General features: G+C 71.7%; 109 protein-coding genes, 2 pseudogenes and 1 riboswitch (1 of these 112 running past the window's edge). Of the genes and pseudogenes, 87 read left to right on the top strand and 24 right to left on the bottom strand.

Features of this window, described 5'->3' with window-relative positions:
* From aspS to ACK8GG_RS13775, 13 genes are all read left to right on the top strand, one after another.
* Window positions 1-987: the 3' portion of an aspartate--tRNA ligase gene (aspS, locus tag ACK8GG_RS13835; RefSeq protein ID WP_440351832.1), read on the top strand. The gene continues 822 nt to the left of window position 1, outside the view; only the last 987 of its 1,809 coding nucleotides appear in the window; its start codon lies beyond the left edge, outside the window; it ends in the stop codon at window positions 985-987.
* Between the two features lie 104 nt (window positions 988-1,091).
* Window positions 1,092-1,907 (top strand): SDR family oxidoreductase, encoded by an 816-nt coding sequence (locus tag ACK8GG_RS13830; RefSeq protein ID WP_440356479.1) that lies wholly within the window; start codon window positions 1,092-1,094, stop codon window positions 1,905-1,907.
* 61 nt (window positions 1,908-1,968) lie between these two features.
* Window positions 1,969-2,565 carry an ArsR/SmtB family transcription factor gene (locus ACK8GG_RS13825; protein WP_440353802.1) on the top strand — a complete coding sequence of 199 codons (597 nt, stop codon included), beginning with the start codon at window positions 1,969-1,971 and terminating at the stop codon, window positions 2,563-2,565.
* Window positions 2,562-3,911: an MFS transporter gene (locus ACK8GG_RS13820; protein ID WP_440356478.1), complete on the top strand. Its 1,350-nt coding sequence runs from the start codon at window positions 2,562-2,564 to the stop codon at window positions 3,909-3,911. Before ACK8GG_RS13825 ends, ACK8GG_RS13820 begins: the two co-directional genes overlap by 4 nt.
* Window positions 3,912-3,986: 75 nt before the next feature.
* Window positions 3,987-4,205, top strand: coding sequence for a hypothetical protein (locus ACK8GG_RS13815; RefSeq protein WP_440351835.1), 219 nt, complete (start codon window positions 3,987-3,989; stop codon window positions 4,203-4,205).
* Between the two features lie 77 nt (window positions 4,206-4,282).
* Window positions 4,283-5,737, top strand: coding sequence for a replication-associated recombination protein A (locus ACK8GG_RS13810; RefSeq protein ID WP_440353804.1), 1,455 nt, complete (start codon window positions 4,283-4,285; stop codon window positions 5,735-5,737).
* A 1,226-nt stretch (window positions 5,738-6,963) separates the two neighbouring features.
* On the top strand, window positions 6,964-7,551 hold the full coding sequence (locus ACK8GG_RS13805; protein WP_440351943.1) for a hypothetical protein: 588 nt from the start codon (window positions 6,964-6,966) through the stop codon (window positions 7,549-7,551).
* 175 nt (window positions 7,552-7,726) lie between these two features.
* A complete protein-coding gene (locus ACK8GG_RS13800; protein WP_440351837.1) occupies window positions 7,727-8,188 on the top strand; it encodes a DUF948 domain-containing protein in 462 nt (153 codons plus the stop codon).
* 32 nt (window positions 8,189-8,220) lie between these two features.
* Window positions 8,221-8,526 carry a hypothetical protein gene (locus ACK8GG_RS13795; RefSeq protein WP_440351838.1) on the top strand — a complete coding sequence of 102 codons (306 nt, stop codon included), beginning with the start codon at window positions 8,221-8,223 and terminating at the stop codon, window positions 8,524-8,526.
* The gene (gene alaS, locus ACK8GG_RS13790) at window positions 8,523-11,201 is read left to right on the top strand and encodes an alanine--tRNA ligase (RefSeq protein ID WP_440351839.1); all 2,679 of its coding nucleotides are present in this window, start codon (window positions 8,523-8,525) and stop codon (window positions 11,199-11,201) included. Before ACK8GG_RS13795 ends, alaS begins: the two co-directional genes overlap by 4 nt.
* Window positions 11,198-11,656: a Holliday junction resolvase RuvX gene (gene ruvX, locus ACK8GG_RS13785; RefSeq protein WP_440351840.1), complete on the top strand. Its 459-nt coding sequence runs from the start codon at window positions 11,198-11,200 to the stop codon at window positions 11,654-11,656. The genes alaS and ruvX overlap by 4 nt, the downstream gene beginning before the upstream one ends.
* On the top strand, window positions 11,656-12,870 hold the full coding sequence (mltG, locus tag ACK8GG_RS13780; protein ID WP_440356477.1) for an endolytic transglycosylase MltG: 1,215 nt from the start codon (window positions 11,656-11,658) through the stop codon (window positions 12,868-12,870). Before ruvX ends, mltG begins: the two co-directional genes overlap by 1 nt.
* Entirely contained in the window at window positions 12,867-13,694 is an 828-nt protein-coding gene (locus tag ACK8GG_RS13775) for a shikimate dehydrogenase (protein ID WP_440356476.1), read from the top strand. Before mltG ends, ACK8GG_RS13775 begins: the two co-directional genes overlap by 4 nt.
* 6 nt (window positions 13,695-13,700) lie before the next feature.
* On the opposite strand, the gene ACK8GG_RS13770 is transcribed toward ACK8GG_RS13775, so the two are convergent.
* The 3 genes from ACK8GG_RS13770 to ACK8GG_RS13760 form a co-directional block, all read right to left on the bottom strand.
* On the bottom strand, window positions 13,701-14,909 hold the full coding sequence (locus ACK8GG_RS13770; RefSeq protein WP_440356598.1) for a multidrug effflux MFS transporter: 1,209 nt from the start codon (window positions 14,907-14,909) through the stop codon (window positions 13,701-13,703).
* Between the two features lie 51 nt (window positions 14,910-14,960).
* Complete coding sequence (locus ACK8GG_RS13765; protein ID WP_440356475.1) at window positions 14,961-15,536, bottom strand: GNAT family N-acetyltransferase; 576 nt, start codon at window positions 15,534-15,536, stop codon at window positions 14,961-14,963.
* A 268-nt stretch (window positions 15,537-15,804) separates the two neighbouring features.
* On the bottom strand, window positions 15,805-16,383 hold the full coding sequence (locus ACK8GG_RS13760) for a class I SAM-dependent methyltransferase (protein ID WP_077938073.1): 579 nt from the start codon (window positions 16,381-16,383) through the stop codon (window positions 15,805-15,807).
* A gap of 120 nt (window positions 16,384-16,503) precedes the next feature.
* On the opposite strand from ACK8GG_RS13760, the gene ACK8GG_RS13755 reads away from it, so the two are divergent.
* From ACK8GG_RS13755 to nusB, 11 genes and pseudogenes are all read left to right on the top strand, one after another.
* The gene (locus ACK8GG_RS13755; protein ID WP_350821600.1) at window positions 16,504-17,256 is read left to right on the top strand and encodes a TnsA-like heteromeric transposase endonuclease subunit; all 753 of its coding nucleotides are present in this window, start codon (window positions 16,504-16,506) and stop codon (window positions 17,254-17,256) included.
* Entirely contained in the window at window positions 17,256-19,295 is a 2,040-nt protein-coding gene (locus tag ACK8GG_RS13750) for a TnsB C-terminal domain-containing protein (RefSeq protein WP_440356474.1), read from the top strand. Before ACK8GG_RS13755 ends, ACK8GG_RS13750 begins: the two co-directional genes overlap by 1 nt.
* Window positions 19,296-19,384: 89 nt before the next feature.
* Window positions 19,385-20,428 (top strand): TniB family NTP-binding protein, encoded by a 1,044-nt coding sequence (locus ACK8GG_RS13745; RefSeq protein ID WP_440356473.1) that lies wholly within the window; start codon window positions 19,385-19,387, stop codon window positions 20,426-20,428.
* Between the two features lie 8 nt (window positions 20,429-20,436).
* Complete coding sequence (locus ACK8GG_RS13740; RefSeq protein WP_440353811.1) at window positions 20,437-21,570, top strand: TniQ family protein; 1,134 nt, start codon at window positions 20,437-20,439, stop codon at window positions 21,568-21,570.
* Between the two features lie 518 nt (window positions 21,571-22,088).
* On the top strand, window positions 22,089-22,508 hold the full coding sequence (locus tag ACK8GG_RS13735) for a hypothetical protein (RefSeq protein ID WP_440353812.1): 420 nt from the start codon (window positions 22,089-22,091) through the stop codon (window positions 22,506-22,508).
* Between the two features lie 23 nt (window positions 22,509-22,531).
* Window positions 22,532-23,710: a chorismate synthase gene (gene aroC / locus ACK8GG_RS13730; RefSeq protein WP_440351944.1), complete on the top strand. Its 1,179-nt coding sequence runs from the start codon at window positions 22,532-22,534 to the stop codon at window positions 23,708-23,710.
* Complete coding sequence (locus ACK8GG_RS13725) at window positions 23,707-24,213, top strand: shikimate kinase (RefSeq protein ID WP_440351849.1); 507 nt, start codon at window positions 23,707-23,709, stop codon at window positions 24,211-24,213. The genes aroC and ACK8GG_RS13725 overlap by 4 nt, the downstream gene beginning before the upstream one ends.
* A gap of 135 nt (window positions 24,214-24,348) precedes the next feature.
* A pseudogene (gene aroB / locus ACK8GG_RS13720) lies at window positions 24,349-25,416 on the top strand (3-dehydroquinate synthase); the annotation flags it as partial.
* Window positions 25,417-25,504: 88 nt separating this feature from the next.
* A complete protein-coding gene (gene aroQ / locus ACK8GG_RS13715) occupies window positions 25,505-25,948 on the top strand; it encodes a type II 3-dehydroquinate dehydratase (RefSeq protein WP_440353813.1) in 444 nt (147 codons plus the stop codon).
* Between the two features lie 432 nt (window positions 25,949-26,380).
* On the top strand, window positions 26,381-26,938 hold the full coding sequence (gene efp / locus ACK8GG_RS13710; RefSeq protein WP_440351851.1) for an elongation factor P: 558 nt from the start codon (window positions 26,381-26,383) through the stop codon (window positions 26,936-26,938).
* 23 nt (window positions 26,939-26,961) lie between these two features.
* Complete coding sequence (nusB, locus tag ACK8GG_RS13705) at window positions 26,962-27,372, top strand: transcription antitermination factor NusB (RefSeq protein WP_440356597.1); 411 nt, start codon at window positions 26,962-26,964, stop codon at window positions 27,370-27,372.
* Window positions 27,373-27,623: 251 nt separating this feature from the next.
* Here the strand turns inward: nusB and bldD are convergent, their stop codons facing one another.
* Window positions 27,624-28,112 carry a transcriptional regulator BldD gene (gene bldD, locus ACK8GG_RS13700; RefSeq protein WP_440351852.1) on the bottom strand — a complete coding sequence of 163 codons (489 nt, stop codon included), beginning with the start codon at window positions 28,110-28,112 and terminating at the stop codon, window positions 27,624-27,626.
* A 275-nt stretch (window positions 28,113-28,387) separates the two neighbouring features.
* Here bldD and pyrR point away from each other — a divergent pair, with 275 nt between their 5' ends.
* The 28 genes from pyrR to ACK8GG_RS13560 all read left to right on the top strand — a co-directional run bounded on the left by pyrR (window position 28,388) and on the right by ACK8GG_RS13560 (window position 58,982).
* On the top strand, window positions 28,388-28,996 hold the full coding sequence (gene pyrR / locus ACK8GG_RS13695) for a bifunctional pyr operon transcriptional regulator/uracil phosphoribosyltransferase PyrR (protein WP_440351853.1): 609 nt from the start codon (window positions 28,388-28,390) through the stop codon (window positions 28,994-28,996).
* On the top strand, window positions 28,993-29,913 hold the full coding sequence (locus ACK8GG_RS13690) for an aspartate carbamoyltransferase catalytic subunit (protein WP_440356472.1): 921 nt from the start codon (window positions 28,993-28,995) through the stop codon (window positions 29,911-29,913). Before pyrR ends, ACK8GG_RS13690 begins: the two co-directional genes overlap by 4 nt.
* A 2-nt stretch (window positions 29,914-29,915) precedes the next feature.
* Window positions 29,916-31,247: a dihydroorotase gene (locus ACK8GG_RS13685; protein WP_440356471.1), complete on the top strand. Its 1,332-nt coding sequence runs from the start codon at window positions 29,916-29,918 to the stop codon at window positions 31,245-31,247.
* Window positions 31,248-31,296: 49 nt separating this feature from the next.
* On the top strand, window positions 31,297-32,472 hold the full coding sequence (gene carA, locus ACK8GG_RS13680) for a glutamine-hydrolyzing carbamoyl-phosphate synthase small subunit (protein ID WP_440356470.1): 1,176 nt from the start codon (window positions 31,297-31,299) through the stop codon (window positions 32,470-32,472).
* Window positions 32,465-35,815, top strand: a complete 3,351-nt coding sequence (carB, locus tag ACK8GG_RS13675; RefSeq protein WP_440353816.1) for a carbamoyl-phosphate synthase large subunit — start codon at window positions 32,465-32,467, stop codon at window positions 35,813-35,815. Before carA ends, carB begins: the two co-directional genes overlap by 8 nt.
* A 105-nt stretch (window positions 35,816-35,920) precedes the next feature.
* Window positions 35,921-36,961: a quinone-dependent dihydroorotate dehydrogenase gene (locus ACK8GG_RS13670; RefSeq protein WP_440353817.1), complete on the top strand. Its 1,041-nt coding sequence runs from the start codon at window positions 35,921-35,923 to the stop codon at window positions 36,959-36,961.
* Window positions 36,954-38,228, top strand: a complete 1,275-nt coding sequence (locus tag ACK8GG_RS13665; protein WP_440353818.1) for an adenosylmethionine--8-amino-7-oxononanoate transaminase — start codon at window positions 36,954-36,956, stop codon at window positions 38,226-38,228. The genes ACK8GG_RS13670 and ACK8GG_RS13665 overlap by 8 nt, the downstream gene beginning before the upstream one ends.
* Before the next feature lie 46 nt (window positions 38,229-38,274).
* Window positions 38,275-39,114: an orotidine-5'-phosphate decarboxylase gene (gene pyrF, locus ACK8GG_RS13660; protein WP_440351860.1), complete on the top strand. Its 840-nt coding sequence runs from the start codon at window positions 38,275-38,277 to the stop codon at window positions 39,112-39,114.
* Window positions 39,115-39,286: 172 nt separating this feature from the next.
* Complete coding sequence (gene mihF / locus ACK8GG_RS13655) at window positions 39,287-39,604, top strand: integration host factor, actinobacterial type (RefSeq protein WP_440351861.1); 318 nt, start codon at window positions 39,287-39,289, stop codon at window positions 39,602-39,604.
* Window positions 39,605-39,630: 26 nt separating this feature from the next.
* A complete protein-coding gene (locus tag ACK8GG_RS13650; RefSeq protein WP_440353819.1) occupies window positions 39,631-40,125 on the top strand; it encodes a nucleoside/nucleotide kinase family protein in 495 nt (164 codons plus the stop codon).
* Between the two features lie 112 nt (window positions 40,126-40,237).
* Window positions 40,238-40,501, top strand: coding sequence for a DNA-directed RNA polymerase subunit omega (rpoZ, locus tag ACK8GG_RS13645; protein WP_440351863.1), 264 nt, complete (start codon window positions 40,238-40,240; stop codon window positions 40,499-40,501).
* Between the two features lie 14 nt (window positions 40,502-40,515).
* The gene (coaBC, locus tag ACK8GG_RS13640; RefSeq protein ID WP_440353820.1) at window positions 40,516-41,721 is read left to right on the top strand and encodes a bifunctional phosphopantothenoylcysteine decarboxylase/phosphopantothenate--cysteine ligase CoaBC; all 1,206 of its coding nucleotides are present in this window, start codon (window positions 40,516-40,518) and stop codon (window positions 41,719-41,721) included.
* 88 nt (window positions 41,722-41,809) lie between these two features.
* Window positions 41,810-43,003: a methionine adenosyltransferase gene (gene metK, locus ACK8GG_RS13635; protein WP_440353821.1), complete on the top strand. Its 1,194-nt coding sequence runs from the start codon at window positions 41,810-41,812 to the stop codon at window positions 43,001-43,003.
* A gap of 59 nt (window positions 43,004-43,062) precedes the next feature.
* Window positions 43,063-45,093: a primosomal protein N' gene (locus ACK8GG_RS13630; RefSeq protein WP_440356596.1), complete on the top strand. Its 2,031-nt coding sequence runs from the start codon at window positions 43,063-43,065 to the stop codon at window positions 45,091-45,093.
* Between the two features lie 141 nt (window positions 45,094-45,234).
* Window positions 45,235-46,194, top strand: coding sequence for an AAA family ATPase (locus ACK8GG_RS13625; protein WP_440353822.1), 960 nt, complete (start codon window positions 45,235-45,237; stop codon window positions 46,192-46,194).
* 169 nt (window positions 46,195-46,363) lie between these two features.
* Complete coding sequence (gene def, locus ACK8GG_RS13620) at window positions 46,364-46,924, top strand: peptide deformylase (protein ID WP_440356469.1); 561 nt, start codon at window positions 46,364-46,366, stop codon at window positions 46,922-46,924.
* Window positions 46,925-46,929: 5 nt separating this feature from the next.
* The gene (fmt, locus tag ACK8GG_RS13615; RefSeq protein ID WP_440353824.1) at window positions 46,930-47,856 is read left to right on the top strand and encodes a methionyl-tRNA formyltransferase; all 927 of its coding nucleotides are present in this window, start codon (window positions 46,930-46,932) and stop codon (window positions 47,854-47,856) included.
* On the top strand, window positions 47,853-49,382 hold the full coding sequence (locus tag ACK8GG_RS13610; RefSeq protein WP_440356468.1) for an RsmB/NOP family class I SAM-dependent RNA methyltransferase: 1,530 nt from the start codon (window positions 47,853-47,855) through the stop codon (window positions 49,380-49,382). Before fmt ends, ACK8GG_RS13610 begins: the two co-directional genes overlap by 4 nt.
* Window positions 49,383-49,492: 110 nt before the next feature.
* The gene (gene rpe / locus ACK8GG_RS13605; protein ID WP_440351870.1) at window positions 49,493-50,173 is read left to right on the top strand and encodes a ribulose-phosphate 3-epimerase; all 681 of its coding nucleotides are present in this window, start codon (window positions 49,493-49,495) and stop codon (window positions 50,171-50,173) included.
* Window positions 50,170-51,132 carry a GGDEF domain-containing response regulator gene (locus tag ACK8GG_RS13600; protein ID WP_440351871.1) on the top strand — a complete coding sequence of 321 codons (963 nt, stop codon included), beginning with the start codon at window positions 50,170-50,172 and terminating at the stop codon, window positions 51,130-51,132. The genes rpe and ACK8GG_RS13600 overlap by 4 nt, the downstream gene beginning before the upstream one ends.
* A gap of 83 nt (window positions 51,133-51,215) precedes the next feature.
* Window positions 51,216-51,388, top strand: a riboswitch (FMN riboswitch).
* Window positions 51,389-51,543: 155 nt separating this feature from the next.
* Window positions 51,544-52,605, top strand: coding sequence for a bifunctional diaminohydroxyphosphoribosylaminopyrimidine deaminase/5-amino-6-(5-phosphoribosylamino)uracil reductase RibD (ribD, locus tag ACK8GG_RS13595; protein WP_440353826.1), 1,062 nt, complete (start codon window positions 51,544-51,546; stop codon window positions 52,603-52,605).
* A gap of 2 nt (window positions 52,606-52,607) precedes the next feature.
* The gene (locus ACK8GG_RS13590) at window positions 52,608-53,264 is read left to right on the top strand and encodes a riboflavin synthase (RefSeq protein WP_440353827.1); all 657 of its coding nucleotides are present in this window, start codon (window positions 52,608-52,610) and stop codon (window positions 53,262-53,264) included.
* Window positions 53,264-53,959 (top strand): nicotinamide riboside transporter PnuC, encoded by a 696-nt coding sequence (pnuC, locus tag ACK8GG_RS13585; protein ID WP_440356595.1) that lies wholly within the window; start codon window positions 53,264-53,266, stop codon window positions 53,957-53,959. Before ACK8GG_RS13590 ends, pnuC begins: the two co-directional genes overlap by 1 nt.
* The gene (locus ACK8GG_RS13580) at window positions 53,956-55,224 is read left to right on the top strand and encodes a bifunctional 3,4-dihydroxy-2-butanone-4-phosphate synthase/GTP cyclohydrolase II (RefSeq protein WP_440356467.1); all 1,269 of its coding nucleotides are present in this window, start codon (window positions 53,956-53,958) and stop codon (window positions 55,222-55,224) included. The genes pnuC and ACK8GG_RS13580 overlap by 4 nt, the downstream gene beginning before the upstream one ends.
* Window positions 55,225-55,229: 5 nt before the next feature.
* Complete coding sequence (gene ribH / locus ACK8GG_RS13575) at window positions 55,230-55,697, top strand: 6,7-dimethyl-8-ribityllumazine synthase (RefSeq protein WP_440356466.1); 468 nt, start codon at window positions 55,230-55,232, stop codon at window positions 55,695-55,697.
* A 66-nt stretch (window positions 55,698-55,763) separates the two neighbouring features.
* Window positions 55,764-56,741, top strand: coding sequence for a sulfotransferase family protein (locus ACK8GG_RS13570; RefSeq protein ID WP_440353828.1), 978 nt, complete (start codon window positions 55,764-55,766; stop codon window positions 56,739-56,741).
* A gap of 82 nt (window positions 56,742-56,823) precedes the next feature.
* Complete coding sequence (locus ACK8GG_RS13565; RefSeq protein WP_440356465.1) at window positions 56,824-57,444, top strand: ABC transporter ATP-binding protein; 621 nt, start codon at window positions 56,824-56,826, stop codon at window positions 57,442-57,444.
* A 173-nt stretch (window positions 57,445-57,617) separates the two neighbouring features.
* Window positions 57,618-58,982 carry a DUF6297 family protein gene (locus ACK8GG_RS13560; RefSeq protein WP_440356464.1) on the top strand — a complete coding sequence of 455 codons (1,365 nt, stop codon included), beginning with the start codon at window positions 57,618-57,620 and terminating at the stop codon, window positions 58,980-58,982.
* 44 nt (window positions 58,983-59,026) lie between these two features.
* Here ACK8GG_RS13560 and ACK8GG_RS13555 read toward each other — a convergent pair whose 3' ends face one another.
* The 3 genes from ACK8GG_RS13555 to ACK8GG_RS13545 are packed head-to-tail and all read right to left on the bottom strand — an operon-like array spanning window position 59,027 to window position 61,487.
* The gene (locus ACK8GG_RS13555; protein ID WP_440353831.1) at window positions 59,027-59,770 is read right to left on the bottom strand and encodes an amino acid ABC transporter ATP-binding protein; all 744 of its coding nucleotides are present in this window, start codon (window positions 59,768-59,770) and stop codon (window positions 59,027-59,029) included.
* A gap of 3 nt (window positions 59,771-59,773) precedes the next feature.
* The gene (locus ACK8GG_RS13550) at window positions 59,774-60,619 is read right to left on the bottom strand and encodes an amino acid ABC transporter permease (protein ID WP_440351881.1); all 846 of its coding nucleotides are present in this window, start codon (window positions 60,617-60,619) and stop codon (window positions 59,774-59,776) included.
* A 1-nt stretch (window position 60,620) separates the two neighbouring features.
* Window positions 60,621-61,487: an ABC transporter substrate-binding protein gene (locus tag ACK8GG_RS13545; RefSeq protein WP_440356463.1), complete on the bottom strand. Its 867-nt coding sequence runs from the start codon at window positions 61,485-61,487 to the stop codon at window positions 60,621-60,623.
* 120 nt (window positions 61,488-61,607) lie between these two features.
* On the opposite strand from ACK8GG_RS13545, the gene ACK8GG_RS13540 reads away from it, so the two are divergent.
* The 5 genes from ACK8GG_RS13540 (at window position 61,608) to ACK8GG_RS13520 (ending at window position 65,093) form a co-directional block, all read left to right on the top strand.
* Window positions 61,608-61,871 (top strand): phosphoribosyl-ATP diphosphatase, encoded by a 264-nt coding sequence (locus ACK8GG_RS13540; protein ID WP_440353833.1) that lies wholly within the window; start codon window positions 61,608-61,610, stop codon window positions 61,869-61,871.
* Between the two features lie 42 nt (window positions 61,872-61,913).
* On the top strand, window positions 61,914-62,759 hold the full coding sequence (hisG, locus tag ACK8GG_RS13535; protein ID WP_440351884.1) for an ATP phosphoribosyltransferase: 846 nt from the start codon (window positions 61,914-61,916) through the stop codon (window positions 62,757-62,759).
* A 177-nt stretch (window positions 62,760-62,936) separates the two neighbouring features.
* On the top strand, window positions 62,937-63,407 hold the full coding sequence (locus ACK8GG_RS13530; RefSeq protein WP_440356462.1) for a PH domain-containing protein: 471 nt from the start codon (window positions 62,937-62,939) through the stop codon (window positions 63,405-63,407).
* A 232-nt stretch (window positions 63,408-63,639) separates the two neighbouring features.
* Window positions 63,640-64,647: an RNA polymerase subunit sigma-70 gene (locus ACK8GG_RS13525; RefSeq protein WP_440356461.1), complete on the top strand. Its 1,008-nt coding sequence runs from the start codon at window positions 63,640-63,642 to the stop codon at window positions 64,645-64,647.
* Complete coding sequence (locus tag ACK8GG_RS13520; RefSeq protein ID WP_440356460.1) at window positions 64,644-65,093, top strand: DUF6069 family protein; 450 nt, start codon at window positions 64,644-64,646, stop codon at window positions 65,091-65,093. The genes ACK8GG_RS13525 and ACK8GG_RS13520 overlap by 4 nt, the downstream gene beginning before the upstream one ends.
* Window positions 65,094-65,151: 58 nt before the next feature.
* On the opposite strand, the gene ACK8GG_RS13515 is transcribed toward ACK8GG_RS13520, so the two are convergent.
* Together ACK8GG_RS13515 and ACK8GG_RS13510 are read right to left on the bottom strand one after the other, a co-directional pair.
* Window positions 65,152-65,964: a DUF4352 domain-containing protein gene (locus ACK8GG_RS13515; RefSeq protein WP_440356459.1), complete on the bottom strand. Its 813-nt coding sequence runs from the start codon at window positions 65,962-65,964 to the stop codon at window positions 65,152-65,154.
* A 7-nt stretch (window positions 65,965-65,971) separates the two neighbouring features.
* Window positions 65,972-66,511 (bottom strand): DUF4352 domain-containing protein, encoded by a 540-nt coding sequence (locus tag ACK8GG_RS13510; RefSeq protein WP_440356458.1) that lies wholly within the window; start codon window positions 66,509-66,511, stop codon window positions 65,972-65,974.
* A 100-nt stretch (window positions 66,512-66,611) separates the two neighbouring features.
* Between ACK8GG_RS13510 and ACK8GG_RS13505 the strand changes: the two genes are divergently transcribed.
* The 3 genes from ACK8GG_RS13505 to ACK8GG_RS13495 all read left to right on the top strand — a co-directional run bounded on the left by ACK8GG_RS13505 (window position 66,612) and on the right by ACK8GG_RS13495 (window position 70,875).
* The gene (locus ACK8GG_RS13505; protein ID WP_440356457.1) at window positions 66,612-68,564 is read left to right on the top strand and encodes an N-6 DNA methylase; all 1,953 of its coding nucleotides are present in this window, start codon (window positions 66,612-66,614) and stop codon (window positions 68,562-68,564) included.
* Between the two features lie 85 nt (window positions 68,565-68,649).
* The gene (locus tag ACK8GG_RS13500; RefSeq protein WP_440356456.1) at window positions 68,650-69,261 is read left to right on the top strand and encodes a restriction endonuclease subunit S domain-containing protein; all 612 of its coding nucleotides are present in this window, start codon (window positions 68,650-68,652) and stop codon (window positions 69,259-69,261) included.
* Between the two features lie 45 nt (window positions 69,262-69,306).
* Window positions 69,307-70,875: a serine/threonine-protein kinase gene (locus ACK8GG_RS13495; RefSeq protein ID WP_440356455.1), complete on the top strand. Its 1,569-nt coding sequence runs from the start codon at window positions 69,307-69,309 to the stop codon at window positions 70,873-70,875.
* 231 nt (window positions 70,876-71,106) lie between these two features.
* On the opposite strand, the gene ACK8GG_RS13490 is transcribed toward ACK8GG_RS13495, so the two are convergent.
* The gene (locus ACK8GG_RS13490; RefSeq protein ID WP_440356454.1) at window positions 71,107-72,846 is read right to left on the bottom strand and encodes a DNA/RNA helicase domain-containing protein; all 1,740 of its coding nucleotides are present in this window, start codon (window positions 72,844-72,846) and stop codon (window positions 71,107-71,109) included.
* Window positions 72,847-73,183: 337 nt separating this feature from the next.
* Window positions 73,184-73,579 (bottom strand): nucleotide pyrophosphohydrolase, encoded by a 396-nt coding sequence (locus ACK8GG_RS13485; protein WP_440356453.1) that lies wholly within the window; start codon window positions 73,577-73,579, stop codon window positions 73,184-73,186.
* A gap of 120 nt (window positions 73,580-73,699) precedes the next feature.
* On the opposite strand from ACK8GG_RS13485, the gene ACK8GG_RS13480 reads away from it, so the two are divergent.
* Window positions 73,700-73,978: a hypothetical protein gene (locus ACK8GG_RS13480; protein ID WP_440356452.1), complete on the top strand. Its 279-nt coding sequence runs from the start codon at window positions 73,700-73,702 to the stop codon at window positions 73,976-73,978.
* 118 nt (window positions 73,979-74,096) lie between these two features.
* On the opposite strand, the gene ACK8GG_RS13475 is transcribed toward ACK8GG_RS13480, so the two are convergent.
* Window positions 74,097-74,420: a hypothetical protein gene (locus tag ACK8GG_RS13475; protein WP_440356451.1), complete on the bottom strand. Its 324-nt coding sequence runs from the start codon at window positions 74,418-74,420 to the stop codon at window positions 74,097-74,099.
* A 205-nt stretch (window positions 74,421-74,625) separates the two neighbouring features.
* Between ACK8GG_RS13475 and ACK8GG_RS13470 the strand changes: the two genes are divergently transcribed.
* Window positions 74,626-75,123, top strand: coding sequence for a DUF1707 domain-containing protein (locus tag ACK8GG_RS13470; RefSeq protein WP_440356450.1), 498 nt, complete (start codon window positions 74,626-74,628; stop codon window positions 75,121-75,123).
* A 16-nt stretch (window positions 75,124-75,139) separates the two neighbouring features.
* Here the strand turns inward: ACK8GG_RS13470 and ACK8GG_RS13465 are convergent, their stop codons facing one another.
* The 4 genes from ACK8GG_RS13465 to ACK8GG_RS13450 form a co-directional block, all read right to left on the bottom strand.
* On the bottom strand, window positions 75,140-76,333 hold the full coding sequence (locus tag ACK8GG_RS13465) for a S8 family serine peptidase (RefSeq protein WP_440356594.1): 1,194 nt from the start codon (window positions 76,331-76,333) through the stop codon (window positions 75,140-75,142).
* 83 nt (window positions 76,334-76,416) lie between these two features.
* Complete coding sequence (locus tag ACK8GG_RS13460; protein ID WP_440356449.1) at window positions 76,417-77,196, bottom strand: hypothetical protein; 780 nt, start codon at window positions 77,194-77,196, stop codon at window positions 76,417-76,419.
* 101 nt (window positions 77,197-77,297) lie between these two features.
* A complete protein-coding gene (locus tag ACK8GG_RS13455; RefSeq protein ID WP_440356448.1) occupies window positions 77,298-77,645 on the bottom strand; it encodes a hypothetical protein in 348 nt (115 codons plus the stop codon).
* On the bottom strand, window positions 77,638-78,333 hold the full coding sequence (locus ACK8GG_RS13450; protein WP_440356447.1) for a YbaB/EbfC family nucleoid-associated protein: 696 nt from the start codon (window positions 78,331-78,333) through the stop codon (window positions 77,638-77,640). Before ACK8GG_RS13450 ends, ACK8GG_RS13455 begins: the two co-directional genes overlap by 8 nt.
* Before the next feature lie 467 nt (window positions 78,334-78,800).
* Here ACK8GG_RS13450 and ACK8GG_RS13445 point away from each other — a divergent pair, with 467 nt between their 5' ends.
* The 3 genes and pseudogenes from ACK8GG_RS13445 to ACK8GG_RS13435 all read left to right on the top strand — a co-directional run bounded on the left by ACK8GG_RS13445 (window position 78,801) and on the right by ACK8GG_RS13435 (window position 80,496).
* On the top strand, window positions 78,801-79,298 hold the full coding sequence (locus ACK8GG_RS13445) for a DUF1707 domain-containing protein (protein ID WP_440356593.1): 498 nt from the start codon (window positions 78,801-78,803) through the stop codon (window positions 79,296-79,298).
* A 271-nt stretch (window positions 79,299-79,569) separates the two neighbouring features.
* Window positions 79,570-80,076: pseudogene (locus tag ACK8GG_RS13440) on the top strand (hypothetical protein); the annotation flags it as partial.
* Window positions 80,077-80,283: 207 nt separating this feature from the next.
* Complete coding sequence (locus ACK8GG_RS13435; RefSeq protein ID WP_440351907.1) at window positions 80,284-80,496, top strand: DUF6767 domain-containing protein; 213 nt, start codon at window positions 80,284-80,286, stop codon at window positions 80,494-80,496.
* Here ACK8GG_RS13435 and ACK8GG_RS13430 read toward each other — a convergent pair.
* Window positions 80,472-80,879 (bottom strand): YchJ family protein, encoded by a 408-nt coding sequence (locus ACK8GG_RS13430; protein WP_440356446.1) that lies wholly within the window; start codon window positions 80,877-80,879, stop codon window positions 80,472-80,474. The two genes, ACK8GG_RS13435 and ACK8GG_RS13430, sit on opposite strands and share 25 nt — an antisense overlap.
* A 124-nt stretch (window positions 80,880-81,003) precedes the next feature.
* Window positions 81,004-81,192, bottom strand: coding sequence for a hypothetical protein (locus tag ACK8GG_RS13425; protein ID WP_440356445.1), 189 nt, complete (start codon window positions 81,190-81,192; stop codon window positions 81,004-81,006).
* Window positions 81,193-81,483: 291 nt separating this feature from the next.
* Between ACK8GG_RS13425 and ACK8GG_RS13420 the strand changes: the two genes are divergently transcribed.
* From ACK8GG_RS13420 to ACK8GG_RS13335, 18 genes are all read left to right on the top strand, one after another.
* Window positions 81,484-82,662, top strand: a complete 1,179-nt coding sequence (locus tag ACK8GG_RS13420) for a lycopene cyclase family protein (RefSeq protein WP_440356444.1) — start codon at window positions 81,484-81,486, stop codon at window positions 82,660-82,662.
* Between the two features lie 348 nt (window positions 82,663-83,010).
* Window positions 83,011-83,616, top strand: coding sequence for a translation initiation factor IF-3 (infC, locus tag ACK8GG_RS13415; RefSeq protein WP_440351911.1), 606 nt, complete (start codon window positions 83,011-83,013; stop codon window positions 83,614-83,616).
* A gap of 18 nt (window positions 83,617-83,634) precedes the next feature.
* Window positions 83,635-83,829, top strand: coding sequence for a 50S ribosomal protein L35 (gene rpmI / locus ACK8GG_RS13410; RefSeq protein WP_440351912.1), 195 nt, complete (start codon window positions 83,635-83,637; stop codon window positions 83,827-83,829).
* A gap of 36 nt (window positions 83,830-83,865) precedes the next feature.
* Window positions 83,866-84,258, top strand: coding sequence for a 50S ribosomal protein L20 (gene rplT, locus ACK8GG_RS13405; protein WP_440351913.1), 393 nt, complete (start codon window positions 83,866-83,868; stop codon window positions 84,256-84,258).
* A gap of 28 nt (window positions 84,259-84,286) precedes the next feature.
* Window positions 84,287-85,162, top strand: coding sequence for a TrmH family RNA methyltransferase (locus ACK8GG_RS13400; RefSeq protein WP_440356443.1), 876 nt, complete (start codon window positions 84,287-84,289; stop codon window positions 85,160-85,162).
* 165 nt (window positions 85,163-85,327) lie between these two features.
* Window positions 85,328-86,407, top strand: a complete 1,080-nt coding sequence (gene pheS, locus ACK8GG_RS13395) for a phenylalanine--tRNA ligase subunit alpha (RefSeq protein WP_440351915.1) — start codon at window positions 85,328-85,330, stop codon at window positions 86,405-86,407.
* Window positions 86,408-86,448: 41 nt separating this feature from the next.
* The gene (gene pheT, locus ACK8GG_RS13390; RefSeq protein WP_440356442.1) at window positions 86,449-89,016 is read left to right on the top strand and encodes a phenylalanine--tRNA ligase subunit beta; all 2,568 of its coding nucleotides are present in this window, start codon (window positions 86,449-86,451) and stop codon (window positions 89,014-89,016) included.
* A gap of 280 nt (window positions 89,017-89,296) precedes the next feature.
* A complete protein-coding gene (locus ACK8GG_RS13385; protein WP_440353854.1) occupies window positions 89,297-90,469 on the top strand; it encodes a macrolide family glycosyltransferase in 1,173 nt (390 codons plus the stop codon).
* 167 nt (window positions 90,470-90,636) lie between these two features.
* The gene (gene argC, locus ACK8GG_RS13380; RefSeq protein WP_440356441.1) at window positions 90,637-91,638 is read left to right on the top strand and encodes an N-acetyl-gamma-glutamyl-phosphate reductase; all 1,002 of its coding nucleotides are present in this window, start codon (window positions 90,637-90,639) and stop codon (window positions 91,636-91,638) included.
* Window positions 91,635-91,805, top strand: coding sequence for a hypothetical protein (locus tag ACK8GG_RS13375; protein ID WP_440353856.1), 171 nt, complete (start codon window positions 91,635-91,637; stop codon window positions 91,803-91,805). The genes argC and ACK8GG_RS13375 overlap by 4 nt, the downstream gene beginning before the upstream one ends.
* Entirely contained in the window at window positions 91,802-92,965 is a 1,164-nt protein-coding gene (gene argJ / locus ACK8GG_RS13370) for a bifunctional glutamate N-acetyltransferase/amino-acid acetyltransferase ArgJ (protein ID WP_440356440.1), read from the top strand. The genes ACK8GG_RS13375 and argJ overlap by 4 nt, the downstream gene beginning before the upstream one ends.
* A complete protein-coding gene (argB, locus tag ACK8GG_RS13365) occupies window positions 92,962-93,900 on the top strand; it encodes an acetylglutamate kinase (RefSeq protein ID WP_440356439.1) in 939 nt (312 codons plus the stop codon). Before argJ ends, argB begins: the two co-directional genes overlap by 4 nt.
* Window positions 93,897-95,117: an acetylornithine transaminase gene (locus ACK8GG_RS13360; protein ID WP_440356438.1), complete on the top strand. Its 1,221-nt coding sequence runs from the start codon at window positions 93,897-93,899 to the stop codon at window positions 95,115-95,117. The genes argB and ACK8GG_RS13360 overlap by 4 nt, the downstream gene beginning before the upstream one ends.
* Complete coding sequence (argF, locus tag ACK8GG_RS13355) at window positions 95,114-96,061, top strand: ornithine carbamoyltransferase (RefSeq protein WP_440353860.1); 948 nt, start codon at window positions 95,114-95,116, stop codon at window positions 96,059-96,061. Before ACK8GG_RS13360 ends, argF begins: the two co-directional genes overlap by 4 nt.
* On the top strand, window positions 96,058-96,573 hold the full coding sequence (locus ACK8GG_RS13350) for an arginine repressor (protein ID WP_440353861.1): 516 nt from the start codon (window positions 96,058-96,060) through the stop codon (window positions 96,571-96,573). The genes argF and ACK8GG_RS13350 overlap by 4 nt, the downstream gene beginning before the upstream one ends.
* Window positions 96,570-97,781: an argininosuccinate synthase gene (locus ACK8GG_RS13345; RefSeq protein WP_440351925.1), complete on the top strand. Its 1,212-nt coding sequence runs from the start codon at window positions 96,570-96,572 to the stop codon at window positions 97,779-97,781. The genes ACK8GG_RS13350 and ACK8GG_RS13345 overlap by 4 nt, the downstream gene beginning before the upstream one ends.
* Before the next feature lie 8 nt (window positions 97,782-97,789).
* On the top strand, window positions 97,790-99,253 hold the full coding sequence (gene argH / locus ACK8GG_RS13340) for an argininosuccinate lyase (protein WP_440356437.1): 1,464 nt from the start codon (window positions 97,790-97,792) through the stop codon (window positions 99,251-99,253).
* A gap of 279 nt (window positions 99,254-99,532) precedes the next feature.
* A complete protein-coding gene (locus ACK8GG_RS13335; RefSeq protein WP_440356436.1) occupies window positions 99,533-100,726 on the top strand; it encodes a DUF3103 family protein in 1,194 nt (397 codons plus the stop codon).
* 70 nt (window positions 100,727-100,796) lie between these two features.
* Here the strand turns inward: ACK8GG_RS13335 and ACK8GG_RS13330 are convergent, their stop codons facing one another.
* Window positions 100,797-101,909, bottom strand: a complete 1,113-nt coding sequence (locus tag ACK8GG_RS13330) for a TFIIB-type zinc ribbon-containing protein (RefSeq protein ID WP_440356435.1) — start codon at window positions 101,907-101,909, stop codon at window positions 100,797-100,799.
* 61 nt (window positions 101,910-101,970) lie between these two features.
* Window positions 101,971-103,110, bottom strand: coding sequence for an SPFH domain-containing protein (locus tag ACK8GG_RS13325; protein WP_440356434.1), 1,140 nt, complete (start codon window positions 103,108-103,110; stop codon window positions 101,971-101,973).
* A gap of 183 nt (window positions 103,111-103,293) precedes the next feature.
* Here ACK8GG_RS13325 and ACK8GG_RS13320 point away from each other — a divergent pair, with 183 nt between their 5' ends.
* The gene (locus ACK8GG_RS13320; protein WP_440356592.1) at window positions 103,294-103,932 is read left to right on the top strand and encodes a DNA-3-methyladenine glycosylase; all 639 of its coding nucleotides are present in this window, start codon (window positions 103,294-103,296) and stop codon (window positions 103,930-103,932) included.
* Window positions 103,933-103,980: 48 nt separating this feature from the next.
* Here ACK8GG_RS13320 and ACK8GG_RS13315 read toward each other — a convergent pair whose 3' ends face one another.
* From ACK8GG_RS13315 to ACK8GG_RS13305, 3 genes are read right to left on the bottom strand one after another with little or no spacing between them, the layout of a single operon-like run.
* Window positions 103,981-104,877: a universal stress protein gene (locus ACK8GG_RS13315; RefSeq protein WP_440353866.1), complete on the bottom strand. Its 897-nt coding sequence runs from the start codon at window positions 104,875-104,877 to the stop codon at window positions 103,981-103,983.
* Between the two features lie 44 nt (window positions 104,878-104,921).
* Window positions 104,922-105,815, bottom strand: a complete 894-nt coding sequence (locus tag ACK8GG_RS13310) for a universal stress protein (RefSeq protein WP_440353867.1) — start codon at window positions 105,813-105,815, stop codon at window positions 104,922-104,924.
* Entirely contained in the window at window positions 105,812-108,412 is a 2,601-nt protein-coding gene (locus tag ACK8GG_RS13305; RefSeq protein WP_440356433.1) for a cation-translocating P-type ATPase, read from the bottom strand. Before ACK8GG_RS13305 ends, ACK8GG_RS13310 begins: the two co-directional genes overlap by 4 nt.
* Window positions 108,413-108,658: 246 nt before the next feature.
* Here ACK8GG_RS13305 and ACK8GG_RS13300 point away from each other — a divergent pair, with 246 nt between their 5' ends.
* Window positions 108,659-109,138: a GNAT family N-acetyltransferase gene (locus tag ACK8GG_RS13300; protein ID WP_440356432.1), complete on the top strand. Its 480-nt coding sequence runs from the start codon at window positions 108,659-108,661 to the stop codon at window positions 109,136-109,138.
* A gap of 159 nt (window positions 109,139-109,297) precedes the next feature.
* Window positions 109,298-110,641 (top strand): hemolysin family protein, encoded by a 1,344-nt coding sequence (locus ACK8GG_RS13295; RefSeq protein ID WP_440353870.1) that lies wholly within the window; start codon window positions 109,298-109,300, stop codon window positions 110,639-110,641.
* 46 nt (window positions 110,642-110,687) lie between these two features.
* On the opposite strand, the gene ACK8GG_RS13290 is transcribed toward ACK8GG_RS13295, so the two are convergent.
* Window positions 110,688-111,068, bottom strand: coding sequence for a PaaI family thioesterase (locus ACK8GG_RS13290; protein ID WP_440351950.1), 381 nt, complete (start codon window positions 111,066-111,068; stop codon window positions 110,688-110,690).
* A gap of 124 nt (window positions 111,069-111,192) precedes the next feature.
* Here ACK8GG_RS13290 and tyrS point away from each other — a divergent pair, with 124 nt between their 5' ends.
* Entirely contained in the window at window positions 111,193-112,482 is a 1,290-nt protein-coding gene (tyrS, locus tag ACK8GG_RS13285; RefSeq protein ID WP_440356431.1) for a tyrosine--tRNA ligase, read from the top strand.
* Window positions 112,483-113,063: the final 581 nt, after the last annotated feature.

Here is a 113,063-nt window from a genome sequence, read left to right as displayed (position 1 = left end):
GCCCGTTACGGCTCCGACAAGCCGGACCTGCGCTTCGGCCTGGAACTGACCGAGCTGACCGACTACCTGCGCGGCACCAGCTTCCGGGTCTTCGCCGGGGCGATCGACGCGGGCGGGTACGTCGGCGCCGTGGTGATGCCCGGCGGCGCGTCGCAGAGCCGTAAGGAGCTCGACGGCTGGCAGGACTGGGCCAAGGCGCGCGGCGCCAAGGGCCTGGCGTACGTGGTGCTCGACGCCGAGACCGGCGAGGCCCGCGGCCCGGTCGCCAAGAACCTCTCCGCCGAGCACCTGGGCGGCCTGGCCGACGCCGTCGGCGCCAAACCCGGCGACGCGATCTTCTTCGCCGCCTCCACCGACACCCGCGAGGCGCAGGAGCTGCTCGGCGCGGCCCGCCTGGAGATCGGCAAGCGCGCCGGCCTGATCGACGCCGACGCCTGGGCGTTCTGCTGGGTCGTCGACGCGCCCATGTTCGAGCGGACCGACGAGGGCGGCTGGACGGCGGTGCACCACCCGTTCACCTCGCCGAATTCGCAGTGGGTCGACAACTTCGAGTCGGCGCCGGACCGGGCGCTGGCGTACGCGTACGACATTGTCTGCAACGGCAACGAGATCGGCGGCGGCTCGATCCGTATCCACCGCGGCGACGTGCAGGCCCGCGTCTTCGACCTGCTCGGTATCAGCGAGCAGGAGGCGCAGGACAAGTTCGGCTTCCTGCTGGAGGCGTTCAAGTACGGCGCCCCGCCGCACGGCGGCATCGCCTTTGGCTGGGACCGGGTCTGCATGCTGCTCGCCGGCGCGGACTCCATCCGTGAGGTGATCGCCTTCCCGAAGACCCGGGGCGGCTTCGACCCGCTGACCGCCGCGCCGACGCCGATCACCGCCCAGCAGCGGACCGAGGCCGGTATCGACGCCAAGCCCAAGCCGCCGGTCGCCCCGGTGCACGCCGGCACCGCCGGCGCCGCGGCGCCGGTGGAGCACACCAGCTGATCCACCGCGCGCCGCCTTGCCGCGGCCGCCGGTCGCACCGATCCTGACGTCCCGGCCACGCTCGTCGTGGCCGGGACGTCGTGTTCGCGGGGGAGGGGGTGCGGGTGATGCTGCTCGTGGTGGGGGCCGGTGGGTATCTCGGTGGCGAGGTGTGCCGCCAGGCGGTCGCGGCGGGGGAACAGGTGGCCGGCACCGTCCACCGCACGCCGGTGCGACTGCCGGGGGTGCCGTCGTATCCGCTCGATCTGCGTGACCGGGTCGCCGTGCGTGACCTGATCACCCGGCTGCGGCCGGACGTCGTCGTCAACACCGCCTACCGGATCGACGACTGGGCGGTCACCGCCGACGGGGCGGCCCACGTCGCGCTCGCCGCCGCCGAGGCCGGGGCGCGGCTGGTGCACCTCTCCAGCGACGCCCTGCACGCCGGCCGCCCCGCGCCGTACGGCGACGACGTGGCGCCCACGCCGGTCTACCCGTACGGGGCGGCGAAGGCCGCGGCCGAGACGGCGGTCCGCGCCATCGATCCGCGGGCGGTGCTGGTGCGTACCTCCCTGATCGTCGGCGACGAGCGCAGCAAACAGGTGCAGCTCTGCCTCGACGCGCTCGACGGCCGGGCGAGGCTCTTCACCGACGAGTTCCGGTGCCCGATCGCGGTGCAGGACCTGGCGGGGGCGGTCCTCGAACTGGCGGCCGCCGACCACGCCGGGGTGCTCAACGTCGCCGGCCCCGAGGCGGTCAGCCGCGCGGAGCTGGGCGTGCTGGTGGCGCGGTGGCGCGGCATCGATCCCGCGCGGCTGGCGACCGCCCGGGCCGCGGACCAGCCACAGGCCCGCCCCGCCGACGTACGGCTCGACAGCCGCCGGGCCGTCGGGCTGCTCACCACCCGGCTGCGCGCGGTGAGCGAGATCTTCGCCGCCTGACCTGCGTCGAAATCATGCACACTTCTTGTGCACGGAAACTATGCACAGGTATTGTGCATGCATGGCAGCAGATGGAACCACCGTCCCGGCACCCCGTACCGTGCGGATCGACAGCCGGCAGATGCGAGCGATGGCCCACCCGTTGCGGCTGCGGCTGCTCGGGCGGCTGCGCACCGACGGCCCCGCCACCGCCACCGCGCTCGCCGAGAAGCTGGCGACCAACACCGGCGCCACCAGCTACCACCTGCGGCAGCTCGCCGAGGTCGGGCTCGTCGAGGAGGCGCCGGACCTCGGCACCGGCCGGCAGCGGTTCTGGCGCGCGTGCCACGAGGTGAGCAGCTGGCGCGGCACGGACTTCGAGGGCGACGCCGACGCCACCGCCGCTGCCCAGTGGGTGGAGGCCGAGCAGGTCAGCTTCCAGGCCGACTACGCCGCGCGCTGGCTCGCCGCCCAGCAGCGGTACCCGCGGCAGTGGCGCGACGCCGCAAGCCTGAACGACGCCCTGCTCACCATCGGCCCGCAGCGCCTGCGCGAGCTCACGGGAGAGCTCTTCGAGGTGGTCGAGCGCTACCGCCGTGACACCCCTGCGGACGAGCCGGATGCCGAGCAGGTGATTGCCTTCGTGAACCTCTTCCCCCGCATCGAGCAAGAGCAATGAGCGCCCTGACCGTACGCCGGATCCGGCACCGCTACCTGATCCTGCACGCCCTGCGCTGGCTCCCCAGCGGCCTGCTGATCCCGGTGAGCATCCTGCTGATGCAGGAGCGCGGGCTGACCCTGGCGCAGATCGGCGTGGCGGTCTCCGTGCAGGGCCTTGTCGTGCTCGCCCTCGAACTTCCCACTGGCGGATTCGCCGACGCCCTCGGCAGCAAACCGATCCTGGTCGCCGCCTCGGCGGTCAACCTCGCGTCGCTGGCGCTCTTCGTCGTCGCCGACTCCTTCGCACTGCTCGCCGCGGTCTTCGCGTTGCAGGGCGTCTTCCGCGCACTCGACAGCGGACCGCTGGAGTCCTGGTACGTCAACGCCACCCTCGCCGCCGACCCCGACGCCGAGTACGAACGCGGCCTGGGTCACGGCGGCGCGGTCCTCGGACTGGTGATCGCCTTCGGCGCGCTGCTCAGCGGCGGTCTGGTGCTCCTCGGCCCGATCGGCCCGGTCAGCGCCCTGACGCTGCCCCTGCTGCCGGCGGCCGCGCTGCAACTGGTCTATCTGGTCGCCCTGCTGACGCTCCTGTCCGAAGCCCGCGCCCGCCGCGGCGCCGCGGCGATGCTCTCGTCGGTGCGCGAGGCCCCCCGCATGGTGGGACAGGCATTCGGGCTGGTGCGCCGCTCCCGGGTGCTGCTCGCCCTGCTGGCGGTGGAACTCTTCTGGGGCTTCGGGATGATGACCTTCGAAGGGCTGCTGCCGGTCCGGCTCGCCGAGGTCGCCGGCGATCCCGACCGGGCAGCCGCGCTGCTCGGACCGGCCGGCGCGATGGCCTGGCTGGCCAGCGCCGGCGGCGCCGCCTGCGTCCCGCTGCTGTCACGCCGCATCGGCACCGCCCTCGCCGCCGCCCTGCTGCGGATCGTGCAGGGCGTCACCGTGGTCGGGATGGGGCTGCTCGCCGGCCCGGTCGGGGTGCTGGTGGCCTACCTCGGCTGCTATGCGGTGCACGGCGCCGCCAATCCGCTGCACATGGGGCTGCTGCACCGCCAGGTCGACGGGCCGTACCGCACCAGCGTCATCAGCCTCAACTCGATGGTGGCGATGCCCGCGGCCGGCCTCGGCGGCATCGCGCTCGGTGCGCTGGCCGACAGCGCCGGGGTCACCACCGCGATGCTGGCCGGCGCCGTCGTGCTGGCGCTGGCGGCCCCGCTCTATCTGCCCGCCCGGCCCGCCGGCGGACCGGGCAGCGGGACAGCGGCGCCCGGCGCGAACGGCGCCGGGGCCGAAGCGGCGGGCGCAGCCGGCAGCGAGAGGCGGGCATCCCCGGTTGCCAATGCATCAGTTGAAGCAGGAAATTGATCTATGGGGTTGCGGAGGGCGGCGGCGGGGTACCTCCGCGGACAACTACACCTGGACCCCCACAGGAGGACGAAAATGCTCGCCATCGCCGCCGCCGTTGTCTTCGGCATCGCGCTCCTGCTCGACCTGCTGGACACCAACCTCGGTGCCCCGGACCTCTTCAACGCCCACACCATGATGCTCATCGGCTTCCTGCTGCTCTCCCTCTACCTGGCCGGTGTCGGCACCGGTCGTGGCGCCGGCGGCGGCAACGGTGGCCGCTGGTACCGGGGCCGCCGTCCGGGTCGTGGCTGACACCACCGATCGCGGGCACCGGCCCGCCCCGCGCCGAGTTTCGGAAGGCGCGCGGCGGGCCGGTACTGTCTTGCGTGATGGACTCCGAAGCCCTCTTCTCACTCACCGGTCCGGGCGAGGCGCCGCGCGCGCCCGGCGGCCCCGGCGTGGACGGCTTCACCGCACCCGATGAACGCTCCCCGCTGCCGGTCCGGATGCGCCCAGCCGCCCTCGACGAGCTCGTCGGCCAGGAACACCTCCTCGCCCCGGGTGCGCCGCTGCGCCAGCTGGTGAGCGGTTCCAGCCCGATGTCGGTGATCCTCTGGGGACCGCCGGGCTGCGGCAAGACCACGATCGCGCACCTGGTCGCCGCCGCCACCGACCGCCGGTTCGTGGCGATGTCCGCGCTGACCGCCGGGGTCAAGGACGTCCGCGCGGTGATCGAGACTGCCCGCCGCCAGCGCCGCGTCGGCGGCCCGCCGACGGTGCTCTTCATCGACGAGGTCCACCGGTTCAGCAAGACCCAGCAGGATTCGCTGCTCGCCGCCGTCGAGGACCGGACCGTCACGCTGCTGGCGGCCACCACGGAGAACCCGTACTTCTCGGTGATCTCGCCGCTGCTGTCGCGCTGTGTGCTGCTCACCCTGCAACCCCTCACCGAGGACGCGGTGCGTGCCCTGGTCCGCCGGGCCGTCACCGACGCCCGGGGTCTGGGCGGGGCTGTCACCCTGACATCGGAGGCCGAGGAGCACCTGGTCCGGCTCGCCGGCGGTGACGTTCGCAAGGCGCTGACGGCGCTGGAGGCCGCCGCGGAGTCGGCGCGGGCCCGCGGCGCCGACGAGATCGACCTCGCCGTCGCCGAGCAGGCCGTCGACATCGCCGCGGTGCGCTACGACCGTGACGGCGACGCCCACTACGACGTGGTGAGCGCCTTCATCAAGAGCATGCGCGGCTCCGACGTCGATGCCGCCCTGCACTGGCTGGCCCGGATGCTGGTCGCCGGGGAGGACGCCCGCTTCATCGCCCGCCGGCTGGTGATCTTCGCGAGCGAGGACGTCGGCATGGCCGACCCGAGCGCGCTGAGCGTCGCCACCGCCGCGGCCCACGCCGTGGAGTACGTCGGACTGCCCGAGGCACAGCTCAACCTGGCCCAGGCGGTGATCCACCTCGCCACCGCGCCGAAGTCGAACTCGGCCACCGCGGCCATCGGGGCGGCCATCGCCGACGTACGGGCCGGCCGTGGCGGCGGGGTGCCCCGCGCGCTGCGCGACGCCCACTACGCCGGCGCCAAGGGGCTCGGACACGGCACCGGCTACCGCTATCCGCACGACGACCAGCGCGGTGTCGTGACCCAGCAGTACCCGCCGGACGACCTCGTGGCGGTCGACTACTACCGCCCCACCGAGCACGGCGCCGAACGGGCGGTCGCCACCCGGCTGCCGCTGCTGCGGCGCATCGTGCGGGGAGAGGCGCCCCGGCCGGCCGACGAGCCGTCCGGGCAGAGCACGGCAACTCAAGGCGGCCCGGTCGCCGCCGGGAAGGACCACCAGTGAGGCGCCAGCCGGAGCGGCCGGAAGACGGGCCGGAGGAGCAGGATTCTGCTCGCGCGAAGGGGCGCCGCTGGGGGCGCGGCCGAGGCGAGGCGCCCGCCGAGGAGCCGGTCAACCCCGAGGAACTCGGGTGGATCGACGACCTGCGGACCGCCAAGGCCCAGCAGGCCGACCTCGGCCCCGGTGGCGCCGGGTCGGGCCGTCCCGTTCCACCGCAGCCGGCGCCGCGCCGCGCTCCCGAGCCGCCTGCACCGCCCCGCCCCGCCGACGAACCGCCGCCGCCGCCGCGCCGTGCCGCCGACGACGCCGCCGCCACCGGACAGTGGGCCCAGCCGCCATCGCCGGCCCGGACGCCCCCCGGTGCGGTCGGGCCGGCCGGCCCGCCGCAGCAGCGCCAGGCCGCACCGCCCGGGACCTTCGCCGGGTTGGGCCGCAGCCCGCTCGGTCGTCCCGCCGCGCCGACCGAGGCGGGACCGCCGGCTGCCGGTGGGCACCGCCGGGGCGCCGAGCCGACCGGGGCCGCGGCCGTCCCGCCTCCGGCCGGCCCGCAGCACGAGCAGCCGCCCTTCCCCGGTGCCCCGGGGCCCGGTCGGCCGGTGCGCGGCGCTGCCGGTGACGAACCGACCGGCCCGACCGGCCCGACCGGCCCGGCCGGGTGGCCGGCCCCCGGTGGCGGCGGCGAGCCCTCGGCCCGGCGCGGCCGCAATCACGATGACCAGCGGCCGCCCCTCGGCGGCCGCGCGCGCCCGCCCGCGGGCGGACACCGCCCGGAGGAGCCGACGCCGAGCGGCGGCTGGCCCCGGCCTGCGGCGGGACCGGGCCACGACCCGCGTGAGCCGATCCCGGACGGCGGCAGGGGGCCGCGACCTGGCCGCGGTGCGGAGGAGCCGACTCCGAGTGGCGGCTGGGAACGCCGGCCGGTTCCACCGGCAGGCACTGGGCCCGGTCGAGCCGCTCCCACGGCGCCCGGTCGGGCCACCGGCGCCGCCGTGCCACCGCCGGCCGCCGCCCCCGTCGACGCGCACCCGGGGCGAGCTGCCGCCGCTGCGCCGGTGCGGGCAGCAGCCGTACCGCCACCCGGCCGCCCCGCCGGCGGCGCTCTCCACGGTGGCGGCCTGCACGGCGGCGGCCGCGAGGAGCCGTACGACGAGCCGGACACCGACCTCGCCGATGCGGACGCCGAGCCGTCCGCGGGCGGCTCGGGGGTACGGGCGGAGGTGCGGCGGCGGATGCGCGCCGACCGTCAGATGCGCCTCGCGGTCCTGATCGGCTTCAGCATCCTGCTGCTCGGTCTGCTGCCGGCGTTCTTCGCCGTCCGGGCCCAGCAGGAGGACCCCGCCTTCGGCCTGCTGGACGAGCTGCCGGTGCCGGCCTGGGCCAACACGGCCGCCGTCGACGAGGTCTCCGGCAGCCGCTGGTGCCTGCTCGAATGCCGGTTGCGCGAGCGCACCACCCGCTCCGAGCAGCCCGCCGAGCAGACCGCCGAGGTCTACCGGGAAGCGCTGCTCGCCTCCGGCTGGCAGCGGTGGGATGCCCGGCCCTGCCCCGAGCAGAAGACCGAGGGGGAGTACACCTGCTGGCGGCGAGACGAGCTCACCCTCGACCTGTGGGTACGTCCGCCGGCCTGCCTGGCCGCCAACCCTGAGGCCCCGGTCGAGCCGAAAGCCGCCGCGCCCGACCCTGAGGACTGCGAGGGTGCGCTGGTCTCGATGAAGATCCGCGACGCGATCGCCGACGAGCGCACCCGGCCACGGCCGGCACCCCAGCCGTCGCCGACCGAGCTCTACCCCGATCCGGAGGAGGAAGGCTCGGATTGACGACCCGGGCCGTCGTGAGGCCGACTTCCGTCACTGCCGGTAGGGTCTGGGGCTGGTGGGCTCTTTCGTGCCGCTGTGCTCCCTGTGACTGTGGGTGAGCGCGGCAGCGCGGCTTGATCATGCTCGCGTTCGGCGGCACGGTGCCGCGGATACTTTCTGCTGGAGGAGGACAGGCGTGGATGGCGTGGAGATCGCGGCACTCGTCGCGGCCGGGGCGTTTCTGATGCTGGTACTGGTGCTGGCCGTGCCGATTCTGCGGCTGCGGCACACCGTCGACGCCGCGACGCGCTCCGTCACCGAGCTGAACGACCAGCTCCCGGCGTTGCTCGGCAACGTCAACAGCACCGTCGACAACGTCAATGTCGCGCTCACGCAGGTGCAGACCTCGCTCGACGGCGTCAACCTGCAGCTCGCGAAGATCGACACGATGACCGGCCACGCGCAGAACGTCACCGCGAACGTCGCCAACCTCGCCACCGTTGTCTCGGCCGCGGCGGCCAACCCGCTGGTGAAGGTCGCCTCGTTCGGCTACGGAGTGCGCCGCGCCGCCTCCGCCCGCCGGCGGGCCGAGAGCGAGCGCGAGGTCCGCGACACCATCAAGCAGCAGCGCCGCGCCGCCAAGCGCGGGGTCAGCTGAACCGGCTCGACGGCGAAGCGGGAGGATAGGACATGAGGCGTCTGCTGTGGCTGGGTGTGGGTCTGGCCGTCGGTGCACTGGTGGTGCGCAAGCTCACCCGTACCGCACAGGCATACACTCCGGCGGGGATCGCCACGTCGCTGACCGAGTCCGCCGGTTCGCTGGTGGAGGAGCTGCGCGGCTTCGTGGAGGACGTCCGCATCGGCATGGCCGAGCGGGAGGCGGAGATCCACCAGGCGTTCGCCGATGGTGTGGCGTTCGACGACCAGTTCGCCGAGCTGCGGGAGGACCCGCGCATCGGTGACCGAAACATCTTTCCGGAGGAACATCAGCGATGAAGACGGCGGAGATCAAGCGGCGGTTCCTCGCCCATTTCGAGGCGAACGGCCACACGGTGGTGCCGTCCGCTCCGCTGCCCGCCATCAGCGATCCGAACCTGCTGTTCATCAACGCCGGCATGGTGCAGTTCGTCCCCTACTTCCTGGGGCAGCAGACTGCGCCGTACCCGCGCGCGACCAGCGTGCAGAAGTGCATCCGCACGCCGGACATCGACGAGGTCGGCAAGACCAGCCGGCACGGCACGTTCTTCCAGATGAACGGCAACTTCTCCTTCGGTGACTACTTCAAGGCCGGCGCAATTCCACTGGCCTGGGAGCTCTCCACCAAGAGCGTCGACGAGGGCGGATTCGGGCTCGACCCGGAGCGCATCTGGCCGACGGTCTACCTCGACGACGACGAGGCGTACGAGATCTGGCGCTCCGTCGGCGTGCCCGCCGAGCGCATCGTGCGCCGCGGCAAGAAGGACAACTTCTGGTCGATGGGGATCCCCGGCCCGGCCGGGCCCTGCTCCGAGCTCTTCTACGACCGCGGCCCCGCCTACGGCCGCGAGGGCGGCCCGGAGGTCGACGAGGACCGGTACATGGAGTACTGGAACCTCGTCTTCATGCAGTACGAGATCGCCGACGTCCGGAGCAAAGAGGAGTTCCGCATCGTCGGGGAGCTGCCGGCGAAGAACATCGACACCGGCATGGGCCTGGAGCGGATGGCCTCCATCCTGCAGGGCGTCGACAACCTCTACGAGATCGACGAGGTGCGCCCGATCTTGGCCCGCGCCGCCGAGCTGACCGGCAAGCGGTACGGCGCGCACTCCGGCCAGGTCGCCAGCGAGTCGCACCCCGACGACGTACGGCTGCGGGTTGTCGCCGACCACGTGCGGACCGCGCTGATGCTCATCGGCGACGGGGTGATCCCCACCAACGAGGGGCGCGGCTACGTGCTGCGCCGCATCATGCGCCGCTCGATCCGGGCGATGCGCCTGCTCGGCTGGCAGGGCGCCGCGCTGCCGGAGCTGCTGCCGGTCGCCCGCGACTGCATGGCGCCCTCCTACCCGGAGCTCGCCACTGACTTCGACCGGATCTCGCAGTACGCGTACGCGGAGGAGGAGGCGTTCCTCTCCACGCTGCGGGCCGGGACCACGATCCTGGACACCGCGATCGCCGAGACCAAGACCGCCGGCACGCCGGCGCTCTCCGGTGAGAAGGCCTTCCAGCTGCACGACACGTACGGCTTCCCGATCGACCTGACCCTGGAGATCGCCGCCGAGCAGGGGCTCGGTGTCGACGCCGAGGGCTTCCGCCGGCTGATGGCCGACCAGCGGTCCCGGGCGAAGGCCGACGCGCTGGCGCGCAAGACCGGCCACACCGACCTGTCGGCGTACCGGTCGGCGCTGGACGCCGGCGGCCCGGTCCTCTTCACCGGTTACACCGAGGTCTCCCGTGAGTCGACCGTGCGGGCGCTGCTCGCCGGCGGCGAGGCGGTCACCGCGGCGGTCGAGGGCGACACGATCGAGCTGGTGCTCGACGCGACCCCCTTCTACGCCGAGGGCGGTGGCCAGCAGCCCGACCTTGGCCTGATCACCGTCGGCGGCGGGCAGGTCGAGGTCCTCGACGTGCAGCAGCCCGTACCGGGGCTGATCGTGCACCGGGCGCGGGTGGTCCGCGGTGAGGTGCGCAGCGGCGAGACCGGCTTCGCCGAGATCGACGTGACGCGGCGGCGGGCGGTCTCCCGTTCGCACACCGCCACCCACCTGGTGCACCAGACGATGCGCAACTTCCTCGGAGAGTCGGCCACCCAGGCGGGTTCGCTCAACGCTCCGGGCCGGCTGCGGTTCGACTTCAACACTCCCACGGGCGTTTCGCCGAGCGTGCTCAAGGACGTCGAGCAGCAGGTCAACGAGGTGCTTCTGGCCGACCTGGAGGTGCACGCCTTCGTCACCAGCCAGGAGGAGGCGCGTCGGCTCGGCGCGATGGCGCTCTTCGGTGAGAAGTACGGCGACGAGGTCCGCGTCGTCGAGGTGGGCGACTACGCCCGCGAGCTCTGCGGCGGCACGCACGTCTCCCGCTCCGCCCAGCTCGGCCTGGTGAAGATCCTCTCGGAGTCGTCGATCGGCTCCGGGGTGCGCCGGGTCGAGGCGCTGGTCGGCCTGGACGCCTTCCACTTCCTGGCCAAGGAACACCTGATGGTCTCCCGGCTGGCGGAGCTGTACCGGGTGCCGAACGAGCAGGTCGTCGACCGGGTGGAGCAGACCGTCTCCCAGCTGCGTGACGCCGAGCGGGAGCTGGAGAAGCTGCGCGCCCAGATGGTGCTCGGCTCCGCCGGTGCGCTGGCGGACGCGGCCAAGGACGTGCGTGGAGTCGCGTACGTCGGCACCCTCGCCCCGGAGGGCGCGGCCGGCAACGACGTGCGGACGCTGACCCAGGAGATCCGCGGCAAGATCGACCCGGCCCGTCCGGCGGTGGTGGCCGTGGCGGCCCGCGCCAACGGCAAGGCATCCCTGGTGGTGGCGGTCAACGCGGCGGCGAAGAGCCGTGGCCTGAGCGCGGCCGACCTGGTCAAGGCGGCCCTGCACGGCCGGGGCGGCGGCAACGCCGACCTCGCCCAGGGAGGCGGCCTGCCCGCCGAGGAGGCGCCGACCCTGCTGGCCTCGGTGGAGAAGGCGGTTGCCGACGCGTGAGCGCCCAGCTGCGAGGCCCGCGTCTGGGCGTGGACGTCGGCCAGGTCCGGGTCGGGGTGGCGATCTCCGACCCGGACGGCATTCTGGCCACACCGCTGCGCACGGTGGCCCGTCACCTGGACGCCAAGCCGGACGAGCTGCCGACGGACATGGCCGAGATCGCCGCTCTGATCACCGAACACCAGGTGATCGAGGTGGTGGTCGGCCTGCCGGTCAACCTGGCCGGCAAACACGGTCCTGCGGCGGAGCACGTCAAGGCGTACGCTGCCCGTTTGACCGACGTGATCGCGCCGGTCCCCGTTCTGCTCAGTGACGAGCGGATGTCTACGGTCGTTGCTTCTCGTAGGCTGGCCGAGCGGGGGGTCCGGGGGAAGCGTCAGCGCGCGGTGGTCGACCAGGCTGCCGCAGTCGAGATCCTGCAGAGTTGGCTGGACGGGCGGCGGAGGCGGACCTGATGATCGACGAGTTGGACCTCGAGTTCGACGATCGTGACGCGGAGCGCGGCGAGAAGGGCCGCCACCGGCACAGCTACGTCCGCAAGCGCAAGCAGAAAAAGAAGAAGTCCGGCCGCGGCAAGACTGTCTTCGCGCTGCTGATGACCCTGGTCCTGCTCGGCGGCCTCGGCGGCGGCGCCTGGTACGGCTACGACAAGGCGGCGGGTTTCTTCAGCACGCCCGACTACGAGGGGGGCGGCACCGAAGAGGTGACCGTCGTGATCCCGGAGGGCGCGTTCCTGGCCGACATCGGCGACGTCCTCTACGAGGCGGGTGTGGTCAAGAGCGCCAAGGCCTTCATCGCCGAGGCGGACAAGAACTCCAAGGCCAAGAACATTCAGCCGGGCAGCTACACGCTCCGCAAGGAGATGAAGGCCGAGTTCGCCCTCGCCTTCCTGCTCGATCCGAGCAACCGCAGCGTCAACGGGATCACCATTCCCGAGGGGCGCACCATGCTCCAGACGTTCAAGATCCTCTCGGAGAAGACCGGCATTCCGGAGAAGGAGTTCGCCAAGGCGGCGAGGAACCCCGAGGCGCTCGGTGTGCCGAAGTGGTGGTTCACCCGCAACGACGGCGGCAAGTCGGTGCGCTCCATCGAGGGCTTCCTCTACCCCGACACGTACGAGATGCCCACCGACGTCACCGCCGAGGGCATGCTCAAGCTGATGGTGGCGAACTTCCTCAAGGTCACCGAGGGGATGGACTTCACCAAGACGGTGGAGAGCGAACGGGGCGGGATCAGCCCGTACGAGGCGCTGATCGTGGCGTCGCTGGCGCAGGCCGAGGCGGGCACCGCCGAGGACCTCGGCAAGGTGGCCCGGGTCGCCTACAACCGCGTCTACAGCGGCACCTTCCCCTGTAGCTGCCTGGAGATGGACGTCACGGTCAACTACCACCTGGAGATGACCGGCCAGTCCACCAAATCCTCCGGTGACATGAACCTGGACGACCTGCTCGACGACAGCCACGACTACAGCCGCAAGCTCAAGGGTCTGGTCGCCACCCCGATCAACAGCCCGGGCAAGCATGCTCTGGAGGCGGCGATGAAGCCGACCCCGGGCAACTGGCTCTACTTCGTCGCGATCGACAAGCAGGGCAACTCGGCCTTCACCGACGACTATGCCGAACATGAGCGCAACCAGGAGAAGGCACGGGCGGCCGGCGTCCTGAAATGACGACCTCGCACCGGGCGGCGGTGCTCGGCAAGCCGATCGCCCATTCCCTCTCCCCGGTGATCCACAGCGCCGGGTACGCGGCGGCCGGGCTGACCGCCTGGTCCTACACAGCGATCGAGTGTGCCGAGGCCGAGCTGCCCGACCTGGTGGCCGGCCTCGGTCCCGAGTGGGCAGGTCTGTCGCTGACCATGCCGCTGAAGGAAGTGGCGCTGACCGTGGCCGCGGAGGTTTCCGCGACGGCTGCCGCGGCCGGGGCCGCCAACACCCTTGTCCGGCGCCCCGACGGTTCCTGGTACGCCGACAACACCGACGTAACCGGCATGGTGGCGGTGCTGACCGGGGCGGGAGTGGTGCCGGGCGGCAGCGTCACCATCCTCGGCGCCGGGGGTACCGCCCGGGCGGCGCTGACCGCGGCGGCGCGGCTTGGAGCCTCCTCGGTGACCGTGCTGGCCCGCCGTCCGGCGGCGATCGAGGCGTTGCGGCCGGTGGCAGCCGGTCTCGGCGTGCCGTTCACCGGAGCCGGCTGGGAGACCGCACCCGTGCACGCCGGCGCCGACGTGCTCGTCTCCACCGTGCCCAAGGGGGTGGCCGACCCCCTCGCCGACCGGATCGCCTGGCGGCCCACCACCGTCTATTTCGACGCCCTCTACGACCCGTGGCCGACGCCGATGGCCGCCGCCGCACAGGCCGCAGGCTGCCGGATCGTCTCCGGTCTGGATCTGCTGCTGGCCCAGGCGGTCGGCCAGTTCGAACACTTCACCGGGGTCGCTGCGCCGGTGGCCGCGATGGCCGAAGCCCTCTCGGTGGCTCGCGCCGGCCGCTGACTCCGCTCAGGTTCGGCGCTCGCGGGCCAGGGTGAGCACCGCGGTGAGGGAGAGCAGCGCGGCGCCGCAGACAACGACCGCCATCGGCACGGCGCTGCCTTCGCCGCCGAGCCCGACCAGCGGCGCGGCGAGCGAGCCGACGACCGACTGGATCGCGCCCATCAGCGCCGCCGCCGTGCCGGCGGTGCGGGGGTGGCGGTCCAGCGCCAGCGCGGTGCCGTTGGGCATCACCATGCCCAGCGATCCCATGAAGACGAAGAGCAGCAACGCCACCAGCAGGACGCTGCCGGTCAGGCTGGCGCCGAGCAGCGCCACGGCGGTGACCGCACCGACCGTCAGCGCCGTCACCAGCAGCCGGCGCGGCTCGTAGCGGTCGACCAGGCGGCCGTTGAGCTGGCCGAGCGCGACGAAGGCGACCGCGTTGAGCCCGAAGATGACGCTGAAGGCCGTGCTGCTCAGGCCGAAGACGTCCTGGAAGACGAAGGACGACCCGGAGATGTAGGCGAAGAGCCCGGCGAAGGCCAGCCCCTGGGTGAGCGCGAAGCCGAGATAGACCCGGTCGGTGGCGAGGGTGCGCGCGGTCCGGCCGAAGGCCCGCAGGCCGCCGGTGCTGCGCCGGTGCGCCGGCAGCGTCTCGGGCAGCCAGAGCGCGTTGGCGACGGCGAGCAGCAGGCCGATCAGCGCGATGACCAGGAAGACCCCGCGCCACGAGGTGAAGCCGAGCACCAGGCTGCCCAGGCTCGGCGCGGCCACGGGCACGACTCCGAAGACGAGGGTCAGCCGGGAGAAGTACTTCGCCGCGGCCCGGCCGGCGTAGAGGTCGCGGACCACCGCGCGGGCGACCACCACGCCGGTGCCGCCGGCGAAGCCCTGTGCGAAGCGGGTGGCGGCCAGCAGCTCCGCCGAGGGCGCGGCCGCGCAGGCCAGGGCGAGCAGCACGTACGCGCTGATGCCGATCAGGACCGGCCGGCGGCGTCCCCAGCGGTCACTGAGCGGGCCGGTGACGAGCTGGCCCGCCGCCATGCCGATCAGGCAGGTGGTCAACGAGAGCTGAATCTGCGCCTGGGCGGCGTCGAGGTCGGCGGCCATCTGCGGAAAGGCCGGCAGGTACATGTCCAGCGAGAGCGGGCCGATCGCGGTGAGACAGCCCAGCAGCACCAGCAGCACAGCGGCGGCCCGGCCGGTGGGCGCCGCTACCGGTGCGGCCACCGGCATCTCGGTGCTCTGCGACACGTGTCCTCCCCGCGGCTGTACGACCGGCTCACCCTAGCGCCGGGCGGAATCGGCCCCGGCGGGACGCTGCTGCGGCATCCGGCCGGTGGGATCCATGCGTCGGAAGACGAGGGTCGGTACGCCGCCGTGGTCGATGGTGCCGGTGGCGGTGAGGCCGGCCCGTGTCGCCACCCGCTGGGAGGGGAGGTTGGTGTCACGGACCAGTGCCACCACCGGCTCGCCGGTGCCCAGTTCGTCGGCGAGCACCAGTGCGGCCTGGGCCATCTCGGCCGCGTGGCCCTTGCCCCAGGCTCGCGGCCCGAAGCGGTAGTAGAGGTTCAGCACCCGCTCGCCGTCCACGTCGGTGCGTTGCAGCCCGCCGAAGCCGAGCACCTCGGCGTCGGTGACCGCGCGTACGGTCCAGTAGCCGAAGCCGTGCCGCTCCCAGTGCGCGATCCAGCCGTCGAGCATCCCCGCGGCGGCACTGCGGTCGGCCACCGGGCCGATCGGGTTGTACCGGTTGGTCGCCGGGTCGGCGTGGATGGCGTACATGGCGTCGAGGTCGGTGGCGGCGGGGCGGCAGAGCAGCAGGCGTTCGGTGCGGCGGTGTGGTCCGGGCGCAGCAGACATGCCGTAGATGTTAGGAGCAAGAGGCGCTCCAGGCCTTACCGCCCCCTGCTGGGTGAAGGCCTCGGCGTCGTTGTCCCGTCCGCGTTGAGTTGGCACCGTCCGGTATGACTTGGCACGAGGTTGGCACTGTCCGGGTTGAGGTGGCACGTCCGGTACGGTGCTGTCCGGTCTCAGCGAGGTTAGCGGGTTCTCGGCGAGTTGACAGGCTTCCCGATGAGTGTGCGTGTACTTGGTCTCGACCGGCAGTCAGCTGTGTGCCGATCGGGCACTACGGCGCGGCGACTGTTGCGGCAATGGCCGCGTACTTGCGGTCCGGGCGGTCCGGGGACTGCTGCTGCAAGCGCTGAAGTTCGGTGAAACCAGCCTTTGCCAGGCGGGCAGAGAATGTGTCTACGGGCCAGCGGTATGCCGTGTGGACCTTGTGGTCGAACGCGGCCACATCGTCGTCGCTGTCGAAGAAGCCGATCACCAGGTTCCCGGAAGGAGGCAGCATCCGGCGGAACTCGGCGAGTACCGCATCCAGCTCCGATGGCGGTAGGTGGATGGTCGAGTACCAGGAGAGGATGCCGGCCACCGAGTGGTCGGGAAGGTCCAGGTCCGTCATTGATCCGAGCTGGAACGCCGGCCCGGGAAAGTGGGTCCGGGCGTAGCCGATGAACTCAGGTACCAAGTCGACGCCGGTCACGTTGGCGCCGAGCGAATGCAGGTAGGCGCTCCAATGCCCGGGGCCGCAACCGAGATCGAGCACGGCGCCGTCCAAGCCGACGAGGTGGTCTCGGACAAGGGCCGTGTCATCCACGTGGGCCTGCCAGTCACCATCGAACAGGGCGATGTACTGCTCGGACATGTGCGAGTAGGCGTCGCGGACCGGCTGGTTGCTCACGGCGCCACTCTAAAGTCTGCCCGCGTTCCGCCCCGAACCCAGTACGCGTCCGGGTTGAGGTGGCACGTCCGGTACGGTGCCGGGGTGCTGCGCGCGGTGCCGGGCCTGGGTGGGCCGCTGACGGCTGAGTTCGAGGTCGGCTACGTCGGCGCCGAGGGATCGGAGGTCCGCACCTCCTTGATCGACTCGGCGGGGGTGCTGTTCGAGCTGGTCAAGCCGGTACGCGGCTTCCCGTCGTACAAGCGGCAGCGCAACTTCCCGGGCTTGTGGTGGTCGTCGACGACCGGCGCTCACGTCGGGTACGAGTCGTGGCTGGAGCGCGATCACCTGATGCTGCTCGACTTCGACCCGGCGGTGGCCGGGATCGCGTCGCAGCCGTTCTGGCTGTTCTGGGACGACGAGGCTTCCGGCCGGCGCCGTTCGCACGCGCCGGACTACTTCGCCCGGCTGGCCGACGGGCGGGGCCTGGTGGTGGACTGCCGACCAGTCGACCGGATCAAGCCGCGTGACGCCGCGGCGTTCGCCGTGACTGGCCGGGCGTGTGAGCTGGTCGGATGGGAGTATCGGCTGGTCGGCGCGCCGGAGCTGGTGATGGTGCGCAATGTGCGCTGGCTGGCCGGTTACCGGCATCCGCGGTACCGGCTGCCGGCGGTGGGCGCGGCGTTGCGGGAGGTGTTCGCCGAGCCCGCGCCGTTGATGGACGGTGCTGGCGCGGCGGGTGAGCCGATCGCGGTCCTGCCGGTGTTGTTCCACCTGCTGTGGTGCGGTGAGCTGGCCTGTGACCTCGGGGTACGGCTGCACGAGGCGACCATCGTGACCACGGCCGGGGCCTGCTGATGGGCGCGGGCAAGTTACCGGTGCTGCGTGTCGGGGAGTGGGTGCGTTTCGACGGCGACGAGCACCAGGTGGTGGCGCTGGCCGGCACGTCGGTGCGGCTGCGCTCGCGGGATGGGGTTGCGAAGGTGGTGCTGCTGGCGTTCCTGCTCGCCGCCGCGGACTTCGAGCTGCTCGACGAGCAGCAGGCGGTGCCGGCGGTGGAACCGCTGGGGCTGCTGGAGACCCTGCCGCACGAGGTGCTCGAGCGGGCCCGGCGCTGGGAGCGGCACCTCGTCGAGGTGGTCACCGGCCGGGCACCGGAAGCGCCGGAGGGCGCCGGGCCGCGGCCGGGTTACGACCCAGCGGCGAGCACGCTGAAGGACCGCGACGCGGCCAAGGCCGTCGAGCTGAGCGCCGCCGGGCAGCCGACCTCGGCGCGGACGGTGACGCGGATGCGGCTGCGCTACGCCGAGCAGGGCCTGTGGGGGCTGGTCGACCAGCGATACACCCGCGGCAGCGACCCGGTCGGCCGGGCCGACGAGCGGCTGGTCACGGCGATCCGCGCCGAACTGGACGCGCAGACGCACGCCTCGACGGGCACCCGCGGGCGCCTGATGCGACGGGTGCGCACCGCGCTGGACGCCGAGCACGGGCCCGGGGTGGTGCCGATTCCGGGTCGCAGCGCGTTCTACGAGCTGGTCGGCGTGTTGGCCGGCGGGCGGCACTCGTTCGGCGCGGCGACCACGCGCCGGTCCCTGGCCAACCGGCCGGTTGCGCCGTTCACCCCGACGTTCGCCACCCGGCCCGGTGAGCTGGTGCAGATCGACTCCACGCCGCTGGACGTGATGGTGCTGCTGGACTCCGGCGTCCCCGGCCGCCCCGAGCTGACGATGGTCGTCGACGTGGCCACCCGCACCATCGCCGCGGCGGTGCTGCGCCCGGCCGGCACCAAGGCCGTCGACGCCGCGTTGCTGCTGGCCCGCACGCTGGTCCCTGAGCCGATGCGGCCCGGCTGGTCGGCCGCGCTGCGCATGTCCGCCTCCCGGCTGCCGCACACGCGGCTGCTCGACATCGACGCCCGGCTGGAGACCGCCGCGGCCAAGCCGGTGATCGTCCCGGAGACGATCGTCATAGACCACGGCCGGGTGTTCGTCTCCGAGGTGTTCACCCGCGCTTGCGACCGGCTGGGCATCTCTGTCCAGCCGGCCCGCAAGGGCACCCCGACCGACAAGCCGCTGGTCGAGCGGCAGTTCTCCTCTATCGCCAGCCTGTTCTGCCAGCACGTCGCCGGCTACACCGGCGGCAACGTCACCCGCCGCGGCGACCGGATCACCGACGAGCCGCTCTGGAGCCTGCCCGAGCTGCAAGACCTGCTCGACGAGTGGATCGTCGCCGGGTGGCAGCACCGGCCCCATGACGGGCTCCGCGACCCGCACGCGCCGCGCCGGGCGTTCAGCCCGAACGACGCCTACGCCGCGATGGTCACCGTGTCCGGCTACCTGCCCCTGACGCTGTCTCGGACCGACTACCTGGAGCTGCTGCCGGTGCACTGGCGCCACGTCAACGAGTACGGCATCACCATCGACCACCGCACCTACGACGACGACGCCCTGCCCCACGGCGAACGCTCCACCGTCGCTGAGCAGGGCGGGCGCTGGGAAGTGCACTACGACCCCTACGACCTGTCCCACGTCTATGTCCGCACCCCGGCCGGCTGGATTACCGCGGCCTGGACGCACCTGCCGATGGTCAGCGCGCCGTTCGCCGACTTCACTTGGCGCCACGCCCGCCGGATGGCCGCCGCCCGCGGCCTGCCCGACGACAACGAGACCGAGGTCGCCCGGGTCCTCGACGAGCTGCTCACCCGCGCCGGCAACGGGCCGCCGAACAAGGCCACGGCCCGCGTCGCGGCCCGCACCCGGGCGGCACGCCGCCGGGTGCTGCCCGAGGCGCAGGTCATCGACCTGCCCACGCCCGCACCCGCACCCGGCGCCGGGCCGGCGCCGGTGGAGCCGTTCGGGCTGTTCGACGTCGACGCCGAAGCCGAGCGCTGGCTATGACCCGGCGCAGGGCCACAGTCCCGGCTCCCGTCTCGGTGCGCCTCCGCCGCAAACGTCCCTTCCGATTGAGAGGCAAAGGCCCCGCCCCGATGGAGCACCTGAGCCAGCCCGACCAGGCCAAGCAGGTCCTGGCCGACGAGCCGTTGACCACCAAGGAGGGCTGGGCGCGGTTCGTGGACCGTCGGCCCACCCCGCCGGCCGCCGGCGACGGGACCGACACCGACGACGCGCGCATCGACTACCTGTCCGAGCTGGTCATGGTCAACACCCCGGTCGTTGCCGAGGTCGTGGCGACGGCACGGCGCTTGGTGCTGCTCAACCGCCGCCAGCTGTCCGCACGCCGCGGGCTGATCGTCACCGGCGTCCCGGGCACCGGCAAGACCACCGCAATCACCGCGCTGGGCCGCACCCACGAAGTCGCGGTGCGTCGCCGGCACCCGCACGAGAAGAACCGGCTGCCGGTCGTCTACGTCACCGTCCCGCCCGCGGCCACACCCCGGATGCTGGCCGTCGAGTTCGCCCGCTTCTTCGGTCTGCCGCTGGGCCGCCGGGCCAACATCACCGACGTGACCAACGCCGTCTGCGCGACCGCCGCTCACGTCGGTGTCGAGCTGGTCCTGGTCGACGAGGTGCACAACCTCAACCTCGCCACCCGCGCCGGGGCCGAGGTGTCCGACCAGCTCAAATACTTCGCCGAGCGGCTGCCCGCCACGTTCATCTACGCCGGCGTCAACGTCGAACGCGTCGGCCTGTTCGCCGGCCCCCGAGGTCAGCAGCTCGCCAGCCGGTTCACCACCATCCCCACCACCGCGTTCGCCTACGGCACCGCCGACCAACGCGCCGCCTGGCACGCCCTGGTCGCCAGCCTGGAAGCCACTCTGCCGCTGCGCGCCCACCAGCCCGGAACGCTCGCCGCGCTGGACGAGTACCTGCACCGGCGCACCGCCGGCATGATCGGCAGCCTGTCGCACCTGGTCCGCGGCGCCGCCATCGACGCCATCCTCGACGGCACCGAACACCTGACCCGCGCCCACCTCGACCGGGTCCGCCTCGACCACGCCGCCGAGGCATACGCCGCGACCCACCCCAGCCCCGCACCGGCGCCACGGGCGCCGGCCGCCACGACCGCATGATCCGAAGGTTGCCGATCACGGTTCGGCCTGCCCAGCAGGAAACCGTCACCTCCTACGTCCGGCGCCTCGCCGCACTGCACTCCATCGGCTACCGAGACCTCTGGCAGCACCTCAGCGCTTCGGTGCCCTACAGCGGCACCAGCAAGCGCCGCCAGCTCATCGTCGCGCAGCGGCTCGTCGCCGCGACCGGCCACCAACTCGCCGCGCTCGCGCACGCGATGCCCGAACTGCGTGACCCCGCCCCGCGCTGGCGGGAGTTGCGTCACCTTCCCCAACGGGCCTGCCCCGTCTGCACCGCACGGCACCCGGGCGGGCCGGTCGTCCGGTTCTTCGCCCACCACGAGTTCGTCTGCACCCGCCACGGCTACTGGATCGGCCCGCCGGTCCCCACCATCCCGGACCTGCGTCCTCGACAGCTCGCGCGGCTGGTCCCCGAACTCGTCACCGCGCAGCGACGGCACACCCGGCTGCTGCGCCGCCGAGGCTGGCGGCACGTCTTCAACGCGTTCGACGTCTCCATCGCCGTCTGCGTCGACCGGCGGTTTCAGCAACGTATCGACGTTCCCGGACGCCGCAGCTGGCAGGAACGCATCGACCTGCTCATCCCTACCCGCACCCGGTTCAACACCTCGGTGTTCCTCGCCGCGTTCTACCCCGAGATCGTCAACCTTGCGCGGCTGTTCTGCTCGCCTACGTGGCGGGCCGTTGCCCGCCGGGCGCTGACCTCCGCGGAGCACCGGCTCACCATCACCGCCGAGATCAGCCGGCAGATCGGACCTGAGCCCGTCCCCCATAACTGGCCCGTCACCCAGGAGTGGACCGGGTACGAAACGGACCGTTGGCTGCGGGCGATGGCCGGCCTGCCGGATGTCGTCGTGCCCAACCGCACGTTCCCGCAGACCCGCCGGGTCACCTTCGACGGCGTCCCGGTCAACCACGCCACCTCCGACGAGACCCTCGCCAAGAAAGCCAACAAGGAGTTCAACAAGCACCGCCATGTTCCGAGCTGGGCGCTACCGAACTACGCCGACCGGTCCACCAACCACGACCTGCCGCTCGACTACCAACCCGAGCCCGAACACCACCCACGCCTCAGCCTGTCGCAGCTGCTGGACGCACTCATCGCCGACAGTGCCAAGTAGATCCGGACGACTAACCTGATCTTGTCCGCGCGGACCTGGCACAACCGCAGCTCAGGCACCGACACCAGTGCCACTTTCCGCCGGACGGGACAGTTGTTTCGGCGGAGGATCGCCGCGGCCCGGTGGCCCTCGCTGTTGGCGAACAGAGCAGGGCGCAGACGTGGCGTTGCCTGAACTGGTCCTGCGTTCAGGTAATCGACTACCATCGCTGGAAACCCGCGGTCGGGAAGTGGTGCTCGGCGCTCGGCCGAAGCCACGCTCTGACCGCTATCCAGATCGCCAGGGGCCTCGCCATGTCTCGTCGTAGCGCCGTTCTCGCCGTCCGATGCCCGGGCCGTGGTGAGAGCAGGATGAGATCGAGAGTCGACCTCCGGATCGAGGCGAAGGCGGCCGAATCCTTGGTGCCGCCGCCCCGGTCACTCGTGGACGGTGGAACTGACGGCGTGGTCGTGACCACCCGTTGCCTGCGCCCAGGCTCCGGAGTGAGTCGGCAAGAGGTGACTCTCTTCGTTGATCGGGTGACGGCTCACCGGTTCGACCGTACCTGTCGCTGGGAGTCCTGGCGGCTACGGGCTCGTCCGTTCGTGCTCGCCGTCGGGGCGTCTGGACTGCTCGCTCTGATCGTGAACGTGGTGGGCTTTCCGTCGTACGAGCCGCCGCGGGCTCTCCTGCCGGCGCTTGCCGTCCTCGTCAACGCCGTGGTGGTGGCGAACCTGCTTCCGGCGGCGCTGCGCTCCCGGCACCATCCGAGGTTGGTGGGGTACGTCGTGCTCCTGCGCGGCGTCGATCGCGAGGCGGCCCAGAGCTGGGCCGCACTTCACCCGAGGGGCACCATCGAAATCGTGGACCAGCCCGACTGGTCGCCCGCAGAATTCGCGGTTCCGCCCGGCCCGAAGTCCGCAAGGCGGGACGTGGGCGGGCCGGGCCGGGGGGCATAACCGCTCGTGACAGACTTGGCGGCGTGTTGCGTTGGCTGACTGCAGGTGAATCGCACGGTCCCGCCCTGGTCGCGATGCTGGAGGGCGTGCCCGCCGGTATCGAGGTGACCACCGGCGAGATCGCCGGTGAGCTGGCCCGCCGCCGGCTCGGCTACGGCCGCGGCGCCCGGATGTCCTTCGAGCAGGACGAGGTCGAGATCATCGGCGGGCTCCGGCACGGCGTCACCCTGGGCAGTCCGGTGGCGATCCGGGTCGGCAACTCCGAATGGCCCAAGTGGCAGACCGTGATGTCCGCCGACCCGGTTGATCCCGACGAGCTGGCCCGGCAGGCCCGCAACGCGCCGCTGACCCGCCCGCGCCCGGGCCACGCCGACCTGGCCGGCATGCAGAAGTACGGCCACACCGACGCCCGTCCGATCCTGGAACGTGCCAGCGCCCGGGAGACCGCCGCCCGCGTCGCCGCCGGCACCGTGGCGAAGGCCCTGGTCCGCCAGGCCCTGGGTATCGAGATCGTCTCGCACGTGGTGGAGCTCGGTCCGGTCGCCGCCAAGCCGGGACTGCGTCCCACACCGGCCGACACCGCACGCATCGACGCCGACCCGCTGCGCTGCCTCGACCCGGAGGCCAGTGCCCGGATGGTCGCCGAGGTCGACGCCGCGAAGAAGGCCGCCGACACCCTCGGCGGCGTCGTCGAGGTGCTGGCGTACGGGGTGCCGCCCGGCCTGGGCAGCCACGTGCAGTGGGACCGCAAGCTCGACGCCCGGCTCGCCACCGCGCTGATGTCGATCCAGGCCATCAAGGGCGTGGAGATCGGCGACGGCTGGGAACAGGCCCGCTCCCGTGGCTCGGTCGCCCACGACGAGATCGTGCCGGGCGCGAACGGCGTACGGCGGGTCACCGACCGGGCCGGCGGCCTGGAGGGCGGCATCACCACCGGCGAACCGCTGCGCGTACGCGCAGCGATGAAGCCGATCTCGTCGCTGAACCGCGCGCTGGCCACCGTGGACATCACCACCGGCGAGCCGGCCACCGCCATCAACCAGCGCTCCGACGTCTGCGCGGTGCCGGCCGCCGCCATCGTCGCCGAGGCGATGGTGGCACTGGTGCTGGCCGAGGCGGCGACGGAGAAGTTCGGCGGCGACTCGATCGCCGAGATGCGCCGCAACCTCGACGCCTACCTCGCCGCCCTGGTGATCCGGTGACCCGCCCGGTCTGCGTGCTCGTCGGCGCGCCGGGGTCGGGCAAGACCACCGTCGGGCAGGCGCTCGCCGCCGCGCTCGGCGTCGGATTCCGCGACACCGACCACGACATCGCGCAGATCGCCGGCAAGCCGATCCCGGAGATCTTCGTCGACGAGGGCGAGGAGCACTTCCGCGCCCTCGAACGCGACGCCGTCGCCGCTGCGCTCACCTCGTACGACGGGGTGGTCGCCCTGGGTGGGGGAGCGGTGCTCGCCGAGGAGACCCGCGCGGCGCTGGCCGGGCAGACCGTGATCTACCTGTCGGTGGAGCTGCCCGACGCCATCAAACGGGTCGGGCTCGGCGCGGGGCGCCCGCTGCTGGCGCTCAACCCGCGCGCCACTCTGCGGCACCTGCTGGAGCAGCGCCGCCCCCTCTACACCGAGGTCGCCACCCACACCGTCATCACCGACGGTCGCAGCGCCGCCGAGGTGACCGCCGAGATCCGCACCCTCCTCGGCCGCTAGCGACTTGGCACACCACCAGGGTGGTCCTGTTGCTGCCTGCGGCGCCGGCCATCCGGGGGCAGGGCGCCGTCCAACGGGCGGACTCACCGTGAGGTGCGCTCGGGGCTGCCGGGGCGGCGGCTAGGCTCGGCCACGATGGACGAGTTGACGCGAATTCCGGTCGGCGGCGAGACGCCGTACGACGTGCTGGTCGGCCGTGACCTGGCCGGTGAGCTTCCCGGCCTGCTCGCCGGCGCGATGCGGGTGGCCGTGCTCTATGCCGCCCCGCTGCGGCAGCGGGCCGAGCGGATCACCGGCGCGCTGCGCGACGCGGGACTGGCGCCGCTGCCGATCGAGGTGCCCGACGCCGAGGCGGGCAAGCGCATCGAGGTGGCCGAGAAGTGCTGGGAACGCCTCGGCGAGGCGGGCTTCACCCGTACCGACGCGGTGGTGGGGGTCGGCGGTGGCGCCGTCACCGACCTGGCCGGCTTCGTCGCGGCCTGCTGGCTGCGCGGGGTGCGCTGGGTGCCGGTGGCGACCTCGCTGCTCGGCATGGTCGACGCTGCCGTCGGGGGCAAGACCGGCGTCAACACCGCCGCGGGCAAGAACCTGGTCGGCGCCTTCCACCCGCCCGCCGGGGTGCTCTGCGACCTGGATCTGCTGGCGACCCTGCCGGCCGACGACCTCCGTGCCGGGATGGCCGAGGTGCTCAAGTGCGGCTTCATCGCCGACCCGGTGATCCTCGACCTGATCGAGGCGGATCCGGCCGTGGCGGTCGACCCGGCCGCACCGGTGCTGCGGGAGCTGATCGAACGGGCCGTACGGGTCAAGGCCGATGTCGTCTCCGGCGACCTGCGCGAATCCGGACGGCGCGAAATCCTCAACTACGGGCACACGCTGGCGCACGCCATCGAGAAGCTCGAGCAGTACCGGTGGCGCCACGGTGACGCCGTCGCCGTCGGCGTGATCTACGCCGGCATCCTGGGGCGACTCGCCGGCCGGCTGGACGAGGCGACCACGCGGCGGCACCGCCGGGTCGTCGAGCTGCTCGGCCTGCCCACCGGCTACCACCCCGACGCCTGGCCGCAGCTGCTGGCGGCGATGCGGGTCGACAAGAAGGCCCGCGGCGCCACCCTGCGCTTCGTCGTCCTGGACGGGCTCGCCGCGCCCGGCACGCTCACCGGACCCGACGACGAACTGCTCGCCGCCGCGTACCGGGAACTCTGCCCGACGCCACCGGCAAACCTGCCCGGCGCCGGCGCGGTGAGCCGCCTGGCCGGTCCTGCGGCCGCGAACGAGAGAGGGTGACATCGTGCGGGTCCACGTGCTCAACGGGCCGAACCTCGGCCGGCTCGGCACCCGCCAGCCCGAGGTCTACGGCGCCACCACGTACGCCGACCTGGTGGCGCTCTGCGAGTCGACCGGGCGGGATCTCGGGCTGGACGTGACGGTGCGCCAGACCGACGCCGAGCACGAGATGCTCGCCTGGCTGCACGCCGCCGCCGACGAGCAGGCCGCCGTGGTGCTCAACCCGGGGGCCTGGTCGCACTACTCGTACGCCGTCCGGGACGCCTGCGCGATGCTGCGCGCACCCCTGGTCGAGGTGCACATCTCCAACATCCACGCCCGGGAGGAGTTCCGGCACCACTCGGTGGTCTCCGCGGTCGCCACCGGCGTGATCGCCGGACTCGGGGTCGACGGCTACCGCCTCGCCCTGCACCACCTCGCCCGCACCACCGAACCCCAGGCCATCTAGCCTCGGGCCGCCTCGCTTCGAGTGGCCTCGCTTCGGGTCGCTTCCCCTCAGGCCGCGACGAGTTGGCCCAAGCTTGATCGTTAGCCCAGAACCGGTGTGGTGCGGCCTGTCTGACACAGGTTCTCGGCTAACGATCAATCCGCGGTGATGAGAGTGAGAGCGGATGGGCGTGATCACCCCAGGGAAGGGAGGGGTGTCTCCCGGGAAGGGAAGGTTCCTCCAGGGATGCGCGTGATCACTCCGGTGGGCCGGGCGCGGCTACGAGGCGGCGGCGGTCTGGAGGGGTGAATCCCGTTTTCGAGCAATGATCATCGCCGGGGACGGGATACTGTGATGCGGCGCCGATCGCAGCGGTCCGGAGGGTGTGAATCCTGGCGGTGGCTGCTAGTAGACTTGCCAGGTCTTTCCGTCAATTGAAGATCAAGGCAGGGTATGGCGACCACCAACGACCTCAAGAACGGCACGGTGCTCAACCTCGACGGCGAGCTCTGGGCTGTCGTCGAGTTCCAGCACGTCAAGCCCGGTAAGGGCGGTGCCTTCGTGCGCACCACGCTGAAGAACGTGCTGTCGGGCAAGGTCGTCGACAAGACCTTCAACGCCGGCACCAAGGTCGAGACCGCGACCGTCGACAAGCGGACGATGCAGTATCTCTACGCCGACGGCGACGACTACGTCTTCATGGATCTGGACACCTTCGACCAGATCCACGTCCCCGGTGTGACCGTCGGTGACGCCGCCAACTACCTCCTGCCGGAGGCGGAGGCGACCGTCGCCACCCACGAGGGTGTCCCGCTCTACATCGAGCTGGCCACCAGCGTCTTCCTCGAGGTGACCTACACCGAGCCGGGTCTGCAGGGCGACCGGTCGACCGGCGGCAACAAGCCGGCGACCGTCGAGACCGGCGCCACCGTCCAGGTGCCGCTCTTCATCACCACCGGTGAGAAGATCAAGGTCGACACCCGTGACGGCCGATACCTCGGCCGGGCCTGATGGCCGAGGGTCCCAAACAGCAGATGCCGGCGCGCCGCAAGGCGCGTAAGCGGACTCTCGACGTGCTCTTCGAGGCCGATCTGCGGGACCGGCCGCCGGTGGAGGTGCTCGCCGGGTATCTCGACCGGATCGAGAAGCCCCGGCCGGCACATGTCGACTACGCGATCGACCTCGTCGAGGGCGTGGCAGCCAACCTCAACCGGATCGACGAGCTGATCGCCAGCTACGCCGAAGGGTGGACGCTGGACCGGATGCCGGTGGTGGACCGCAACCTGGCCCGCATCGCCGTCTACGAGCTGCTCTACGTCGACGAGATCGACGACCCGGTGGCGATCACCGAGGCGGTCGAGCTGGCCCGGCAGATGTCCACCGACGACTCGCCGCGCTTCCTCAACGGCCTGCTCGGCCGGGTGGCCGAGTACGCCACCCGCTGACCCGCCCCCGCTGACCCGCGCAACGGGCAGGCACCTCTGCTCGTCGGCACGCAAGGGCTGGCACCTGCTCGTCGGCACGCAACGGGCCGGCACCTGCTCGTTGGCACGCAACGGCCGGCACCTTGCTCGTCGGCACGCAATGGGCCGGCGAGCAGACCGGGAACGCACCTCACGGCCCGCTCACAACTGGCCCGCACACACGAAAAGGCCCGCGCCGTCCGGCGCGGGCCTTTCGTCGTGGTACGCGGCGATCAGGAGGCGAAGAACGCCCGGGGGTCGGCCACCAGCACACCGTGCTCGTTGAGCCGCTCGATCAGACCGGAGGGGGAGGCGTCGTAGACGATCGCCAGCGCCCGCAGGTCGTCGGCGCGGATCGAGAGCACCCGGCCGTTGTAGTCACCCCGCTGCTGCTGGATGGCGCGGGCGTAACGCGCCACGTACGCCAGGTCCTCGGAGGCCTCGTCGTAGAGCCGCTCCAGGTCCAGGACGATCTTGTTGGTCGGTTCGTGCCGCACCCCGCTGCCGTCGGGCAGCAGTTCGGAGACGGGCACGCGGTAGAAGTCGGCGAGCTCCGCCAGCCGCGACACGGTTACGGCGCGGTCGCCGCGCTCGTAGGAGCCGACGACGACGGCCTTCCAGCGGCCGTTCGACTTCTCCTCCACCCCCTGCAGGGAGAGACCCTGCTGCTGGCGGATGGAACGCAGTCGCGCGCCCAGCGACTTGGCGTATTCAGAGGGCATTGACACTCCCAGTGCTGCTCGGGGTTCTCCCAGCTATCGCTACGGAGCGTGACGGTACGCAGTTGAAGGTCACTTGGTCAAGTGTTGGAGATCGAGAAATCGTCCGGAGGTGGGATTCGGTGCCTCCGCCGAACGTCCGGCCGCCGGCCACCCGCTTCGGCCGGTCGTGTGACCACTGGTAACGTGTGCCGAGCCCCGTCTGCGCCGGTTACCGGCCGGGCGGAATCCGACATCCTTTAACGACCCGTCCCGTGAGGCGGGGAAGGAGGTCCGCCGTGGCCTACCCGCAGGCTGCCCGGCCCCCGGTGCCCGAGAGCACCCCGGCAGAGCCGGCACTGCAACCGTCCGTAAAGGTCATTCTGACCAGCGCCGACGTGCAGCGCGTCATCGACCGCATCGCGCACCAGATTCTCGAGAAGACCCAGGGCGCGGCCGACACCGTGCTGCTGGGCCTGCCCACCCGCGGTGTGCCGCTGGCGCGGCGGCTGGCCGAGCGGATGAGCGCCTTCGAAGGCATCGACGTCCCGGTCGGTGTGCTCGACATCACCCTCTACCGCGATGATCTGCGCCGCAACGCCACCCGCGCGATCGGACCGACCGAGCTGCCCTCGGGCGGCATCGACGGCCGCCGGGTGGTCCTCGTCGACGACGTGCTCTTCTCCGGCCGGACGATCCGCGCGGCGCTGGACGCCCTCAACGACGTCGGCCGGCCCAGTTCGGTGCAGCTCGCGGTCCTGGTCGACCGCGGCCACCGGCAGCTGCCGATCCGCGCCGACTACGTCGGCAAGAACATTCCGACCTCGCTGTCGGAGAGCGTGCGGGTGACCCTCGCCGGCCTCGACGACGCCGACGAGGTAAAGCTCTTCACCGGGGGACGGCAGTGATCAGGCATCTGCTCTCCGGCGCCGACCTGGATCCGGCCACCGCCACGCTGATCCTGGACACCGCCGCCGAGATGGCCACAGTGGCCGGACGTGAGGTCAAGAAGCTCCCCGCGCTGCGGGGCCGGACCGTGGTGAACCTCTTCTACGAGGACTCCACCCGGACCCGGATCTCCTTCGAGGCGGCCGCGAAGCGCCTCTCCGCCGACGTGATCAACTTTACGGTGAAGGGCTCCAGCGTCTCCAAGGGCGAGAGCCTCAAGGACACCGCGCTGACCCTGCAGGCGATGGGCGCCGACGCCGTCGTCATCCGCCACCCCGCAGCGGGTGCGCCGCACCGGCTGGCGAACTGGGTCGACGGCAGCGTGATCAACGCCGGCGACGGCACCCACGAGCACCCGACCCAGGCGTTGCTGGACGCGTACACGATGCGCGCCCGGCTTGGCCGCATCGACGGACTGCACGTCGCGATCGTCGGCGACGTGCTGCACAGCCGGGTCGCCCGCTCCAACATGCTGCTGCTGACCACGCTGGGCGCCAAGGTGACCCTGGTCGGGCCGCCGACGCTGATCCCCATCCAGGCCGACCGTGCCCTCGCCCCCGGCATCGAGGTCTCCTACGACCTGGACGCGGTGCTGCCCGAAAGCGACGTGGTGATGATGCTGCGGGTGCAGCGCGAGCGGATGGCCGCCTCCTACTTCCCCTCGGCGCGGGAGTACACCCGCCGCTACGGCATGGACGGCCCGCGGATGGCGCGACTGCCCGAGCACGCCATCGTCATGCACCCCGGGCCCATCAACCGCGGCATGGAGATCATGCCGGCGGTGGCCGACTCGCCCCGCTCCACCATCGTCGAACAGGTCACCAACGGGGTCTCCGTGCGGATGGCCGTTCTCTACCTGCTTCTCGGGGGTAAATAGCTGTGGCCACGTACCTCATCAAGGGCGCGAGCATCCTCGGCGCCGAGCCGACCGACCTGCTCATCCGCGACGGCGTGATCGCCGAGACCGGTCGTGGCCTCGCCGCCGAGGGCGCGGTGGTCGTCGACGCCGCGGGCCTGGTCGCCCTGCCCGGCCTGGTCGACCTGCACACCCACCTGCGCGAGCCGGGCCGCGAGGACGCCGAGACCGTCGAGTCCGGGTCCCGCGCCGCGGCGCTCGGCGGCTACACCGCCGTCTGCGCGATGGCCAACACCTCGCCGGTGGCCGACACCGCCGGCGTCGTCGAGCAGGTCTGGCGGCTCGGCCGCGAAGCCGGGCTGGTCGACGTGCAGCCCATCGGCGCGGTCACCGTCGGGCTCGCCGGCGAGCAGCTCGCCGAGCTCGGCGCGATGGCGACCTCCGCCGCGAACGTGCGGATCTTCTCCGACGACGGGCACTGCGTGGCCGACCCGCGGCTGATGCGCCGCGCGCTGGAGTACGTCAAGGCCTTCGACGGGGTCATCGCCCAGCACGCCGAGGAGCCCCGCCTGACCGAGGGCGCCCAGATGCACGAGGGCGAGGTCTCCACCCGGCTGGGCATGACCGGCTGGCCGGCGGTCGCCGAGGAGGCGATCATCGCCCGGGACGTGCTGCTGGCCGAGCACGTCGGCAGCCGCCTGCACATCTGCCACCTCTCCACCGCCGGCAGCGTCGAGCTGCTGCGCCACGCCAAGGCACGCGGAGTGCGGGTCACCGCCGAGGTCACCCCGCACCACCTGCTCCTGACCGACCAGCTCGTCGGCGGCACGCCCGAGCTGGGCAGCCCGGCGGTCGCCGAGGGCTGGAGCCCGGACGGCCCGTACGACCCGGTCTTCAAGGTCAACCCGCCGCTGCGTACGGCCACCGACATCCAGGCCCTGCGGCAGGCGCTCGCCGACGGGGTCATCGACATCGTCGCCACCGACCACGCCCCGCACGCGGTGGAGGACAAGGAGTGCGAGTGGGCGTACGCCCGCCCCGGGATGCTCGGGCTGGAGACGGCGCTGTCGATCGTGCTCGACGTGCTCGGCCCGCAGTGGGACCTGATCGCCGAGCGGATGTCGCGCGCTCCGGCGCGGATCGCCGGCCTGGACGAGCACGGCCACGACCCGGCGCCGGGCCGGGTCGCGAACATCACCCTGGTGGATCCGGCCGCACGGCGGATGATCGAACCCGACGACCTCGCCAGCCGCAGCCGGAACACGCCGTACGCGCGGATGACCCTGCCCGGCCGGGTGGTCGCGACGTTCCTGCGGGGCGAGCCGACGGTGCTCGATGGAAAGGCTGTGAAATGAGTCGGGTAAGTCTGGTATGCCCCGGGTTCCGGGTCGAGAGGGAGACTGCGTGAAACGGCGACCGGCAATCCTGGTCCTGGAGGACGGGCGGACGTTCCGCGGCGAGTCGTACGGCGCCGTGGGGGAGACCTTTGGCGAGGCGGTCTTCAACACCGGCATGACCGGCTACCAGGAGACCCTGACCGACCCCTCCTACCACCGGCAGGTGGTGGTGCAGACCGCGCCGCACATCGGCAACACCGGGGTCAACACCGAGGACGACGAGTCCGACCGCATCTGGGTGGCCGGCTACGTCGTACGCGACCCGGCCCGGATCGGCTCCAACTGGCGCGCCACCGGCGAGCTGGAGCAGCGGCTGGCCGACGAGGGCGTCGTGGGCATCTGCGGAGTGGACACCCGCGCGCTGACCCGGCACCTGCGTGAGCGCGGCGCGATGCGGGTCGGCATCTCCAGCGTCACCACCGACACCGAGGAGCTGCTGGAGCGGGTGCGCAGCGCGCCGGCGATGGTCGGCGCGGACCTCTCAACCGAGGTGACCACCGACAAGCCGTACGTGGTGCAGGCCGAAGGGGAGCAGCGCTACGTCATCGCCGCGCTCGACCTGGGCATCAAGCGCAACGTGCCGCGGCGGCTCGCCGCGCGCGGTGTCACCACCCACGTGCTGCCGGCCTCCTCGACCATCGAGGAGCTGCTCGCCACCGGCGCCGACGCGATCTTCTTCTCGCCCGGTCCGGGCGACCCGGCGACGGCGGAGCACCCGGTGGCCCTGGCCCGGGAGGTGCTGCGCCGCCGGGTGCCGCTCTTCGGTATCTGCTTCGGCAGCCAGATCCTCGGCCGGGCGCTGGGCTTCGGCACGTACAAGCTCGGCTACGGCCACCGCGGCATCAACCAGCCGGTGCTGGACCGCACCACCGGCAAGGTCGAGGTGACCAGCCACAACCACGGCTTCGCCGTGCAGGTGCCGGGTGCGGGCGCCGACGGCGCGGTGGTGCCGAACCAGGTGATCGACACCGAGTTCGGTGGTGTCGAGGTCAGCCATGTCTGCCTCAACGACAATGTGGTCGAGGGGCTGCGGGCCCTGGACGTGCCGGCGTTCACCGTGCAGTACCACCCGGAGGCGGCGGCGGGTCCGCGCGACGCGGACTACCTCTTCGACCGCTTTGTGGAATTGATCGAGGGTGCCCGCAGTCGCGGCGCGGACGACAGCGGAGAGCAGCATGCCTAAGCGCAGCGATTTGAAGCACGTACTGGTCATCGGCTCCGGCCCGATCGTCATCGGCCAGGCCTGCGAGTTCGACTACTCCGGCACCCAGGCCTGCCGGGTGCTGCGGGCCGAGGGGCTGCGGGTCAGCCTGGTCAACTCCAACCCGGCCACGATCATGACCGACCCGGAGTTCGCCGACGCCACGTACGTCGAGCCGATCACGCCGGAGTTCGTCGAGCAGGTCATCGCCCGGGAGCGGCCCGACGCGCTGCTGCCGACCCTGGGCGGGCAGACGGCGCTGAACACCGCCGTGGCGCTGCACGAGGCCGGGGTGCTGGAGAAGTACGGCGTGGAGATGATCGGCGCCGACATCGAGGCGATCCGCCGCGGTGAGGACCGGCAGCTCTTCAAGGAGATCGTCGCCAAGGCCGGGCTGCGGCTCGGCCTCGACGTCGACACCCCGCTGGTGCCGCGTTCGCGGGTCTGCCACTCGATGGACGAGGTCCGCGACACCGTCGCCGAGCTGGGGCTGCCGGTGGTGATCCGGCCGTCGTTCACCATGGGCGGGCTGGGCTCGGGCATGGCGCACACCGACGAGGACCTGGACCGCATCGCCGGCGCGGGCCTGGCGGCCAGCCCGGTGCACGAGGTCCTCATCGAGGAGAGCGTGCTCGGCTGGAAGGAGTACGAGCTCGAGCTGATGCGCGACCGCAACGACAACGTGGTGGTCGTCTGCTCGATCGAGAACATCGACCCGATGGGTGTGCACACCGGCGACAGCGTGACGGTCGCCCCGGCGATGACGCTGACCGACCGGGAGTTCCAGCAGCTGCGCGACCTGGGCATCGCGGTGCTGCGCGAGGTCGGCGTGGACACCGGCGGTTGCAACATCCAGTTCGCGATCAACCCGGCCGACGGCCGGATCGTCGTGATCGAGATGAACCCGCGGGTGTCGCGCTCCAGCGCGCTGGCCTCCAAGGCCACCGGCTTCCCGATCGCCAAGATCGCAGCGAAGCTGGCGATCGGCTACACCCTCGACGAGATCCCCAACGACATCACCCTCAAGACCCCGGCGGCCTTCGAGCCGACGCTCGACTACGTGGTGGTGAAGATCCCGCGCTTCGCCTTCGAGAAGTTCCCCGGCGCCGACCGGGAGCTGACCACCACGATGAAGTCGGTCGGCGAGGCGATGAGCATGGGCCGCAACTTCACCGAGGCGCTGAACAAGGCGATGCGCTCGATGGAGACCTCGGCGGCCGGCTTCTGGACCCAGCCGGACCCCGACGGCGCCACCGTGGAGAACACCCTCGAGGCGCTGCGGATGCCGCACGACGGCCGGCTCTACACGGTGGAGCGGGCACTGCGCCTGGGCGCCACCGTCGAGCAGGTATCGGCGGCCTCCGGCGGGATCGACCCGTGGTTCCTGGACCAGATCGTCTCCCTGATCGAGCTGCGCGCCGAGATCCTCGCGGCCGCCACCGTCGACGAGGAGCTGCTGCGTCACGCCAAGCGGGCCGGGCTCTCGGACCGCCAGATCGCGGCGCTGCGCCCCGAGCTGGCGGCGGAGGACGGGGTGCGGACGCTGCGCCACCGGCTCGGGCTGCGCCCGGTCTACAAGACCGTCGACACCTGCGCGGCGGAGTTCGCGGCGACGACGCCGTACCACTACTCCTCCTACGACGAGGAGACCGAGGTCACGCCCTCGGACCGGCCGAAGGTGATGATCCTGGGCTCGGGCCCGAACCGGATCGGCCAGGGCATCGAGTTCGACTACTCCTGTGTGCACGCGGTGATGGCGCTGCGTGAGGTCGACTTCGAGACCGTGATGGTCAACTGCAACCCGGAGACGGTCTCCACCGACTACGACACCGCCGACCGGCTCTACTTCGAGCCGTTGACCTTCGAGGACGTGCTGGAGGTCTGGCACGCCGAGGACTCCTCCGGCCGGGCGGCCGGCGGTCCCGGCGTGGTCGGCGTGATCGTGCAGCTCGGCGGGCAGACCCCGCTGGGGCTGGCGCAGCGCCTCAAGGACGCCGGCGTGCCGGTGATCGGCACCTCGCCGGAGTCGATCGACCTGGCCGAGGACCGGGGCGCTTTCGGCGCGGTCCTGGCCAAGGCGCAGCTGCGTGCTCCGGCGCACGGCACCGCCACCAGCTTCGGCGAGGCGAAGGCGATCGCCGACGAGATCGGCTACCCGGTGCTGGTCCGCCCCTCGTACGTGCTGGGCGGCCGGGGCATGGAGATCGTCTACGACGACGAGACCCTGCGCGGCTACATCAGCCGGGCCACCCAGATCTCGCCGGACCACCCGGTCCTGGTCGACTCCTTCCTCGACGACGCGATCGAGATCGACGTGGACGCGCTCTGCGACGCCGACGGCGAGGTCTACCTCGGCGGCGTGATGGAGCACATCGAGGAGGCCGGTATCCACTCCGGCGACTCGTCCTGCGTGCTGCCGCCGATCACGCTGGTGAGCGAGCACCTGGCCGAGGTGCGCCGCTACACCGAGGCGCTGGCCCGCGGCATCGGCGTGCGCGGTCTGCTCAACGTGCAGTACGCGCTCAAGGACGACGTCCTCTACGTGCTGGAGGCCAACCCGCGCGCCTCGCGTACGGTGCCGTTCGTCTCCAAGGCCACGGCGGTGCCGCTGGCCAAGGCGGCGGCCCGCATCGCGGTCGGCGCGACCATCGCCGAGCTGCGCGCCGAGGGGCTGCTGCCGGCCACCGGCGACGGTGGCCTGATGCCGCCGGGGTCGCCGGTGGCGGTCAAGGAGGCGGTGCTGCCGTTCAAGCGGTTCCGCACCCCGGCCGGTCAGGGCGTCGACTCACTGCTGGGCCCGGAGATGAAGTCCACCGGTGAGGTGATGGGCATCGACATCTCGTTCGGTCACGCCTTCGCCAAGTCGCAGGCCGCCGTCTACGGGGCGATGCCGACCTCCGGCAAGATCTTCGTCTCGGTCGCCAACCGCGACAAGCGCGGCATGATCTTCCCGGTCAAGCGCCTGGCGGACCTCGGCTTCACCATCGTCGCCACCACCGGCACCGCCGAGGTGCTGCGCCGCTACGGCGTGGAGTGCGAACTGGTCCGCAAGCACTACGAGGCCGGCACCGACGGCGACGACGCGGTCTCGCTGATCAGCGGCGGGGAGATCGCGCTGGTGATCAACACCCCGCAGGGCTCGGGCGCCAGCGCCCGTTCCGACGGGTACGAGATCCGCAGCGCGGCGGTGACCGTCGACATCCCCTGCATCACCACCGTTCCGGGCGCGGCCGCGGCCGTGATGGGCATCGAGGCCCTGATCCGGGGCGACATGGCGGTACGCCCGCTGCAGGAGCTGCACGCGACGCTGCGGGCCGCGAGGTGAACCTGCCCTTCGGCGCGGCGGTGGCGACATCGCCGCGCCGAAGGACGCAGCGATGACGATGATCTGTGGCGAGGCGGAATCTGTGGCGAGGCGGGAGCGCAAGCGGTGACGTTCGAGAAGCTGGTCCGGCCGGCGCTGTTCCGCCTCGGTGGTGGTGATCCGGAGGCCGCCCACGAGTGGACGCTGCGCCGGCTGGCGGGGCTGTCCCGGGCGCCGGCGGCGCTGGCGGCGCTGCGGGCCCGGTACGCCGTGGCCGCGCCGCGCACGGTCTTCGGGGTGGACTTCCCCAACCCGGTGGGGCTCGCCGCCGGGATGGACAAGAACGGTGTCGCGCTGCCGGCGTGGCCGGCGCTCGGCTTCGGCTTCGTCGAGGTCGGCACGGTCACCTCCCGGGCCCAGCCGGGCAACCCGCGGCCGCGGCTGTTCCGGGCGCCGGCGAGCGAGGCGATCGTCAACCGGATGGGCTTCAACAACGAGGGCGCGGCGGCGCTGGCGGCCCGGCTCAAGGCGCTGCGCCGGCCGCTGGGGGTGCCGCTGGGCATCTCGCTGGGCAAGTCCAAGGTGACGCCGCTGGAGGACGCCGTCGCCGACTACCTCGCCTCCTACCGGGCGCTGGGCTCCTTCGGCGACTACTTCGCCGTCAACGTCTCCTCGCCCAACACCCCGGGGCTGCGGCAGTTGCAGGACCGGGAGCACGTCGACGCCCTGCTGAGCGTCCTGGCCGGCGGCAAGCCGGTGCTGGTGAAGATCGCACCGGACCTGACCGACGCGGCGATCGCCGAGCTGCTGGAGGTCTGCCTCGACCGGGGCGCCGCCGGGGTGATCGCCACCAACACCACCCTGGAACGGGGTGGGCTCGCCGCCGCCGACGCGCACCTCGCCGGTGAGGCGGGCGGGCTGTCGGGCCGGCCGTTGACCGTCCGGGCCCGGGAGGTGGTGCGGTTCGTGCACCGGGAGACCGGCGGCCGGCTGCCGATCATCGGCGTCGGCGGGATCATGGACGCCGACGACGCCACCCGGATGTTCGACGCCGGGGCCGACCTGGTGCAGCTCTACACCGGCTTCATCTACCGCGGCCCGCGCCTGGTGCGGTCGGCCGCCGAGGCCGCGCGGGCCGCCGCGACCGCCGGTTCCGCCCGTGCCTGAGCCGGAGCTGCTCGCCGCCGACCGGCGGCACGTCTGGCACCCGTACGCGCCGATGCCCGGCACCGCCGACCCGTACCTGGTGGCCGAGGCGGCCGGGGTACGGCTGCGGCTGGCCGACGGGCGCGAACTGGTCGACGGGATGTCGTCGTGGTGGGCGGCGGTGCACGGATACCGGCACCCGGTGCTCGACGCGGCGGTGACCGCCCAGCTCGGCCGGATGAGCCACGTGATGTTCGGCGGGCTGACCCACGCGCCGGCGATCGAGCTGGCCCGGTCCCTGGTCGAGGTGACTCCGGCCGGGCTGGAGCACGTGTTTCTCAGCGACTCCGGTTCGGTCTCCGTCGAGGTCGCGATCAAGATGTGCCTGCAGTACCAGCGGGGCCGCGGCCGGCCGCAGCGGCAGCGGCTGGGCACCTGGCGCGGTGGCTACCACGGCGACACCTTCCACCCGATGAGCGTCTGCGACCCGGTGGGCGGGATGCACTCGCTCTGGGGTGACGTGCTGCCCCGGCAGGTCTTCGCCGACCTGCCCCCGGCCGGCTTCGACACGCCGGCCGACCCCGGGTACGCCGCCGCACTGGTCGACGCGGTCGAACGGCACGCCGGTGAGCTGGCCGGGGTGATCGTGGAGCCGGTGGTGCAGGGGGCCGGTGGCATGCGCTTCCACAATCCGCAGTACCTGCGGCTGCTGCGCGAGGTGACCGCCGCGCACGACATCCCGCTGATCTTCGACGAGATCGCCACCGGGTTCGGGCGTACCGGTGAGTTCTTCGCCGCCGGGCACGCCGGGGTGACGCCGGATGTGATGTGCCTGGGCAAGGCGCTCACCGGCGGCTATCTGAGCCTGGCGGCCACGCTCTGCACGCCGCGGATCGCTGCGGGGATCTCGGCGACCGGGGTGCTGGCGCACGGGCCGACCTTCATGGGCAATCCGCTGGCCTGCGCGGTGGCGAACGCCTCGCTGGGGCTGCTGGCCGAGCGGGACTGGCGCGGCGAGGTGGCGCGGATCGGCGCCGGGCTGCGGGCCGGTCTCGAGCCGCTGCGTACGGCGCCGGGGGTGGCCGACGTGCGGGTGCTGGGCGCCATCGGGGTGGTGCAGCTCGACCACGACGTCGACGTGCCCGCCGCCACGGCCGCCGCGGTCGACGCCGGTGTCTGGCTGCGCCCGTTCCGCGACCTGATCTACACCATGCCGCCGTACGTCGCCGACGTCGCCGACGTCGACCGGATCGTCACCGGCATCGCGGCCGCTGTCGCCGCCGGCTGACCGGAGAGGGCGGCGTGGCCGTCCCCAGGGAGAGGGAGCAGACCCGATGGAGACCTTCGGTGCCCGGCTGGACCGGGTGGTACGTGAGCGGGGACCGCTCTGCGTCGGCATCGACCCGCATCCGGCGTTGCTGGCGCGCTGGGGCCTTCCCGATGACGTGACCGGTCTGGAGCGGTTCACCCGGATCGTCACGGAAGCCATCGGTGACCGGGTTGCGGTGGTCAAGCCCCAGTCGGCGTTTTTCGAGCGATTCGGATCCCGCGGAATCGCGGTCCTTGAGTCAAATATCCGACAGTTGCGTGCCGCCGGCGCGCTCGTTCTGCTTGACGTCAAGCGCGGCGACATCGGCTCCACCGTCGCCGCCTACGCCACGGCCTATCTGGATCCATCCAGCTCGCTGTATGTGGACGCGGTGACGGCGAGCCCCTTCCTCGGCGTGGGCGCCCTCGCGCCGATGTTCGAGACCGCGGCCGCGGGCGGCGGCGGCGTCTTCGTGCTGGCACTGACCTCCAACCCGGAGGGGGCGCAGGTGCAGCGTGCGGTGACCGCTGACGGCCGGACCGTCGCGCAGACCGTGATCGACGAGATTTCCCAGCTCAACGCGGGTGCGGAGCCGCTGGGCAGCTTCGGGTTGGTGGTCGGGGCGACCATTGGTGACACCGGTCACGACCTGAGCGCGGTCAACGGCCCGCTGCTCGCTCCCGGCCTCGGCGCCCAGGGCGCGAGCGCATCGGATCTGGCCCGCGTCTTCGGTACCAGCCTGCCGGCCGTGCTCCCTTCCTACTCCCGGGAGGTGTTGTCGGCTGGTCCGGATCCGGCGGCGCTGCGGGCCGCAGCCGATCGGATCCTGGCCGAGTGCAGGGCCGTCGTACGCCCGCTCGGCTGACTGTGGACTCGGTCAGCAGCGGTATCGCCACAACCTGCCACGTTGCCGAATGCGCCAGGGAACGCTAGTTTTCCCGGCGCTGGGAACCACTGACCCCTTTGGTTCACAGCCACACCACGTTTCACGTGCGGCGGGGCACGTCCCCGTCGCGATAGGGACCTGAGGAGAACTGGTGCCGCTCCCGTCACTGAGCCCCGAGCAGCGCGCTGCCGCGCTGGAGAAGGCTGCGGAGATCCGCAAAGCCCGCGCTGCGCTGAAGGAGCAGCTCAAGCAGGGCAAGACCACGCTGCCCGCCGTGTTGGACCGGGCCGAGTCCGACGAGGTCGTCGGCAAGCTGAAGGTGTCGGCCGTCCTCCAGTCGATGCCGGGCATCGGCAAGATCCGGGCCACGCAGATCATGGAGAGGCTGAAGATCGCCGACAGCCGCCGCCTGCGCGGCCTGGGCGAGCAGCAGCGCAAGGCTCTGCTTGCGGAGTTCGCGTCCAACTAGTGCGCGTCGCCGTGTAGAAACAAGCAGTGCGCAACGACGAGTCGCGCCCGGCGGCCCGGCCCATCGTCCTTACCGGACCGTCAGGTTCCGGCCGGGGCGCTGTGGCCGGGCTGATCCGGGCGCGATCGTCGTCTGTGCGGGTGCCGGTCGCGGTCACCACCCGCGCCCCGCGACCCGGGGAGCGCCCCGGCGCCGAACGCGAGTTCGTCACCGCCGCCCGTTTCGACGCGCTGCTGGCCGCGGGTGAGCTGCTGGCCCCCGCGACGATCGGCCCGGACCGCTACGCCATCTCCCGCGCTGCGCTGCGCCGGGCCGGCGGGCATCCGCAGCTGATCCCGCTCGACCCCGCCGGCGCCCGGCAGGTGCGCCACGAGTTGCCGCGGTCGGTGCTGGTGCTCCTGGTGCCTCGCGCGGGCGACGAGATGGCGCTGACCGGCCTGAACCCCGACGTCGTGATGGTGTGCGAGTCCGTCGAGCGGGTCGCCGCGGAGCTGCTAGGCTTACTCGGTTCTTCTTTCTGACTCCGGCCAACCGGCGTCGATTCCCGAATCGCCCCCGCCCCCGAACGACCCGGTCCCGGGCGGCGGCCCGAGGGATCGCACCCGGTTGAGAATTAGCAGAGGTTTATCTGTCGTGGGATCCATCGCCAACCCCGAGGGCATCACCAACCCGCCGATCGACGAACTGCTGGAGAAGACGACCTCGAAGTACGCCCTGGTGATCTTCGCGGCCAAGCGCGCGCGTCAGATCAACGCGTACTACAGCCAGCTCGGCGAGGGGCTGCTCGAGTACGTCGGCCCGCTGGTGGAGACCACCCCGCAGGAGAAGGCGCTCTCGATCGCCATGCGCGAGATCAACGAGAACCTCCTCACCGCCGAGCCGACCGACCAGCCGTAACCGCGGCGCGTTCGATGACCGCCGAGATCGTCCTCGGTGTCGGTGGGGGCATCGCCGCCTACAAGGCCTGCGAGCTTCTCCGTCTCTTCACCGAATCCGGCCACGGGGTACGCGTCGTCCCCACCGCCTCCGCCCTTCGCTTCGTGGGAGCGCCGACCTGGTCGGCGCTCTCCGGCCGTCCGGTGGCCGATGACGTCTGGTCCGACGTGCACGAGGTGCCACATGTGCGCCTCGGGCAGCGGGCGGATCTGGTGGTCGTCGCACCCGCCACCGCGGATCTGCTGGCCAAGGCGGCGCACGGTCTCGCCGACGACCTGCTGACCAACACGTTGCTGACGGCGCGCTGTCCGGTGGTGATGGCTCCGGCCATGCACACCGAGATGTGGGAGCACCCGGCGACGGTCGCCAACGTCGCGACGCTGCGCGCTCGCGGTGTGCTGGTGATCGAGCCGGCGAGCGGACGCCTCACCGGTGCCGACACCGGCAAGGGCCGGCTGCCCGACCCGGCGGAGATCTTCGCCTTCGCCCGCCGGGCGCTGGCGCGCGGCGGGGCCGAGGCCGACCTGGCAGGCCGGCACGTCGTCGTCACCGCCGGCGGCACCCGCGAGCCGCTTGACCCGGTCCGGTTCCTCGGCAACCGCTCCTCCGGCAAGCAGGGGTACGCCTTCGCCCGCGCGGCCGCCGCCCGGGGTGCCAAGGTCACCCTGATCGCCGCGAACACCGCGCTGCCCGATCCGGCCGGGGTGGACCTCATCCGGGTCGGCACCACCGAGGAGCTGCGCAGCGCGACCGTGGCCGCCGCGGCCGACGCCGACGTGGTGGTGATGGCCGCCGCGCCCGCCGACTTCCGGCCGGCCGACTACGCCTCGGCCAAAATCAAGAAGTCCGAGGACGGCAGCGCGCCCACCATCGAGCTGGTCACCAACCCGGACATCGCCGTCGAGCTCGGCCACAGCCGCCGCCCCGGAAGCCTCCTGGTGATCTTCGCCGCGGAGACGCACGACGCCGAGGCGAACGGGCGCGCCAAGCTGGCCCGCAAGGGCGCCGACCTGATCGTGATCAACGAGGTGGGGGTGGACAAGGTCTTCGGGGCCGACACCAACGCCGCGACCGTGCTCGCCGCCGACGGTGCCGCGTGGACCTTCGCCGAGCAGCCCAAGGAACAGCTCGCCGACGGCGTCTGGGATCTCGTGGTCGGCCGCCTGAGGCCGGTGTCCTGACTGATGGTTTCTCCCTACTGATCCCACTCGTCCGGCCGCGGCCATGACTTAGACTGCCGCGGAAACGACTTCGACACCTAGGAGCACCGTGGCACGCCGCCTTTTCACGTCCGAGTCGGTCACGGAGGGCCACCCGGACAAGATCGCTGACCAGATCAGCGATGGGATTCTCGACGCCCTGCTGACCGAGGACCCGCGCAGCCGGGTCGCCGTCGAGACGATGATCACGACCGGCCAGGTGCACGTGGCCGGCGAGGTGACGACCAAGGCATACGCGGACATCCCCACCATCGTGCGGGAGACCATCCTGGAGATCGGTTACGACTCCTCCAAGAAGGGGTTCGACGGCGCCTCCTGCGGCGTGAGCGTCTCCATCGGAAGCCAGTCGGCCGACATCGCCCAGGGTGTCGACAACGCCGTCGAGCTGCGTACCGGCGAGTCCGAGAGCGCGCTCGACGCCCAGGGCGCCGGCGACCAGGGCATGATGTTCGGCTTCGCCTGCTCCGAGACGCCCGAGCTGATGCCGCTGCCGATCGCGCTGGCACACCGGCTGTCGCGGCGGCTGACCGCCGCCCGCAAGGACGGCACCATCCCGTACCTGCGCCCGGACGGCAAGACGCAGGTCACCATCGAGTACGACGGGCTGCGCCCGGTGCGGCTCAACACGGTTGTCGTCTCCAGCCAGCACGCCGCCGACATCTCGCTGGAGTCGCTGCTCACCCCGGACGTGCGCGACCACGTGATCGCCCCCGAGCTCGAAGGGCTCGACCTGGACACCGCCGACTACCGGCTGCTGGTGAACCCGACCGGCCGTTTCGAGATCGGTGGCCCGATGGGCGACGCCGGCCTCACCGGCCGCAAGATCATCGTTGACACCTACGGCGGGTACGCCCGCCACGGCGGCGGCGCCTTCTCCGGCAAGGACCCGTCGAAGGTGGACCGTTCGGCGGCGTACGCGATGCGCTGGGTCGCCAAGAACGTCGTCGCCGCCGGCCTCGCCGAGCGCTGCGAGGCCCAGGTCGCGTACGCGATCGGCAAGGCCCACCCGGTCAGCCTCTTCGTCGAGACCTTCGGCACCGAGACCGTGCCGGTGGAGCGGATCGAAGCGGCGATCAACGAGGTCTTCGACCTGCGGCCGGCCGCCATCATCCGGGACCTGAACCTGCTGCGCCCCATTTACCAGCAGACCGCCGCGTACGGCCACTTCGGCCGGGAGCTGCCGGACTTCACCTGGGAGAGCACCGACCGTGCCGCCGACCTGAAGTCGGCAGCGGGAGCCTGACCGGAACCAGGCGCAGCGACCGGCAACCCGCCACGGAGTTGCCGGTCGCTCGCGTCTGCGTGGACGTGCCGCTGCCCCACCTGGACCGGCTCTTCGACTACCTGGTGCCGGCCGAGCTCGCCGAGCAGGCGGTGCCCGGCACCCGGGTGAAGGTCCGCTTCGGACGGCAGCTCGTCGACGGCTGGCTGCTGGAACGCGCGCAGTCATCTACCCACGACAAGCAGCTGGCGTACCTCGAGAAGCTGGTCTCACCGGAGCCGGTCCTGGCCCCGGAGGTCGCCCGGCTGGCCCGGGCGGTCGCCGACCGCTACGCCGGCACCCTCGCCGACGTGCTGCGGCTGGCCGTCCCGCCCCGGCACGCCCGCACCGAACGCGAACCGGACCCGGCCGCCGCGAACGCCGACGCGGCAGACGACCGGACCGGGCAGGAGTCCCCGGCATCCGCCGGAGCCTCACCGGACCACGCCGCCGAAGGCGCCCTGCCGGACCGGGCCGCAAGCCCGAACGAACGCCAATCCGAGGGCAACCCTGCCCTCGTGCCAGGAGCCGGCTGGTGTGACTACCCGACCGGGCCGGCTTTCCTGCGGGCGCTGCGCGAAGGGCGGCCCGCCCGTGCGGTCTGGTCCGCCCTCGCCGGCGAGGACTGGGCCCGCCGGTACGCCGAGGCGATCGCCGCCACCGTCGCCGGCGGCCGGGGCGCGGTCGTGGTGGTCGCCGACGGACGCGACCTGGACCGGCTCGACGCGGCGCTCACCGCCGAACTCGGCGCCGGCCGGCACGTCTGCCTCTCCGCCGCGGCCGGTCCCACCAAGCGCTACCGCGCCTTCCTGGCCGCCCGGCGCGGCCGGGTCGCCGCCGTGATCGGCACCCGGGCGGCGATGTTCGCCCCCGTCGACAACCTCGGCCTGGTAGCGATCTTCGACGACGGCGACGACCTGCACGCCGAGGCGCGGGCCCCGTACCCGCACGCCCGGGAGGTGCTGCTCACCCGCGCGCAGCTCGCCGGCGCGGCCGCGCTGCTGGGCGGCTTCACCCGCACCGCCGAGGGGCAGCTGCTGGTCGAGACGGGCTGGGCGAAGGAGATCGCCGCCGACCGGGCGACGGTGCGCGCGCGTACGCCGGCGGTGGCCCCGACCGGCGACGATCCGCAGCTGGCCCGTGACCCCGGCGCGGAGACCGCCCGGCTGCCGAGCCTGGCCTGGCAGGCGGCGCGCGCCGCGCTCGCCGCCGACGCCCCGGTGCTGGTGCAGGTGCCCCGCCGCGGATACCTGCCCGCCGTCTCCTGCGGCGACTGCCGCACCCCGGCCCGCTGCGACCAGTGCGCCGGGCCGCTGGCGCTCGGCTCCGCGCAGGCGGCCCCCGCCTGCCGCTGGTGCGGGCACGTCGCCACCGCCCACACCTGCCCGCACTGCGGTGGCCGCCGGCTGCGGGCCGCGGTCACCGGGGCCCGCCGTACCGCCGAGGAGCTGGGCCGGGCCTTCACCGGCGTGCCGGTGCGCACCTCCGGTCGCGAGGAGGTCCTCACCGAGGTGCCGGGGGAGGCGGGCCTGGTGGTCGCCACCCCGGGCGCCGAACCGGTCGCCGTCGGCGGTTACGGCGCGGTGCTGCTGCTCGACACCTGGGCGCTGCTGACCCGGGCCGACCTGCGCGCGGGGGAGGAGGCGCTGCGCCGCTGGCTCACCGCGGCCGCCCTCGCCCGGCCGGCCGCCGCCGGTGGCCGGGTGGTGGTCGTCGCCGACGGCTCGCTCGCCGCCGTGCAGGCGCTGCTGCGCTGGGACCCGGCCTGGTTCGCCGCCCGGGAACTCGCCGAACGCCGTGAACTGGGCTTCCCGCCGGCCATGCGGATGGCGAGCGTCACCGGCGCCGCCGAGGCGGTCGGGGCGCTGCTGGCGCAGGCCCGGCTGCCCGCCGAGGCCGAGCAGCTCGGCCCGGTCCCGGCCGGCGACGACAAGGAACGGATGCTGGTACGCGTGCCGCGCCGGCGCGCTCCGGAGCTCGCCACCGCACTGCGCGACGCCGCCGCGCTGCGCTCCGTGCGCAAGGCAGCCGACCCCGTCCGTATCCAGGTGGACCCGCTCACGTTGTTCTGAGCGGCACGGAAAGTGGTAAGTAACCCGGTGGTAGCATCGCCCGTCATACCCCGGCCCACGTGGCGTCGAGGTGGCGGGAGCCCGATGCTCCGGACGCGCGAATCGATGATGTTGTCAAGCCTTTGATCAGGGGTGCCGCTCGTGACCGTTCGCCAATCCATCGTCTTCAACGGTGACCTCGGCAGTGGCAAGAGCACGGTCTCGATCGAGATCGCCAAGCGCCTGGGTCTGCGGCGGATCAGCGTCGGCGACCTCTACCGGGAGATGGCCCAGCAGCGGCAGATGACCGCGCTGCAGCTCAACCTGCACGCCGAGCTGGACCAGGCCGTCGACGGCTACGTCGACCAGCTCCAGGAGGAGATCGCCGCCTCCGGTGAGCAGCTGGTCGTCGACTCCCGGCTGGCATGGCACTACTTCAAGGACGCCATCAAGGTCCACATGATCACCGAGCCGACCGAGGCGGCCCGCCGGGTGCTCGCACGACCGGCCGGCCCGGCCGAGAGCTACAGCTCGCTGGAAGAGGCCAAGCAGCGGCTGCGCGAGCGCAGCGACAGCGAGCGCGGCCGCTTCATCACCCGCTACGGCGTGGACAAGGCCAAGCTGCGCAACTACGACCTGGTCTGCGACACCACCCGCGCCTCCGCCGCCGAGGTGATCGAGCACATCCTCGCCGTCGTCGACGACACGACCGGCAACGACCTGGTGCACACCGCCCCGCCGATGCTGCTGCTCGACCCGGCCCGGATCTTCCCCACCGAGGAGATCCAGGCGCTGCGCGAGGACTGGAACGGCGACGCCCTCGCGACGGCACTGGCCGTGGACGTGGCGCACCTGGAGCCGCTCAAGATCGGTTACACCGGCGAGCACTTCTACGTCGTCGACGGCCACGACCGGCTCAGCGCCGCCGTCCGCGCCGGCCTCAAGGTCGTCCCCGGGGTCCTCGTCGCCGAGGTCGACGAGGAGGTCGTCGGTGGCCTCAGCGCCGTCGACTACTTCCGCCGGCAGGTCAGCCCCGCCGTCATCGGCGACTGGGAGTCCGCCCACGGCATCGTGCTGCCCGCCCGCGACGAGGTGCTCACCGCCGACGCCGGCGCTTCCTGACCGGCCCGCACCGCCGCCCGCCGCCGGGATCTGCCGTCGGCCGGGCACCGCGCCGCCCCCCACTCCACCCGCCGCCGGGAGACCTCCCGGTCGGCCGGGCCCCCCACCGGGCACTCCGTAGACTGGTACGGCCCGATCCGCCCGTCATCCTCGTGAGGAGCCACCCCGCGTGACCGTCCAGCCCATCCGTCTGTTCGGAGATCCGGTGCTGCGCACGCCGGCCGAGCCGGTCGTCGACTTCGACGTCGAGCTGCGCAAGCTGGTACGCGACCTGAGCGAGACCATGCAGGAGAGCCAGGGCGCCGGGTTGGCCGCGCCGCAGCTCGGCGTGGGGCTGCGGGTCTTCACCTTCGACGTCGACGACGTGATCGGGCACCTGGTCAACCCGGTGCTGGAATTCCCCGACGTCGAGGAGCAGGACGGCCCGGAGGGCTGCCTGTCGATCCCCGGCCTTTATTTCGACACCAAACGCCGGCTCAACGTGGTCGCCAAGGGCTTCAACGAGTACGGCGACCCGATGCAGATCGTGGGCACCGGGCTGATGGCGCGGTGCATTCAGCACGAGACCGATCACCTCGACGGGGTTCTCTTCGTCGACCGGCTGGACCCGCAGCGACGTAAGGAAGCAATGAGAGAGATCCGCCAGGCCGAGTGGTACGACCTCGACAAGCCGCCGGTGGTGAAGCTGAGCCCGCACTCGATCAGCAACCCCTTCGGTCTGGGGCGGTGACCGGGATGCGTCTTGTCTTCGCCGGCACGCCGGCTGTGGCCGTACCCGCCCTGGACGCGATCGCCGCCTCCGGCCACGAGCTGGCCGCCGTGGTGACCCGGCCCGACGCCCCCGCCGGGCGCGGCCGGGGCCTGGTCCGCTCTCCCGTCGGGGCCTGGGCCGACGAGCGCGGCATCGAGGTGCTCACCCCGGCGCGCCCCCGCGAGCCGGAGTTCCAGCAGCGGCTGCGCGAGATCGCACCGGACTGCGCACCGGTGGTCGCCTACGGCGCCCTGGTGCCCACCCAGGCGCTGGAGATCCCGCGCCTGGGCTGGGTGAACCTGCACTTCTCGCTGCTGCCCGCCTGGCGCGGTGCGGCCCCCGTGCAGCACGCCGTGCTCCACGGCGACGAGGTCACCGGCGCCAGCGTCTTCCAGCTGGAGGAAGGGCTGGACACCGGCCCCGTCTTCGGCACCCTGACCGACGAGATCGGCCCGGCTGACACCTCGGGCATCCTGCTGGAGCGGCTGGCGCACTCCGGTGCCCAGTTGCTGGTCGCCGTCCTCGACGCGCTCGAGGCCGGCACCGCGGTAGCCCGCCCGCAGCCGGCCGACGGCGTCACCCTCGCCCCGAAGCTCACCGTCGAGGACGGCCAGGTCCGCTGGGGCGATCCGGCCTTCGGCGTCGACCGCCGCATCCGCGCCTGCACGCCGGCGCCGGGAGCATGGACGACCTTCCGCGGCGACCGGGTCAAGCTCGGCCCGGTCAGCGTCGTCGCCGACGGCCCGGAGCTCAAGCCCGGCGAGCTGCTGGCGGAGAAGTCCCGCGTCCTGGTGGGCACCGCCACCACGCCGGTGCGCCTGGGCGAGGTCCGGGCGGCCGGCAAGAAGGCGATGGCCGCCCCCGACTGGGCCCGCGGAGTCCGCGTCGCCACGGGGGAGTCCTTCGCATGACGGCTCCCGAGGAGCGGCAACCCGAACCCCGCCAGGCCGGCTTCCACCCGGCCGGCCCGCGCCGCAGCCCCGCACCGCCCGAGCGCCGCGGCAACGACCGCCGCGGCGGCGACCGGGGACGCGACGGCCGGGGCCGTGACGAGCGCGCTGCCCGGCCCCGCGGTCCGGCCACCGACCCGGCCCGGCAGGCCGCCTACGACACCATCGCCGCCGTGCACCGCGACGACGCGTACGCGAACCTGGTCCTGCCCCGGCTGTTGCGCGACGCGCAGCTGTACGGCCGCGACGCCGCCTTCGCCACCGAACTGACCTACGGCACGCTGCGGGTGCGCGGCACCCTCGACGCGATCATCGCCGCGGCGGCCGGCCGGGACATGGAGCGCATCGACCCGCCGGCCCGCGACGCGCTGCGCCTCGGGGCGTACCAGCTGCTCTACACCCGGGTGCCGGCGCACGCGGCGGTCTCCTCCACGGTCGACCTGGTCCGTTCCGTCGCCCCCGGCGCCGCCGGCTTCGGCAACGCGGTGCTGCGGGAGATCTCCGGCAAGCGCCTCGACGACTGGATCGCGCAGCTCGCGCCGGACGAGGAGACCGACCCGGTCGGCTACCTGGCGCTGGCCCACAGCCACCCCGAGTGGATCGTGCGGGCCTTCGCCGAGGCGCTCGGCACCGACGACCGCTCCGACCTGATCCGGCTGCTCATCGAGGACAACGAGGCCCCGCCGGTGCACCTCTGCGCCCGGCCGGGTCTGGCCGACGCGGTGGCGCTCGCCGACGAGGTCGGCGGCGCCCCTGGCGCCTTCTCGCCATACGCGGTCTATCTGGGTCAGGGTTCGCCCGGCGACCTGGCCGCGATCCACCAGGGGCGGGCCCACGTGCAGGACGAGGGTTCGCAGCTGGTGGCCGCGGCGTTGGCGCAGGGCGAGCTTTCGGGCAGCGACTCCCGCTGGCTTGATCTCTGCGCCGGCCCGGGCGGCAAGTCCGCGCTGCTCGGCGCGCTCGCCGCGCAGCGTGGTGCGGAGCTGACCGCGGTGGAGGTCAGCGAGCACCGGTCCCGGCTGGTCTCCCAGGCGGTGCAGGGGCTGCCGGTCACCGTGCTCACCGCCGACGGGCGGACCGTCGGCGAGGATCCGCAGCTGCCCGAGGGCGGCTTCGACCGGGTGCTGGTCGACGCGCCCTGCACCGGGCTCGGATCGCTGCGCCGCCGTCCCGAGTCGCGCTGGCGGCGGCAGCCTTCGGACCTGTCGCAGCTGACCCGGCTGCAGCGGGAGCTGCTCACCGCCGGGCTGCGCGCGGCGCGCCCGGGCGGGCTGGTCGCCTACGTCACCTGCTCGCCGCACCGGGTCGAGACGCACGTGACCGTCACCGAGTCGGCGCGCCGCGCCGGGGTGCCGGTCGACTTCGTCGACGCCCGCGAGCTGCTGCCGGCCGGCATGCCCGGTCTCGGTGACGGGCCGACGGTGCAGCTCTGGCCGCACCGCCACGGCACCGACGCCATGTTCCTGGCAGTGCTACGTCGCACCTGAGCGTTCTCCGGCAGTGCTACGTCGCACCTGAGCAAGTCCGACGCGCCGGGGCGCCTCTCACGGGGTGAACCCGGCGTGTCGGGACGGCGTCGCGTTCGTACACTGGCGCGGTGACCGTACCTCCCCCGATCATCGCGCCCAGCATCCTCGCCGCCGACTTCGCCCGCCTCGCCGAAGAGGTCCGGGCGGTGGAGGGCGCCGCCGACTGGCTGCACGTCGACGTGATGGACAACCACTTCGTGCCCAACCTGACCATCGGCCTGCCGGTGGTGCAGAGTCTGCGCGCGGTGACCGAGATGCCCTTCGACGTGCACCTCATGATCGAAGACCCGCGTCGCTGGGCGCCGGGTTACGCCGACGCCGGGGCGTACAACGTCACCTTCCACGCCGAGGCGTGTGACAACCCGGTGGCGCTGGCCAAGGAGCTGCGTTCGGCCGGTGCCAAGGCCGGCCTGGCGATCGACCGGGACACCCCGATCGAGCCGTACCTGGACATCCTGCCCGCCTTCGACACCCTGTTGATCATGACGATCAAGGCGGGCTTCGGCGGGCAGCGCTTCATCCCCGAGCTGCTGGAGAAGGTGCGCGCCGCCCGCCGGCACGCTGCCAGCGGCCACCTGGAGCTGCGTATCGAGGTCGACGGCGGCATCGCCGCCGACACCATCGAGCAGGCAGCCGAGGCGGGCGCGGACGCGTTCGTCGCCGGCACCGCCGTCTACGGCGCGGCCGACCCGGCCGAGGCGGTACGCCGGCTGCGCGGTCTCGCGGAGCGGGCCATCGTGACCCCGTGACCACCGAACCGGCCGGTGAGCGGCCCGACCTGATCCTCGTCGTCGACGACGACGAGGACATCGCCCGGTTCGTCGAGGTCAACCTGCGGCTGCAGGGTTTCGAGGTCGCCCACGCCCGCGACGGGCAGGAGGCACTGGAGATGATCGAGCGCCGCCGCCCCGACCTGGCGGTGGTCGACCTGATGATGCCGCGCGTCGACGGGCTGGAGCTGACCCGGCGGCTGCGCGCCGACCCGATGACCTCCGCCCTGCCGGTGATCATGCTGACCGCGAAGGGGATGACCTCCGACAAGGTGCACGGCCTCAACGCCGGCGCCGACGACTACCTGGTCAAACCCTTCGACACCGCCGAACTGGTGGCCCGGGTCGGCTCGACGCTGCGGCGCAACAAGGAGTTCCGGGAGGTCTCGCCGCTGACCGGCCTGCCCGGCAACAGCCGGGTCCGCCGGGAGATCGCCGAGCGGGTCCGCCACGAGGTCGACTTCGCCGTCGGCTACATCGACATCGACCGGTTCAAGAGCGTCAACGACCGGTACGGCTTCGTCCGCGGCGACGACTTCATCAGCGCCCTGGCCGGCAGCCTGCACCGGGCGGTGATCTCCGTCGGCGCGCCACCGGCGTTCCTCGGGCACATCGGCGGCGACGACTTCGTGATCATCTCCACCCCGGCGCAGGTACGGCCGCTGACCGAGGCAGCCGTCACCGACTTCGAGCGCACCGCCGACACCCTCTACGACCCCGACGACGCCCGGCGCGGCTACGTGGAACTGCCCGACCGGCGCGGCAACGTGCGCAGGGCGGCCCTGGTCACCCTCTCGATCGGGGTGGCGCTCTCGGTGGCCGAGCGGCGGCTGACCGACCCGGTCGAGGCGATCGAGGTGGCCTCGCGGATGAAATCACTGGCCAAGCACCAGCCCGGCTCGTACGTGGCGATGGACCGCCGCCGCACCGAACGGTGAATTAGCGCTCACCTGGTGGAACCGTGGCGCCCCTCACTGGCGGATCACCGGGGTGAACGTGTAAGACTTCCTCCATACCCACCACGCGCTGGCGGGGCTCGGTGAAATTCCGAACCGGCGGTGATCCACGGTCCGACCGTGGTAAGCCCGCGACCCGAGGCGGCTAGTCCGCCCGGTGGACCTGGTGAGAATCCGGGGCCGACGGTTGAGTGCGGCACTTTGCGCGCTCAGACAGTCCGGATGGGAGACAGCGCGCGGGACGGATGGGTGGTTCGTGGCCGCTGCCCAGCGGTTTCCATGTGACCGCCAGGTCCGGGGTCGGCGCCGCCGTTCCCCGAACCCTTCCGCCGCCGTGCCATGTCCCCGCTTCGCCGCGCACCCGCAGGGCGAGCGAGAGGACCGGACGGGCCGATGCCGAGCGTCTCCGTCGACGAGGCGATGGGCCGCGCTGTCGCGCTGGCCGCCCGCGGGCTCGGCACCACCAGCCCCAACCCGGTCGTTGGCTGTGTCCTGCTCGACGCCGCAGGCGAGGTCGTCGGCGAGGGCTTCCACGCCTACGCCGGCGGGCCGCACGCCGAGATCGTGGCGCTGGCCCAGGCCGGCGACCGGGCCCGCGGTGGCACCGCCGTTGTCACCCTCGAACCCTGCGACCACACCGGCCGTACCGGCCCCTGCAGCCAGGCGCTGATCTCCGCGGGGGTGGGCCGGGTGGTCATCGCCGTCGACGACCCGAACCCGATCGCCGCCGGCGGCGCCGCGACCCTGCGCGCCGCGGGCATCGAGGTCGTCACCGGGGTGCGCACGGCCGAGGCGGAGGCCGGCAACATCGCCTGGCTGACCGCCGTACGCCGCGGCCGGCCGTACGTGATCTGGAAGTACGCCGCCACCCTCGACGGCCGCTCGGCCGCCGCCGACGGCACCAGCATGTGGATCACCGGCGAGGAAGCGCGGATGGACGTGCACGCGCTGCGCGCCACCGTCGACGCGGTCATCGTCGGCGTCGGCACGGTCCTCGCCGACGACCCGCGGCTGACCGCCCGCAACCTGCGCGACGGCAGCCTGGCGATCCACCAGCCGCTGCGGGTGGTCGCCGACACCCACGGCCGTACGCCCGCCGGCGCGCAGGTCCGCGACGCCGCCGCCCCCACCTGGATCGCCACCGCCGCCGATGTCGGCGCCGGGCCGGACGGCCGGCTGGACCTGACGGCGCTGCTGCGCGGACTGCACCAGCGCGGGGTGCGGGCGGTGCTGCTGGAGGGGGGACCGCGGCTGGCCGGGGCCTTCCTCGCCGCCGGCCTGGTCGACCGGGTCGTCGGCTACGTCGCCCCGAAGCTGCTCGGCGCCGGGGCGCCGGCCCTGGCCGACGCCGGCATCACCACCATCGCCGACGTCATCGACCTCGACATCACCGAGGTCACCCGGATCGGCTCCGACCTGCGCATCACCGCGCTGCCACGCCCGAGGGGGAACTGAACATGTTCACCGGAATCGTCGAGGAGCTGGGCGAGGTCGTCGCCGCCACCGACACCGGCCGGGACTCGGCCCTGCTGGCCATCCGCGGCCCGGTTGTCACCGCCGACGCCGGCCACGGCGACTCGATCGCCGTCAACGGTGTCTGCCTGACCGTCGTCGAGGTCGACGCCGGCGTCTTCACCGCCGACGTGATGGGGGAGACGCTGCGCCGTTCGGCGCTCGGGGCGTTGCGACCGGGCAGCCGGGTCAACCTGGAACGGGCGATGGCGCTCGGCGGGCGCCTCGGCGGCCACATCGTGCAGGGCCACGTCGACGGCGTCGGTGAGGTGCTGCGCCGGGAGCCCGCCGAGAAGTGGGAGACGGTGACGTTCCGGCTGCCCGACGCGCTGGCCCGGTACGTCGTGGAGAAGGGCTCGATCACCGTCGACGGCGTGTCGCTGACCGTCGCCGCAGTCGGCGCGGACTGGTTCTCCGTCGGCCTGATCCCCACCACGCAGGAGCTGACGACGCTGGGCCTGCGGCAGCCCGGTGACCCGGTGAACCTGGAGGTCGACGTGCTGGCCAAGTACGTCGAGCGGCTGCTGGGCCCGCGCGCCGACGACACCGCCGCCGCGCTGGCCGCGGCCCGGGCCGCCCTGGTGAAGGACGACGAGGCGTGATGGAGGCGCTGCGCTGGCTGCTCGGCGCCGAACTGGTCGTCGCCGGTTCGGCGGTGCTCTGGCGGGAGATCGTCGGCAACGTCTTCGGCCTCGGCTCGGCACTGCTCGGCATGCGCCGGCTGGTCTGGGCCTGGCCGGTCGGGATGATCGGCAACGCGCTGCTGCTGACGGTCTTCCTCGGCGGCGTCTTCGCCACCCCGCAGGACCGCGACCTCTACGGGCAGGCCGGGCGGCAGGTCTTCTTCTTCGCCGTGAGCGTCTACGGCTGGTGGAACTGGTCGCGCAGCCGGCGCTCCGGAGTCAACGGCGAGGGCGTCGCGGTGGTGCCGCGCTGGGCCGGGCGCCGCGAACGGCTGGTGCTGCTGGCCCTGGCTGTGGCCGGGATGGCGGTGGCGTACCCGGTGCTGTCGGCGCTGGGCTCCTGGGGCCCGCTGCCCGACGCCTGGATCTTCGTCGGCAGTCTGCTCGCGACCTACGGCATGGCCCGCGGGTACGTCGAGTTCTGGTTGATCTGGATAGCGGTGGACGCCGTGGGCGTACCACTGCTGATCAAGGGTGGTTTCTACCCGTCGGCGGCCATGTACCTGCTGTACGGGTTCTTCTGTGCCGCCGGCTTCATCAGCTGGCTCCGCACCTCGCGGGCGTACCGGCGGTTGCCGGCCGGCGGTTCCACATACGCGGAGGCGATCGCATGAGCACGTTCGGCACTATCGAGCAGGCGCTGGCCGACGTCGCGGCCGGGCGGCCGGTCGTGGTCGTCGACGACGCGGACCGGGAGAACGAGGGCGACCTGATCTTCGCCGCCGAGCTGGCGACGCCGGAGCTGCTCGCCTTCATGGTCCGCTACAGCTCCGGCTACGTCTGCGTGGCGCTCACCGGCGACGACTGCGTACGGCTGGACCTGCCGCCGATGCACCACACCAACCAGGACCGGCGTGGCACCGCGTACACGGTGACCGTCGACGCCCGGGAGGGGATCAGCACCGGCATCTCCGCCGCCGACCGCGCGCACACCATCCGGCTGCTCGCCGACCCCGGCACCGACGCGGCGATGCTGTCGCGCCCCGGGCACGTGGTGCCGCTGCGGGCCCGCGAGGGCGGCGTGCTGACCCGCCCCGGCCACACCGAGGCGACCGTGGACCTGACCCGGCTGGCGGGGCTGCGCTCCGCCGGGGTGCTCTGCGAGCTGGTCAACGACGACGGCACGATGATGCGGGTGCCGGACCTGGAGAAGTTCTGCGCCGAGCACGGCCTGACGCTGATCACCATCGCCGACCTGATCGCCTACCGGCGCCGGCACGAAAAGCAGGTCGAGCAGGTGGCCGAGGCGCGCATGCCCACCGAGTACGGCGTCTTCCGCGCCCTGGGTTACCGGGCGGCGCACGACAACGCCGAGCACATCGCGCTGGTCTACGGCGACATCGGCGCCGGTGACGACGTGCTGGTGCGGGTGCATTCGGAGTGCCTCACCGGCGACGTCTTCGGTTCGCTGCGCTGCGACTGCGGCCCGCAGCTGCACGCCGCCCTGGCCCGGGTCGCCAAGGAGGGGCGGGGCGTGGTGCTCTACGTGCGCGGCCACGAGGGGCGCGGCATCGGCCTGCTGCACAAGCTGCAGGCGTACCAGCTGCAGGACCTGGGGCGGGACACCGTCGACGCCAACCTGGACCTCGGGCTGCCGGCCGACGCCCGCGACTACGGCACCGGCGCGCAGATCCTCTACGACCTGGGTGTGCGCTCGATGCGGCTGCTGACGAACAACCCGGCCAAGCGCGCCGGACTGGAGGGGTACGGGTTGACCATCACCGGACGCGAGTCGCTGCCGGTGCGGGCAACCCCGGAGAACGTGCGCTACCTGCGTACCAAGCGGGACCGGATGGGGCACCTGCTCGGCGGCGAGCTGGACCAGGTGCCGGAGGAGCCGGCGGAGCGGCCGGAGATCAACGGCAGGATCGGAGCGTAAGGACGATGGCGGGATTCGGCGAGCCGGGGGTCACCGAGGTCGACGCGGCGGGAATGACCGTCGGGGTCGTGGCGGCGCGCTGGCACGGTGAGCTGACCGACCACATGCTCGACCGGGCGGTCGCGGCGGCGAAGGCATGCGGGGCGGAAACGGTCGTGGCCCGGGTGGCCGGCTCGGTGGAGCTGCCGGTGGTGGCGCAGGCGCTTGCCCGCTGCTGCGACGTGGTGGTGGCGCTCGGTGTGGTCATCCGCGGCGAGACTGCCCACTTCGACTTCGTCTGCCGGTCGGTGACCGACGGGCTGACCCGCATCGCGCTGGACACCGGCAAGCCGGTGGCGCACGGGGTGCTGACGGTCAACACCATCGGCCAGGCCCGCGACCGGGCCGGGTTCGACGGTTCGGCGGAGGACAAGGGCTGGGCGGCGACGGTGGCCGCGCTCGACGCCGCGCTGACGATCCGCGCCCTGGGCTGAGACGTCGGCCGGTTCCGGCCGTCGGCATGCGGTGACTTGACGGCGTGAGCGGTCGTTGGACCGGGCATGGGTGACGACCGGCCGATCTTTGTCTGTGGAGCTCCGCGCTCGGGAACCACGATGCTGCAGTTGATGCTGCACGCGCATCCGCGGATCGCGATCCCGCCGGAGACCCGGTTCGTGCTGGAGTCCTACGGCCGGCGCCGGGACTTCGGCGACCTGACCGATCCCGTACGACGCCGCGCGCTGGCGGAGTGGATCACCCGCGGCAGCGGCCGTTACTTCGCCGACCTGGGGTTGGACGCGAACGGGGTGGTCGAGGAGATCGTCGCCGAGGCGGGCACCCTCGGCACCGCCCTGGGCGTGGTCTTCCGGGCGTACGCGCGCCGCTTCGGCAAGCCGCGCTGGGGTGACAAGCGTCCGGCGTACGTGCGCAACCTGCCGATCCTGGCGCGGCTCTTCCCCGACGCGCAGTTCGTGCACATCATCCGCGACGGCCGGGACTGCGTGACGTCGCTGACCGAGATGCCGTGGCACCGCGGCGGGGTGAACCAGGCGATCGCGGCCTGGGCGCAGGCGATCGACCACGGCCGGTGGGCGGCCCGGACGCTGGGGCCGGACTCCTACCACGAGGTGCGCTACGAACGGCTGGTCGCCGACCCGGAGTCGGAGCTGCGGGCGCTCTGCGGGTACCTGGGGGAGGAGTACGACCCGGCGATGACCGCCCCGGACCGGATCGCCGGGGAGTCGGTGCCGACCCGCAAGACGTGGCACAAGCGGACCCGCCGCCCGGTCGGCAGCGACCGGGTCGGCCGGTGGGCGGCCCGCCTGACCCCGGCGGAGCTGGGGCTCTGCGAGTCGGTGCTCGGCGAGCGGCTGCGCGCCCAGGGCTACGAGCTCTCCGGTGCGCCACGACCGCCGGCCGCGCTGCGCCTGAGCTACCAGCGGCACGCGCTGCGGCACCGGCTCGCACCGCTGCGGCGTACGGCCGTACGCACCGCGGACCGGCTGCCCTGGACGCCCGCGGTGGCCGCACGCCTGTGACGGGCCTCGCGCCCCGGCTCTGCGGCGGGGCCGGGTGGGTGTGGCCGGTCGGCGGCTCGCCGGTGAATGACAGACTGCCGTCATGGCTCTGCTCGAGGTACGTGCGCTGACCCGCCGCTTCGGCGAACGGATCGTGCTGGACACCATCGACTTCGACCTCGAGCCCGGCCGGATCGCGGTGCTGGTGGGCCCGAACGGCAGCGGCAAGTCGACCCTGCTGCGCTGCGTGGCCGGTGCCGAGCGCGCCGACGAGGGGGAGGTGCGCCTCGACGGCCGGATCCTGGACGAGACCCACCCCGACATCCGGGAGGCGGTGGCGGTCGGGCTCGACGACATCGACTTCTTCGCCGACCTCTCCGTCGCCGAGCACCTGGAGCTGCTCAGCTTCGCCCACGGCGGACGCGACCGCGACGGTGTCGACAGGGTCATCACCGAGTTCGGGCTGCAGCCGGCCCGCGACCAACTCCCCGCCACCCTCTCCAGCGGTCAGCGCCGCCGCCTCGCCCTGGCCTCCTGCTTCGTACGCCCTCGCCGGCTGCTGATCCTCGACGAACCCGAACAGCGCCTCGACACGGTCGGGTTGAGCCGGCTCACCACCCGGCTGCTGCGGGAGAAGGAGGCCGGGGTGGCGGTGCTGATGGCCTCGCACGACGCCGACCTGGTCGCGGCGGTGGCCGACGAGCGGATCGAGATGGGGGAGTGACCACCCCTCCGCTGCAGCAGAGCGGCCCTGCCGGCGAGCCCGCGCCCGGCCCGTCCGCCGGTCTTGTGTCGGGCCCGTCCGCCGGGTCTGCGCCCGGACCGTCCGCCTCGTCTGTGTCGGGCCCGTCCGCCGGGTCTGTGCCTGGGCCCGGCGCCGCGCTAACGCCCGCGCCGGTGCGGGAACTGCGCCGCCGGCTGCGCGCCGGCCGGCGCCGTCACCACCCCGAAGCCCTCACCGAGCTCCTCGGTGACCTCTACATGCTGCTGCTGGGCGCCGTCATCTACGGCGCGATGTTCCTCAGCGGCGCCCCCGCGCAGTGGCGGGCGATCAGCGACTCCGGTGACCCGGCCGCCCGTTCCTGGCTTGCGTTCGCCGGGCTGCTGGCCGGCACCGGGCTGCTCTGGCAGGCGCTGCGCGCCTTCGGTCCGCTGCTGGTCGGCCCGGCGGCCCTGAGCTGGGTGCTCAGCGCGCCGGTCGACCGCCGGGCCTGGCTCCGTCCCCGCTTCGCCGGGCTCATCGGTGCCGCCGCCGCGTCCGCCGCTGTCTTCGCCGTCTTCGCCGCGGTCGCCGGTGGGCGTACCGACGGCACCGCACTGGCCGTCGCCGGCCTCACCGGCGCGGTCTGCGGCGTGGCGATCGCCGGTCTGGCGGTGGTCGCCCAGTCCCAGCCGCGCCATCGCTGGCCCCGGCTGGCCGGGCCGGTCCTGCTCGGCGCCGGCGCGGCCGTAGCACTCGGGGTGGTCGTCGCCGACCTGGCCGGGGTACGGATCACCCCGCCCGCCCTGCCGTTGACCGTCACCCTGCTCGGGCTGGGGTTGCCGGTCGCACCGGTGGTGGTCGTGATCGCCCTGCGGCGGCTGCACCGACTCGACCGGGTAGCGCTCGGCGGCGGCGCGGGCCTGGCCAACGCGCTGCTGGTCTCGGCGATGTCGGTCGACCCCGGTCAGCTCGCCGCCATGGTCGAGACCCGCCGCAACCGCCGTACCGGACGGATCCGCGCGCGGCGGCTCTGGCCCGCCGGCCGCTGGTGGATGCTGCTACAGGCCGAACTGCTCCGGCTCACCCGCCGGCCGGGCACGCTGCTCGCCTTTGCCGCGCTGGTGCTGGCCCAGTACGCGCTGGCGCTCGCGCTTCCGTCCCTGGCCGCGGTGGCACAGGTCGTCGGCGCGTATCTGGCGGGCAGCCGGTTCACGGCGGGGCTGTCGCAGATCAGCCGGTCGCCCGGGCTGCGCCGGATGCTCGGTGGCCCGGACTGGCTGCTGCGCCTGGTGCATCTCGTGCTGCCGACCGCGGCGGCCGGGCTGTTCTGGCTGCTCACCGTGCCCGTCGGCGCCGGTCTCTCCGCGGACTGGGCGTGCGCGGTGCTGGCCGGGGTGGTGGTGGCGATCTACCGTTCGGGCAGCCGTCCGTCGATGAGCTACGGCGGCGCGTACGCGGTGACCCCGATGGGAATGATCCCGGTGGACCTGCTGCGGCAGATCTTCCGCGGCTGGGACGTGCTGATCGGCATCGCCCTGCTCGTGCTGCTCCTCGCCTGACCCCGCCGCTCAGAGCCGGCCGGGTAGGAGCGGACGCAGCCCGCTCAGAGTCGGCCGGCTTCGATGATGCGGTGCAGGAACTGGCGGGTACGGGCCTCGATCGGGTCGCCGAGCACCTGCGCGGGCGGGCCCTGTTCGATGACCCGGCCACCGTCGAGGAAGCAGATCCGGTCGGCCACGTCACGGGCGAAGCCCATCTCGTGGGTGGCGAGCACCATCGTCATCCCGTCGGCCTTCAGGTCCCGGATCATCGTCAGCACCTCGCCGACCAGCTCCGGGTCGAGCGCCGAGGTGACCTCGTCCAGCAGCATCAGCCGCGGCGAGTTCGCCAGCGCCCGGACGATCGCCACCCGCTGCTGCTGACCGCCGGAGAGCCGGTCCGGGTACGCGTCGGCCTTGTCGGCCAGCCCCACCCGGTCCAGCAGCTCACGGGCCTGGCGTTGCGTCTCGGCCCGTTCCCGCCGGTGCACCCGGCGCGGGGCGAGGGTGATGTTCTCCAGCACGCTCAGGTGCGGGAAGAGGTTGTACGACTGGAACACCATCCCGATGCGCCGGCGTACGGTGTCGGGGTCGACCCGCGGGTCGGAGATCTCCTCGCCGTCGAGGGTGATCGTGCCGTCGTCGATCTCCTCGAGGAGGTTCACGCAGCGCAGCAGCGTCGACTTGCCGGAGCCGGAGGCGCCGATCAGCGCCACCACCTCGTGTTCGCTGACGTCCAGGTCCAGGCCGTTGAGGACGACGTTGCCGCCGAACTGCTTGCGCAGTCCCCGGCATTCCAGCAGCGGCATCTCTCAGCCTCCCGACTGACGCCGGGCGGCCCGCAGCGTCACCCAGTCGGTGACCGCGATCAGCGGGATCGCGAGCAGCACGAAGAGCGCCCCGGCGACGATGTACGGCGTGTAGTTGAACGTTTCGGCGGTGGCGATCTGCGCGGCGCGTACGGCGTCGATGGGGCCGGCCAGGGAGACCAGGCCGACGTCCTTCTGCAGGGCGACCACGTCGTTGAGCAGCGGCGGGGCGACCCGGCGCACCGCCTGCGGCAGGATCACGTGCCGCATCGCCTGCCGGTAGGTCAGCCCCAGCGACCGGGCGGCCGCCCACTGGCTCGGGTGCACCGACTCGATGCCGGCGCGGAACACCTCGGCCAGGTATCCGCCGTAGGTGAGCACCAGCGCCAGCCCGCCCAGCACCAGCACGCTCGGCATGCCCTGCAGCCGTAGCCCCGGCACGCCGAGCGTCAGCAGGTAGAGCACGATGATCAGCGGCAGGCCCCGGAACGTGTACGTGTAGCCGGTGGCCAGCGCCCGGACCGGGAAGAAGACCGGCCCGCGCAGGGTCCGCAGGATCGCGATGATCAGGCCGAGCAGCAGCGCGCCCGCGGCGCAGAAGACCAGCAGCCGCAGGTTGAGCCAGAGCCCTTTGAGGATGTCCGGCAGGTACTCGCGGCCGATGCCCGGGTCCAGGAACGACTCGCGGACCCGGTCCCAGCCCGGGGCGCCGGTCACCGCCACCACCAGCAGCGTGCCGAGCACGGCGGTGGAGGCGGCGGCGATCAGCACCGACCGGACGGTCTGGCGGCGGCGGTACGTCTGCCGCCGCCGCTGGACCTCCGACGGGGTGTGGTCGAGCAGTGTCACGTCAGGACAGTTCGCGGGCGCCGGCCACGTCGGCCAGCCACTCGGTCTCCAGCTCGCCCAGGGTGCCGTCGGTGCGCAGGGCGTCGACGGCGCCGCTGACACAGCCGGTCAGCGCCGAACCCTTGTCGAGCACCAGGCCGAACTGCTCGGCGTCGTCGCCGACCTGCGGCACCTGGCCGACGATCACGCCGTCCTCCAGTTCGGCGGCGGTGATGTAGAAGGCGGTCGGCAGGTCGACGACGAGGCCGTCGATCTGGCCGTTCTGCAGGGCCTTCTTGGCGTCGTCGTTGCTGTTGTAGACCAGCGGCTCCGCGCTCGGCTTGATCACGTCGGTGATCGCCTTGTAGCTGGTGGTGCCGACCTGCGCGCCGAGCTTGGCGCCGGCCAGGTCGGCCAGCGACGTGGCGCCGGCGATCTTCGACGACTTCAGCGCGATGACGGTCTGGCGCACCTGGTAGTACGGCGACGAGAAGTCAACCGCCTGCTTGCGCTGATCGGTGATGGAGAACTGGTTGATGTCGAAGTCGAAGCTCTTCTCGCCCGGGGCGATGGCGTTGTCGAACTTGACCCGGGTCCAGACCACGTCGGCGTTGTCGTAGCCGAGCTCCGCGGCGATCGCGTACGCCACGGCCGACTCGAAGCCCTTGCCGTTGGCCGGGTCGTTGTCGGCGAACCACGGCTCGTACGCGGGCTCGTCGGTGGCGATCGTGAGCTTGCCGGCCGTCACGGTCGACAGGGAGTCCTTGGTGCACGCGGTGGCGGAGGCGCCGCCGGCGGCGGGCTCCGACTCCTGCGGGGCGCAGGCGGCGGCCGAGGCGAGCAGAGTGAACGCGGCCGCGACGGCGACCGGGGTGCGGCGGATGACCATGGCCGACAGCTTAGGCCCAGCTCGGGGCGGGTGTGGAGACCGTCCCACCCCCTGATCGCCGCGCTGTGATCTTGAACCCGATTGACGCCCCGATCCAGGGGAGCTGAAAGAATCCCCGGTGTGAAGACGTTCGAAGAGTTGTTCGCCGAGCTCCAGGCGAAGGCCGCGGCCGGCGACCCCTCCTCCGGCACCGTCGCCGCCCTCGACAAGGGCGTGCACTTCATCGGCAAGAAGGTCGTCGAAGAGGCGGCCGAGTCGTGGATGGCCGCCGAGCACGAGGGCCCGGAGCGCACCGCCGAGGAGATCTCCCAGCTGCTCTACCAGACCCAGGTGCTGATGCTGGCCAGCGGTCTGACCCTGGAGGACGTCTACCGACATCTGTGAGTGCCCCGTCCCGGTCGATTCCCCGAACCAAGGAGCACTTGCATGCTGCGTGTCGCCATCCCCAACAAGGGCACCCTCTCCGAGCCCGCCGCCCAGATGCTGCGCGAGGCGGGCTACCGCCAACGCGGCGAGAGCCGTGACCTCGTCTGCCACGACGAGGCCAACGACGTCGAGTTCTTCTACCTGCGCCCCAAGGACATCGCCACCTACGTCGGCTCCGGCGACCTGGACCTCGGCATCACCGGCCGGGACCTGCTCGTCGACTCCGGCGCCCCCGCCGAGGAGGTGATGGACCTCGAGTTCGGCGCGGCGACCTTCCGCTTCGCCGCCCGCCCCGACACCATCGCCTCCCCGAAGGAGCTGGGCGGACACAAGATCGCCACGGCGTACCCGGGGGTGGTGCGCAGCTACCTCGCCGAGCACCGGATGGAAGCCGACGTCATCCGCCTCGACGGCGCCGTCGAGAACGCCGTACGCCTCGGAGTGGCCGACGTGGTCGCCGACGTGGTCTCCACCGGCGCCACCCTGCGCCAGGCGGGCCTGGTCATCATCGGCGAGCCGCTGCTGCGCTCCTCGGCGCTGCTGATCCGCCGCGCCGGCGCCACCGAATCCACCCAGGCCGAGCAGATGGTCCGCCGGCTGCACGGGGTGATGGTGGCCCGCAAGTACGTCATGCTCGCCTACGACGTCCGCGCCGACCTGCTGGAACGCTCCAGCGCGCTGACCCCCGGCATCGAATCGCCGACCATCTCCCCGCTGCACCGCGAAGGGTGGGTGGCGGTGCAGGCGATGGTGCTCCGCAGCGAGGTGCACCGGATCATGGACGAGCTCTACGACCTGGGGGCGCGGGCCATCCTGGTCACCAACATCCACGCCTGCCGCCTCTGAGCCTGGCGGCGCTGATTCGGACGCGGTGTCGACCGGACTGATCGTTGGTCCGGTCCCGGCGCTGATCGAGGCCCTGTGTCATCGGCATTCCCGGCGGCGCAGGGCCTCGCTGCCGTCCAGGGCGGCGCCGGGTGTGGTGACCGCGGTCACTCGGGGCGCGGATGGCAGACTGGGCGGGTGAGCGAATCCCAAGTCGTACGCCTGCAGCCCCGCCGGATCCGGCTGATCTGCTGGCCGCTGGCGGCCGTGCTGCTCATCGGCGCCGTGCTGATCTCCTTCACGCTGGAGGGCTTCACCGGCGGTGGCCGGGGCCAGTACCAGCGCGGCGACCAGTTCGCGATGATCGGCGTAGGGATATTCCTCGCGCTCGGCGTCCTGGTCTTCACCCGCCCCCGCATCGAGGCCGACAGCCGCGGTCTCAAGGTCCGCAACGTCTTCAGCTCCTACGAGCTGCCGTGGGAGGTCGTGCGCCGGGTGCGCTTCGACCGGGGTACGCCGTGGGCGAGCCTGGAGCTCTACGACGACAACCTGATGTCGCTGGTCGCGTTGCAGGCCGCCGACAAGGAACTCGCCGTGGACGGGGTACGCGCACTGCGCCGGCTGCACGAGGCCCGCCACGCGGAGCTTGCCACCTCGGCCCAGGACTGATCGCTCCGACGGTCCCCGGCACTAGGTGCCGCACCGTCAGATCCCCTTGCGGAACCGCACCCGCTCCATCACATCGATGACGTAGTGCACGAGCGTGCCCACGTTTCCCCTGTCGCCAGAGACCCCTCCTGAACCAACTCGCTCCCGCGCCGAAATGCGACCGGGTGATGAGTTGTCGTGCCCGCGCCCGTCATACCTAGGACGGAACACGACAGGGCGGAAGGATGACGTGATGGGTGCGGACACGCGGCTGAAGGAGCTGGGCGTGAGCGGTGTGGGTGAGGTCGATGAGCCTGCGTTCTCGGGGCTGGCGCAACGCCACCGGCGGGAGCTGCACGTGCACTGCTACCGGCTGCTCGGCTCGTTCGAGGACGCCGAGGACACCGTGCAGGAGACGTTCCTGCGGGCCTGGCGGCGGCGGGAGACCTTCGAAGGGCGGTCGACGTTGCGGGCATGGCTGTACCGGATCGCCACCAACGCCTGCCTGGACCTGCTCGCCAAGCGACGCCCGCAGCCGGCGACCGGCGGCGAGGTGCTGTGGCTGCAGCCCTACCCGGACCGGCTCCTCGACGAGCTGCCCGCCGGCGACGCTGACGAGCCGGAAGCCCTCGCCGTCGCGCGGGAGACGATCGAGCTGGCGTACGTCGTCGCGGTCCAGCACCTCGCGCCGCGCCCACGGGCCGTGCTGATCCTGCGGGACGTGCTCGGCTGGCCGGCCAGGGAGGTCGCGGAGCTCCTCGGCGACTCCGTCAACTCCGTCAACAGCGCGTTGCAACGGGCCCGCGCCGGCATGCGGGAGCACCTGCCCGCCGAACGGCAGGACTGGACCGGCAGCGAGGACGACGCCGGGACACGTGAACTGGTACGCCGCTACACCGAGGCCAGCGTCGCCGCGGACGTCCAGGCGCTCGCCGCCATGCTGCGCGACGACGTCCGCTTCGCCATGCCACCCACCCCCGGCCTGTACGTCGGCCGCGACGCGGTGATCGGCAACTGGATCGAAGACGGCTTCGAGAGCATGACGGGCCTGCGGGTCGTCCCGACCTTGGCGAACCGGCAGCCGGCACTGGCCGCCTACCTGTGGAACGAGGGGGAGGGGGCGTACCTGCCGTTGACGATCGACGTCCTGCGCATCACCGGCGGGGCGGTCAACGAGATCTTCATCTTCCACGCCGACCAGTTCCCGCGGTTCGGTCTGCCGGAACGGTTGCCGGCGGTCGGAACGGAGTGGTCCCGATGAGCAGCATGCAGGACAACCAGGTCGCGGCCGATCCGGCGGTGGGCGGCCGGCGGCACCGGTTTCTCGGGCTCGTCGGTGTCGGTCTGCTCGCCACGATCGTGGCGATGGCGGCCGCGACACTCGGCGCCGCGCTCGCCCGGGCGGTCGGTGTGGACTTCAGGATCGCTGGTGGCAGCGAGACGATCCCGGTGGGCGGGTTCGCCACGCTGACCGGCTTCTTCTCGGTCGTGGGTGTCGTCATCGCCGTTGCTTTTCTCAAGTGGAGCGGCCGGCCGGCCGAGCGGTTCGTGTGGACGGCGGGGTCACTGACCGCGCTCTCCCTGGTCCCGCCCTTGCTCGCCGGAGCGGATGCCGCCACCACGGTCGCGCTCCTCGTACTGCATCTCGTTGCCGCGGCGGTGGTGATCCCCACCCTGGCGCGGAGTCTGCGCGCGAGGGCTGATTGAGAATTCCGCAACGGGGGAGTTCCGGGGCAGGTTGGGGAGCACCTGCCCCGGAACCGGGTCACTTCAGCGAGACGGTCACTCCGCCCGACCAGAGGGAGTCGTGCAGCTTGACGCTGGTCGGCTTGGCGCCCTTGGGCACATCGAAGGCGACGATGACACCCTTGAGCCGGTTGCCCGGGTTGATCTCGTCGCGCAGCAGGTCGGTGTCCTTGTTGGCACGCCAGGTCGCATCCCAGGTCGCGGAGTACTCGACGTCGCCGACGTACAGCTTCTGGTTGCTGTAGCTGAACGACTGCGCGGCTTTGCCGATGTTGCGCACCGTCAGTGTCACCAGGCAGTACCGGCCCTGGGCTTTCTCGCTGCCGTACGACCCGTACACCTCGGGCACACCGCACTTGACCGCCGTCACGGTGAACTCGAACTTGCCGTCGCGGACCTTGTCGCCGATGCCCGGCGGCTTCGGCTCCGCCTTCTTCTCGGTGGGCTTGTCGGATGCCGAGGGGGTGGGGGTGCGCGACGGTGAGGACGATGTCCCGGGGGAGGGCTTCTGTCGGGTGGTGACCGGGGTGCTCTCGCCGCCGGCGGTGCCCTCGGTGTCGGCCGAGCCCAGGACACCGAGGCCGAAGCACCCGATGCAACAGAGCAGGACCAGCACCAGCGGGATCACGGTCACCGCCACCCAGGTCCAGATGCCCCAGGCGGCCGCCCGCATCAAGCCGTCCTTGCTGCTGCGTTGCGGTGGCGGTGGGTACGGCCCGGGACCGTACGGCTGCTGGACGTATGGCCCGGGACCGTAGGACTGCTGGGGGTGCGGCGCGGGCGACTGAGGCTGCTCGGGGTGAGGCTCGGCCTCGTTCGGCTGTTCGGTCATCGTTGGATCAGCCGAGGCTCACGGTGACGCCGCCCGAGAACAGCGAGTCGTGCAGCTCGATCTTGGTGAGCTTCGTCTTCTTTGGAATGTCGTAGACCAGCACGCCGGTGATCTGGTTGCCGGGGTTGATCTCGTTGAAGAAGGTGGAGGCCTCCTTGTTGGCGTAGAGGCCGGCAGCAGTGTCGGTCGAGTACTCGACGCCGTCGGAGGAGTAGGCCTTCTGCTCGCTGTCGCTGAAGGTCTGCGCCTCCTTGCCGATGTTCTTGACCTTGACCGTGACGAGGCAGAACTGGCCCTGGGCCTTCTCGTTGAGGTACTGGTCGCCGACCGTGTCGACGCCGCACTTCATCGACTTCACCGTGAACTCGAACTTGCCGTCGCGGACCTTGTCGCCGATCCCGGCGGACTTCTTCGCCGGCTTCTCTTCCGTGGTGGCATCGGCTCCGGTCTCGCTGGACACGGTGTCCTCGGTGTCGGCGGCGCCGCACCCGAGCGCGACGGTGGCAGCGATGAACAGTCCGGCGAGGGTGGTCCTGGTCTTGCGCATGGCGTCCTCCATGGGGGTTGTGTGACGACGAGAAGGAAAGCATGCGTCCGTGAACGCTGTCAACGCACGCAATGCTTGACAGGCGTGACACACTCGTTTTGTGCAGGAGAACCCGAGCATTACGGCGGCGGAGATAGCCCGGCTCGCCGGCGTCGGGCGGGCCGCGGTCAGCAACTGGCGAAAACGCCATGCCGACTTCCCCGCCCCGGTCGGCGGCAGTGCCGCCAGCCCCGAGTTCGATCTCGATCAGGTCGAGAACTGGCTTCGTGAACAGGGAAAACTTCCCAAAGTCTCGGCCCTGGAGCGGGTATGGCAGCGGCTGAGCGCCGCCGGCGACAATCTGCCGGCCGCCCTCGGCGCAGTCGGAAGCGTGCTCCTGGACTACGGCCGTGGAGAGCGGACCGACGCCCGGCAGTTGGACCCGCAGATCGCCGACCTGCTTCCCGAACTCCACCGTCTTGCCGGTGAACTCGGTTCACAGGCCGCGTTCGATGAACTGTGGCGACGCTTCTCGCGCCCCGCACCCGGTCGCTTCTGGGTCACCCCGGACGACCTGGCCGACCTGATGACCGAACTTGTCGAGGCGCCGGGCAACGAGATCCTCGACCCGGCCTGCGGCGCCGGCGCCAACCTGCGCGCCGCTGTCCGCGCCGGCTGCGCGTCGGCATCCGGACAGGAACTCGACAATGCACTGGCCGGGCTGGCCCGCCTCTGGCTGGAACTGGGCAACGCCACCGGTGAGGTCGAGACCGGCGACGCGCTGCACGCCGACGCCTTCGCCGGTCGGCTCTTCGACGCGGTGGTCTGCCATCCGCCGTTCAACGCCAGCAACTGGGGGCAGGAGCGCCTGGACCCGGCCGAACCCCGTTGGTCGTACGGGCTGCCGCCCCGGACGGAACCGGAGCTCGCCTGGGTGGAGCACGCCCTGGCGCACCTGCGCCCCGGTGGCCGCGCCGTGCTGCTGCTGCCGCCTGCGGTGGCGAGCCGCCGGGCCGGAAAGCGGATCCGCGCCGCATTGCTGCGCCGCGGGGCGCTCCGTGCGGTGATCGCCCTGCCGCCCGGCGTCGCGGCCCCGCACAGTGTCCCGTTGCACCTCTGGGTGCTGCGTCAACCGATGCCGGAGGAGCCGGTGGCCGCCCGCGTGCTGCTCGTCGACGCCGCGACTGCTGACCCCCGCGACCACGCCGGCACCTACGTCCGGATTCGCGAGACCTACCGCGCCTTCGTCGCTGCCCCCGACGAGGAGGCCGAGGAGGTTGGCTTCGCCCGTGCCGCGCCGGTGATCGAGCTGCTGGACGAGGAGGTGGACCTCACTCCGGCACGGCGGCAACCCGCCGCGAGCAGCGCCGAGACCGGTACCCAACTGCTCGGTACGCGCGACCGGTTCACCGCCGTTCTCCGTGACCTTCCCGGCCTGATTCCACAGGTTTCCGCCGAAGGACAGGCAGGTACTCCGCTCACCGTCACGGTCGCCGAGCTGGCCCGCACCGGCGCCCTGGAGTTGATCGGCCCCATCCGCAGTACTGCGCGCGACGGCAAGGAACAACCGACCGGCGATGGGCCGCTGGTGCTGACCGTGCAGGACTTACTGGCCGGAGACCCTGCCGGCGGCCGGGACGTGCAGCGCCTCGCGCAGCAGGTGAAACTCGCCCCGGGCGACGTGGTGGTCCCGATGATCGCCCGCAAACTGACGGCGCGGGTGGTGGCGACCGGGGGAGACCTGCTCGGCCTCAACCTCTATCTGCTGCGGCCCAACCCGGCGGCGCTGGATCCGTGGTTCCTGGCCGGTCAGCTGCGCACCACTGCCAACGAAAAGCAGGCGAGCAGTCTCTCCGGCGCCCTGCGCTTCGACATCCGCCGGGCGCAGGTGCGACGGATACCGCTGGACGAGCAGCGGACACACGGGGAGGCCTTCCGGCGGCTGTACGCGTTCGAGTCCGCGATCCGACAGGTGAGGGAGCTGGGGACGGACCTGGTGCAGCTGACCCTCGACGGCCTGGCCAACGGTGGGCTGCGTCCGGGGGAAGGTGCGGCATCGGAGAAGAGGAACTGAGATGAGGCGTCCGAATGGTGACATCTCTGACTCGGGGGCCCGCTACGAATCGCTGCACGCCGGCCTCCGGGACGCACTGGATGCGGTGCTGCCGGCGGCGCCACGGCTGCAGAACGACACCGAGGGCGGATGGAGCGACTGGACCACGATCGGTGACCTGGTCAAGACCGGTGCCCTTGCGCTGCGGCAGGCGCCCGCAGAGCTGAAGACCGGTGGCGGTGAGCATCCCGTGCTGACTGCCAAGGACGTGCGGCTCGGCCGCGGTCCGTCGGAGACAGCGCCCACTGCTCCGGGAGCGGTCCCCATCCAGCCGGGTGACGTCATCACTCCACTCGCGCCGGCCACCCCGGCGGTGCGCGTCGCCACAGAGGCGCACGCGCTCCTGGGACACCGCCTGTACCTGCTTCGCCCCGATCCCGGGCGGATCGACGCGCACTTCCTGGCCGCGTACCTGCGGCTGGCCCGCGAACCCTCGCGCGGCCAGGGCAGCTCCTTCGTCCACCGGGCGGATGTCCGCCGGATTCGGATTCCCGCGCTGCCGATCACCGCTCAGCACACCTATGGTCTGTCCTTCCGGGAACTGCTCGATTTCGAAGCGGCACTGCGAAAGACGCTGCGCCATGGGGAGGAGATGATCCGGACCGGATTTCTGGGACTGACTCATGGCACACTGCGGCCCCCGTCGATGTGCGACTAGCCTGCCTCTGGTGATGTCAGGTGCCGAACGGAGGGTGAAGCCGCAGTGGGAACGCTGATCGACCGCCGTTATGAGCTGGAAGCTCTGCCCATTGGCCGGGGCGGTATGGGCGAGGTGTGGCTGGGGCACGACATCCGCCTGGACCGTCAGGTTGCCGTGAAGTTCATCCGCCTGCCGGGCGACGGTTCCGACCAGGACTACATCCGTCGCTTCGTCCGCGAATCGCGGATCACCGCCCGTCTGGAACACCCGGGCGTCCCGGCCGTCTACGACGCCGGCATGCACGAGGGCAAGCCCTACCTGGTGATGCAACGTATCCGCGGCATCAGCATCTCGGACCTCATCGCCGAGCAGGGCGCCCTGCCGGTCGGTTGGGCTGCGGCGATCGGGGCCCAGGTCTGCGCCGTGCTCGCCGTGGCCCACCAGGCGTCCCTGGTGCATCGGGATCTGAAGCCCAGCAACCTGATGCTCGAACCGGACGGCGGGGTGAAGGTGCTGGACTTCGGCCTGGCGGTCGCACCGACCCTGTCGGACTTCTCGAAGATCACCCTGACGGGTCAGCCGCTCGGCACGCCCGCCTACATGGCGCCGGAACAGATCCAGGCCAACATCAGTGGTCCCGCCACCGACCTCTACGCCCTCGGTTGCACCCTGCACGAAATGCTCACGGGTGAACGGCTCTTCAGCGGCTCGACCTCCTACGACGTGATGAGCAAGCAGGTGAGCCGCAGCCCCGTACCGGTGAGCAGCGTGCGGCAGGACGTGCCCGCCGGGCTCGAAGAGCTCATCCTGCACCTGCTCCGCAAGAACCCCGAGGAACGCCCCGCCGATGCGCAAGCCGTCTTCGAGCGTCTTCGTCCCTACGCCCACGGTCTCGGGCCGTGGGCGGGGGTGCTTGATCCGCCTTCGGCGATCAGCCCCAACCGGATGTACGCCGCAGTGCTCAGCAGGGTTCTGCCCGGCACCCAGAACGAGGACCCGCCGGCGACGGTGCCCCTGAGTGGCCGGTCTGCTCCAGCGGAGGGGCAGCGCCCGGTGAGCGGCGGCGACGTGAGCCGGGCCCGCACCGAGGCGCGGCGTCTGGCCGGCGCGTCACGGTACGGCCAGGCCGCAGAGGTGCTCTCGTCCGTTGTCGGACGGGTGGGGGACTCCCTCGGCGATCGTGACGAGGAAGTTGTGCACGCACGGCTCGAACTCGCCGACATCCTGTTCGAAGAGGGCGCCTACCGAGATGCCGCGCCGGCATACGAGCAGATCGCCGCCGAAGTCGCCAAACGCAGCGGCGCCCAGGCCGAACCCGCGCTGCGCGCACGACTCAAGGGCGCGACCTGCCGGGCGCTGATCGGCGAGACAGCGGAAGCGCTGCGGCAGTTGCAGGAACTCCTGGGCGACTACCGGACGGCGTTCGGCGACGGCGACGCACGCACTGTCGAGCTACGCCAGCAGATCGGGCTCCTGCAACTCGGTGCGGGCCAGCCGCAGGCGGCGGGGGAGACGCTGTTGCGCCTGCTGGCGGACCTGACCGACCAGCGGGGCGCCCACCACCCGACGGTCGCCGAACTCCGTACGTTGATCCAGTCCCTCCCGCCCGCTGCCAGGCCTCCTGTGCGATGACCGGTCGGGGCCGAGCCGTTAGCGTTTCACCGCCCGGCTCTGCTGCGGCGTCACCCAGCCGCTTCTGGATCAACGGATGTCCTTCCCGAGACGAGCCGTCCCCGGAAAGCGGCTTAGCGCAAGTGATCTCGCACAGCAGAGGTCCGAATCGGCGCTAATAGCGAAGAACTGTGACGTAGCGAGATCTCCCAGGAAGGGAGAGTTTCTGCTGGCCTGCGGCGTCTGAGGTGCTCAGGCTTGACGCAGTTGATGCACGCCGGGTGCGACGGGTTCGTACAGCGTCTCGAGTCCACGACGAACTCGGACAAGTGACGCGAGGTACTCCTGTGTTTCAGGGTCCGTGGAAAGCAGAACAGTGCCACGCATGCCTCGGGTGAGAAGCACTTTATACGTGTTTCGAATCAAGCGGTCGGCTTCCTCATCGCTGAGCGCCTTCTTCGAGCGGAATGCGGGGTCCTTCGATTCGCTTCGTTGCGTAACGAGTCGGCCGTTTCGGGCTACCAGGTCCGGACCGATGATGACGCCAGACCACTCGTATTCGAAGCCTTGAGCCGTGTACACGCATCCGACCTGGCCAAAACCATTGGGATCGGTGGCCCAGAAGGCACTTCCTGGCGCGTCGCCTACACTGCGATCGCTCCTGACGTTCCAGGGGCGCGCCCATGAGCCGATCCGGACGTCCGGAACCAGCTTGCCATCTGGATGCGGGTCGCTCCAGGGCCAGCAATATCCGGCAGAAATTCGCGCGGTCTCTCCGAGTGACTGTTTATCAGCAAGGAATGACTCCATCTGCTCCGGTGTTTCGGCGAATCTGAGGTCGAATCGCCCATCGCCGACCCATACCGAAGGCTTCCCTCCGTCCAGTTCCAGGAGATCGAGCACCCACTCTTCGTATGCTTCGCTGCCTCCGCAGCGGAACTGGCCGTGGAGGGAGACCGCTTCAACACTGAACCCGAGTCGTTGAGCTGAGTCGGTTATGACGTCAACGTTGCCAAGTTCACCAGGTTTCACGACCTGGTGTTCGTCGAGCAGGAAGACCGGCACCCGCGCAGCGCTCATGAGTTCTTCGATTTGTGGACGAGCAACGTCCCGCTTAATCTTCGGCGTGTATCGGTTCACGGAAGTCTTACGGATGCGATGAGCCTCGTCGCAGATGAGAACGTCAAAGCCGTTGCGTTCGGCTGTCATGAAGCTGTTGAAGTAAGCGAAAAGGCTCTTCACGCGTGTTGAACCCTTGCCTGCGTACCGACGCAGGGTCTGGGTGAAGGATCGAGATCCCGTCGCGTGCATCACAGAGCGGTTCTGGCGAGCCAGCTCACCCATGACTGAGAGTGCAATTACGCTCTTTCCGCTTCCGGGGCCCCCCGAGACGACGACGACGTTCTTGTGATCCGCCGAGCGGGCACGCTCGACGGCGTGCAGTACCAGTTCGTAAGCCACGCGTTGCTCGTCAAGAAGGGTGAAGTGAGATCGTTCTTTGATCTCTTTGGCGGCGTACGACAACAAGTGCTTGCTCGGTCGAACAGCACTGCTCAACAAGCGGTCCGCCGCTTCCGCGCCGGGATCCGGGGCGAGATGCTGCTTTAGATAAGCAAGGAACTCGCCCCGCCTTTGCTTAGTGAAGATTCGGCTCTGTTCCGTTCCGGGTCTGCGAAACAGATCAGAGACATCGCGATCCGTCGCGTTGTGGAGATATGCCGCTCCACGGACGCGATGGGAGGCGCCGGCAAGGACACCCAGAAAGTCACTCAGGTACTCGCAGTAGTCGGCAACCTGGACTCCAGGGTGGAGCCTCGGTCCACTGGTGTTCTCTAAGGCAACAAGTGTCGGTGAGTCCTCGTAGAGCTCCGCGAAGGACCACTGCTTCAGTTCAATCACGACGTAAGAGTCTTCACCGGTTCGCGGATGGCGTCCGGCAAGCACCGCGTCCACGCGCTTACTAGTGAGCGGCAACTGATACTCGACCAGCACCTCGACGGCACCTAGACCGGCGTCAGCGAGGTCTTGGCCGAGGATGGACAGGCTCCGCGACCAGGACCTCTTTTCTGAAGGGCTCACGCCGTGGCCGTTCATCGCTAGGTGTTCCGCTGTCCGTTCGACGAGGGTGCCTTCGGTGGCTAGTCGAAGCAGACCGGACGCAGAGGTACGAAAGGCCGACACGGGCAAGGGCCTCCAGGCAGCACGAAGTCACCGTGCGCGTGGGGCATGTCCCAAGTAGAGAAGCCCGTCGTTGTGCGCTTTGAACGTGAGAACTCTAGCGAATCTGAGCGTTGCCGACCACAGCTCCGGTCCTACAGTCGAATGCCGGTCAAGTTTGAGACGGGGCCTTCATGGCTGATCCGCGAAACTCGTCCGCAGGGTAACGCTTTGCGGAAGCGGCGAGTTTGTCCGTGGCGGCAGTGACAAGGTCGACACCCAGGACATCCGCCAGGCGGGTCAGGTAGATCATGACGTCGCCGATCTCCGCGAGCACTCGAGCGCCTGCTGCAGGATCGTCAAGGACTCGGCTTGACTGCTCTGGCGTCAGCCACTGGAACTCGGCTGCCAGTTCCCCCACCTCGCCCATCAGTGCCATGACGAGGTTCTTGGGAGTGTGAAACTGATGCCACTCCCGGTCATCGGCAAACTCGCGGAGGCGCTCGGTGAGGCGCTCCACGCCGTGGGTTCCTCTTTGCGAGTCGCCGACGTTCGATGGAGTCGACATGCCTTCCAGACTAGTCCGGCTCACTGAGGGTGTGTCAGTGTGCTGGCAGGAGAGCTGGGGCTTCAGGATGTCCAGGGCACGGAAGCGAGATCTTTAATCGATCTTGGTAGCCTCTGGCGCATGACTGAGCTGGTCACGCCTCGCCCATCCCGCCTGTTTTCCTCCGATGACGTCCTCAACGGACAGGCGAAGTTGGACCACTACCCGCTGCGCTACATCTGTCTGGTGCCTCCGATGGGCGGGCGGATGCGAACCGCCGCCTCGTTCGGGATTAAGGCGATGGACGAGGTCGACAAGATCCTCTCCGCCGTGGAGCTGTTGGAGACGCAGGGCTGGGAGATGGTCACCCTTGACCAGGCGGGTCTGACTGCCTTCATGCGCCGTACTCTGCCGCGCTGATCGAGGGTGCCGGGCTTCGCCGCCGCCGAGGTGTACGCCGTGGTTGACCGTTTGCCGCGCCCGCGAAAGATAGGTGGCGGCACCGAGACCCGGTACCGTCACGAGGATGCGGGGTCGCTCAGCGGCGGACGCCGTTGTACTGGTCGATGCCCCTGGCGGCGAGCAGCGGCCCTGCCACCAGATACGCGATCCAGGTCAGCGGCATGGTGACGAAGCCGATGCCGAGGAAGATTAGCGCGAAGTTGATCCCGAAGAGCACCCAGAACGAGAACATCAGTCCGACGCCGAGGGCGAGCCGTCCGGCATAGATGTTGCCGATACCGAAGACGCCGAAGAGGCCCGGGACGATCTCCAGGGCGATCCCGCGGCCCTTCGACTTCGGGTTCACCGGGTAGGTGGCGCCGGGCCGCAGTTGGGCGGGGTTGAACGGGGCGGGTGTCATGACGGCATTCTCCCGATCCGCGCCCGCTGCCCACCATCGGCCGAGCGGGCAGATGATCTTGCGGTGGCCGCCGGCCTGTGATCGTCCGCTTGCCGGTTCAGGCTAGGGTTTCCGCGTCGACACCCGTCGCTTCATTGGTGGACAGCGCCACGGAGTGGACGACCGGTCGCGCGACGGGAATGGGGGAGGGCGGCCAATGATGCGGATGAACGAGCGGGTCGGGACAGCCCAGCGGCAGACTGTGCTGGAGCAGTTGATGCGCGCGCTGGAGCAGGGGTACATCGACCTGCCGGAGTACGAGCGGTGCATGATCGTCGTGCAGTCGGCCAAGTTCGCCGGCGACCTCACCCAGCAGACGGCCGACCTGCCACGGCAGTTCCAGTGGCATCCGGGTCAGGCAGTTGCCCACCTGACGCAGCAACCGCCACAGCAGCACCCGCAGCTGCCGCCACGGGACCCGCGCCCGATGTCGATCGTCAGCCTCGTGCTGGGCATCATCTCGCTGCCGACGGCGATCTGTTACGGGGTCGGAGCGGTGCCCGCTGTGATCGCGCTCGTGCTGAGCCGCCCCGGTCTGAAGGCGAACCCGACGAACGGAATGGCCCTTGCCGGACTGATCCTCGGAATTATCGGCCTCGCCCTCTCCTTGTTGTTCTTCGCAGTGCTCGTCCTCATGCCCGATCCGGTGCCTCCGCCTGCCTGACGGGGCAGTCTCCTCATCACGGCCGGACAGGCGCATGAAGCTTTCGGCGGGAGCGGTGCAGCAGAAGCATGCTGCCGAAGCCGGCTGTCATGAGCGCGCCCACGCCCATCGCGATGCCGCTGAACCAGGCCATGATTCTGGAAATGGCCCATTCGCGTTTGATGTCCGGCGGACCCGGGTCGCCGAGGCGGTTGACATTCACGGCGGGCACATCGGCGGTGAGCGCCGCGGGCAGGTCGAGCATGCCGTGCCCGTAGGTGCTGTCCCGCCCAGCTGCACCGAGATCCTCGGCGGTGGTGAGGAGGCGCTCGATGACTGAAGCAGCGTTCAGTTCGGGATGGGCAGCGCGGATGAGAGCGGCAGCGCCGACTGTGAGTGCTGCGGCAGCTACTCCTGCCTCTTCCATAATGCTGTCAGTGACGTCTCCGGCGTCCGTGAAGGAGAACCCGGCCATGCCGGGGAACGTGGCGGGAGCCACCAGATCGATCTCGGTGCCACTCCATCCACGAGGGGCTCGGTCAGCTCGGTCGACAGCGCCGACAACGAGAATCCCCTCTGTTTGCGAGGCCGGGAGCAAACGAACGGTTTCTGCGTCTGTCACGACCACCACGTCGTTGGCCAGCGCGTAGCGGATGCCGTCGTTGACCGCTCCGCGAGGCTGTCGCTCCAGAACGCCGGAGACATCGATCACGGATGCGCCCTCGTCCACCAGCCAACGAAGGGCGGTCGAAAACTCGGTGGGATCGCGCTCTTTATCCATGGTCTGGATCTCTGCCTGTGGGGCGATGCCCAGTACGCCGAGTTCTCCGCCGGCGACGATCAAGCCCAGTCGCCCGGCGGGGAGTCCTGAGGCCTGGCCGAACACGGGGTCCACCACCCGGCCGCGCCGGTCCACACGCTTGTGCGGCCGTACGCGCCCGCGCAGGCCAGGAATATCCGTGTCGACCTCTAACGAGAACATGCCGATCAGAACGCCTTCTCCCTGGGAGATGCCGTGCGCCTCCGGAACGCCGATACGGTCCAGGTACCACTGGTTGAGGGAGTCCGGCGATGCGGCAACGGCCGACACGTCGCTGGACACGATCAAACCGGCCATGAGCGGCACGAGGATCAGGCAGCGGAGGATCGACGGCAGCGTCGAGAGTCGGTGAGCCATCGTGGCGCCACCAGTGCCGAACGGTCCGCCGTTGCTGTCCGTGTTCTTCTTCATCACGTGATTTCCTGTCCTCGTTTGATGCTTTCGCCGGGCACGAATCCGATCGTCCACGCTTGACGTGTTGTTGGCGGAGTGAGTCAATGTGCCAGTTTCTTGTTGACCGCCTGCGGCCAGCGGCCGGCGGGGAACTTGCTGTTGTCATTCAATATTGCAGTTGCCCGGTTTATGGCGTCGATGCTTTTCGCCGCGTGCCGCAGGGAGTTCATGTAGATGCGCATGATTGCCATGGCCGCGTCTGCGATCGCGGCTGCTACCGTGCCGATCGCCTCCAGAATGCCGACGGCCGTGACGATCTCCAGCGCCGCTTCTATGGTCGCTTGGGTCAGATCGACGATCGGTTCGATCAGGGCAAAGAAGAAATCGACGTTCCTGACAGCCATCTCGGTCAACCAGACGCCTGATTCTTGAATTATCTTGGTGGTTGCCTCGATGGCCTCGCTTTGCGCATCCCGTTTCTCGCGGTAGGCGTAGTAGGCGGCACCGGACCACGCAGGCAAGGCGTTGGCCTCGTATGCACCCGCCGTTGCCGACATGCTGCTGACAGCGGGTAGCACCTCCCTGTTCCACGCCAAGCCGACGGAGATCAGTGACAGAACGGGGGTGCCTGCCTCGACGAAGGTCCGCACTTCTGCCTTCAGCTTGTCGAATTCCTGCCTCAGGCTGTCCCATCGCCCTTCCGCTATCTGAGCCAAGGCGATCGACGCAAGCGGTGAAAAGAGACTGGCCTGTCGCAGCGCTTCGTTGATCTTTCCCTCGAGTTTCAGGAATTCTGAATCGGCCTCATCGAGTTCCCCGTCGCAAAGCTCGACAGCTGTGCCGAACAAGCTTTCGATTGAGCTGGGATGTGTGCCCTGCATGTCACTCCTTGAGCCACCATTCATTGAGCACAGCGCTCAGCACAGCGCTGCGCGCAGCACAGCACAGCACAGCGCTGCGCGCAGCCTCGGCGCGGCCGCCGTCAGGGGTGGTTGTTGTAGCGGCCGTAGATGGCGATCAGATCGCTCGCCTGGTTCTGATCCGTGCCGTCGTAGCGGTAGGCGGCGGTACGGAGTGCGCCCGCGATTTCACTGAATTCAATCGACGCGTCCGACAGCAGAGTCACGACCAACTGGTGCACGTCGTCGTACGCGGCGGACAGTTGGTCCTTGAGTAGCGATTTCGGACCCGCCCAGAAGGCGGTGGGGTTCAGAATGAGACTTTCTGCTGTCCGCTCCGCCGCTGCCATGGTGACCGCCATCTGGTCCCACTTGCGTGCTTCGACCTCGAGGGCGTCGCGCACCAGGGCGAGTTCATTGTTGTCAGGCATCGGGGTGTCTTTCGTCTGAGTTTCCTGCGGGAGATTCGCCCGTCGCGGGGGAGTTGGCTTCGCGGAAGGCGGTGACGGCGTCCCGCGACAGGGCCGCCAGGAGGCCCGGGTCGATGTGCGCGCCGACCGAGACGCTCTGCACCGCGTGGTCGCGCACCAGAAGGCTGATGTGCCCCGCCGGTCCGTGCACCCGGCGTTGCGCGGGGGAGGCCGGTGTCTGCCGCACCCGCCCACTGTGCCGATTCTCTGCATCTGCGAGCGATCGCCGCAGATCGTCGAGGTCGGCGAAGGTCGGCGCGCGGCGAGCGGCCGGCGGCTCCGCACGCCAGGACGCCTCGTCAGAGTGGGAGTCGTAGTGCTCACCGCTGGATTGTTCGAGCCGGTCAGCCTGCTCGGTGAGGATCTTGGTGATGGCCGCCTGGTGCGCTTCGAGGATGGCCGGGCCCAGTGAGGTCGTGCCGCGGCAGGAGAACCACCCTCGGCTGATGTCGACCGAAGACACCCGCCCGGAGCCGTCGGTGGTCACCGTCACCATGCCGGTGGCGTCCTCACCCGTATGGCGTGCGGCGGGATTCTGCGCGGAGCGGATGGTGCGGCTGAGGTTGCGCATCCGGGTGGCGATGCCGCGCAGGCGCTCCGCCGGGTCTTCGGACATGGCTTCGCCCCGCTCGAAGGAAGGAATGGACACGGCTCAGTGGTTCCGGCGGCGTCCGACAGCGGTGGCGGGATCCGGCCGGTGGGCCGTGTTGTCTGGTTGCTGCTGCACCGCCGAATCTCTCCGTTCTTGTCGCCCGCTGGTCGTCCGGGAGACGCCGGCCGCAAAGGGACAGGCATCACCTGAGGCCGCGCCGATCCGAGGCAGGAGCGGCGTCCACAGAGGATGTTAGCGGCGAGCGTCGATTGACGGTGCCCCTGGGTAGTCGCCGGGTTGCCGAAAGTGGGGAATCGGCGCCGGTTGGTGGCGCTGACGCAACGACCCCGGGGTGCCGGCGCCCGGCGCGGTGCCATCGGGTTGAGATTGGCCCCTCCCAGCTAAAGTCTGCTGCGGTGAATCGTGGCCCGCCGGCTCACGCAGACCACTGCCGGCATGGCCGCCGCTCAGGGGCATGCGAAGGACGAATCACGCGAGGCGTTTGGAAGGCGGCACCGGTGCAGATGAACGAGCGGGTGGGAACGGCACAGCGGCAGGCGGCGGTGGAGCTGCTCACTCGGGCGCTCGAAGGCGGCTACATCGATCTGGTCGAGTACGAGCGCCGGATGGTTGTCGTGCAGTCCGCGACGTTTGCCGGCGACATCGTCGGCCCGATGTCGGACCTGCCCCGCCAGTTCCAGTGGAACCCGCACCACGAGGTGGCGCCCGTCGTACCGCCGGCGCAACAGCACCACCAGCAGGTGCCGGCCGCCGATGTCGGCTCCAAGTCCACCCTCAGTCTGGTGATGGGCGCGCTGTCGCTACCCCTGTCGATATGCTTCGGTATCGGGCTGATCCCTGCGGTGGCCGCGCTCCTCCTGAGCCGTCCGGGCTTGAAGGCATACCCGACGAACACCTCGGCGGTCGTCGGCCTGGTCCTCGGGATCGTCGGTGTCGCTGCCTCGGTCGTCATGCTGATCGCGTTCATCGGCTCTATCGTGGATCCGCCCTCGACCACCTGACCGTTTGCGGGCGGGGATTCGGGCTTCGCTCTGCGCCGTACGCGTACGATCCGGTCGATGTCCGCGGTCCCGTACCGGCGTCGGTGTGGGGGCCCATGGCCGATATGCCGGCAGATCCGCCCGGGCCTTGTCGTCGAGAGCGAGCCATGGAGTGAACTACGGAATGCCGTTCCGCCGGTCGCCGTTCCCCGCGACGCAGGAGCGAGTCGGCACGGTCGAGCGCGGCACCGTCCTCGACCTGCTTTCCCGCGCGCCTTAAGAGGGATACCTCGAACTCGGCGAGTACGACACCCGCATCACCGCGGTCCACAGCGCCCGTACCGTCGGTGACCTGATGGGCCAGGTCGCCGACCTTCCACCCGCCTTCCGCTGGCCGCCGCAGCCCTTGCCCGTGGTCGGCGGCCCGGTCGCCGGTGCTCCTGTAGGCGCGGTCGTCACACCGTATCCGGCTCCCGTGGGCGCGGTCGTCACACCGTATCCGGCTCCCGTGGGCGGGTTCGTCACGCCGCATCCGGCCCGAGAGACTTCGCACGGCATGGCGATCGCCTCGGCGGTTCTCGGATCCATCTCCCTCGTCACGGCGTTCTGCTCGGGGATCGGTGTCGTTTTCGGCATCGTCGCCGTCGTGCTGGCGATCCGCCCGATGAAGGCCAAGGACAAAACCGCCCGGGTCGGAATGGCACTCGGTCTGGCCGGTATCGCCCTCTCGGCGGCGGTGTATGTACTGGCGCTCATCGCCGGCGTCGCCCCGTTCCCGGGATCCGGCGGGTCGTCATGAGCCGCCCGGTGCCGCGCCGCCCTACTCGCGTCTTCCGTCTCCGCGACAAGATCGGACGCCGACCGGGTTCAGGCCAGTAGCCGTTCGACCGCGTTGTCGATCTGGCCTGACCTTCGCCGCGGCGTGACGGCTCCGGGTGGGGTGGCCCGGCGGCACAGTGGCGAGCGACACCGACCGCTTCGCCCGGCGGTGGAGGAGACTTGATCCATGGCCCGTACCAGCTCCGGAAGTCGGCCGACCGCGAAGTGCCCGGTCCGGCCGGGTGAGCCCTGCACGCTCTGCCAGCTCGACTCGGACGTCACCGGCCCGCAGGACTGCCCGCTGGTCTGGATCGTGATGCGCGATCAGGAGCTGCGCGACGGCGTGCACAGCAAGCGGATGGAGCAGGACCCCCGTCAGCTCAGCTCGCCGTCGAGATAGACCCAGTGCCCGTGCTCGCGTACGAAGCGGCTGCGTTCGTGCACGCTGCCGGTCTCGCCCGGCTCCCGGTAGTGGGCGCGGAACTCCACCACCCCGGCGGTGTCGAGCAGGCCGCCTGATTCGGTGTCGAGCACCTCCAGCCGCGTCCAGCGCTGCCGCGGGTCCAGCAGCAGCCGCGCCGGCCGGGTCGCGGAGTGCCAGCTGCGCAGCAGGTACGCCGCGTCGCCGAGCGCGAAGGCGCTGAACCGCGACCGCATCAGCGCCTCGGCGCTCGCCGCCGCCTGCCCGCCGTGCAGCGGGCCGCAGCATTCGTCGTACGGCAGCCCCAGGCCGCACGGGCAGGGGCGGATCTTGCCGGTGGCTTCTCGTCGGTCCTTCGCCATGGCGCCATTCTTCCCGTCGGCCAGGGCGGGTGCGCGGGCGCGGTGGCGGGGAACGGCCCGGTCCGTGGGAGCGGGCACGCCACACCGCGTGCGGTACGGCGAACAGGCCCGCCCGTACGTGGATTCAGGCAGCCTGCCGGGCGGTCTCGCGGAGCACGTCGGCGTCGAGGTCGAGGGTGGTGAGCAGGCTCGAGTTGCGGGCGAGGTCGACCTGCTCCGGCAGTTCCCGGTCGAACCAGTCGGCCCGGGCCTGCTGACCCCGGTTCCGCAGCGCGTCCAGGATGACCTGCTTGGGGATCGTCATCTTCTGCATCTTCTGCTCCTTGAGAGGGCCGGCACGGCGACCCGTGGCGCGGGGGCCGTGGCGGCCGGATCGAGCCGGGAGCGGGAGTGTCGTCGACCGGGTCGACGCCCGCCGTTGACCCGGGCTCGAAAAGTGGAGGTTCCACCGCGACTTCAGCGGTGTTGCCGGGCGCGTAAGCCCGGTTCGTCCGTCCTGCCCCACCCTACGTGGATGCCCGGGACCGCCGCCCGCCGGTCCCGCGTCCCACCGGAGCCGCCGGTCCGGTTCGGCGGGCCGGGCGGCTGTGGCACCGTTGGCGGCATGCGGGAAGCGGTGGAGGTCGACGTGGCGCTGGTGGGGGGCGGGGGCGCCGCCTCGCTGCTGCTGGCCGCGCTCGACCGGCAGGGGGTACGCGGCCTGCGGATCGCGGTGCTGGATCCCGTGCACCGGCGTGGCCAGGATCGGACCTGGGCCTTCTGGGGTGAGCCCGACGGTGACCTGGAGCCGCTGCTGCACGCGAGCTGGGACCAGGTGGAGGTCGTCACCGCGGCCGGCCGGCGGCCCCTGGAGCTCGCCCCGCTGCGGTACGCCATGCTCCGCTCCGCCCCGCTCTACGAGCGCGCCGCCGAGGCCGAACGGCGGCTTGCGGTGACCCGTCTGACGGCGCCGGTGCGGACCCTGCACGACGACGGCGACGCGGTGCTGATCCAGGCCGAGGGCGGGGCTGAGGTGCGGGCGGGGTGGGTGCTCGACTCCCGGCCGCGCCGCCCGGAGCGCCCCGGCCGGACGACCTGGCTGCAGCATTTCCGCGGCTGGTGGGCGGAGAGCGACGTGCCGGTCTTCGACCCGGCGCGGGCGGTGCTGATGGACTTCCGTACGCCGCAGCCGCGGCGGGGTGTCTCCTTCGGCTACGTGCTGCCGGTCAGCGACCGGTACGCGCTGATCGAGTACACCGAGTTCTCCCCGGCGCTGCTCGACGGCGCCGGTTACGACTCCGCTCTCCGCGGCTACCTGGCGATCCTCGGTCTGGCGCCGGACCGGTTGACGGTGCGCGAGGTGGAGAACGGCGTGATCCCGATGACCGACGGGCCGTTCACCACCCACCCGTCGCCGCGGGTGGTGCGGCTCGGCACCGCCGGCGGCGCGACCCGCCCGTCAACGGGTTTCACCTTCTCGGCGATGCGGCGCCAGGCCACGCAGGTGGCGGCGGCGCTCGCGGCCGGCCGGGCGCCGGTGCCCGGGCCGGCCTATCCGCGCCGGCACCTCTGGATGGACGCCGTCGCGCTGCGCGCCCTGGACCGGGGTCTGGTGGCCGGCCCGGACTTCTTCGACCGGCTCTTCGACCGCAATCCCACCGAGCGGGTGCTGCGCTTCCTCGACGGCGCCACCACCCCGGCCGAGGAGCTGGCGGTGATGAGCTCCACCCGGCTGCTGCCGATGGCCTCGGCGGCTGCCGGTGACGCGCTGGCCCGGCTCCGGCCGGGGCGGCGTGGCGGATGAGCCTCCGGTGGGCGGCGCCGCGTGCCACCTGCTAGTCTTTGCGGGTCGACCATGTCGCCACCGCCCATCCTGCCCGCAAGAGCAGGTGCCGCACGGCGACGACGAAGCGGAGTGCCTACTCCCACCCGAGTCGCCCAGAGCGGCCGGGTCCGGTCACCCGGTACGGGATCCGTCCTGTTCCGGGCAGATGCGATCCCTCGCGGAGCGCATCCCGACCGGTCGAGTAGGCCCTGGCATGCGCCGGGGCCTTACTGCTTTCCTGGTCCTCCCGACCCCGGGAGGCTCCTTGGAGTCGGCGTCATGTGTTCATTACCGACCCGAGGAGGCCCCATCAGCGTCGAGCCACGTGTGAACGATCAGATCCGGGCGCGTGAGGTCCGACTGGTCGGCCCTGAGGGTGAGCAGGTGGGCATCGTCCCGCTGGAGCGCGCCCTTCAGCTGGCCGCGGATGTCGACCTGGACCTGGTCGAGGTTGCGCCCATGGCGCGCCCGCCTGTCTGCAAGCTCATGGACTTCGGCAAGTTCAAGTACGAGAGCGCACTCAAGGCGCGCGAAGCCCGGCGGAACCAGCAGCAGACCGTCATCAAGGAAATGAAGCTCCGACCCAAGATCGACGCGCACGACTACGAGACCAAAAAGGGTCACGTCATGCGCTTCCTCAAGGGCGGAGACAAGGTCAAGGTGACGATCATGTTCCGCGGTCGCGAGCAGAGCCGCCCGGAGCTGGGTTACCGGCTCCTGCGCCGGCTCGAGACGGAGATCTCGGATCTGGGCTACGTCGAGGCCGCGCCGAAGCAGGACGGCCGAAACATGATCATGGTCATCGCTCCGCACCGCGCCACCAAGGCCGCCGCCACGGCAGCCAAGACCGGCGCTCCGCGTGAGCGGGAGGACGAGGCCGAAGAGGCCCCGTCGGCCGCACCGGCCGAACCCGTCGCCAACAGCGGCGAGTAACAGGGAGAGACGTTTCACATGCCGAAGATGAAGCCCCACAGCGGAATGGCCAAGCGCGTCAAGGTCACCGGACGGGGGAAGATCGTCGCGGAGCAGGCCGGCAAGCGCCACCTGCTGGAGGGCAAGTCCTCCACCCGCACCCGCCGGCTCACCGGGACGGTCGAGGTCGCCAAGGCCGACGTCAAGCGAATCAAGAAGCTGCTCGGCCGCTGACGCGCGCCCAGAACTTGATCTGAAGGAGTAGTTGAGATGGCACGCGTCAAGCGGGCAGTAAACGCCCAGAAGAAGCGTCGTACCCTGCTGGAGTCCGCCAGTGGCTATCGCGGTCAGCGTTCGCGCCTGTACCGCAAGGCCAAGGAGCAGGTGCTGCACTCGATGCAGTACGCCTACCGGGACCGTCGCGACCGCAAGGGCGACTTCCGGCAGCTGTGGATCACCCGGATCAACGCGGGTGCCCGCGCCAACGGGATGACCTACAACCGGATGATCCAGGGCCTGAAGCTCGCCGGTGTCGAGGTCGACCGCAAGATCCTGGCCGACCTGGCCGTCAACGACGCCGCCGCCTTCGCGGCGATCGTCGAGGTCGCCAAGGCCGCCGTCGCGGCCGAGGGCATCGGTGGCGCGCCGGCTCAGGCCGCCTGATCCGCCGAATCTGATCGAGGCGTCTCCCATGCCGTCACCAGCGCGCGGGGGACGCCTCGACCATGTCGCGGACCCGGCCCTGTTCACCCCCCGTACGCCGCGCATCGTCGCCGCCCGGCGGCTGCACCGGCGCCGCGACCGCGACAACGCCGGCCGCTTCCTCGCCGAAGGCCCACAGGCCGTCCGTGAGGCGCTGGCCCGCACCGGCACCGTGCTCGAACTCTTCGGCACCCCCGCCGCGCTCGGCCGCCACGGCGAGCTGGCAGCCGCGGCGCACGCCGAAGGCGTGCCCGTCTCCCCGGTCACCGATGAGGCCCTGGCGGCGCTGGCCGAGACCGTCGCCCCGCAGGGCGTTGTGGCGCTCTGCCGGCAGCTCGATGTGCCGCTGGCGCAGGCGCTGGCCGCCCGGCCGCACCTGGTCGCCGTCCTCGCCGGCATCCGCGACCCCGGAAACGCCGGCACCGTCCTGCGTACCGCCGACGCCGCCGGCGCCGGTGCGGTGATCTTCGCGGGGGAGACTGTCGACCCGTACAACGGCAAGTGTGTGCGCTCCTCGGCCGGCAGCCTCTTCCACACCGATGTGGTGCGCGCCGGCGACCCGCACGCCGTGCTCGCCGCGCTGCGCGGAGCCGGGCTGACCGTCTTCGCCGCCACCGGCTACGGCGAGACCGATCTGGACGACATCGCCGACGCGGGTGGCCTGGCCGTACCCACCGCCTGGCTCTTCGGCTCCGAGGCGCACGGCCTGCCCGACGACCTGACCGCCGCCGCCGACGCCCGCGTCCGGGTGCCGCTGCACGGGCAGGCGGAGAGCCTCAACCTGGCTGCTGCCGCCGCCGTTTGCCTGTACTCTTCGGCCAGAGGACTGCGTTCCATCGCCCGGGAGAAGAAGGTCCAGTCATGAGCGCCAGAGGGCACTCGTTTAGCCAGCCCGCCGGTCGCGGCGGGCGGCAGGACTGACCTGTACTCCCTGCGCCTCCCACCGGCGGGCTGCGGCCGAGCCGCGCGTCCGTAAACTGCCTTCCGCTGCCCGCGAGGGCGTCGCCGCCGTGAGGAGTGCCCGTACGCCATGACCTACCGCAACGATCCGTACGACCCCAAACAGGTCGCCCTGCTCGATCCGACCGCGCTCGCCGAAGCCGTCGCCGCCGCCCGGGCAGCTTTCGCCGAGGCCGGCGACCTGGATGCGCTGACCGCGCTGCGCCACCAGCACCTCGGCGACCGGTCCCCGATCTCGCTGGCCCGCCGCGAGATCGGCGCGCTGCCCCCGGCCGCGAAGTCCGACGCCGGCAAGCGGGTCAACGAGGCCCGCCGCACCGTCGAGAGCGACTACACCGCCCGCCACGAGGAGCTGGAACGCGAGCGGGCCCAGCGGGTGCTGGTCGAGGAGCGGGTCGACGTGACCCTGCCCTACGACCGCCGTCCGCGCGGCGCCCGGCACCCGCTGACCACCCTGATGGAGGAGATCGGAGATCTCTTCGTCGGGATGGGCTACGAGATCGCCGAGGGCCCCGAGGTCGAGCTTGAGTGGACCAACTTCGACGCCCTCAACATCCCCGCCGACCATCCGGCGCGCGGCCTGATGGACACCTTCCACATCGCACCGGCCGCCGGTGGCGAGTCCTCCGGGCTGGTGCTGCGCACCCACACCTCACCGGTGCAGGCCCGCACGATGCTGACCCGCAAGCCCCCGATCTACGTGGTCTGCCCCGGCCGGGTCTACCGCACCGACGAGCTGGACGCCACGCACTCGCCGGTCTTCCACCAGGTCGAAGGGCTCGTCGTCGACAAGGGCATCACGATGGCGAACCTGCGCGGCACCCTCGAGCACTTCGCGCAGGCGATGTTCGGGCCGCAGGCCCGGCTGCGCTGGCGCCCGCACTACTTCCCCTTCACCGAGCCGTCGGCCGAGTTCGATGTCTGGTTCGCCGAGCACCGCGACGGTCCGCAGTGGGTCGAGTGGGGCGGCTGCGGCATGGTCAACCCACGGGTGCTGCGCGCCTGCGGCGTGGACCCGGAGGTCTACTCCGGCTTCGCCTTCGGCATCGGCATCGAACGGACGCTGATGGTGCGCCACGGCGTCAGCGACATGCGGGAGATGTTCGAAGGGGACGTGCGGTTCACCCGCGCGTTCGGCGTGGGGGCATGAGCGGCATGCGGCAACGAGTTCTGGAAGCGGTGGTCTGAGTCATGCGAGTGTCCCTTTCCTGGCTGCGCGAGTACGTCGACCTGCCGGTCGACGTCACGCCCGCCGACGTCGAGACCGCGCTGGTCAACCTCGGCATCGAGGTCGACGAGGTGCAGGACCTGCGCGCGGCGGTCGAAGGCGCGCTGGTGGTGGGCCGGGTCGCCGAGGTCGAGGAGCTGACCGGCTTCAAGAAGCCCATCCGGTTCTGCCGGGTCGACGTCGGCGAGGCCAACGGCACCGGCGAGCTTCAGGAGATCGTCTGCGGGGCGCGCAACTTCGCCCCGGGCGACCGGGTCGTGGTGATCCTCCCCGGTGGCGTGCTGCCCGGCGGCTTCGCCATCGGCGCCCGCAAGACGTACGGGCGCAACTCCCACGGCATGATCTGCTCGGCGCGCGAGCTGGGGGTCGGCGACGACCACTCCGGCATCATCGTGCTGCCCGCCGAGAGCGCCGCCAAGCCCGGTGACGACGCCCGGCCGGTCGTCGGCCTCGACGACGTCGTCTTCGAGCTGGAGATCACCCCCGACCGCGGGTACGCGATGAGCCTGCGCGGCCTGGCCCGGGAACTGGCGCACTCCTTCGGGGTGCCGTTCCGCGACCCCGGTCTGGTGCCGGTGCCCACGGCCACCCCGCAGCCGCCGTACCCGGTGGAGGTGCGCGACACCGTCGGCTGCGACCGGTTCGCCGCGCGGGTGGTGCGCGGGGTCGACCCGGCCGCGGCGACGCCGGACTGGATGCGCCGCCGCCTGACGGTCGCCAACATCCGCAGCATCTCGCTGCCGGTGGACATCACCAACTACGTGATGCTCGAGCTCGGCCAGCCGATGCACGCCTTCGACCTGGACCGGCTGCACGGTGAGCTGATCGTGCGCCGGGCGGTGCCGGGGGAGAAGCTGACCACCCTCGACGGTGTCGTGCGCGACCTGGCCGTCGAGGACATGGTGATCTGCGACGCCGGGCTGCCGAGCACCGCCGCGGGCGCCGGCGGCACGCCGGTGTCGCTGGCCGCGGTGATGGGTGGCGAGACCAGCGAGGTGCTGCCCAGCACCACCAACGTGCTCTTCGAGGCGGCGCACTGGGATCCGGTGATGGTGGGACGCACCGCCCGCCGGCACAAGCTGTTCAGCGAGGCGGCCAAGCGCTGGGAACGCGGCGTCGACCCGGCGCTGGCCCTGGTGGCGCTGGACCGGGCCGTCGAGCTGCTGGTCCGGTACGGCGGTGGCGAGGCCGCGCCGCAGATCCTCGACATCGACCACACCGCCGCCCCGCAGCCGATCCTGCTGCCGGTGGAGCTGCCGAGCCGGCGCATCGGTGTGGCGTACCCGCCGGCGCAGGTCACCGGTCTGCTGGAGCGGCTCGGCTGCACCGTCACGCCGGCTGAGGCGCCCGCCGGGGAGCCGACGCAGGTGCCGGCCGTCGACGGCGGGCTGCTCAGCGTCGTACCGCCCACCTGGCGTCCCGACCTGACCGACCCGGCGGACCTGGTCGAGGAGGTCGTGCGGCTGGCCGGCTACCAGGACGTGCCGAGCGTGCTGCCGGTCGCCCCGCCCGGCCGGGGGCTGACCCCGACCCAGCGGCGGCACCGGGCCGTCGCCCGGGCGCTGGCCGAGCACGGCTACGTCGAGGTGCTCGCCTACCCGTTCGTCTCCGCGGAGCTCGCCGACCAGCTCGGGCTGCCCGCCGACGATCCGCGCCGCGAGGCGGTACGGCTGGCCAACCCGCTCTCCGACGAGGAGCCGCTGCTGCGCACGTCGCTGCTCGGCCCGCTGCTGGCGATCCTGCGCCGCAACCTCGGCCGCGGGCACCGGGACGTGGCCATCTACGAGATGGGCAACGTCTTCCACCCGCAGTCCGCAGCCGGCGCGCCGCCGGTGATGGGAGTGGACCGGGCGCCGACGGCCGAGGAGTTCGCCGCGGCCGACGCGGTGGTGCCGGAGCAGCCGCGGCACGTCGCCGCGGTGCTCGCCGGTGACATCGAACCGGCCGGCTGGTGGGGCGGCGGACGCCCCGCGGGCTGGGCCGACGCGGTGGAGGCGGCCCGCCTGGTGGTGGCCGCCGCCGGCATCGACGCCGACCGGGTCACGGTCCGGGCCGCCGAGCTGGCACCGTGGCACCCCGGACGCTGCGCCGAGGTGCTCGTCGACGACCTCCCGGTCGGCTACGCCGGCGAGCTGCACCCCGCCGTGGTGGCCGCCCTGGAGCTGCCGAAGCGCACCAGCGCCATGGAGCTGAACCTGGACGCGGTGCCCGCCGCGCCGCTGGTGCCCGCCCCCCGGGTGTCGGGCTTCCCGCCGGCGCTGATCGACGTGGCGCTCGTCGTCGACGAGGAGGTGCCGGCGGCCGAGGTGCGGCAGGCGCTCATCGACGGCGCGGGGGAGCTGGTGGAGTCGGTGCGGCTCTTCGACGTCTACCTCTCCGAGCAGCTCGGCGCCGGCCGCAAGTCGCTGGCGTTCAAGCTGACCTTCCGGGCGCCGGACCGGACGCTGACCGGCGAGGAAGCGGTGGCGGCGCGGGACGCGGCGGTCGCCGAGGCGCTTTCCCGCTTCGGCGCGACGCTGCGCGGCGCGTAACGCGGTAGTGGTACGAAGGGCCCCGGCGCACTCGCCGGGGCCCTTTGTCGTCAGGGCCCGTGGCTGCCGCACGCCGGCGGTGAACGGGGCAGCGTCACCAGGGTGTGCCGGTTATGGTGAGGCCATGACCTGCATCGCGTACTGCCGGCTGCGGCCCGCCTCCTAGGCGGCGCAGCCCTGGCGGTCCCTTGCCGGACCGCTCCGTGACGACCGAGGTCGCACGGTGTCAGCTGTCGTCGTCGATACGAGGCATTGTCTCTTCGACCGACAGGAATTCTTCATGCGTGCGCGATCGCACATCTTCATGGCCGGCGCCACCGCGCCGAGCCACATCTATCCCTCGCTGGCCCTGATCCGCGAGCTGGCCGACCGGGGCCACCGGGTCAGCTACTCGGTGGGCCGGTCGCTGGCCGACCTGGTCGCTGCCGCCGGCGCCGAGCCGATCACCCACCCGTCGCTGCTGCCGGCCTCCGACAGCGAGTGGCCCGAGGACCCTGCGAGCGCGATGCGGGTCTTCCTCGACGACCAGATGGCGGCGCTGCCCGCGCTGATCGACCGGCTCGACGCCGACCGCCCGGACCTGGTGCTCTACGACATCGGCGGGCTGGCCGGCCCCGTGCTGGCCGCCCGCTACGGCGTACCTGCGGTGCAGTTGTCGCCGACGCTGGTGGCCTGGGACGGCTACGAGCGGGACATGGCCGAGATGATCGAGGCCGTCCGCAACTCGGAGACCGGGCGCAGCTACCACGCGGCCTTCCGGGGCTGGCTGGCCGGCAACGGCATCGACGCCGACCCGTGGCAGTGGCAGACCCACCCGGAGCAGGTGCTGTCGCTGATCCCCCGGGCCCTGCAGCCGTACGCCGACCGGGTGCCCGCCTCCGTGCGTTTCGTGGGCCCGTGCCTGGACCCGGCGCGGCTGGCCGAGACCTGGACGCCGCCGGCCGGCGCCGGACCGGTGCTGCTGGTTTCCTTCGGGACCGCGTACACCGCGCAGGTGCCGGTCTACCGGGCGGTGCTGGCCGGGTTCGGTGACTCGCGGTGGCACGTGGTGCTGGTGATCGGTGACCGGGTGGATCCGGCCGAGCTGGGGCCGCTGCCGGCCAACGTCGAGCTGCACCGGCGGGTGCCGCAGCCGGCGGTGCTCGCCGAGGCGGCGGCGTTCGTCACCCACGCCGGCATGGGCAGCTGCATGGAGGCGCTCTGGTTCGGGGTGCCGACGGTGGCGATCCCGCAGGCGGTGGACCAGTTCGGCAACGCCGCGCTCCTTGCCGAGCTGGGGGTCGGGCGGCACCTGCCGGCCGAGGAGGTCACCGCCGAGCTGCTGCGGCGCAGCGTGACCGAGGTCGCCGCCGATCCGGAGGTGCGCGCGCGGCTGCGGGCGCTCTCCGCCGAGGTGCGAGCCGCCGGTGGCGTGGAGCGGGCGGTGGCGGCCGTGGAGTCGTTCCTGCCGTAGTCCCGGCGGGCCCGGAGGCAGGGCCGGCAACGCGGACAGCAACAGTCGCGGGCCCGGCCGGGGATGGTCCCGGCCGGGCCCGCTCACATGAACATACGGCCGTGTGCATAAAGTTGCAGCAACACCGAGCGCGGGCTATGCTGCTGCATAGTCATGCGGAGGTGGGTATGGGCATTCGAGTTGCGGTGGCCGGAGCGAGCGGGTACGCCGGTGGAGAGCTGCTGCGCCTGATCGCCGGGCACCCCGAGCTGGAGCTCGTGGCCGCGACCGCGCACTCACAGGCCGGGCAGCCCGTCGCCGCCGTGCACCCGCAGCTCACCGGCCTCGACCTCGTCTTCGCCGAAACCGACCCGGCGCTGCTGGCCGACGCCGACCTGGTCTTCCTGGCGCTGCCGCACGGGCAGTCCGGCGCGATCGCCGCCCGGCTCCCGGCCGGGGTCAAGGTCGTCGACCTCGGCGCCGACCACCGGCTGCGCGACGCGCAGGCCTGGCAGGACTACTACGGCAGCACCCACAGCGGCACCTGGACCTACGGTCTGCCCGAACTGCCCGGCCAGCGGCCCCTCATCGCCGCCGCCGACCGGGTCGCCGCCACCGGCTGCTACGCCGCGGCCACCATCCTCGCGCTCGCGCCGCTGCTGGCAGCCGGCGCCGCCGCACCCGAGGATGTCGTGGTGGTCGCCGCCTCCGGCACCTCCGGGGCCGGCAAGGCGCCGAAGGCGCACCTGCTCGGCAGCGAGGTGATGGGGGACATGTCGCCCTACAAGGTCGGCCGCCACCAGCACGTGCCGGAGATCAAGCAGGCGACCGGGGCCACCGGGCTCTCCTTCACGCCGGTGCTCGCGCCGATGCCGCGCGGCATCCTCGCCACCGTCACCGCCCGCCCCACCGGCGACGCCGACCCCCGCGAGGTGCTCGCCGCGGCGTACGCCGACGCCCCCTTCGTGCACGTGCTGCCCGAGGGGAGCTGGCCGCACACCGGTGCCACCGTCGGCTCCAACGCCTGCCATCTGCAGGCCACGCGGGACATCGACTCGGGCCGGCTCATCGTCTCCAGCGCGATCGACAATCTCGGCAAGGGCGCCGCGGGCCAGGCGGTCCAGTGCGCCAACATCATGCTCGGCCTGCCGGAGACAACCGGCCTTTCCCTGTACGGAGTAGCCCCATGAGTGAGTCCCAGCCCGCGCAGTCGCTGGCGAACGTACGCCGCACCGTGATCTCCAAGCGTCCCGTCACCTCGTACAGCAGGTCGCTGGCGAACGCGAAGCGGATCAGCGCCGCGGCCCTGACCACCGCGGAGGCGGCCGACGCCCCGGACGGGGAGTGGAGCGAGTGAGCGTCACCGCCGCAGCGGGCTTCCGCGCCGCAGGTGTGGCCGCCGGTCTCAAGAGCGCCGGCCGGGACGTGGCGCTGGTGGTCAACGACGGTCCGCTCGCCGCCGCCGCGGGCGTCTTCACCGCCAACCGGGTCCAGGCCGCGCCCGTGCTCTGGAGCCGTCAGGTCCTCACCGGTGGCCGGGTCCGCGCCGTCATCCTCAACTCCGGCGGCGCCAACGCCTGCACCGGCCCGGCCGGCTTCCAGGACACCCACCGCACCGCCGAGGAGACCTCGGCGGCCCTCGCCGACTCCGGCGTCGACCTCGGACCCGGTGAGGTCGCGGTCTGCTCCACGGGGCTGATCGGCGAGCGGCTGCCGATGGGCAAGCTGCTGAGCGGCATGCGGGACGCGGTCGCCGGGCTGAGCGCCGACGGCGGAGCCGCCGCGGCCGAGGCGATCATGACCACCGACACCCGGCCCAAGACCGCCGTGGTCACCGGCGCCGGCTTCACCGTCGGCGGCATGGCCAAGGGCGCCGGCATGCTCGCCCCCGCGATGGCGACCATGCTCTGCGTCGTCACCACCGACGCGGTTGCCGACCCGGAGGTGCTGGACCGGGCACTGCGGGCAGCCTGCCGCGTCACCTTCGACCGGATCGACTCCGACGGCTGCATGTCCACCAACGACACAGTGCTGCTGCTGGCCAGCGGCGCGAGCGGGGTCGAGGCCGACGAGCAGGCGCTGACCGCGGCGGTGACCGAGGTCTGCCACGACCTGGCCCAGCAGCTCATCTCCGACGCCGAGGGCGCCACCAAGCAGATCGCCATCGACGTCGCCGGCGCCGCCACCGTCGACGATGCGGTCGAGGTCGGGCGGTCGGTCGCCCGCAACAACCTGGTCAAGACCGCGCTCTTCGGCAACGACCCGAACTGGGGCCGGATCCTCGCCGCGGTCGGCACCACCGCCGCCGCCTTCGAGCCGGACGAGATCGACGTGGCAGTCAACGGCATCTGGGTCTGCCGCGGCGGCGCCGCCGCCGAGGACCGCGCCAAGGTCGACCTCAGCGGCCGGGACGTCACCATCCGCATCGACCTGCACGCCGGTTCCGAGACGGCGACGGTCTGGACCAACGACCTCTCGCACGCCTACGTCCACGAGAATTCGGCCTACTCCACATGAAACTCTCCGGTGACCTCACCCGCGCCCAGGCCAAGGCCGGGACCCTGATCGAGGCGCTGCCCTGGGTGACCCGCTTCGCCGGGTCGACCGTCGTGGTCAAGTACGGCGGCAACGCGATGATCGACCCGCAGCTGCAGCAGGCCTTCGCCGCCGACATGGTCTTCCTGCGGTCGGTGGGGCTCAAGCCCGTCGTCGTGCACGGCGGCGGCCCGCAGATCTCCCGGATGCTCACCCGCCTCGGTATCGCCAGCGAGTTCAAGGGCGGGCTGCGGGTCACCACTCCCGAGGCGATGGACGTGGTGCGGATGGTGCTGGTCGGCCAGGTCGGCCGCGAGCTGGTCGGCCTGATCAACGAGCACGGCCCGCACGCCGTGGGTCTCTCCGGCGAGGACGCCCGCCTCTTCACCGCCGTGCGCCGCCCCGCGTACGTCGACGGTGAGGCGGTCGACGTCGGGCAGGTCGGCGACGTGGAGTCGGTGAACGCCTCGGCGGTGACCGACCTGATCGACGCCGGCCGGATCCCTGTCATCTCCACCGTCGCCCCGGACGTCGACGGCGTGCTGCACAACCTCAACGCCGACACCGCCGCCGCCGCGCTGGCGATCGCGCTGCAGGCCCGCAAGCTGGTCGTGCTCACCGACGTGCCCGGCCTCTACGCCAACTGGCCCGACACCGACAGCTTGATCTCCGAGCTGACCGATGACCAGCTCGCCGAGCTGCTGCCGACGCTGGAGTCGGGCATGGTGCCGAAGATGGAGGCCTGCCTGCGCGCCGTACGGGGCGGGGTTCCCGCCGCCCACGTCGTCGACGGCCGGGTCGCCCACTCGACCCTGCTGGAGATCTTCACCTCGGAAGGATTCGGCACGATGGTGGTCGGCGCCCCCCGGGCTCCCCAGGCCCGGATCATCCCGGTCGACACGGCGGTGCGGGCATGACCTCGCTGCGCGACCGCTGGTCGCAGTCGATGATGGACAACTACGGGACCCCGCCGCTGGCGCTGGTCTCAGGCAGCGGTGCTGTCGTCACCGACGACACCGGAGCCGAATACCTCGACCTGCTCGGCGGCATCGCCGTCAACGCGCTCGGCCACGCCCATCCGGCCGTGGTCGAGGCGGTCAGCCGTCAGGTCGCCACCCTCGGGCACGTCTCCAACCTCTTCGTCGCCGAACCGCCGGTGGCCCTGGCGGAGCTGCTCCTGGCCCTCATCGGCCGCCAGGGGCGGGTGCTGTTCACCAACTCCGGCGCCGAGGCCAACGAGGCGGCGTTCAAGCTCTCCCGGCTCACCGGGCGCACCCACGTGGTGGCCGCGCACGGCGGTTTCCACGGCCGGACCATGGGGGCGCTGGCGCTGACCGGGCAGCCGGCCAAGGCCGACCCGTTCCGGCCGCTGCCCGGCGAGGTCACCCACGTGCCCTTCGGGGACACCGCGGCGCTGGCCGCGGCGGTCACCAACGAGACCGCGATGGTGATCCTGGAGCCGATCCAGGGTGAGAACGGCGTCATCGTCGCGCCGGCCGGTTATCTGGCCGCCGCCCGGCAGATCACCGCCGCGCACGGCGCGCTGCTGGCGCTGGACGAGGTGCAGACCGGCATCGGCCGTACCGGGCACTGGTTCGCCCACCAGTCCGAGGGCATCGAACCGGACCTGGTCACCCTCGCCAAGGGGCTCGGCGGCGGCCTGCCCATCGGTGCCTGTCTGGCCTTCGGCCCCGCCGCGCAGCTGTTCCGTCCCGGCGCGCACGGCACCACCTTCGGCGGCAACCCGATCGCCTGCGCCGCCGCGCTCGCGGTCATCTCCACGATCGCCAGCGAAGGGCTGCTGGACAACGTCAAGCGGGTCGGGGAGCGCATCCGCGCCGGGGTCGAGGCGCTGGGCCATCCGCTGCTGGGCGAGGTCCGCGGCGCCGGCCTGCTGCTCGGCATCGGGCTGACCGCCGAGGTCTCGGCCGCCGTCGCCGCGAGCCTGCGCGAGGCGGGCTTCCTGGTCAACCCGGTGCAGCCGGACGCGCTGCGCCTGGCCCCACCGCTGATCCTCACCCCCGAACAGGCCGACGCCTTCGTCGCGGCCCTGCCGGCCGCGCTGGACGCCGCCGCCGAACCGCAGACCTCCGCCACCGCGGCGGAGCCGACCACCACGGAGCTGACCTCGTGATCCGCCACCTGCTGCGCGACGACGACTTCACCCCGGCCGAGCAGGCCGCGGTGCTGGACCTGGCGGCGCGGATGAAGGCCGACCGCTTCGGGTTCCGTCCGCTCGCCGGCCCGCGTTCGGTGGCGGTGCTCTTCGACAAGCCCAGCCTGCGTACCCGCTTCTCGTTCGACGTCGGCATCGCCGAGCTCGGCGGGCACCCGGTGGTCACCGACACCCAGGTGACGCACTTCGGCCGGGGTGAGACCCTCGCCGACGCCGCGCAGGTGCTCTCCCGCTACGCGAGCGCGATCGTGCTGCGCACCCACGGCGACGAACGGCTGCAGGAGCTGGCCGCGGGGTCGAGCGTGCCGGTGGTCAACGCCCTGACCGACGGCTTCCACCCCTGCCAGCTCCTGGCCGACCTGCTCACCGTCCGCGAGCACCTCGGGGGCGCCGCCGGCCGGACCCTGGCGTACGTCGGGGACGCGGCGAACAACATGGCCAACTCGTACCTGCTGGCCGGCGCGACCGCCGGTATGCACGTGCGCATCGCCGGTCCGCAGGGCTACGACCCGGACCCGGAGATCGTCAAGCAGGCCGAGGCGATCGCGGATCAGACCGGCGGTTCGGTGCGGGTGCACCGGGACCCGGCCGAGGCGGTCGCCGGCGCCGATGTGGTCGCCACCGACACCTGGACGTCGATGGGGCAGGAGAACGACGGCAAGGACCGGCTCACGCCGTTCTGGCCGTACCAGGTCAACGCCGCGCTGCTGGCGCAGGCCGCGCCGGGGGCGATCGTGCTGCACTGCCTGCCGGCGCACCGCGGCGAGGAGATCACCGACGAGGTCTTCGACGGCCCGCAGAGCGTCGTCTTCGACCAGGCCGAGAACCGGCTGCACGCGCAGAAGGCGGTACTGGCGTTCCTGCTGGAGTCATCGGGCCTGGCCGCCGGATCGCAGCCATGACCGGTCCGCTGACCAGGGCGGCGCGGCACGCGCGGATCGTCGAGCTGATCCGCGGCCGGGCGATCCGCTCCCAGACCGAGCTGGCCGAGCTGCTCGCCGCGAACGGCGCGCAGGTCACCCAGGCCACCCTCTCCAGGGACCTGGAGGAGCTGGGTGCGGTCAAGGTCCGCGGCGGCGACGGGCCCGCGGTCTACGTCATCCCGGAGGACGGCCACCGGGCGCTGCGGGAGGCCGAGGCGGCGCCCGCCCGGCTGATCCGACTGCTGCGTGAACTGCTCAACGGGGTGGACTCAAGCGGCAACATCGCCGTGCTCCGCACCCCGCCGGGCGCTGCCCACTACTTGGCAAGTGCCCTGGATCGCGCAGGCTTATCCGAAATCGTTGGCACCATCGCCGGCGACGACACCATCCTTGTATTGGCCCGCGAGGCCGTCGGGGGTGCCGCCCTGGGGGAGAAGCTCTCCGCCTGGGCGGGACACCAGGACAACGTTGAAGGGAGTACCGCGTCATGACCGAGCGGGTCGTACTTGCATATTCCGGCGGGCTGGACACCTCAGTGGCCATCCCGTACCTGGCCGAGAAGACCGGCGCCGAGGTGATCGCGGTCGCGGTCGACCTGGGTCAGGGCGGCGAGGACATGAACGTCATCCGGCAGCGGGCGCTGGACTGCGGCGCAGTCGAGTCCGAGGTGATCGACGCGCGCGACGAGTTCGCCGCCGACTACTGCATCCCCGCCATGCGGGCCAACGCCCTCTACATGGACCGCTACCCGCTGGTCTCCGCGCTGAGCCGGCCGCTGATCGTCAAGCACCTGGTCACCGCGGCCCGCAAGTACGGCGGCACCATCGTGTCGCACGGCTGCACCGGCAAGGGCAACGACCAGGTCCGTTTCGAGGTCGGCCTGGCCGCCCTCGCCCCGGAGCTGAAGATCATCGCGCCGGCCCGGGACTACGCCTGGACCCGCGACAAGGCCATCGCCTACGCCGAGGAGCGGGGCCTGCCGATCGACGTCAGCCGCAAGTCGCCGTACTCGATCGACCAGAACCTCTTCGGGCGCGCCGTGGAGACCGGCTTCCTCGAGGACATCTGGAACGCCCCGATCGAGGACCTCTACTCCTACACCGCCGACCCGGCCGAGCCGCGCGACGCCGACGAGGTCGTGATCACCTTCGACTCCGGCGTGCCGGTCGCCATCGACGGCGAGACCGTCACCCCGTACCAGGCGATCCAGGAGCTCAACCGGCGCGCGGGCGCGCAGGGCGTCGGCCGGCTGGACATGGTCGAGGACCGGCTCGTCGGCATCAAGAGCCGTGAGGTCTACGAGGCGCCGGGCGCGATCGCGCTGATCACCGCCCACCAGGAGCTGGAGAACGTCACCGTCGAGCGCGACCTGGCCCGCTTCAAGAAGGGCGTCGACCAGCGCTGGACCGAACTGGTCTACGACGGGCTCTGGTTCTCACCGCTGAAGTACGCCCTCGACGCCTTCATCGACGACAGCCAGCTGCACGTCACCGGCGAGGTGCGCCTGACCCTGCACGGCGGCAAGGCCGTCGTCACCGGACGCCGCTCCGAGGCCAGCCTCTACGACTTCGGGATGGCCACCTACGACACCGGTGACACCTTCGACCAGTCGCTGGCCAAGGGCTTCGTGCAGCTCTGGGGTCTGCCGAGCAAGATGGCCGCGGCGCGGGACGCCCGGCTGAGCGGCGACGGGTCTTGAGTCCGACAATGGGTGGCGTGGACGACAAGAGCCTTACCGAGAACAGCGCAGCGACCAACCGCACCAGCCTCTGGGGCGGCCGCTTCGCCGGCGGCCCCTCCGAGGCGCTGGCCCGGCTCTCGGTCAGCGTGCAGTTCGACTGGCGACTGGCCCCGTACGACATCGCCGGTTCCCGGGCCCACGCCCGGGTGCTGGCCGGTGCGGGCCTGCTCACCCCCGACGAGCTCGGCCGGATGCTCGCGGCGCTGGACGACCTGGAGGCCGCCTGCGCCTCCGGCGAGTTCCGCCCCACCGTGGAGGACGAGGACGTGCACACCGCGCTGGAGCGCGGTCTGCTGGAGCGCCTCGGCACCCTCGGCGGCAAGCTTCGCGCCGGCCGCTCGCGCAACGACCAGGTCGCCACCGACCTGCGGCTCTATCTGCGCGATCACGCCCGCGGCGTGGCCGCCCGGCTGATCGAGCTGGCCGACGCGCTCGCCGACCAGGCCGGCGCGCACGTGGACACCCCGGCGCCGGGAATGACGCACCTGCAGCACGCCCAGCCGGTCACTTTCGGGCACTGGCTGCTCGCGCACGTGCACCCGCTGCTGCGCGACCTCGACCGGCTGCGCGACTGGGACGCCCGTACGTCGGTCAGCCCGCTCGGTTCCGGTGCGCTGGCGGGTTCGTCGCTGCCGCTGGACCCGGCCGGTGTCGCCAAGGAGCTGGGCTTCGCCCGGCCGGCGGCGAACTCGATGGACGCCGTCGCCGACCGTGACTTCGTCGCCGAGTTCCTCTTCATCACCGCGCTGATCGGGGTGCACCTGTCCCGCCTCGGCGAGGAGGTCGTGCTCTGGACCTCGCAGGAGTTCGGCTGGGTGGAGCTCGACGACGCCTTCGCCACCGGCTCGTCGATCATGCCGCAGAAGAAGAACGCGGACATCGCCGAGCTTGCCCGGGGCAAGTCCGGCCGGCTAGTCGGCGGGCTGATGGCGGTGCTCACCATGCTCAAGGGCCTTCCGATGGCCTACGACCGGGACATGCAGGAGGACAAGGAGCCGGCCTTCGACGCGGTCGACACCCTGGAGCTGCTGCTGCCCGCGCTGGCCGGGATGATCGCCACCATGACGGTCCGGGTGGAGCGCCTCGCGGCGGCCACCCCGGTCGGCTACTCCCTCGCCACCGAGGTCGCCGACTGGCTGGTCCGCAAGGGCGTGCCGTTCCGGGAGGCGCACGAGGTGACCGGCAAGCTGGTCGCCCTCTGCGCGGTTCGCGAATGTGAGCTCGACGAGGTCTCCGACGAGGACCTGACCCTGGTCAGCCCGCACCTCGACCCGAGCGTGCGCGACGTGCTGTCGGTGCGCTCGGCGCTGGCCGGGCGGACCACGCCGGGCTCCACCGGGCCCGGCCCGGTCGCCGACCAGCTTGTCTCGGTGAACGAGCAGCTCGCCGACTGGCGGCAGTGGGCGGCGGAGGTCGTCGTACCCCGCTGACCGCGACACCTGCTTCACCCGCCGCCGGCGCGGCTCCCGATCACCTCGGGAGTTCGCGCCGGCGGCGTTCTGCTGTGGCCGTACGGGCGGGCGATCGGCATCGTTTCGGAGGCGCTAGCAGAGCGCAATCCCTTGTCGCACAACAACTTCAGGAATTCATGAGATAGATATCGAATGATTGACAACATCAACTTTGGGGCGGTAGAAGTTCCCTCGTCACCCCCGAACGCCAGGGCCGGCAACCAGGCCGGCCCTCGCCGTATCCGCGAGGAGAACCCTGTGTCACACCGTGTCCCCCGGACCGCCCTGCTGAGCACAGCGGCGGTCACGGCCGCCCTGCTCGCTCTGACGGCGGTTCCCGCCCAGGCCGCGCCCGCCGGCGGCCAGCCCTTCGCCGCTCCGGTGGGAGGACAGCCCTTCGCGGCGGCCGAGGCCGGCCAGCCCTTCGCCGCCGGCCCGACGGTGTACGACATCACCGACACCCTCGCCCGGGACCTGGCGGCCACGGTCACGCCCCTGGCCGCCCGGGTCGCCGCCGACGCCGACCAGACCCTCGACCTGAGCGCCGCCGTCGCCGGCAAGGGGCTCGGCAAGCGGGTGGCGCAGGCCGACGAGGCGGTGCTGCGGGCCAAGGGGCTCGAGGACGCCGACTCCGCGCTGCTGCAGGTGCGGCTGGCCCACCCGGACATGCTGCCGGCGTTGCGCGCCGGGAAGGCGCCGCTGATCGCCGCGACTCCCACCGACGACACCGCCGCCGACCTGGTCGCCTACGACCGCGCCGGCGCTCGCGTCGTGCTCGACGTCGCGACCGTGCCGGCGCGGCCGGTGCTGATGATCGAGGTGGACACCGCGCAGGCGCTCACGCTCGGCGCGGAGGTGCTGCGCAGCGAACTCGCCGCCGCCGGCGTCACCTCGGCGACCACCGCCGACGGAGCGCCCGCCGTGGCCGCCGCGGGCGACCAGATGCAGGTCGCCTCGACCGGGTACTGGGCCACCAAGGTCACCTCGGTGCAGGTCGCGGACATCAAGGAGCCCTTCTTCAAGGGCAACGCCGAGATCTTCAACATCGTCGGCGGCTACGACCTCAACGGTGACCCCAAGGTCGACATCGTCGAGATGCCGTACCTGGACAAGGCCGCCACCACGTACTACCCGAACCAGCTCCTGGTCCACTTCAAGGCGTACAAGTGGAACCTCGCCGACGTGGTGATGATGGAGGACGACGGGGACACCAACTACAAGTCGCTGGCCATCGCGCTGGTCACCGCGCTGCTGACCGTTATCGACGGCGGCGCCGCCTTCACCCCGCTGGTCACCGCGATCATCGACGCGATGCCGAACAAGTGGTGGACCGACGACCCGGACTACGTCGACTCCTGGTACACCCTGTCGACCAAGAGCACCGGACGGCTCAACGGCGCGGCCGGCAACGCCTGGATGACGGTCCAGCCGTACTGGGTCGCCGCGCTCTGATCCGGCCCGGGAAACGCACGGGGGCCGCAGCCGTGACCCGGCCGCGGCCCCCGTCGCCCGGGGATGGCCCTCAGCCGCCCTGGGACTTGAGGTAGAGCACCGCCACGAGCCCGAGCGCCACCAGGCCGGCCAGGATCGCCAGAGCGATCTTGATCTTGCTGTACGGCCGCTCGCCGACAACCTTGCCGGTCCGCCCGTTCACCATGATCTGGTACGTCTTGCCCGCGTAGATGTAGCAGGCGATCCAGACCGGCAGCAGCATCAGCTTGAACATGATGTCGGCGTACTGCGTCTGCACCGACAGCACCCGCTGCTCGTCGCCGCCGATGTCGGCCTCGCAGTCCTTCTCGATCACCTTCGCCATCCGGGCCTTGGCATCGGTCAGCCCGGCCTCCGGCTCGACGTCATAGCGCAGCGTCTGGTAGCCGGCGAGGAAGTCCTGCTGGTACGGCGCGGCCCGCTCCAACGGCCAGGGGGCGAGCGCGTCCAGGTTGGCCGGGCTCACCTGATGCGTACCCGGGACCAGCACGTCGTCGAAGTCGCGCTGCACCCGGCCGCTGGCCGGATACCAGCGGGTCTTGCGGACCTGACGGGTACGGGTCTCGCTCTTTCCGTCCACCTCGACGGTGTACGTCTCGGTCTCCCAGTAGTACTCGCCCCGCTGGCCGACGTAGTCCGACCGGGTCCGGCTGTCATACGTCCAGTGCGGCAGGTACGTCCCCTTGACCGATTCGGCCTCGCTGACCTTCTTCAGGCCCGACGGGGCGAACCAGCGGGAGTTCACCCAGCTCTTCAGCGAGGTGCGCACACCGTTGCGGTCAACCTGGAAGGGGAGCACCGCCTCGGGGATGATCTGCTCCAGCGCCGCGGTGTCGACCACCATCGGCGCGGCACAGAACTGGCAGCTCTCCGAGATCGCGTTGCTCTGAGTCTGCGCGCCGCAGCGGTGACAGACGTAGACGTGCGCGGCGAGCGTCGCCACCGGCTTGCGGGGCAGCGCGACCAGCTGGTCGTACGAGTGCTCGCGCACCGCCCGCTGCGGGGCTTCGGTCTGCTGCTGGAAGCCGCAGTACGGGCAGGTCAGCGCGGTCGTGCCGGGGGTGAACTCCAGGCGGGCGCCGCAGCCGCCGCAGGGGAATGGGCGGGACGCCGTGGGTTCGGTGGTCCCGATCGGGTCGGTCAACCCGGGCTCCTTTGTACGGATCGAATCTGTACGGATCGAAGAAATGGGGCGGGGAAGACGGTCACTGCGGGGGCAGCGGCGGCGGGGCCGCGGCGAGCAGCGCCGCGATCTCCGGGACCTGGGCGGCCGGCACCCAGCCGGCCATGCCCGTCTTCCAGACCAGCGTCTCGGCGGTCAGCCCGCCGCCGGAGACCTGGGCGGCCAGCGCCGCGGCGTCGAACGGGCCCTGCTGCTGCCCGTTGACGCCGATGAACCACTCGGCGGCCGTCGGCAGCGGCGGCGGCGCGGCGGCAGCGGCGGCCGGGGTCGGCGCGGCGGCCGGCGCGACCGGCGTCGGCTGCGCGGCGTTGCCGGCCAGGGTCGCGGCCATCTGCTGCCCGGCGGCCAGCCCGAGACCCAGCGACATGCCCTCGCTCGCACCGCCGGGGTTGGCGGCGGCCTGCTCCAGGGCGTTCGCCGCCTGGAACTGGGTGTACTGGTTCATGTTGCCCAGGATCCCCATCGAGCTGCGCTTGTCGAGCGCCTTCTCGACCTCCGGCGGCAGCGAGATGTTCTCGATCACGAACCGGGGGATGGCGATGCCGACCTCGGCCAGTTCGGTGGTGAGCAGCCCGGCGAGCTTGATGCTCAGGTCGTGCTGGTGCATCGCCAGGTCCAGCATCGGCACCCCGGCGCCGGCGAGCACCGGCCCGAGCCGGCCGACGACCACCTGGCGCAGGTAGTCCTGCACCTCCTCGGTGCGGAACTGCGGGTCGGTGCCGACGAGTTCGCGCAGCAGCTTCACCGGGTCGGTCACCTGCACGGCGAACGCGCCGAAGGCGCGCACCCGGACCATGCCGAACTCCGCGTCCCGCAGCGTGATCGGGTTCTGGGTGCCCCACTTCATGTCCGTGAAGCGGCGGGTGTTGACGAAGTACACCTCGGCCTTGAAGGGCGACTGGAAGCCGTACTTCCAGCCCTTCAGCGTCGAGAGGATCGGCATGTTCTTCGTCTGCAGCTCGTACGTCCCCGGGGGGAAGACGTCCGCGATCTGCCCCTCGTTGACGAAGACCGCCGTCTGCGACTCGCGGACGATCAGTTTCGCCCCCATCTTGATCTCGTTGCCGTGCCGCGGGAAGCGCCACACGATCGTGTCCCGACTGTCGTCGAGGAACTCGATGATGTCGATCAGCTCGCCGCGAAGTTTGTCCATGAATCCCATGGGGGGCATCCCTTTCCCTGTTCAGCAGCCGGTCTGCCAGACCAACCGTGGCAGACGCTAACAGGGGCAGTCCACTGCGCGGCCCGTCGAATGCACGACCTCCGCCGACCTACTGGAGCGCTGGTCAGACCATTCGGCTACCTTCCGCCAGGGGGCATCGTGACGAACAACGGGCGGGAGACGGTGGAAACCGGCGACACCGAGAGCAATGACGCATACCGGGCGCAGTTGGCCCGTACGCTCGCCGGCCCGGTGCTGCCGGCCGCCCGCGCGCTGCTCGGCTGCGAACTGACCGCCAACGGTGTCACCGTGCGCCTGACCGAGGTCGAGGCGTACGCGGGCACCGCCGGCGATCCGGCCTCGCACGCCCACCGTGGCCGCACCCCTCGCAACAGCGTGATGTTCGGCCCGGCAGGCCACGCCTACGTCTACTTCACGTATGGCATGCACTGGTGCATGAACGTCGTCACCGGCCCGGACGGCGAGGCCTCGGCGGTGCTGCTGCGCGCCGGCGAGGTGGTCGCCGGCGTCGAGACCGCGCGCGCCCGGCGTACGGCGGTTCGCCGCGACGTGGACCTGGCCCGCGGTCCGGCCCGCCTCTGCGCGGCGCTGGGCCTGGACCGCACCGTCTACGGCCGCTACCTGCTCGGGGACGGCCCGGTGCGGCTGCGGCCGCCGGTACGCCCGGTGCCGGAGCAGGCGATCTCGGCCGGGCCGAGGGTGGGCGTGACGGCGGCGCACGACGTGGCATGGCGCTTCTGGATCGCCGGCGATCCGACGGTCAGCGACTACCGCCGCCACACTCCACGCCGCCGGAGCTGACCCCCGCCGGCGCCGGGTGTGGACCGGTGGGCCCACACCCGGCGGGCCCTACTCCTGGTCGGGGAGCGTGCCGTGCGCGACCAGCACCGGGCAGTGGGCGTGCTGCACCAGCGCCTGGCTGATCGAGCCGAGCAGCATCCCCACGAACCCGCCGTGACCGCGTGAGCCCACCACGGCCAGGGCGGCGCCGCGGGTGGCTTCGACCAGATCCTGCGCCGGGTTGGCGCCGGCCACGACATGCTCCTCGATGGTCAGCTCCGGGTGGTCGTGCCGCACCACCGCGGCCGCCTCCCGCAGCACCCCGGTCGCGTTGTCGCGCAGCGCCACCTCGTACTCCTGGAGTCCCTCCGGCGGGAAGCTCAGCATCGGCGAGGTGTTGATGGCGTACGCGTTGACCAGCCGCAGCACCCCACCCCGGCGCATCGCCTCCTGTGCGCCGTGGGCCACCGCCAGCCGCGAGTGAGTGGAACCGTCGACGCCGACGAGCACCGGGCCGTCGTAGGGCAGTTCCTCGCCCTCGGCCGGCCGGACCACGAACACCGGGCAGCGGCTGTGCCCGGCGACCTGGGTGCTCACCGAGCCCAGCAGCAGCCCCTTGAACCCGCCGACTCCCCGGGTGCCGACCACCAGCAGCCCGGCCCGGCGGGACTCGTCGATCAGGCTCGCGGCGGGCCCTCCCGCCACCTGCCGGGTCTCGACCTCCAGACCGGGCCACCGGGACCGCAGCTGCTCTGCGGCGGACTCCAGCATCTCCACCGCCGCCCTGGTCGGCGCCGGCACCCCCAGGTCGTACGGGTTGATGCCCACCCCGTAGCCGAGTGGGTGCAGGTAACCGTGCACCAGGTGCAGCGGGCGACCCCGCTGGTCGGCGATCCGTGCGGCGTACCCGGCGGCGGCGTAGCTGGTCGGGGAGCCGTCCACGCCGACGACGACGGGGCTGTTCATGGTTGTTCCTCCACGTTGGTGGCCGACAGGGGGCAGGGGGAGAGCTACTGCGGCTGCTCGCTCTGGTGGTGGCGCAGGATCGCTACCGGGCAGTGCGCCTTGTGCAGCACGGTGTTGCTCACCGAGCCGAGCAGCATGCCGGTGAGGCCGCCGCGGCCCCGGGCGCCGACCACGAGCAGCTGGGCCTGCTTGGAGGCCTCGATCAGCGCGCGGGGCGCGGCCGCGCGCGCGAGCTGCTGGGTGACGCGTACGTCCGGGTAGCGCTCGCGCCAGCCGGCCATGGCCTCGGCCAGCACCCGCTCCTCCTCGGCGCGCAGCGCGTCGACGTCGTAGACCAGGGGGAGCATGTCGCCGGGGCCGACGGGGGTCGGGTTGAGCCAGGCGTGCACGGCGATGACCTCGGCGTCGCGGTGGTCGGCCTCGGCCATCGCGAAGCCGATGGCCAGATTCGACAGTTCGGAGCCGTCGACGCCGACAACGATCGGACCCTCGGTGCGCAGCTCGCCGCGGACCACCAGCACCGGGCAGGTGGCGTGGGCGGCGACCTGGGCCGAGGTGGAGCCCAGCAGCAGGCCGGCGAAGCCGCCGAGCCCCCGGTTGCCGAGGACGATCAGGCCCGCCTCGTGCGCCTCCTGCAGCATCACCGGCGTGGGCGCGCCATCGACGACAGCGCCGGTGACCTCGATGTCGCCGGCGACCTTGCGGGCCTCCTCGACAGCCTCGGCGACCACCCGTTCGGCCTGGTTGCGCAGCCCGCCCTCGGGCGGCCCGGCCGAGCTGGGGCCCAGCGGCGTGCGCATCATCGGCCAGATGAAGGCGTGTACGACCCGCAGCGGCCGCCGCCGCACGGTGGCCTCCCGGGCGGCCAGCCGGACCGCCTCCAAGCTGCACGCCGAACCGTCGACGCCGACCACGACCGGGGCACTGGTGTTCCTCATCGTCCTGCTCCTTCTCTCGGCCTCATCCTCGCAGAGGCCCCTTCATTGTGATCACCCGTGCGGACGCGTGCGGCGAGTCGCAGCGCCACGCCGGGGACCAGGCTGATCACCGCGCAGCCGAGCAGGTCCAGCCAGCTGAGCGCGTCGGTGCCGAGTAGTTCGCGCAGCGGCTCCACCAGCACCCCGGCGATCTGCAGCAGCGCGGAGAGCGCCACCGCCACGAGCAGACCGGGGTTGCTGATCCGTACGCCAGGGGGCTTGGGCGCCCGGACGGCCAGGGCCACCCCGAGCTGCGCCAGGCCCAGCACCACGAAGACCACCGACTGCCAGGGCCGGTCGAAGTACTGGGCGAGCACGCCCGCCCCGAGCGCGGTGGCGGCGATCAGCGCACCGGTGATCAGGATCCGGCGCCAGAGACCGGCCCCGAGGACCGACTCCTGGGAGGAGCGCGGCGGCAGCTGCATGGTGTGCGGCTCGGCCGGTTCGGCGCCGAGCGCCACCCCGGGCAGGCCGTGGGTGAGCAGGTTGATCCAGAGGATCTGGGCCGGCAGCAGCGGCACCGCCATGCCGAAGAGCGGACCGAGCAGCATCACGGCGATCTCCGCGAGGCCGCCGGAGAGGGCGTAGCGCAGGAACCGGCGGATGTTCTCGTAGATGCGCCGGCCCTCGCCGATGGCGACCGCCACGGTGGCGAGGTTGTCGTCGACCAGGACCAGATCGGCGGCCTGCCGGGCGACCTCCGTGCCGCCGCCCATCGCCACCCCGATGTCGGCCTTGCGCAACGCCGGTGCGTCGTTGACCCCGTCGCCGGTCATCGCCACCACGTGTCCGCGCTCCTGCAGCGCGGCGATGATGTCCAGCTTCTGGGCGGGCTGGGTGCGGGCGAAGACGTGCGATCCGGTGATCTCCTCCGCCGTCAGGCCGCCGTTGTCGCCCCGCGCGACGTGGTCACCCTCGGTCCAGATGCCGAGCCGTCCGCCGATGGCCGCCGCGGTGGCGGGATGGTCGCCGGTGATGAGCATGAACCGCACTCCCGCGGTCTCGAATCCCTCGGCGGTCTGCCGGGCGCCGCCGCGCAGCGGGTCGCCGATGCCGACCAGTCCCACCGGGCGCAACCCGCTCGGATGCGCCGGATCGGGAGGGGAGTCCACCACGGCGCTCGCCACCGCCAGCAGCCGCAACCCCTCACCGGCGAGCCGGTGCGCGGCGGCGAGCAGCTGCTCGAGCTCCTGCGGTGTGGCCTGCACCAGAGGCGCAGCCAGGATGCTCTCCGGCGCACCCTTGCAGACCACCAGATAGCGGTCCTCGGGTGTGCGGTGCACGGTCACCATCCGCCGGGTGTCCTGGTCGAAGGGCTGCTCGTCGACGCGGGGCCACTGCGCGCGTACCGGCTGCGGGTCGAGACCACAGCGGGCGGCGAACGCGACCAGGGCCGCCTCCAGCGGGTCGCCGGCCCCCATCCAGTCGGGCCGCTCGGGCGTCGGCGGCAGCAGCGCGGCGTCGTTGCAGAGCAGCCCGGCCAGGGCGAGGTCCCGCAGTTGTCCGGGCGTCTCGGCCAGGACCTGGCCGTCCCGGTGCACGGTGCCCGCCGGCTCGTAGCCGGTGCCGGTGACGGTGAAGGTGACGGCGTCGGGCAGCACCGCCTCCTGCACGGCCATCCGCCCCTCGGTGAGGGTGCCGGTCTTGTCCGAGGCGATGACGCTGACCGAGCCGAGGGTCTCCACGGCGTGCAGGCGCCGCGGGATCGCCCGGGACGCCGCCATCCGCCGGGCGCCCAGCGCCAGCGCCAGGGTCACCACCGCCGGCAGCGACTCCGGTACGGCCGCCACCACCAGGCTCACCGCGGTGATCGCCATCTGGACGACGGGCCGGCCGGCGGCCAGCCCGAGCACGAACACCACCGCGGAGAGCGCCACGGCGGTCAACCCGAGCACCCGCCCCAGCCCGGCCAGGCGGCGTTGCAGCGGGGTGGCGCTCGGCCGGGTGGCCCGGACGAGTTCGGTGATCTGGCCCAGGGCGCTCGCCGCACCCGTACGGATGACGGTGCCACTGGCCCGGCCCGTGGTGACGACCGTGCCGGCCGGGATCTCGTCGCCGCTACCGTGCCCGACCGGCACCGATTCGCCGGTCAGGGCGGACTCGTCGAGCTGGAACCGGCTGGCGTGCTCCAGCCGCAGATCGGCCGGGACGACGTCGCCGGCTTCCAGTTTCACCACGTCGTCGCGGACCAGGTCGGCGGCGGGCACCACCTGGTCGGCGCCGTCGCGGACCACCCGCGCGGTGGGGGCGGCGAGCTGGTCCAGTGCGGCGATGGCCCGGTCGGCGCGTACCTCCTGGACCACGCCGATGACGGTGTTCACCGCGACGACCAGCAGGATGACCACGGTGTCGGGGTAGTCGCGCAGCAGCGCCGTCACCACCGCCGCCGCCAGCAGCAGCGCGATCAGCGGGTCGGCCAGCTGACGCAGGACCCGGCCGGCGAGCCCGCGTTGGGCGGGTGCGGCGACAGTGTTCGGGCCCTCCAGGCGCAGCCGGTCGGCGGCCTCGCTCCCGGTCAGCCCGAGCGGGGCCGGCGCCGTGCGGCTCTCAGCAGACATCCCCGGCTCCGTCCCGCCCGCCGTTCCCGCTCACCCGTCGCCTCCGTCCGGCCGCCGGGGACGGCTGCCCCGCCGCCCGTACCCACAGTCTGCGCTGTCGTGACGGTACGGACAGGGGCGTTTGCGCCGAACCGAACGGGACCATGGGCCTGTTTCGGCGCAGCCGGCCGGAATCAGGGTGTCCGGACCCGTGGCTTGCGCCTCGGGTGCCGCCTTTTGTCACCGGCGGGCGATACGGTGTCCGCCATGTCGAGTGAGGTGCAGATCAGACCCGTGCAGGCAGTGGATCTGCGCGCCTTCTTCGCGCACCAGCTCGACCCCGAGGCGAACTGGATGGCAGCCTTCACGGCGCCGGACCCCACCGACAGCACGGCTTTCGCCCAGCACTGGGCACGGGTGCTCGGCAACACCGAGAACCTCGTCCGGGCCGTCGTGGCACAGGACACGGTGGTCGGCAACGTCTCCGTCTTCCCGTACGACGGGATGCTCGAGGTCAGCTACTGGATCGGCCGGCCGTACTGGGGCCGCGGGTACGCCACCGCAGCCCTGAGCGAGCTGCTGCGGGAGGTGACCGTGCGCCCGCTGCGGGCGCGCGCCGTCAAGGACAACCTCGGCTCGCTGCGGGTGCTGGCCAAGTGCGGCTTCGTCGTCTGCGGCGAGGACAGCGGGTACGCCGCCGCGCGCGGCGCCGAGGTGGGCGAGTACGTCCTGGAACTGCACGCCTGATCGTCGTCCGCACCCCGGCCGACAGGTGGTCGTGCGCCGGTTCGTGGCGCTGCGGGTGATTCACCGTGCTCCCCGCGGGGCAATGACGCCCTGCGGGGCGATGACGCGCTCGGGTCGCCCGCTGAAGGCCACACGAGCATCGGTGAGGGAGACCACGGCGTGCAGAGTTACTGGTCCCAGCTGGCACTGGTCGGGCTGCTGGTGGTTCTCAACGCGGTATTCGCCGGCAGCGAGATGGCGCTGGTCTCGCTGCGGCAGAGCCAGATAACCCAGCTGGCCCGTGGTGGACGCTCCGGCCGGGTGCTGGCCCGGCTCGCCACCGACCCGAACCGCTTCCTGGCGACCATTCAGATCGGCATCACCCTCGCCGGTTTCCTCGCCTCCGCGGCGGCCGCGGTCTCCCTGGCCCGGCCGCTCGTGCCGCTGCTCGGCTTCCTCGGCGGCGCCGCCGAGCCGCTGGCCGTGGTCGCCGTGACGGCGGTGCTGACCTTCGTGACGCTGGTCTTCGGCGAGCTCGCCCCCAAGCGCATCGCGATGCAGCACCCGGAGCGCTGGGCGCTGCTGGTGGCCCGCCCACTGGACCTGCTGGCGAGCCTGTCGCGCCCGGTGGTCTGGGCATTGAGCGCCACCAGCGACCTGGTCGTCCGCCTCTTCGGGGTCGACCCCCGGCCGCAGCGCGAGGAGATCAGCCCCGACGAGCTGCGCGACATCGTCACCGGCCACGGCGGTCTCACCGCCGAACAACAAATGATCATCTCGGGTGCGGTGGAGATCGCCGAACGGCGGCTGCGGGCGGTCCTGGTGCCCCGGCTGGAGGTCTTCACCCTGGACAGCGGGACCACCGCGGAGGACGCCCGGCTGGTACTCGCCGCCTCCGGGCACTCCCGGGCCCCGGTGGTGCGCCACGGCGGCCTCGACGAGGCGGTCGGCGTCATCCACCTGCGCGACCTGGTGGGGGTGCCGCCGCAGCGGCCGGTCGACGAGTGCACCCATCCGGCGCTGCTGCTGCCCGACTCCTGTTCGGTGGTGGACGCGCTGCGCCAGTTCAAGGCCGAGCGCCAGCACATCGCCCTGGTCGTCGACGAGCGCGGCGCGGTGGTCGGGATCGTCACTCTCGAGGACGTGCTGGAGGAGATCGTCGGCGAGATCTACGACGAGGCCGACCGGGACGTGCACCGCGTACGCGAAGAGCCCGACGGCTCGCGGCTGCTGCCCGGCACTTTCGCGGTGCACAGCCTGACCACCCTCGGCGTCGAGGTGGTGCAGCGTCCAGAGGGCGACTACACCACCGTCGCCGGTCTGCTGCTGGCCTGCCTCGGGCACATCCCGGACGACGCCGGCGAGAGCGTCGTCATCGACGGCTGGGAGTTCGCGGTCGCGGCGGTCGACGGCGCGGCGATCTCCAAGGTCCGGCTGCGCCGCGCCGAGGCGGAGACCACCGCAGCGGAGTCCGACGCGCAGGAGACGCCCGACGAGGCGGCCCTGGACGCCGTCCACCGCTGAGCGGCGGCCGGGGCGCGGGGCTGTTCACCCCGTGAGGTTCTGCTGCCTACCTCGTGAGGTTCTGCAGCCGCACCTGACCGCGGGCCACGGGCCGCTGCTCGGCGTCGGTGATCTCGACGAGCCAGAGCTGCTGGCTGCGGCCGCGGTGGATCGGCGTGCCGACAGCGGTCAGCTCGCCCTCGCGTACGGCCCGCAGGAAGTCGGTCTGGTTGGAGACTCCGACGCAGGTGCCGCGGTCGGCGAACCAGAGGCCGGCACCGATGCTCGCGGCCGTCTCCACCACCGCGCAGTAGACGCCGCCGTGCTGGATGCCGAAGGGCTGGTGGTGCTTCGGCTCGCAGTCCCAGCGGATGACGACCCGGTCCGGTCCGACCTCTTCCAGCCGCAGCCCCAGCAGCTCGACCAGTCCGCCGCTCATGTTCGACATCTCCACCGTCGGCTCCTCCTCGTTCACCGCGGCCGCTCCGGCGCGCGGGTGCGGGCCAGCTTAACGGCGTGATCGCCGCTCAACCGGTTGTGGCCCGTCCTGGTGAATGGGGGAGAATGGCGGGGTGACCGAGAGCAACCGTACGCCCGCTGGCGGAGATTCACTCATCGACGACCTGCTCTGGCGGGGACTGATCCAGGACGCGACCGGACTCGACGAGCTGCGGGCGCTGCTCGGCCCGGAGCCGGCGACCTTCTACGTCGGGTTCGATCCGACCGCCCCGAGCCTGCACGTCGGTCACCTGATGCAGGTGACCACCGCCCGGCGGCTGCAACTGGCCGGTCACCGGCCGCTGCTGCTGGTCGGGGGCGCCACCGGGCAGATCGGGGACCCGAAGGAGAGCGCCGAACGCAGCCTCAACCCGCCGGAGGTCGTCGCCGGCTGGGTGGAGCGCATCCGCGAGCAGCTCGCGCCCTTCGTCTCGTACGAGGGTGACAGCGCCGCCCGGTTGGTCAACAACCTGGAGTGGGCCGGCGAGATGTCGGTCGTCGAGTTCCTGCGCGACGTCGGCAAGCACTTCCCGGTCAACAAGATGCTGGCCCGGGAGGTGGTCCGCGCCCGGCTGGAGAGCGGCATCAGCTTCACCGAGTTCAGCTACCAGCTGCTGCAGGCCAACGACTTCTTCGAGCTGCACCGCCGCTACGGCTGCCGGCTGCAGTTCGGCGGCTCGGACCAGTGGGGCAACATCACCGCCGGTGTCGACTACGTCCGGCGCCGGGGCGCGGGACCGGTCCAGGCCTTCACCACCCCGCTGGTGACCAAGGCCGACGGCGCCAAGATCGGCAAAACCGAGGGCGGCGCCGTCTGGCTCGACCCCGCGATGACCAGCCCGTACGCCTTCTACCAGTTCTGGGTCAACGCCGACGACCGGGACGTCACCCGGTACCTGCGGTACTTCAGCTTCCGCCCCCGGGCCGAGATCGAGGAGTTGGAGAAGGCAACCGCCGAGCAGCCGGCGGCCCGGCTCGCGCAGCGGGCGCTCGCCGAGGAGCTGACCACGTTGGTGCACGGCGCGGAGGAGACCCGGCAGGCGATCGCGGCCAGCCAGGCGCTCTTCGGTCGCGGCTCGCTCGAGGAGCTCTCCTCGTCGACGCTGCGGGCCGCGCTCGCCGAAGCCGGCCTGCTCCAGGTCACCGGTGAGCTGCCCGGTGTCGCCGGGCTGCTGAAGGAGTCCGGGCTGGTGGCGAGCATGAAGGAGGCCCGTCGCACGATCACCGAGGGCGGCGCCTACGTGAACAACGAGCGGGTCTCCGACGTCGACGCCCTGGTCGACCCGGCGCAGCTGCTGCACGGCCGGTTCCTCGTGCTGCGCCGCGGGAAGCGCTCCTTCGCCGGCGTTGAGCTGGCAAAATAACTGCAGGTCGATGATGTGACGGGGGACGCGCCCGGCGGATTTGACGATGCCTCCGCCGGGCGCGTAACTTTCTCTCTGCCAGCGCGGAACGGACGAAAACGGGGCGAAAGTCCTGAGGCCGGAACGCTGGACTACCGGAGCTTGCTTGGTGAGTTGTCATCGGGTGGGTGATGGACCTGGGTGGTGCCTGCCGGATGGGCTGCGAAAGCGGTCGATTTGGTGCGGCGAAGCCGACCGGGTAACGTGGAACGCCGGACAGGGAACCGGGCGAGCTTGCGGGAGACCGCGGCGGCCGGCCTGCCGAATCCCAAGATCGGATGCAGTGGTAACCTGCTGCACGAGATTGCGGGGCTGGACCGGTAGGAAGCGCTGAAAGTCGGAAAACACCGATTTGACGGGCGGAAAACGGGAAGGTAACGTAGTAAGAGTGCCCGGCGCGGGAACGCGGCGGGGATGCGAACGAATTACCCCTGGTGGGGCCGGCTGAAATGGCTGGTTGTGTCGGGTGTGTGGTTGTTCTTTGAGAACTCAACAGGGTGCTAGATAAGCCAGTGCCAATTATGATTTATACCCGGGCCTGG

The organism is Melissospora conviva (genome assembly GCF_049523535.1).
GTDB classification, from domain to species: Bacteria; Actinomycetota; Actinomycetes; order Mycobacteriales; family Micromonosporaceae; genus Melissospora; species Melissospora conviva.
This window is presented reverse-complemented; position numbering and strand designations above follow the sequence as displayed.

Excerpts from the sequence above, each read along its gene's own strand:
- ACK8GG_RS13825 (WP_440353802.1), top strand. The coding sequence starts at position 1,969 with ATGGCAGCAGATGGAACCACCGTCCCGGCACCCCGTACCGTGCGGATC.
- ACK8GG_RS13820 (WP_440356478.1), top strand. The coding sequence starts at position 2,562 with ATGAGCGCCCTGACCGTACGCCGGATCCGGCACCGCTACCTGATCCTG.
- ACK8GG_RS13815 (WP_440351835.1), top strand. The coding sequence starts at position 3,987 with ATGCTCGCCATCGCCGCCGCCGTTGTCTTCGGCATCGCGCTCCTGCTC.
- ACK8GG_RS13810 (WP_440353804.1), top strand. The coding sequence starts at position 4,283 with ATGGACTCCGAAGCCCTCTTCTCACTCACCGGTCCGGGCGAGGCGCCG.
- ACK8GG_RS13805 (WP_440351943.1), top strand. The coding sequence starts at position 6,964 with ATGCGCGCCGACCGTCAGATGCGCCTCGCGGTCCTGATCGGCTTCAGC.
- ACK8GG_RS13795 (WP_440351838.1), top strand. The coding sequence starts at position 8,221 with ATGAGGCGTCTGCTGTGGCTGGGTGTGGGTCTGGCCGTCGGTGCACTG.
- alaS (WP_440351839.1), top strand. The coding sequence starts at position 8,523 with ATGAAGACGGCGGAGATCAAGCGGCGGTTCCTCGCCCATTTCGAGGCG.
- mltG (WP_440356477.1), top strand. The coding sequence starts at position 11,656 with ATGATCGACGAGTTGGACCTCGAGTTCGACGATCGTGACGCGGAGCGC.
- ACK8GG_RS13775 (WP_440356476.1), top strand. The coding sequence starts at position 12,867 with ATGACGACCTCGCACCGGGCGGCGGTGCTCGGCAAGCCGATCGCCCAT.
- ACK8GG_RS13770 (WP_440356598.1), bottom strand. The coding sequence starts at position 14,909 with ATGCCGGTGGCCGCACCGGTAGCGGCGCCCACCGGCCGGGCCGCCGCT.
- ACK8GG_RS13765 (WP_440356475.1), bottom strand. The coding sequence starts at position 15,536 with ATGTCTGCTGCGCCCGGACCACACCGCCGCACCGAACGCCTGCTGCTC.
- ACK8GG_RS13760 (WP_077938073.1), bottom strand. The coding sequence starts at position 16,383 with ATGTCCGAGCAGTACATCGCCCTGTTCGATGGTGACTGGCAGGCCCAC.
- ACK8GG_RS13750 (WP_440356474.1), top strand. The coding sequence starts at position 17,256 with ATGGGCGCGGGCAAGTTACCGGTGCTGCGTGTCGGGGAGTGGGTGCGT.
- ACK8GG_RS13745 (WP_440356473.1), top strand. The coding sequence starts at position 19,385 with ATGGAGCACCTGAGCCAGCCCGACCAGGCCAAGCAGGTCCTGGCCGAC.
- efp (WP_440351851.1), top strand. The coding sequence starts at position 26,381 with ATGGCGACCACCAACGACCTCAAGAACGGCACGGTGCTCAACCTCGAC.
- nusB (WP_440356597.1), top strand. The coding sequence starts at position 26,962 with ATGCCGGCGCGCCGCAAGGCGCGTAAGCGGACTCTCGACGTGCTCTTC.
- bldD (WP_440351852.1), bottom strand. The coding sequence starts at position 28,112 with ATGCCCTCTGAATACGCCAAGTCGCTGGGCGCGCGACTGCGTTCCATC.
- carB (WP_440353816.1), top strand. The coding sequence starts at position 32,465 with ATGCCTAAGCGCAGCGATTTGAAGCACGTACTGGTCATCGGCTCCGGC.
- pyrF (WP_440351860.1), top strand. The coding sequence starts at position 38,275 with ATGGAGACCTTCGGTGCCCGGCTGGACCGGGTGGTACGTGAGCGGGGA.
- coaBC (WP_440353820.1), top strand. The coding sequence starts at position 40,516 with ATGACCGCCGAGATCGTCCTCGGTGTCGGTGGGGGCATCGCCGCCTAC.
- fmt (WP_440353824.1), top strand. The coding sequence starts at position 46,930 with ATGCGTCTTGTCTTCGCCGGCACGCCGGCTGTGGCCGTACCCGCCCTG.
- ACK8GG_RS13610 (WP_440356468.1), top strand. The coding sequence starts at position 47,853 with ATGACGGCTCCCGAGGAGCGGCAACCCGAACCCCGCCAGGCCGGCTTC.
- ribD (WP_440353826.1), top strand. The coding sequence starts at position 51,544 with ATGCCGAGCGTCTCCGTCGACGAGGCGATGGGCCGCGCTGTCGCGCTG.
- ACK8GG_RS13590 (WP_440353827.1), top strand. The coding sequence starts at position 52,608 with ATGTTCACCGGAATCGTCGAGGAGCTGGGCGAGGTCGTCGCCGCCACC.
- pnuC (WP_440356595.1), top strand. The coding sequence starts at position 53,264 with ATGGAGGCGCTGCGCTGGCTGCTCGGCGCCGAACTGGTCGTCGCCGGT.
- ACK8GG_RS13580 (WP_440356467.1), top strand. The coding sequence starts at position 53,956 with ATGAGCACGTTCGGCACTATCGAGCAGGCGCTGGCCGACGTCGCGGCC.
- ribH (WP_440356466.1), top strand. The coding sequence starts at position 55,230 with ATGGCGGGATTCGGCGAGCCGGGGGTCACCGAGGTCGACGCGGCGGGA.
- ACK8GG_RS13570 (WP_440353828.1), top strand. The coding sequence starts at position 55,764 with ATGGGTGACGACCGGCCGATCTTTGTCTGTGGAGCTCCGCGCTCGGGA.
- ACK8GG_RS13565 (WP_440356465.1), top strand. The coding sequence starts at position 56,824 with ATGGCTCTGCTCGAGGTACGTGCGCTGACCCGCCGCTTCGGCGAACGG.
- ACK8GG_RS13555 (WP_440353831.1), bottom strand. The coding sequence starts at position 59,770 with ATGCCGCTGCTGGAATGCCGGGGACTGCGCAAGCAGTTCGGCGGCAAC.
- ACK8GG_RS13545 (WP_440356463.1), bottom strand. The coding sequence starts at position 61,487 with ATGGTCATCCGCCGCACCCCGGTCGCCGTCGCGGCCGCGTTCACTCTG.
- hisG (WP_440351884.1), top strand. The coding sequence starts at position 61,914 with ATGCTGCGTGTCGCCATCCCCAACAAGGGCACCCTCTCCGAGCCCGCC.
- ACK8GG_RS13525 (WP_440356461.1), top strand. The coding sequence starts at position 63,640 with ATGGGTGCGGACACGCGGCTGAAGGAGCTGGGCGTGAGCGGTGTGGGT.
- ACK8GG_RS13520 (WP_440356460.1), top strand. The coding sequence starts at position 64,644 with ATGAGCAGCATGCAGGACAACCAGGTCGCGGCCGATCCGGCGGTGGGC.
- ACK8GG_RS13515 (WP_440356459.1), bottom strand. The coding sequence starts at position 65,964 with ATGACCGAACAGCCGAACGAGGCCGAGCCTCACCCCGAGCAGCCTCAG.
- ACK8GG_RS13510 (WP_440356458.1), bottom strand. The coding sequence starts at position 66,511 with ATGCGCAAGACCAGGACCACCCTCGCCGGACTGTTCATCGCTGCCACC.
- ACK8GG_RS13485 (WP_440356453.1), bottom strand. The coding sequence starts at position 73,579 with ATGTCGACTCCATCGAACGTCGGCGACTCGCAAAGAGGAACCCACGGC.
- ACK8GG_RS13480 (WP_440356452.1), top strand. The coding sequence starts at position 73,700 with ATGACTGAGCTGGTCACGCCTCGCCCATCCCGCCTGTTTTCCTCCGAT.
- ACK8GG_RS13475 (WP_440356451.1), bottom strand. The coding sequence starts at position 74,420 with ATGACACCCGCCCCGTTCAACCCCGCCCAACTGCGGCCCGGCGCCACC.
- ACK8GG_RS13470 (WP_440356450.1), top strand. The coding sequence starts at position 74,626 with ATGAACGAGCGGGTCGGGACAGCCCAGCGGCAGACTGTGCTGGAGCAG.
- ACK8GG_RS13465 (WP_440356594.1), bottom strand. The coding sequence starts at position 76,333 with ATGAAGAAGAACACGGACAGCAACGGCGGACCGTTCGGCACTGGTGGC.
- ACK8GG_RS13460 (WP_440356449.1), bottom strand. The coding sequence starts at position 77,196 with ATGCAGGGCACACATCCCAGCTCAATCGAAAGCTTGTTCGGCACAGCT.
- ACK8GG_RS13455 (WP_440356448.1), bottom strand. The coding sequence starts at position 77,645 with ATGCCTGACAACAATGAACTCGCCCTGGTGCGCGACGCCCTCGAGGTC.
- ACK8GG_RS13445 (WP_440356593.1), top strand. The coding sequence starts at position 78,801 with ATGAACGAGCGGGTGGGAACGGCACAGCGGCAGGCGGCGGTGGAGCTG.
- ACK8GG_RS13435 (WP_440351907.1), top strand. The coding sequence starts at position 80,284 with ATGGCCCGTACCAGCTCCGGAAGTCGGCCGACCGCGAAGTGCCCGGTC.
- ACK8GG_RS13430 (WP_440356446.1), bottom strand. The coding sequence starts at position 80,879 with ATGGCGAAGGACCGACGAGAAGCCACCGGCAAGATCCGCCCCTGCCCG.
- ACK8GG_RS13425 (WP_440356445.1), bottom strand. The coding sequence starts at position 81,192 with ATGCAGAAGATGACGATCCCCAAGCAGGTCATCCTGGACGCGCTGCGG.
- ACK8GG_RS13420 (WP_440356444.1), top strand. The coding sequence starts at position 81,484 with ATGCGGGAAGCGGTGGAGGTCGACGTGGCGCTGGTGGGGGGCGGGGGC.
- rpmI (WP_440351912.1), top strand. The coding sequence starts at position 83,635 with ATGCCGAAGATGAAGCCCCACAGCGGAATGGCCAAGCGCGTCAAGGTC.
- rplT (WP_440351913.1), top strand. The coding sequence starts at position 83,866 with ATGGCACGCGTCAAGCGGGCAGTAAACGCCCAGAAGAAGCGTCGTACC.
- ACK8GG_RS13400 (WP_440356443.1), top strand. The coding sequence starts at position 84,287 with ATGCCGTCACCAGCGCGCGGGGGACGCCTCGACCATGTCGCGGACCCG.
- pheS (WP_440351915.1), top strand. The coding sequence starts at position 85,328 with ATGACCTACCGCAACGATCCGTACGACCCCAAACAGGTCGCCCTGCTC.
- pheT (WP_440356442.1), top strand. The coding sequence starts at position 86,449 with ATGCGAGTGTCCCTTTCCTGGCTGCGCGAGTACGTCGACCTGCCGGTC.
- ACK8GG_RS13385 (WP_440353854.1), top strand. The coding sequence starts at position 89,297 with ATGCGTGCGCGATCGCACATCTTCATGGCCGGCGCCACCGCGCCGAGC.
- argC (WP_440356441.1), top strand. The coding sequence starts at position 90,637 with ATGGGCATTCGAGTTGCGGTGGCCGGAGCGAGCGGGTACGCCGGTGGA.
- ACK8GG_RS13375 (WP_440353856.1), top strand. The coding sequence starts at position 91,635 with ATGAGTGAGTCCCAGCCCGCGCAGTCGCTGGCGAACGTACGCCGCACC.
- argB (WP_440356439.1), top strand. The coding sequence starts at position 92,962 with ATGAAACTCTCCGGTGACCTCACCCGCGCCCAGGCCAAGGCCGGGACC.
- ACK8GG_RS13360 (WP_440356438.1), top strand. The coding sequence starts at position 93,897 with ATGACCTCGCTGCGCGACCGCTGGTCGCAGTCGATGATGGACAACTAC.
- ACK8GG_RS13350 (WP_440353861.1), top strand. The coding sequence starts at position 96,058 with ATGACCGGTCCGCTGACCAGGGCGGCGCGGCACGCGCGGATCGTCGAG.
- ACK8GG_RS13345 (WP_440351925.1), top strand. The coding sequence starts at position 96,570 with ATGACCGAGCGGGTCGTACTTGCATATTCCGGCGGGCTGGACACCTCA.
- argH (WP_440356437.1), top strand. The coding sequence starts at position 97,790 with ATGGGTGGCGTGGACGACAAGAGCCTTACCGAGAACAGCGCAGCGACC.
- ACK8GG_RS13325 (WP_440356434.1), bottom strand. The coding sequence starts at position 103,110 with ATGGGATTCATGGACAAACTTCGCGGCGAGCTGATCGACATCATCGAG.
- ACK8GG_RS13315 (WP_440353866.1), bottom strand. The coding sequence starts at position 104,877 with ATGAACAGCCCCGTCGTCGTCGGCGTGGACGGCTCCCCGACCAGCTAC.
- ACK8GG_RS13310 (WP_440353867.1), bottom strand. The coding sequence starts at position 105,815 with ATGAGGAACACCAGTGCCCCGGTCGTGGTCGGCGTCGACGGTTCGGCG.
- ACK8GG_RS13305 (WP_440356433.1), bottom strand. The coding sequence starts at position 108,412 with ATGTCTGCTGAGAGCCGCACGGCGCCGGCCCCGCTCGGGCTGACCGGG.
- ACK8GG_RS13300 (WP_440356432.1), top strand. The coding sequence starts at position 108,659 with ATGTCGAGTGAGGTGCAGATCAGACCCGTGCAGGCAGTGGATCTGCGC.
- ACK8GG_RS13290 (WP_440351950.1), bottom strand. The coding sequence starts at position 111,068 with ATGTCGAACATGAGCGGCGGACTGGTCGAGCTGCTGGGGCTGCGGCTG.